The sequence below is a fragment of the Lactivibrio alcoholicus genome (genome assembly GCF_055390895.1).
The window spans coordinates 1148681-1262765 of sequence record NZ_AP042471.1 but is presented as its reverse complement, the minus strand read 5'-3'; the positions used below and the strand labels follow the sequence as shown (position 1 = coordinate 1262765).

At 63.0% G+C, this 114085-nt stretch carries 105 protein-coding genes, 3 pseudogenes, 1 CRISPR repeat array and 2 riboswitches (1 of these 111 only partly in view); of the genes and pseudogenes, 62 read left to right on the top strand and 46 right to left on the bottom strand.

Features of this window, described 5'->3' with window-relative positions; genetic code table 11:
• A protein-coding gene (locus tag ACZ5IU_RS06000) for a Na+/H+ antiporter NhaC family protein (protein WP_464421285.1) crosses the window boundary here: on the top strand, nucleotides 1–635 show its final stretch. Its footprint begins 694 nt before the window's first position; 635 of the gene's 1329 nt are visible here — the last part of the coding sequence; its start codon lies off the left edge, out of view; it ends in the stop codon at nucleotides 633–635.
• Between the two features lie 65 nt (nucleotides 636–700).
• Here ACZ5IU_RS06000 and ACZ5IU_RS05995 read toward each other — a convergent pair whose 3' ends face one another.
• The 4 genes from ACZ5IU_RS05995 to ACZ5IU_RS05980 form a co-directional block, all read right to left on the bottom strand.
• Entirely contained in the window at nucleotides 701–1759 is a 1059-nt protein-coding gene (locus ACZ5IU_RS05995) for an ABC transporter ATP-binding protein (RefSeq protein WP_464421284.1), read from the bottom strand.
• Nucleotides 1760–1761: 2 nt separating this feature from the next.
• Nucleotides 1762–3462, bottom strand: a complete 1701-nt coding sequence (locus ACZ5IU_RS05990) for an ABC transporter permease (RefSeq protein WP_464421283.1) — start codon at nucleotides 3460–3462, stop codon at nucleotides 1762–1764.
• A complete protein-coding gene (locus ACZ5IU_RS05985; RefSeq protein ID WP_464421282.1) occupies nucleotides 3455–4555 on the bottom strand; it encodes an ABC transporter ATP-binding protein in 1101 nt (366 codons plus the stop codon). The genes ACZ5IU_RS05990 and ACZ5IU_RS05985 overlap by 8 nt, the downstream gene beginning before the upstream one ends.
• Before the next feature lie 73 nt (nucleotides 4556–4628).
• The gene (locus ACZ5IU_RS05980; protein ID WP_464421281.1) at nucleotides 4629–5618 is read right to left on the bottom strand and encodes an ABC transporter substrate-binding protein; all 990 of its coding nucleotides are present in this window, start codon (nucleotides 5616–5618) and stop codon (nucleotides 4629–4631) included.
• A 1022-nt stretch (nucleotides 5619–6640) separates the two neighbouring features.
• Here ACZ5IU_RS05980 and cas3 point away from each other — a divergent pair.
• The 13 genes and pseudogenes from cas3 to ACZ5IU_RS05915 form a co-directional block, all read left to right on the top strand.
• Nucleotides 6641–9256 (top strand): CRISPR-associated helicase Cas3', encoded by a 2616-nt coding sequence (gene cas3 / locus ACZ5IU_RS05975; protein WP_464421280.1) that lies wholly within the window; start codon nucleotides 6641–6643, stop codon nucleotides 9254–9256.
• A 368-nt stretch (nucleotides 9257–9624) separates the two neighbouring features.
• Nucleotides 9625–11145, top strand: coding sequence for a hypothetical protein (locus ACZ5IU_RS05970; protein ID WP_464421279.1), 1521 nt, complete (start codon nucleotides 9625–9627; stop codon nucleotides 11143–11145).
• Complete coding sequence (gene casB, locus ACZ5IU_RS05965; RefSeq protein WP_464421278.1) at nucleotides 11046–11672, top strand: type I-E CRISPR-associated protein Cse2/CasB; 627 nt, start codon at nucleotides 11046–11048, stop codon at nucleotides 11670–11672. The genes ACZ5IU_RS05970 and casB overlap by 100 nt, the downstream gene beginning before the upstream one ends.
• Complete coding sequence (gene cas7e / locus ACZ5IU_RS05960) at nucleotides 11672–12865, top strand: type I-E CRISPR-associated protein Cas7/Cse4/CasC (protein ID WP_464421277.1); 1194 nt, start codon at nucleotides 11672–11674, stop codon at nucleotides 12863–12865. Before casB ends, cas7e begins: the two co-directional genes overlap by 1 nt.
• Nucleotides 12866–12870: 5 nt before the next feature.
• The gene (gene cas5e / locus ACZ5IU_RS05955; protein WP_464421276.1) at nucleotides 12871–13575 is read left to right on the top strand and encodes a type I-E CRISPR-associated protein Cas5/CasD; all 705 of its coding nucleotides are present in this window, start codon (nucleotides 12871–12873) and stop codon (nucleotides 13573–13575) included.
• A gap of 4 nt (nucleotides 13576–13579) precedes the next feature.
• A complete protein-coding gene (gene cas6e / locus ACZ5IU_RS05950; RefSeq protein WP_464421275.1) occupies nucleotides 13580–14293 on the top strand; it encodes a type I-E CRISPR-associated protein Cas6/Cse3/CasE in 714 nt (237 codons plus the stop codon).
• Between the two features lie 2 nt (nucleotides 14294–14295).
• A complete protein-coding gene (cas1e, locus tag ACZ5IU_RS05945) occupies nucleotides 14296–15153 on the top strand; it encodes a type I-E CRISPR-associated endonuclease Cas1e (protein ID WP_464421274.1) in 858 nt (285 codons plus the stop codon).
• A 5-nt stretch (nucleotides 15154–15158) separates the two neighbouring features.
• Nucleotides 15159–15455, top strand: a complete 297-nt coding sequence (gene cas2e, locus ACZ5IU_RS05940) for a type I-E CRISPR-associated endoribonuclease Cas2e (protein ID WP_464421273.1) — start codon at nucleotides 15159–15161, stop codon at nucleotides 15453–15455.
• A gap of 17 nt (nucleotides 15456–15472) precedes the next feature.
• Nucleotides 15473–17880: direct repeats of the CRISPR family, unit length 29 nt; unit sequence GGTTCCCCCGCATACGCGGGGATAGACCC.
• A 124-nt stretch (nucleotides 17881–18004) separates the two neighbouring features.
• Nucleotides 18005–18334, top strand: a complete 330-nt coding sequence (locus tag ACZ5IU_RS05935) for a hypothetical protein (protein WP_464421272.1) — start codon at nucleotides 18005–18007, stop codon at nucleotides 18332–18334.
• The gene (locus ACZ5IU_RS05930; protein ID WP_464421271.1) at nucleotides 18331–18999 is read left to right on the top strand and encodes a transposase; all 669 of its coding nucleotides are present in this window, start codon (nucleotides 18331–18333) and stop codon (nucleotides 18997–18999) included. Before ACZ5IU_RS05935 ends, ACZ5IU_RS05930 begins: the two co-directional genes overlap by 4 nt.
• Nucleotides 19000–19101: 102 nt before the next feature.
• Nucleotides 19102–19245 carry a hypothetical protein gene (locus ACZ5IU_RS05925; protein WP_464421270.1) on the top strand — a complete coding sequence of 48 codons (144 nt, stop codon included), beginning with the start codon at nucleotides 19102–19104 and terminating at the stop codon, nucleotides 19243–19245.
• Nucleotides 19245–19517: an IS3 family transposase gene (locus tag ACZ5IU_RS05920; RefSeq protein WP_464421269.1), complete on the top strand. Its 273-nt coding sequence runs from the start codon at nucleotides 19245–19247 to the stop codon at nucleotides 19515–19517. The genes ACZ5IU_RS05925 and ACZ5IU_RS05920 overlap by 1 nt, the downstream gene beginning before the upstream one ends.
• A gap of 29 nt (nucleotides 19518–19546) precedes the next feature.
• Nucleotides 19547–20122, top strand: a pseudogene (locus ACZ5IU_RS05915) (IS256 family transposase); the annotation flags it as partial.
• A 130-nt stretch (nucleotides 20123–20252) separates the two neighbouring features.
• On the opposite strand, the gene ACZ5IU_RS05910 reads toward ACZ5IU_RS05915, so the two are convergent.
• The 12 genes from ACZ5IU_RS05910 to ACZ5IU_RS05855 all read right to left on the bottom strand — a co-directional run bounded on the left by ACZ5IU_RS05910 (nucleotide 20253) and on the right by ACZ5IU_RS05855 (nucleotide 27500).
• Nucleotides 20253–20540, bottom strand: coding sequence for an addiction module antidote protein (locus tag ACZ5IU_RS05910; RefSeq protein WP_464421268.1), 288 nt, complete (start codon nucleotides 20538–20540; stop codon nucleotides 20253–20255).
• Nucleotides 20537–20770, bottom strand: a complete 234-nt coding sequence (locus ACZ5IU_RS05905) for a type II toxin-antitoxin system RelE/ParE family toxin (RefSeq protein WP_464421825.1) — start codon at nucleotides 20768–20770, stop codon at nucleotides 20537–20539. The genes ACZ5IU_RS05910 and ACZ5IU_RS05905 overlap by 4 nt, the downstream gene beginning before the upstream one ends.
• 433 nt (nucleotides 20771–21203) lie before the next feature.
• Nucleotides 21204–22325: a linear amide C-N hydrolase gene (locus ACZ5IU_RS05900; protein ID WP_464421267.1), complete on the bottom strand. Its 1122-nt coding sequence runs from the start codon at nucleotides 22323–22325 to the stop codon at nucleotides 21204–21206.
• Nucleotides 22326–22382: 57 nt separating this feature from the next.
• Nucleotides 22383–22814 carry a hypothetical protein gene (locus tag ACZ5IU_RS05895; RefSeq protein WP_464421266.1) on the bottom strand — a complete coding sequence of 144 codons (432 nt, stop codon included), beginning with the start codon at nucleotides 22812–22814 and terminating at the stop codon, nucleotides 22383–22385.
• Nucleotides 22815–22857: 43 nt separating this feature from the next.
• Nucleotides 22858–23376, bottom strand: coding sequence for a hypothetical protein (locus ACZ5IU_RS05890; RefSeq protein ID WP_464421265.1), 519 nt, complete (start codon nucleotides 23374–23376; stop codon nucleotides 22858–22860).
• Nucleotides 23373–23606, bottom strand: a complete 234-nt coding sequence (locus ACZ5IU_RS05885; protein WP_464421264.1) for a hypothetical protein — start codon at nucleotides 23604–23606, stop codon at nucleotides 23373–23375. Before ACZ5IU_RS05885 ends, ACZ5IU_RS05890 begins: the two co-directional genes overlap by 4 nt.
• Nucleotides 23607–23657: 51 nt before the next feature.
• The gene (locus ACZ5IU_RS05880) at nucleotides 23658–24215 is read right to left on the bottom strand and encodes a DNA-deoxyinosine glycosylase (RefSeq protein ID WP_464421263.1); all 558 of its coding nucleotides are present in this window, start codon (nucleotides 24213–24215) and stop codon (nucleotides 23658–23660) included.
• Entirely contained in the window at nucleotides 24212–24637 is a 426-nt protein-coding gene (locus ACZ5IU_RS05875) for a DUF6946 family protein (protein ID WP_464421262.1), read from the bottom strand. Before ACZ5IU_RS05875 ends, ACZ5IU_RS05880 begins: the two co-directional genes overlap by 4 nt.
• A gap of 158 nt (nucleotides 24638–24795) precedes the next feature.
• Nucleotides 24796–25830, bottom strand: coding sequence for an HNH endonuclease (locus ACZ5IU_RS05870; RefSeq protein WP_464421261.1), 1035 nt, complete (start codon nucleotides 25828–25830; stop codon nucleotides 24796–24798).
• A gap of 182 nt (nucleotides 25831–26012) precedes the next feature.
• Nucleotides 26013–26420, bottom strand: a complete 408-nt coding sequence (locus ACZ5IU_RS05865; protein WP_464421260.1) for a DUF2000 family protein — start codon at nucleotides 26418–26420, stop codon at nucleotides 26013–26015.
• Nucleotides 26421–26436: 16 nt separating this feature from the next.
• Nucleotides 26437–27027 (bottom strand): hypothetical protein, encoded by a 591-nt coding sequence (locus ACZ5IU_RS05860; protein WP_464421259.1) that lies wholly within the window; start codon nucleotides 27025–27027, stop codon nucleotides 26437–26439.
• A complete protein-coding gene (locus ACZ5IU_RS05855) occupies nucleotides 27024–27500 on the bottom strand; it encodes a hypothetical protein (RefSeq protein ID WP_464421258.1) in 477 nt (158 codons plus the stop codon). Before ACZ5IU_RS05855 ends, ACZ5IU_RS05860 begins: the two co-directional genes overlap by 4 nt.
• Nucleotides 27501–27677: 177 nt before the next feature.
• Here ACZ5IU_RS05855 and ACZ5IU_RS05850 point away from each other — a divergent pair, with 177 nt between their 5' ends.
• Nucleotides 27678–28820: a GGDEF domain-containing protein gene (locus ACZ5IU_RS05850; protein WP_464421257.1), complete on the top strand. Its 1143-nt coding sequence runs from the start codon at nucleotides 27678–27680 to the stop codon at nucleotides 28818–28820.
• A 2-nt stretch (nucleotides 28821–28822) separates the two neighbouring features.
• On the opposite strand, the gene ACZ5IU_RS05845 is transcribed toward ACZ5IU_RS05850, so the two are convergent.
• Nucleotides 28823–29512 carry a GntR family transcriptional regulator gene (locus ACZ5IU_RS05845; protein WP_464421256.1) on the bottom strand — a complete coding sequence of 230 codons (690 nt, stop codon included), beginning with the start codon at nucleotides 29510–29512 and terminating at the stop codon, nucleotides 28823–28825.
• A 151-nt stretch (nucleotides 29513–29663) separates the two neighbouring features.
• Between ACZ5IU_RS05845 and ACZ5IU_RS05840 the strand changes: the two genes are divergently transcribed.
• The 4 genes from ACZ5IU_RS05840 (at nucleotide 29664) to ACZ5IU_RS05825 (ending at nucleotide 33559) form a co-directional block, all read left to right on the top strand.
• Nucleotides 29664–30851, top strand: coding sequence for a glycine C-acetyltransferase (locus ACZ5IU_RS05840; protein ID WP_464421255.1), 1188 nt, complete (start codon nucleotides 29664–29666; stop codon nucleotides 30849–30851).
• Nucleotides 30848–31792 carry an NAD-dependent epimerase/dehydratase family protein gene (locus tag ACZ5IU_RS05835; protein WP_464421254.1) on the top strand — a complete coding sequence of 315 codons (945 nt, stop codon included), beginning with the start codon at nucleotides 30848–30850 and terminating at the stop codon, nucleotides 31790–31792. Before ACZ5IU_RS05840 ends, ACZ5IU_RS05835 begins: the two co-directional genes overlap by 4 nt.
• Nucleotides 31793–32076: 284 nt before the next feature.
• On the top strand, nucleotides 32077–33024 hold the full coding sequence (locus ACZ5IU_RS05830) for a hypothetical protein (protein WP_464421253.1): 948 nt from the start codon (nucleotides 32077–32079) through the stop codon (nucleotides 33022–33024).
• Complete coding sequence (locus ACZ5IU_RS05825) at nucleotides 33017–33559, top strand: cob(I)yrinic acid a,c-diamide adenosyltransferase (RefSeq protein WP_464421252.1); 543 nt, start codon at nucleotides 33017–33019, stop codon at nucleotides 33557–33559. The genes ACZ5IU_RS05830 and ACZ5IU_RS05825 overlap by 8 nt, the downstream gene beginning before the upstream one ends.
• A gap of 2 nt (nucleotides 33560–33561) precedes the next feature.
• Here ACZ5IU_RS05825 and ACZ5IU_RS05820 read toward each other — a convergent pair whose 3' ends face one another.
• The 4 genes from ACZ5IU_RS05820 to ACZ5IU_RS05805 all read right to left on the bottom strand — a co-directional run bounded on the left by ACZ5IU_RS05820 (nucleotide 33562) and on the right by ACZ5IU_RS05805 (nucleotide 38477).
• On the bottom strand, nucleotides 33562–33828 hold the full coding sequence (locus ACZ5IU_RS05820) for a hypothetical protein (RefSeq protein WP_464421251.1): 267 nt from the start codon (nucleotides 33826–33828) through the stop codon (nucleotides 33562–33564).
• Nucleotides 33825–34550, bottom strand: coding sequence for an SH3 domain-containing protein (locus ACZ5IU_RS05815; protein ID WP_464421250.1), 726 nt, complete (start codon nucleotides 34548–34550; stop codon nucleotides 33825–33827). Before ACZ5IU_RS05815 ends, ACZ5IU_RS05820 begins: the two co-directional genes overlap by 4 nt.
• 25 nt (nucleotides 34551–34575) lie before the next feature.
• Complete coding sequence (locus ACZ5IU_RS05810) at nucleotides 34576–36168, bottom strand: hypothetical protein (RefSeq protein ID WP_464421249.1); 1593 nt, start codon at nucleotides 36166–36168, stop codon at nucleotides 34576–34578.
• A gap of 356 nt (nucleotides 36169–36524) precedes the next feature.
• Nucleotides 36525–38477, bottom strand: a complete 1953-nt coding sequence (locus ACZ5IU_RS05805) for a DUF2207 domain-containing protein (RefSeq protein WP_464421248.1) — start codon at nucleotides 38475–38477, stop codon at nucleotides 36525–36527.
• Between the two features lie 216 nt (nucleotides 38478–38693).
• Here ACZ5IU_RS05805 and ACZ5IU_RS05800 point away from each other — a divergent pair, with 216 nt between their 5' ends.
• From ACZ5IU_RS05800 to ACZ5IU_RS05790, 3 genes are all read left to right on the top strand, one after another.
• On the top strand, nucleotides 38694–39890 hold the full coding sequence (locus ACZ5IU_RS05800) for a hypothetical protein (RefSeq protein WP_464421247.1): 1197 nt from the start codon (nucleotides 38694–38696) through the stop codon (nucleotides 39888–39890).
• A gap of 43 nt (nucleotides 39891–39933) precedes the next feature.
• The gene (locus ACZ5IU_RS05795) at nucleotides 39934–41139 is read left to right on the top strand and encodes a hypothetical protein (protein ID WP_464421246.1); all 1206 of its coding nucleotides are present in this window, start codon (nucleotides 39934–39936) and stop codon (nucleotides 41137–41139) included.
• A 78-nt stretch (nucleotides 41140–41217) separates the two neighbouring features.
• The gene (locus ACZ5IU_RS05790; protein ID WP_464421245.1) at nucleotides 41218–42945 is read left to right on the top strand and encodes a TIGR03768 family metallophosphoesterase; all 1728 of its coding nucleotides are present in this window, start codon (nucleotides 41218–41220) and stop codon (nucleotides 42943–42945) included.
• 78 nt (nucleotides 42946–43023) lie between these two features.
• On the opposite strand, the gene ACZ5IU_RS05785 is transcribed toward ACZ5IU_RS05790, so the two are convergent.
• Nucleotides 43024–48546: a hypothetical protein gene (locus tag ACZ5IU_RS05785; protein WP_464421244.1), complete on the bottom strand. Its 5523-nt coding sequence runs from the start codon at nucleotides 48544–48546 to the stop codon at nucleotides 43024–43026.
• Nucleotides 48547–48753: 207 nt separating this feature from the next.
• Here ACZ5IU_RS05785 and ACZ5IU_RS05780 point away from each other — a divergent pair, with 207 nt between their 5' ends.
• On the top strand, nucleotides 48754–49260 hold the full coding sequence (locus ACZ5IU_RS05780) for a PPC domain-containing DNA-binding protein (RefSeq protein WP_464421243.1): 507 nt from the start codon (nucleotides 48754–48756) through the stop codon (nucleotides 49258–49260).
• A gap of 16 nt (nucleotides 49261–49276) precedes the next feature.
• Here ACZ5IU_RS05780 and ACZ5IU_RS05775 read toward each other — a convergent pair whose 3' ends face one another.
• Genes ACZ5IU_RS05775 through ACZ5IU_RS05765 form a run of 3 tightly spaced genes read right to left on the bottom strand, consistent with a single transcriptional unit; the run spans nucleotide 49277 to nucleotide 52254 of the window.
• Nucleotides 49277–50677 (bottom strand): ATP-binding protein, encoded by a 1401-nt coding sequence (locus ACZ5IU_RS05775; protein WP_464421242.1) that lies wholly within the window; start codon nucleotides 50675–50677, stop codon nucleotides 49277–49279.
• The gene (locus tag ACZ5IU_RS05770) at nucleotides 50674–51399 is read right to left on the bottom strand and encodes a response regulator (RefSeq protein WP_464421241.1); all 726 of its coding nucleotides are present in this window, start codon (nucleotides 51397–51399) and stop codon (nucleotides 50674–50676) included. The genes ACZ5IU_RS05775 and ACZ5IU_RS05770 overlap by 4 nt, the downstream gene beginning before the upstream one ends.
• Before the next feature lie 36 nt (nucleotides 51400–51435).
• Nucleotides 51436–52254 carry a potassium channel family protein gene (locus tag ACZ5IU_RS05765; RefSeq protein WP_464421240.1) on the bottom strand — a complete coding sequence of 273 codons (819 nt, stop codon included), beginning with the start codon at nucleotides 52252–52254 and terminating at the stop codon, nucleotides 51436–51438.
• Nucleotides 52255–52491: 237 nt separating this feature from the next.
• Here ACZ5IU_RS05765 and ACZ5IU_RS05760 point away from each other — a divergent pair, with 237 nt between their 5' ends.
• Nucleotides 52492–53649, top strand: a complete 1158-nt coding sequence (locus ACZ5IU_RS05760) for a pyridoxal phosphate-dependent aminotransferase (RefSeq protein WP_464421239.1) — start codon at nucleotides 52492–52494, stop codon at nucleotides 53647–53649.
• A 58-nt stretch (nucleotides 53650–53707) separates the two neighbouring features.
• Here the strand turns inward: ACZ5IU_RS05760 and ACZ5IU_RS05755 are convergent, their stop codons facing one another.
• Nucleotides 53708–54235 carry a GNAT family N-acetyltransferase gene (locus ACZ5IU_RS05755; protein WP_464421238.1) on the bottom strand — a complete coding sequence of 176 codons (528 nt, stop codon included), beginning with the start codon at nucleotides 54233–54235 and terminating at the stop codon, nucleotides 53708–53710.
• 284 nt (nucleotides 54236–54519) lie between these two features.
• Between ACZ5IU_RS05755 and ACZ5IU_RS05750 the strand changes: the two genes are divergently transcribed.
• From ACZ5IU_RS05750 to ACZ5IU_RS05725, 6 genes are read left to right on the top strand one after another with little or no spacing between them, the layout of a single operon-like run.
• Nucleotides 54520–55476 (top strand): sugar-binding transcriptional regulator, encoded by a 957-nt coding sequence (locus tag ACZ5IU_RS05750; RefSeq protein ID WP_464421237.1) that lies wholly within the window; start codon nucleotides 54520–54522, stop codon nucleotides 55474–55476.
• Nucleotides 55477–55510: 34 nt separating this feature from the next.
• Nucleotides 55511–56554, top strand: coding sequence for a threonine aldolase family protein (locus ACZ5IU_RS05745; RefSeq protein ID WP_464421236.1), 1044 nt, complete (start codon nucleotides 55511–55513; stop codon nucleotides 56552–56554).
• 57 nt (nucleotides 56555–56611) lie between these two features.
• Entirely contained in the window at nucleotides 56612–57640 is a 1029-nt protein-coding gene (locus ACZ5IU_RS05740; protein ID WP_464421235.1) for a Bug family tripartite tricarboxylate transporter substrate binding protein, read from the top strand.
• A 22-nt stretch (nucleotides 57641–57662) separates the two neighbouring features.
• Entirely contained in the window at nucleotides 57663–58145 is a 483-nt protein-coding gene (locus ACZ5IU_RS05735; protein WP_464421234.1) for a tripartite tricarboxylate transporter TctB family protein, read from the top strand.
• Nucleotides 58146–58172: 27 nt separating this feature from the next.
• Nucleotides 58173–59675 carry a tripartite tricarboxylate transporter permease gene (locus ACZ5IU_RS05730; RefSeq protein ID WP_464421233.1) on the top strand — a complete coding sequence of 501 codons (1503 nt, stop codon included), beginning with the start codon at nucleotides 58173–58175 and terminating at the stop codon, nucleotides 59673–59675.
• Nucleotides 59676–59682: 7 nt separating this feature from the next.
• Nucleotides 59683–60864 carry a M24 family metallopeptidase gene (locus tag ACZ5IU_RS05725; protein ID WP_464421232.1) on the top strand — a complete coding sequence of 394 codons (1182 nt, stop codon included), beginning with the start codon at nucleotides 59683–59685 and terminating at the stop codon, nucleotides 60862–60864.
• A gap of 238 nt (nucleotides 60865–61102) precedes the next feature.
• Here the strand turns inward: ACZ5IU_RS05725 and ACZ5IU_RS05720 are convergent, their stop codons facing one another.
• From ACZ5IU_RS05720 to ACZ5IU_RS05710, 3 genes are all read right to left on the bottom strand, one after another.
• Entirely contained in the window at nucleotides 61103–61336 is a 234-nt protein-coding gene (locus tag ACZ5IU_RS05720; RefSeq protein ID WP_464421231.1) for a hypothetical protein, read from the bottom strand.
• A gap of 157 nt (nucleotides 61337–61493) precedes the next feature.
• Nucleotides 61494–62012, bottom strand: coding sequence for a GNAT family N-acetyltransferase (locus tag ACZ5IU_RS05715; protein WP_464421230.1), 519 nt, complete (start codon nucleotides 62010–62012; stop codon nucleotides 61494–61496).
• 55 nt (nucleotides 62013–62067) lie between these two features.
• Nucleotides 62068–62217: a GntR family transcriptional regulator gene (locus ACZ5IU_RS05710; RefSeq protein ID WP_464421229.1), complete on the bottom strand. Its 150-nt coding sequence runs from the start codon at nucleotides 62215–62217 to the stop codon at nucleotides 62068–62070.
• Nucleotides 62218–62849: 632 nt separating this feature from the next.
• Here ACZ5IU_RS05710 and ACZ5IU_RS05705 point away from each other — a divergent pair.
• The 3 genes from ACZ5IU_RS05705 to ACZ5IU_RS05695 all read left to right on the top strand — a co-directional run bounded on the left by ACZ5IU_RS05705 (nucleotide 62850) and on the right by ACZ5IU_RS05695 (nucleotide 66023).
• Nucleotides 62850–63308, top strand: a complete 459-nt coding sequence (locus ACZ5IU_RS05705) for an Lrp/AsnC family transcriptional regulator (RefSeq protein WP_464421228.1) — start codon at nucleotides 62850–62852, stop codon at nucleotides 63306–63308.
• A 13-nt stretch (nucleotides 63309–63321) separates the two neighbouring features.
• The gene (locus ACZ5IU_RS05700) at nucleotides 63322–63951 is read left to right on the top strand and encodes a LysE/ArgO family amino acid transporter (protein ID WP_464421227.1); all 630 of its coding nucleotides are present in this window, start codon (nucleotides 63322–63324) and stop codon (nucleotides 63949–63951) included.
• Nucleotides 63952–64013: 62 nt separating this feature from the next.
• On the top strand, nucleotides 64014–66023 hold the full coding sequence (locus tag ACZ5IU_RS05695; RefSeq protein WP_464421226.1) for a DUF3089 domain-containing protein: 2010 nt from the start codon (nucleotides 64014–64016) through the stop codon (nucleotides 66021–66023).
• A gap of 90 nt (nucleotides 66024–66113) precedes the next feature.
• Here ACZ5IU_RS05695 and ACZ5IU_RS05690 read toward each other — a convergent pair whose 3' ends face one another.
• The 3 genes from ACZ5IU_RS05690 to ACZ5IU_RS05680 form a co-directional block, all read right to left on the bottom strand.
• Complete coding sequence (locus ACZ5IU_RS05690) at nucleotides 66114–66698, bottom strand: hypothetical protein (RefSeq protein ID WP_464421225.1); 585 nt, start codon at nucleotides 66696–66698, stop codon at nucleotides 66114–66116.
• Nucleotides 66699–66871: 173 nt separating this feature from the next.
• A complete protein-coding gene (locus ACZ5IU_RS05685; RefSeq protein ID WP_464421224.1) occupies nucleotides 66872–67024 on the bottom strand; it encodes a hypothetical protein in 153 nt (50 codons plus the stop codon).
• 72 nt (nucleotides 67025–67096) lie between these two features.
• Nucleotides 67097–67564, bottom strand: coding sequence for a hypothetical protein (locus tag ACZ5IU_RS05680; RefSeq protein WP_464421223.1), 468 nt, complete (start codon nucleotides 67562–67564; stop codon nucleotides 67097–67099).
• A 200-nt stretch (nucleotides 67565–67764) separates the two neighbouring features.
• On the opposite strand from ACZ5IU_RS05680, the gene ACZ5IU_RS05675 reads away from it, so the two are divergent.
• The 5 genes from ACZ5IU_RS05675 (at nucleotide 67765) to ACZ5IU_RS05655 (ending at nucleotide 73201) form a co-directional block, all read left to right on the top strand.
• The gene (locus ACZ5IU_RS05675) at nucleotides 67765–69066 is read left to right on the top strand and encodes a TolC family protein (protein ID WP_464421222.1); all 1302 of its coding nucleotides are present in this window, start codon (nucleotides 67765–67767) and stop codon (nucleotides 69064–69066) included.
• Nucleotides 69063–70301: an efflux RND transporter periplasmic adaptor subunit gene (locus ACZ5IU_RS05670; protein ID WP_464421221.1), complete on the top strand. Its 1239-nt coding sequence runs from the start codon at nucleotides 69063–69065 to the stop codon at nucleotides 70299–70301. Before ACZ5IU_RS05675 ends, ACZ5IU_RS05670 begins: the two co-directional genes overlap by 4 nt.
• A gap of 2 nt (nucleotides 70302–70303) precedes the next feature.
• Nucleotides 70304–71008, top strand: coding sequence for an ABC transporter ATP-binding protein (locus tag ACZ5IU_RS05665; protein WP_464421220.1), 705 nt, complete (start codon nucleotides 70304–70306; stop codon nucleotides 71006–71008).
• Entirely contained in the window at nucleotides 71005–72234 is a 1230-nt protein-coding gene (locus ACZ5IU_RS05660) for an ABC transporter permease (protein ID WP_464421219.1), read from the top strand. The genes ACZ5IU_RS05665 and ACZ5IU_RS05660 overlap by 4 nt, the downstream gene beginning before the upstream one ends.
• Nucleotides 72235–72343: 109 nt before the next feature.
• A complete protein-coding gene (locus ACZ5IU_RS05655) occupies nucleotides 72344–73201 on the top strand; it encodes a GNAT family N-acetyltransferase (protein ID WP_464421218.1) in 858 nt (285 codons plus the stop codon).
• A 14-nt stretch (nucleotides 73202–73215) separates the two neighbouring features.
• Here the strand turns inward: ACZ5IU_RS05655 and ACZ5IU_RS05650 are convergent, their stop codons facing one another.
• From ACZ5IU_RS05650 to ACZ5IU_RS05640, 3 genes are read right to left on the bottom strand one after another with little or no spacing between them, the layout of a single operon-like run.
• Complete coding sequence (locus ACZ5IU_RS05650; protein WP_464421217.1) at nucleotides 73216–74811, bottom strand: HD domain-containing phosphohydrolase; 1596 nt, start codon at nucleotides 74809–74811, stop codon at nucleotides 73216–73218.
• On the bottom strand, nucleotides 74808–76202 hold the full coding sequence (locus ACZ5IU_RS05645; protein WP_464421216.1) for a cobyrinate a,c-diamide synthase: 1395 nt from the start codon (nucleotides 76200–76202) through the stop codon (nucleotides 74808–74810). The genes ACZ5IU_RS05650 and ACZ5IU_RS05645 overlap by 4 nt, the downstream gene beginning before the upstream one ends.
• Nucleotides 76199–76720, bottom strand: coding sequence for a cob(I)yrinic acid a,c-diamide adenosyltransferase (locus ACZ5IU_RS05640; RefSeq protein ID WP_464421215.1), 522 nt, complete (start codon nucleotides 76718–76720; stop codon nucleotides 76199–76201). Before ACZ5IU_RS05640 ends, ACZ5IU_RS05645 begins: the two co-directional genes overlap by 4 nt.
• 130 nt (nucleotides 76721–76850) lie before the next feature.
• Here ACZ5IU_RS05640 and ACZ5IU_RS05635 point away from each other — a divergent pair, with 130 nt between their 5' ends.
• The 14 genes from ACZ5IU_RS05635 (at nucleotide 76851) to hemB (ending at nucleotide 93301) form a co-directional block, all read left to right on the top strand.
• Nucleotides 76851–78323: a cobyric acid synthase gene (locus tag ACZ5IU_RS05635; protein WP_464421214.1), complete on the top strand. Its 1473-nt coding sequence runs from the start codon at nucleotides 76851–76853 to the stop codon at nucleotides 78321–78323.
• Nucleotides 78320–79210 carry a GHMP family kinase ATP-binding protein gene (locus tag ACZ5IU_RS05630; protein WP_464421213.1) on the top strand — a complete coding sequence of 297 codons (891 nt, stop codon included), beginning with the start codon at nucleotides 78320–78322 and terminating at the stop codon, nucleotides 79208–79210. The genes ACZ5IU_RS05635 and ACZ5IU_RS05630 overlap by 4 nt, the downstream gene beginning before the upstream one ends.
• On the top strand, nucleotides 79207–80127 hold the full coding sequence (gene cbiB / locus ACZ5IU_RS05625; RefSeq protein ID WP_464421212.1) for an adenosylcobinamide-phosphate synthase CbiB: 921 nt from the start codon (nucleotides 79207–79209) through the stop codon (nucleotides 80125–80127). The genes ACZ5IU_RS05630 and cbiB overlap by 4 nt, the downstream gene beginning before the upstream one ends.
• Entirely contained in the window at nucleotides 80111–81208 is a 1098-nt protein-coding gene (locus ACZ5IU_RS05620) for a pyridoxal phosphate-dependent aminotransferase (protein ID WP_464421211.1), read from the top strand. The genes cbiB and ACZ5IU_RS05620 overlap by 17 nt, the downstream gene beginning before the upstream one ends.
• On the top strand, nucleotides 81208–82881 hold the full coding sequence (cobT, locus tag ACZ5IU_RS05615) for a nicotinate-nucleotide--dimethylbenzimidazole phosphoribosyltransferase (protein WP_464421210.1): 1674 nt from the start codon (nucleotides 81208–81210) through the stop codon (nucleotides 82879–82881). The genes ACZ5IU_RS05620 and cobT overlap by 1 nt, the downstream gene beginning before the upstream one ends.
• A gap of 3 nt (nucleotides 82882–82884) precedes the next feature.
• Nucleotides 82885–83628, top strand: coding sequence for an adenosylcobinamide-GDP ribazoletransferase (gene cobS, locus ACZ5IU_RS05610; protein WP_464421209.1), 744 nt, complete (start codon nucleotides 82885–82887; stop codon nucleotides 83626–83628).
• Between the two features lie 31 nt (nucleotides 83629–83659).
• Nucleotides 83660–83840, top strand: a riboswitch (cobalamin riboswitch).
• 96 nt (nucleotides 83841–83936) lie between these two features.
• Nucleotides 83937–84581, top strand: coding sequence for a precorrin-8X methylmutase (locus ACZ5IU_RS05605; RefSeq protein WP_464421208.1), 645 nt, complete (start codon nucleotides 83937–83939; stop codon nucleotides 84579–84581).
• Nucleotides 84582–84592: 11 nt separating this feature from the next.
• The gene (gene cbiD / locus ACZ5IU_RS05600) at nucleotides 84593–85729 is read left to right on the top strand and encodes a cobalt-precorrin-5B (C(1))-methyltransferase CbiD (protein WP_464421207.1); all 1137 of its coding nucleotides are present in this window, start codon (nucleotides 84593–84595) and stop codon (nucleotides 85727–85729) included.
• Nucleotides 85702–86928, top strand: a complete 1227-nt coding sequence (gene cbiE / locus ACZ5IU_RS05595) for a precorrin-6y C5,15-methyltransferase (decarboxylating) subunit CbiE (RefSeq protein ID WP_464421206.1) — start codon at nucleotides 85702–85704, stop codon at nucleotides 86926–86928. Before cbiD ends, cbiE begins: the two co-directional genes overlap by 28 nt.
• Nucleotides 86925–87698 (top strand): precorrin-4 C(11)-methyltransferase, encoded by a 774-nt coding sequence (gene cobM / locus ACZ5IU_RS05590; RefSeq protein WP_464421205.1) that lies wholly within the window; start codon nucleotides 86925–86927, stop codon nucleotides 87696–87698. Before cbiE ends, cobM begins: the two co-directional genes overlap by 4 nt.
• Nucleotides 87695–89923 (top strand): cobalamin biosynthesis protein, encoded by a 2229-nt coding sequence (locus ACZ5IU_RS05585; protein ID WP_464421204.1) that lies wholly within the window; start codon nucleotides 87695–87697, stop codon nucleotides 89921–89923. Before cobM ends, ACZ5IU_RS05585 begins: the two co-directional genes overlap by 4 nt.
• The gene (hemC, locus tag ACZ5IU_RS05580) at nucleotides 89920–90843 is read left to right on the top strand and encodes a hydroxymethylbilane synthase (protein ID WP_464421203.1); all 924 of its coding nucleotides are present in this window, start codon (nucleotides 89920–89922) and stop codon (nucleotides 90841–90843) included. Before ACZ5IU_RS05585 ends, hemC begins: the two co-directional genes overlap by 4 nt.
• Entirely contained in the window at nucleotides 90840–92300 is a 1461-nt protein-coding gene (gene cobA, locus ACZ5IU_RS05575; protein WP_464421202.1) for a uroporphyrinogen-III C-methyltransferase, read from the top strand. Before hemC ends, cobA begins: the two co-directional genes overlap by 4 nt.
• Nucleotides 92297–93301 (top strand): porphobilinogen synthase, encoded by a 1005-nt coding sequence (gene hemB / locus ACZ5IU_RS05570; RefSeq protein WP_464421201.1) that lies wholly within the window; start codon nucleotides 92297–92299, stop codon nucleotides 93299–93301. The genes cobA and hemB overlap by 4 nt, the downstream gene beginning before the upstream one ends.
• 3 nt (nucleotides 93302–93304) lie before the next feature.
• Here hemB and ACZ5IU_RS05565 read toward each other — a convergent pair whose 3' ends face one another.
• The 7 genes and pseudogenes from ACZ5IU_RS05565 to ACZ5IU_RS05535 form a co-directional block, all read right to left on the bottom strand.
• Nucleotides 93305–94210: a hypothetical protein gene (locus ACZ5IU_RS05565; RefSeq protein ID WP_464421200.1), complete on the bottom strand. Its 906-nt coding sequence runs from the start codon at nucleotides 94208–94210 to the stop codon at nucleotides 93305–93307.
• Nucleotides 94211–94242: 32 nt separating this feature from the next.
• Nucleotides 94243–94929, bottom strand: a complete 687-nt coding sequence (locus ACZ5IU_RS05560) for a precorrin-2 C(20)-methyltransferase (protein WP_464421199.1) — start codon at nucleotides 94927–94929, stop codon at nucleotides 94243–94245.
• Entirely contained in the window at nucleotides 94926–95783 is an 858-nt protein-coding gene (locus ACZ5IU_RS05555) for an ABC transporter substrate-binding protein (RefSeq protein ID WP_464421198.1), read from the bottom strand. The genes ACZ5IU_RS05560 and ACZ5IU_RS05555 overlap by 4 nt, the downstream gene beginning before the upstream one ends.
• A pseudogene (locus ACZ5IU_RS05550) lies at nucleotides 95768–96433 on the bottom strand (ABC transporter ATP-binding protein); the annotation flags it as partial. The pseudogene ACZ5IU_RS05550 and the gene ACZ5IU_RS05555, both read right to left, overlap by 16 nt.
• A 95-nt stretch (nucleotides 96434–96528) precedes the next feature.
• Nucleotides 96529–97533: a FecCD family ABC transporter permease gene (locus ACZ5IU_RS05545; protein WP_464421197.1), complete on the bottom strand. Its 1005-nt coding sequence runs from the start codon at nucleotides 97531–97533 to the stop codon at nucleotides 96529–96531.
• On the bottom strand, nucleotides 97533–98420 hold the full coding sequence (locus ACZ5IU_RS05540; RefSeq protein WP_464421196.1) for a sirohydrochlorin cobaltochelatase: 888 nt from the start codon (nucleotides 98418–98420) through the stop codon (nucleotides 97533–97535). Before ACZ5IU_RS05540 ends, ACZ5IU_RS05545 begins: the two co-directional genes overlap by 1 nt.
• A 176-nt stretch (nucleotides 98421–98596) precedes the next feature.
• Nucleotides 98597–98760, bottom strand: a riboswitch (cobalamin riboswitch).
• A gap of 50 nt (nucleotides 98761–98810) precedes the next feature.
• Nucleotides 98811–99413: a histidine phosphatase family protein gene (locus tag ACZ5IU_RS05535; RefSeq protein WP_464421195.1), complete on the bottom strand. Its 603-nt coding sequence runs from the start codon at nucleotides 99411–99413 to the stop codon at nucleotides 98811–98813.
• Between the two features lie 174 nt (nucleotides 99414–99587).
• On the opposite strand from ACZ5IU_RS05535, the gene ACZ5IU_RS05530 reads away from it, so the two are divergent.
• From ACZ5IU_RS05530 to ACZ5IU_RS05520, 3 genes are all read left to right on the top strand, one after another.
• Entirely contained in the window at nucleotides 99588–100400 is an 813-nt protein-coding gene (locus tag ACZ5IU_RS05530; protein WP_464421194.1) for a MerR family transcriptional regulator, read from the top strand.
• Between the two features lie 242 nt (nucleotides 100401–100642).
• Nucleotides 100643–102124 (top strand): AlkA N-terminal domain-containing protein, encoded by a 1482-nt coding sequence (locus ACZ5IU_RS05525; protein ID WP_464421193.1) that lies wholly within the window; start codon nucleotides 100643–100645, stop codon nucleotides 102122–102124.
• A gap of 3 nt (nucleotides 102125–102127) precedes the next feature.
• Nucleotides 102128–102667 carry a methylated-DNA--[protein]-cysteine S-methyltransferase gene (locus ACZ5IU_RS05520; protein WP_464421192.1) on the top strand — a complete coding sequence of 180 codons (540 nt, stop codon included), beginning with the start codon at nucleotides 102128–102130 and terminating at the stop codon, nucleotides 102665–102667.
• A 107-nt stretch (nucleotides 102668–102774) separates the two neighbouring features.
• Here the strand turns inward: ACZ5IU_RS05520 and ACZ5IU_RS05515 are convergent, their stop codons facing one another.
• On the bottom strand, nucleotides 102775–103152 hold the full coding sequence (locus ACZ5IU_RS05515; RefSeq protein WP_464421191.1) for a pyridoxamine 5'-phosphate oxidase family protein: 378 nt from the start codon (nucleotides 103150–103152) through the stop codon (nucleotides 102775–102777).
• 12 nt (nucleotides 103153–103164) lie between these two features.
• Between ACZ5IU_RS05515 and ACZ5IU_RS05510 the strand changes: the two are divergent.
• From ACZ5IU_RS05510 to ACZ5IU_RS05485, 6 genes and pseudogenes are all read left to right on the top strand, one after another.
• Nucleotides 103165–103488: pseudogene (locus ACZ5IU_RS05510) on the top strand (Rid family hydrolase).
• A 68-nt stretch (nucleotides 103489–103556) separates the two neighbouring features.
• Nucleotides 103557–104198, top strand: coding sequence for a lactate utilization protein (locus ACZ5IU_RS05505; protein ID WP_464421190.1), 642 nt, complete (start codon nucleotides 103557–103559; stop codon nucleotides 104196–104198).
• A gap of 147 nt (nucleotides 104199–104345) precedes the next feature.
• Nucleotides 104346–106844 carry a glycyl radical protein gene (locus ACZ5IU_RS05500; RefSeq protein ID WP_464421189.1) on the top strand — a complete coding sequence of 833 codons (2499 nt, stop codon included), beginning with the start codon at nucleotides 104346–104348 and terminating at the stop codon, nucleotides 106842–106844.
• A complete protein-coding gene (locus ACZ5IU_RS05495) occupies nucleotides 106844–107761 on the top strand; it encodes a glycyl-radical enzyme activating protein (protein ID WP_464421188.1) in 918 nt (305 codons plus the stop codon). The genes ACZ5IU_RS05500 and ACZ5IU_RS05495 overlap by 1 nt, the downstream gene beginning before the upstream one ends.
• A 161-nt stretch (nucleotides 107762–107922) precedes the next feature.
• Entirely contained in the window at nucleotides 107923–108138 is a 216-nt protein-coding gene (locus ACZ5IU_RS05490; protein WP_464421187.1) for a hypothetical protein, read from the top strand.
• Nucleotides 108139–108299: 161 nt separating this feature from the next.
• Nucleotides 108300–108977 (top strand): class I SAM-dependent methyltransferase, encoded by a 678-nt coding sequence (locus ACZ5IU_RS05485; protein ID WP_464421186.1) that lies wholly within the window; start codon nucleotides 108300–108302, stop codon nucleotides 108975–108977.
• Nucleotides 108978–109020: 43 nt separating this feature from the next.
• Here ACZ5IU_RS05485 and ACZ5IU_RS05480 read toward each other — a convergent pair whose 3' ends face one another.
• Entirely contained in the window at nucleotides 109021–110064 is a 1044-nt protein-coding gene (locus ACZ5IU_RS05480) for a threonine aldolase family protein (RefSeq protein ID WP_464421185.1), read from the bottom strand.
• Nucleotides 110065–110221: 157 nt separating this feature from the next.
• Between ACZ5IU_RS05480 and pepV the strand changes: the two genes are divergently transcribed.
• On the top strand, nucleotides 110222–111610 hold the full coding sequence (gene pepV, locus ACZ5IU_RS05475; protein ID WP_464421184.1) for a dipeptidase PepV: 1389 nt from the start codon (nucleotides 110222–110224) through the stop codon (nucleotides 111608–111610).
• 86 nt (nucleotides 111611–111696) lie between these two features.
• On the opposite strand, the gene ACZ5IU_RS05470 is transcribed toward pepV, so the two are convergent.
• Both ACZ5IU_RS05470 and ACZ5IU_RS05465 read right to left on the bottom strand, forming a co-directional pair.
• Complete coding sequence (locus ACZ5IU_RS05470) at nucleotides 111697–112788, bottom strand: mandelate racemase/muconate lactonizing enzyme family protein (protein WP_464421183.1); 1092 nt, start codon at nucleotides 112786–112788, stop codon at nucleotides 111697–111699.
• Between the two features lie 10 nt (nucleotides 112789–112798).
• On the bottom strand, nucleotides 112799–113989 hold the full coding sequence (locus tag ACZ5IU_RS05465; RefSeq protein WP_464421182.1) for a DUF819 family protein: 1191 nt from the start codon (nucleotides 113987–113989) through the stop codon (nucleotides 112799–112801).
• Nucleotides 113990–114085: the final 96 nt, after the last annotated feature.

Here is a 114085-nt window from a genome sequence, read left to right as displayed (position 1 = left end):
CGATCCTGATCCCGTCGCTCTTCCGCGTGAACGTGAAGTACGCGATGGCGTTCAGCATCGCGAGCGCGGCGGTCGTCAGCCTCGCGGTGCAGGATGCGGCGCCGGCGGAACTTCTGCGGTCTCTTCTGTGGGGGTACCGCTCCCCCGACCCCGGCCTCGCGGCGCTCCTCGACGGCGGGGGAATCGCCTCGATGGCGACCGTGGCGGCGATCGTGACGATATCTTCTTCGTACACGGGGCTCTTCGAGGCGACACGCTTCCTCGCGGGAATACAGGCGCGGATCGACCGGCTGCGCCGCCGGACGACGGCGTACGGGGCCATCCTCGCTACGTCCGTCCTCTGCGCGACGATCGCCTTCAGCCAGACGCTCACGATCCTGTTGACGCATCAGCTCTGCGGCGATATCGAGAGAGACCGGGGACGCCTCGCCCTGTACCTCGAGGACTCCGCGGTCGTCGTCGCGCCCATGATTCCCTGGTCGATCGCGGCGGCCGTTCCGCTGGCGACGATGAACGCCCCGGCGCTCTGCATCGCGGCGGCGAGTTATCTCTACCTGGTGCCTCTCTGGAATCTTCTGGTTCAGTGGAAGGGAGCGGCGGCGGGAAATGGCATCCGCTCCGGGAAGGATCGCTGAGCGACGTCCGTGCCGCAAAAGAACGGCGGAGTCGCGTTCAGCGACTCCGCCGTTCTTTTGCGAATCTACTCGTACCACGTCACCTTCGGGAAGGCCAGCGAGCACGCCATTCCCGCCTCGAAACGCGGTTCCCTGCGCCCCTTCTGGATGCGGATTTCGACGTCGCCCACCTTCACGATGTAGTCCACGGTCTCGCCGAGATATGCCATGCGGTCGATGACGCCCCGCAGCCCCCCTTTCCCTTCGGGAAGCAGGTCGACTTCGGTCGGACGGCACGCGATCGTCGCCCGTCCCGCGCCGGCGAATTCCGGCGAGAACGCGTCGCTCACGAATCCCGCTTCGGGGGCGGACTCAAGCACGGCCTCCCCGTCCCGCAGGACGACCGGGATGAAGTTCGACAGCCCGATGAAGCTGAACACGAACTTGTTCGCCGGCTGCGCGTAGACGTTCAGCGGCGTGTCGATCTGCTGCGTCCGTCCGTCGCGCATGACCATGATCCGGTCGGAAAGCGCCATCGCCTCCGCCTGGTCGTGCGTGACGTAGATGATCGAGAAGTCGTACTTCCGTTGCAGGTCCTTGATTTCGAAGCGCATCTCCTCGCGGAGGTGCGGGTCGAGATTCGAGAGCGGCTCGTCGAGAAGCAGCAATCCCGGGTTGATCGCGAGCGCCCGCGCGAGCGCGATCCGCTGCTTTTCCCCTCCGGACAACTCGTTGGGGTAGAGCTGCGCCTGCTTCACGAGGTTCGTGTTTTCGAGAGAATGCTTCGTGCGGCTCTCGATCTCGCTCCGCGCGACTCCCTTGATCCGGAGCGGGAAGGCGACGTTCTCGAAAACGGTCATGTGCGGCCACACGGCGAATGCCTGGAAGACCATTCCGAACTCGCGCTTCTCGGGCGCGAGGTAATACTTCTTCAGGCTCGACGAGATCAGCCGCCCGCCGACCTCGATCTCCCCCTCCTCGAGATCCTCGAAGCCCGCGACCATCCGAAGCGTCGTCGTCTTGCCGCACCCCGAGGGGCCGAGGAACGAGAAGCACTCGCCCTTTTCGATCGAAAGGCAGAGGTCGTCGACCGCGGTGACCTGCCCGAAGCGCTTCGTCACGTGTCTGAGTTCAACGAACGCCATTGTCATGCCCCCCCGTTGTCGACGCGCTTTTTCCGCTCGAAGAAGCGCTTGATGAGGATCTCGCCGCCGACGATCAGCAGCAGGGCCACTCCGGCGAGCGCGCACGCATACACCGTCTCGCCGTCCTCGTTGAGCGTATAGATCGCGACGCCGATGGTCCGCGTCGTTGGGCCGTAGAGCAGAACGGACGTCGTGAGTTCGCGCAGCGCGGGAAGGAAGATCAGGAAGAACGCCGCGATCATCCCCGGACGGATCAGCGGAATGACGACGTCCCGAAGCGACTGCCACGGCGTGGCTCCGCTCGCGCGGCTCGCCTCGACGAGCGAGTCGTGGACCTGCTCGAGCGCCGCGCTGTTGGACTTGAGCGAGAAGGCCATGTACCGGGCGATGTAGGCGACGAAGATAATCCACGCCGTGTTGTAGATGTTCACCCCGAACCGGCCGCTCCACGTGAGGATCACGCCGAGCGCGATGACCGTCCCGGGGAGCGAGAAGGGAAGCATCCCGAGGAATTCGAGGAACCACTTTCCGCGGACCTTCATCTTCACGAGGACGTAGGAGATGATCCCGCCCGCGACCATCGTGACGAGCGCCGCGCCCAGGCTGAGGTAGAGCGAGTTGAAGATGGCGTCCTTCGTGAGCTTCCACTTGAACAGCACGTAGTAGAAGTTCTCGAACGTCATGTTGCCGAGCTGGAGCGGCAACCCGTAGGTCTTGAGAAGCCCGACGAGGAAGATCGTCACCGTCGGCATCACGACCGTGACGAGAAGGTAGACGATGCAGAGGACGAAAAGCGGCGTCCTGAGGCCGCGCAGCTTGAGGACGGTCGGCCGGACGCTCTTGCCGGCGATGATCTGGAAGCGTCCCGATGTGACGACGCGGTTCTGCGCGTACAGGATGACCGCCGCCGAGAGCACCAGAATGACGGACATGACCGTCGCGGCGCGGATCGCCGTGAAGCTACCCGCGCTCTGGTGGATGAGTTCGTAGATCTTGGTCGGGATCGTGTAGATCCCCACCTCCGTGCCGAGGATGGCCGGCGTTCCGAAGTGCGCGAGCGAATAGAGGCACACGAGAAGTGCGCCCGACACCACGGCGGGAAGGATCAGCGGGATCGTGATCTTCCGCGTGATCGTGAACAGCCCCGCGCCCGCGATCCGGGCCGATTCCTCGAGCGTCGGGTCCATGCGCTCGAGCGCGCCGCTCACCTGGATGAACACGAACGGGAAGAGGTACATCGTCTCGATGATGACGATGCCCCAGAAGCTGTAGATGTTGAACAGCGGCGTCCGCGTGTCGAACAGCGCCATCCAGAGCTGGTTGATGTACCCCGCGCGGGGCGACAGGAGCATCTTCCACGCGAGGGCGCCGATGAACGCAGGCAGCATGAACGGGATCGTGAACAGCACCTTCATGGTCTCCTTGAAGGGCATGTCCGTCCGCGTCACGAGCCACGCGAACAGCGTGCCGACGAACGTGCACGTCACCGTGACGGCCGCCGCCAGAAGGAGCGACATCCGGAGCGCCTCGTACGTGTCGGGATTGCCGATGACGTCGATGATCCCGGAGAGATTGAAATGCCCGTCGATGACGAACGACGTCCAGAAGATCAGAAGCACCGGCAGCGCGACGATGACGATCAGGATCAGAATTGACAGCGCGAAGAGCAACTCCGCGATTCCCCACTTCTTCGTTCTATTCATGGCTCCCGATCCCTTCGAGCGTCTTCGAGTCGAACAGCAGCGGGTTGGCGATCCGGAGCCCCGTCATATCCCCCTCGCGGAAGATGAGCCCGCCGCCGACGGCCTTGTGCGTGTCGAGCTGCGCGCGAAGCTCCAGCCCCGCGAACTCCAGCCGCTGGTCCACGATCGGGCCGAGGAGATTCACGCGACGGACGCGCGCCTTCGGCTCCTCCGGAGACGGATCGCGGATCAGGTCGATATCGGACGGCCGACACCCGAGGATCGGATTCGGGGGGATCTCCCCCGGAAAGTCCCTCGCGACGGCGACATCCGTCCCCCGGACGAAGACATCGCGGCCCCGGACATCGACCGGGATCATATTCGAAACACCCATGAAGCGGAAGACGAACGCGTTTCCGGGGCGCTCGAAAACGTCCGCGGGCGCGCCGATCCGGCATATACTCCCGTTTTCGTCGAGAACGGCCATCCGGTCGGAAATCGCGAGCGCGATCTCCTGGTCGTGCGTGACATACAGCACGGTGATGCCCTTCTTCCTCTGAAGCGCCCTGATCTCGAACCGCATCTCCTCGCGCAGCTTCGCGTCGAGGTTCGTGAGCGGCTCGTCCAGGAGCATCAGCTTCGGCTCCGCGACGAGCGCGCGGGCCAGCGCGACGCGCTGCTGCTGACCGCCCGAAAGCTGGTACGGCATCCGGTCCTCGAGGCCCGTGAGATTCACGTTGTCGATCGCGTCCTGCGTTCTCGCGGCCGCCTCGGAGGCAGGAACCTTCTGGATCGCGAGCGGATACGCCACGTTCTCCCGCACGGTCATGTGCGGCCATACCGCGTAGTCCTGGAACACAACCCCGAGCGACCGCTCGTTCGGCGGAACCGCGATCCGCTGCGCCGGAGACGAAAGCGTCACGCCGCCGACCGTGATCGTTCCCGCGTCGGGCTGCTCGAAGCCCGCGACCATCCGCAGAAGAACCGTCTTGCCGCAGCCCGACGGACCGAGAAGCGTGAAGCACTCGCCGTCGTTGATCGTCAGGTTGAGATTCCGGTAGACGACCTTCCCGCCATACGATTTGCGGACGTTTTCAAGTCTGACCTCCGCCAAAAGCACCACCCCTTCCGAACGACGCGGGGAAGGTCCGCCTCGCGGCCTTCCCCGCCTTTCCGCCGCAGAACCGTTACTTGCCGGGCCGCAGAATCTCCGTGAACTTCTTGATCGTCTCTTCCTTCGTGGCGCTCATGCTCGCGAAATCGAGGACGATGGCCCGCTGGACCGCGTCATGCGGATTGGGGAGAAGCGTGTCCTTCGGAAGCTCGACGTCGGACCGAACGGGAAGCGTGCCGCTGTTCGCGATGATCTGCTGCGCTTCCTTCGAGAGCAGGAAATCGACGAACTTCTTGGCCGCCGCGAGATTCGACGTTCCCTTCATGATCGCGACGGGGCTCGGAAGCATGATGACTTCCTTCGGGTAGACGAAGCCGAGCGTGGCGCCCTTCTTCACCTTGTCCGTCGTGATATAGTCCACGCCGATGCAGGCGAGAAGGTCGCCCATCGCCGTATCGTCGACGACCTGGCCGGACCCCTGGCCCATCTTCGCCTCGTTCTTTTTGCAGTTCTCGAAAAACTCCCAGCCGAACGTCTTCACGAGCGCCGCGACGCTGCCGTAGGCCGTTCCCGAAAGCGCCGGGTTCGCGACGCCGAACGCGCCCTTGAACTCGGGCTTCAGGAGATCCTGCCAGGATGTCGGCGCGGTCTTGATGAAACGCGTGTTGTACGTGATCGCGAGCGTTCCGTTCCGTGCGGGGGTGAAGAACCCCTCGGGCTCCTTCACGGGGCTCTCGACGAACTTCGCTTCCGGGGAGACGTAGGGCTCCAGGACGCCTTCCTTCTTGAGCTGGTAGAAATCGGGAACCTCGCTGTGCCAGAGAACGTCGACCGTCATCTTGCCCGACTCGCGCTCGGCGGCGATCTTCGCCATGAGCTTTCCCGCTCCGGCGGAGTAATAGTCGAAGTCGATACCCGGGTTGTTCTTGACGAACGCTTCCTTGAGCGCGCCGATGAGCGACTCCTTCATCGACGTGTACACCGTGAGCTTCTCTGCGGCCATCGCAACGCCGGAAACGCAGAGAACGGACAGCAGAACCAGGATTGCCAGAAGTTTTCTCACCTGCAGCAACCTCCTTCGAACGTTGCATGTCGACGACAGTTCCGTCCGCATTCCCACAACGACATTTCCACAACGCGCCGGATCACGCACTCGTCGTACCGTCCGCAGACCACCCCCGGCTTACAGGACATTCGCACCAGTCGCGCACTATAAAAAATTGTAACGCTATTGTAACAGGACATTACTGTAATACGTGTCAGGATTCATGTCGAGAACTTTTCGGCGGCGAAGTGCGGATTCATACCCCCTCTATCATGTCGCCGTGATTGTGTATGATGACGCCGACAGGATATGACGGGAAAGTCGTTCAGCATGCATCGTCAAAAAAGCAGGTCGCAGCGATACTGTGGAGATTCACGCCGGAGAGCGGAGAGCCTAAGGTCAAAAAGATGACACCGAACTCGTCTCAGGATTTCTCTACACATGCGGATGGTTTTGCCATATCGGTTCGAGGCTTGTAGAATTAATACTGGAAGTTGTGATTCCCTCGTATATGCGAGGATAGACCTTAGTCGTTATACGCTTCCTTAAGGTTCAGGATTATTTTCCCCGCATATGCGGGGTTTTTCGACATACTCTCAACTCGTTCTTCCAGTGAGTGCTTGACCGGAGATTTTCCCTTGCATGTCACAGTTCCACGTTTTTTGATACTTCTTCCACCTTGTCACTGATCCGTGATATATGCGACCACATGAAGTCCTATTTTATTCCCGATTCGCGACGGTCTGTCATGAAAGTGCATTTGTCGCCCTTGTGCGCCGTTCCCGACAGAGACAGGAGAGTGTTTTTGTGAGTCCTCATGCGCGTTTGCCGCTGGATCTTCCGCCGAGATACGCTGATTTGTGTAAACATCGCTGCGTTTTTCCCCTACGCACATAAGCAAATTATTTCCAAATACCTGTTTGCATTTTTAATGTATGGTTGATACAGTTTTTGAAGTGACAGGTATACATCATATATTTTCCTGAAAAACATGCGACATTGAAGAGGAACCATTTTAAGACTGGAGGAGGGTTCATTACATGAGCATTTCCGACCCCGTTTCTGGATTTTGGGGAAAGTCCGACCGCAAGGATCCTGCGAGAACGCACCCTCTTCTCGCCCATTCGGCGGATGTCGCGGCGGTTCTTGAAGCGTTGCTTGGGCTCCCTTCGTATAAAAAGGTTTTTGAAGAATCCATGCAAAGAGATCTCGATGCCGGACTGATCGCCAGATTATGCGTTCTTGGAGCACTCCACGACATAGGCAAAACAACCGCTGGTTTCCAGGCAAAGAACAGACCGGGAGGGATAACTAACGGCCATATCGAGCCGTTGGGAGCTATCCGCGATTCGAAATTTCTGAAAAAATTCCTGGAGATATTTCCTTTTCTGAAGGAATGGGGGGATCCGTGTTCCGATTATCTGCTATGTGTTTTCGGGCATCACGGGAGGTATCCACAAATTCTTGACGAAGCCAAATTCAATGAAACTAAAGCCCGGCAATGTGCAAATATGTGGGAGGCGAAATTGCCTTCCGGCTTTTCATCGTTCGACGGACTTCGGGAGATTTCAAACCACATAAAGCAGTGGTTTCCGCCCGCCTTCAAACAGGATGTATCCCCCCTGCCCGAGTCGCCGATTGCACAGCATCTCTTTGCGGGGCTTTTGATGATGGCGGATTGGATCGGCTCGGACGAAAGATTCTTCCCATTTGCGGCTTCATCCGATTCTCCGGAGTCCTTTATGCCGCGCGCGCGAAGACAGGCCGAATTGGCCCTTCGAACCATAGGAGTCGACGTTGGATCGATTCGAGCATCGTTCAGCCTCCCGAAGGCATTCAACGACCAGTTTCATTTTCCGCCTCGCCCGGTCCAGTCGGTAATCGATACGATCGAGACATCACGCAACGGAAGCATTGTCATCGTAGAAGCCGAAACGGGAAGCGGCAAGACGGAATGCGCCGTTCGACACTTCACTCGTCTTTTTGCGGAAGGGTTGGTGGATTCCATGTACTTCGCCAACCCCCTGCGCTTTGCGGCGACACAACTTCAAAAGCGAGTATCCGCATACCTCGCCGATCTATTCGGACCGGGGGTTTTCCCAACGGTTCTTGCGGTTCCCGGATATCTCTCCGTCGACGCCATCGAAGGTATACGACTCTCCGACACGGAAGTGCTTTGGCCCGATGAAAAAGATCCCCGGAAAAATTGGGCAAGCGAACATCCGAAACGCTTTCTCTGCGCCCCATGCGCCGTCGGCACAATTGACCAGGCGCTTCTCGCAACCCTGCGGGTTCCTCACGCGCATCTCCGGGCGGCCGCTCTTTCCCGGTCGCTCCTTGTTATCGATGAGGTGCATGCGAGCGACCACTTCATGACCAGACTCACAGAATCACTCGTCGCCCTGTTCGCGGAGTGCGGCGGCCACATTCTCATGATGTCCGCTACTCTCGGCGGCGTTGTGCGGAATCGATATCTGAACATTTTCAAAACACGAAAGACGGGTTGCGGAAGTGCGATTCCTTCGCTGGATCAGTGTCTTGCAACGCCGTATCCGCTTATTTCACCTCTTGTCCCGGCGATTTCGGTTCAATCGGAAGCCCGGAAAAACGTGCGTATCGAACTTGTGCGATCGATCTCTGCTCCCGCAGATGTCGCATCCCGGGCTATCGAGGCGGCGAAAAGGGGAGCGTGTGTCCTCGTGCTCCGGAATTCCGTCAGATCCGCTGTCGAGACACAGATTGAACTCGAGAAGTTGTGTAACGGCGACAGTTCACTTCTTTTCTCGGCACAGGACAAACCGGCGCCGCACCATGCCCGTTATGCTCCCGATGACAGACGCCTCCTTGATAACAAGGTAGAAGCGGTCTTTGGAAAATCAGGAACGGAACGACATCCGTGCGTACTCGTCGCCACGCAGACGCTCGAACAATCTCTCGATGTCGATTTCGACTTTCTGATTACCGACCTCTGTCCCGCGGATGTCCTGCTGCAACGTATCGGTCGTCTGTTCCGCCACGAACGAATCCGTCCCGAAGCCTTCCCGAAACCGCAGTGTTACGTCCTCATCCCCGATGGGGGGTACGAGTGGCTCCTTTCGAAAGAGGCGAAACGCCATCAGTTCGGCGACGAAAGGGCGTACGAGGATCAGAGAACCATCGCGGCAACGTGGATGATGCTCGAAGAGATCGTACAGGGAAAGGGAATTATCGAAATCCCCGGGATGAACCGCGCCTTCGTCGAGAAGTCGACACATCCGGATGCCCTCAAATCTCTCGCATGCAGTCTCGGGCCTGAATGGGAGTCGCTGTCGCAAAGAGTCACTGGGAAAAAATACGCCAAGAAATCCGTTGCGGCGCTTGAGACTATCAAGTGGAACGAGCCATATAGCGCCGAATCCGTTGGCATCGCTGATGAGGGCAAGATCGTCACCCGACTGGGGTTGGATGATCGAGTGGTCGCATTTCCGGAAACACCGGTCGGTCCGTTTTTTCTTCCGGTGGAGAAAATGGTCATTCCGGGGTGGATGGTGAGAGAAACTGGCGCCGTGGAACCAGAGGTCATCGAACACGTAACGAAGATCGATGACGGGTTCGATTTCGAAGCCTTCGGCAAATCGTTCAGGTATGGCCGGTATGGACTCATTCTACGAACATAAGGTGCTTGCGTTTTTCGAAAAGAATCGTCGGTGAAAAATACCAAGACGCTTTCATTTTCTCCAAGGACTTGATATAGAAGCCTATATAGACTAGTTTATAAAAACCACGTTGTAAAACAAATCGATCGGGCGTATTCGGGCTTCTTATCGAGGCCGATCTTGACGCTACACCGGCCTTTTTTCGCCCCGGACTGCATGCGCCCAAAAGGGAGGGATCGCACGGCCTGAGATGAATAGACGTTTTTCAGAAACGAACGGCGCAACGTTTTTGTGTCTTTCAAACGATTCCGGTTGACCGGTACAGACTCGAAGGGGGTGGTGCAGTGCGATTATCGCTTCTGGACGATCCTTGCACAGAGGTTCGATATTTGAACGGTCGTTTGGAAAAACTCACATTGCCTGGGGTTCTCGCGAACCTCGGAAAGAACGACATCGAAGCATTCACGCACCTGCGTCCGCATCAACGTCATCCGTGGCATGCATTCCTGTGCCAGATGTCCGCTCTGGCTCTTTCAGATGCGCAGAAGGAGCTTCCGGGGGGGAACAGCCGGAAGCCTTACAGTCAGCTTCCCGGCCTCTACGACGAATCCGAATGGCGCGATATGCTTTGGACTCTTGCCCCGAGAGTCGAAGCATGGTGCCTTGTGGTCGAAGATGCGAGCAAGCCCGCATTCATGCAGCCGCCGATTCCGGACGGAATAGAGGCGCTGAAATCGATCAAAAGGACTCCGGACGATTTGGATGTCATCGTGACGTCCAAGAATTTCGACGAGAAAACCAGTCGGATAACAACGTATGAGCCGGATCACTGGATCTATGCCCTTGTATCGTTGCAGGGGCAGGCGGCATTTGGAGGAGCGTGGAATTACGGCGGAATTCGACAGTACAGCGGTTACGGGACGCGACCAAGCGTAGGGATCATTCCGTCGCTCCATTGGGGGGACCAATGGGGGCGGGATTGCCGGATGCTTCTGGATACGTTGGACACGATCGCCTCTGAATCGGAAATTCCTTGGGACATCGAGACGGGCCATCGCTTGTTGTGGCTTCTTCCCTGGGACGGAAGAGAGTCCGTTTCGCCGGAGACATTACATCCGTACTTTCTGGAAGTCTGCCGAAGGGTTCGCCTCGCATCGGATGGTGGCGCTGTAATCGCGCGCGCCGGAACATCGAAAGGCGGAAGGGTCAGCGGCAGCGCATTGAACGGCGTCGTGGACGATCCGTGGATTCCGATCGTCAGAGACGGCCCCAACGCATTCAACAGCAAGCCCACGTGGGAAAACATGGCGAGAATCATCCTCGACCGGTCAGCCTACAAACCGTCCCCCGCTCAAATCGTCAGGAGTTACGACAGATCGCCGGTTTATATACGGTTTTGCGAACTGGTCAGGGGGCAATGCAGCACGGATGAATACTGTGAACGGGTCATTCCGGTTCCCGCGAAAAAGACGGGCCTTCTGTCCACGCCGGACGAATCGACCGAACGATCGCTGACGACAATGATCACCCTCGCCAAAACGGCGAAAACCAAAGTCCTCTATCCGGCCCTGTCAATACTTTTCTCAGGGGACACCGGGCAAAGCGGCGGAAAGAAAAAAAGAAAACAGCACCCGCTAGCCTCGGCGACGACGCAAAAGATGGACGACTCAATTTCCGACCGTTTTTTCGACTATCTCTGGGACGCCCTCCCCGAACCGGGACAGGAAAACGACGGGATCGAACGGTACGACCCATGGATCAGATACCTTCGGGAATGCGCGGGGAACATTTTCAACGAGGCGATGCACGGATGGCTGCACTCCGAAGTCACCGGATTCCTCTCCGCCGCTGGCGCCGAAAACTTCATCCACAACGCCATGAACAAGCATTTGCCCCTATCTGCGAAATGAAGGAAGGAGAGCGTATCCTCATGGATGAAGACCACGATCTGAATTCAACCGTCGCGACGCTTGCCGGAGTATTGGGAAGCCCGCATTTTCCCAGGGGCGACCTCGCGGAACTCCGGCGCATGAAAACAACATCGTATCCTCTGGCTTTCTGGCGGCTTCTCAGCGATTACGTTCCGGACGAGTTGCGATTGGGCGACAGTCGCGAGAAAGAATGGGCCGTCATCGTGAACGGAATGGCCATCATGGCGCCGAATATTCACTCCCCAGCTCAGATTCATTCGGTCGGCGCGGTTTTTTCGACCTTTCCGCAAGAGCGGATAATGCACTTTCTGCGCAGCAAGGGCGAAAACCTGGTTGATCAAATACGTCTTCTTGCGCGGCTGTGTGCGTCGAAAAGCACTCCCATCGACTGGACGTCGTTGACCTGGCTGCTTTTTGCCCGAGAGAAAGCCGAAAACGCGAGAAGAAAAGTCGCGAAAGAGTATGTCCGCGCGATCGCAGCACATAAAAAGGAGGCGCAGAAATAATGTCCGTTTCTCCCCGTTTCGTACAAATCTCTACGCTCACGAGCTATCCGTCGGTATTGCTCAACCGCGACGACAGCGGTCTTGCGAAACGCATCCCGTTCGGCGGATGCACCCGCACGCGAGTCAGTTCCCAATGCCGGAAACGACATCTGAAAACGTGCGACGATATTTACGGCTTGGACAAGATATCGGACGAACTGAGCCTGTCCGTCCGGTCCCGCAAGCTTTTCAGCCTCCGGATAGCGTCAACCCTGGAAAATGAGTTCCCCAAAGAAATCGTGAATGAGGTTCTCAAGGCGTTTCAAAGCGATTTATACGAGGGGAAAGACAAATCTGGAGATGGGAACGACGGCGCCGACAAGAAGAACGCGGATCCTTTGGATCGCTCGGAAGTCATCGTGCTCGGAGAGCCGGAAATCAGTTTTCTCACGGAGAAGGCCAGAGAAATCTGTTCCGTCTCGGGGGATGTAAAGTCCGCAAAGGCGAACAGCGATAAATTTCTGAAGAAACACGAGAAAGACTTCCTTGCGCTCAAATGCGGCGCCGGGATCGATGCAGCCATGTTCGGAAGGTTTGTCAGCGGCGATATCGAAGCACGCGTCTCTTCCGCCGTTCATGTCGCCCATTCCTTCACCGTTCACGAGGAAACATTCGAGACGGACTATTTCACGGCCGTTGATGACCTTGACCCCAGAGGCGCGGGACATATCAACGCTTCGGAACTTACCAGCGGTCTTTTCTATAACTACGCCGTCGTCGACGTTCCTCAGCTTGTAAGCAATCTGGGAGAGGCGCATCCGGAGAAATGGCTCAACAAGGACGTGGATCGCAGTGTTGCCGGAAAAGCCGTGGAACATCTCATCCATCTTTTTGCGACGGTGACGCCGGGAGCGAAGTTCGGCGCAACGGCGCCGTTCGCATACGCGGATCTTGTCCTCGTTGAGATGGGAGAACGACAGCCCAGAAGCCTGGCGAACGCCTTTTCCGAACCCGTCGAACTCGGGCAAGGCGGCCTTCTGGAAAAAACTCTCGGTAAGTTGAAGTCGTATCTTGACGGAATGGACGCTATGTATGGATTACACGAAACTCGCCTCGTGGCGTGTGTTCGTGAAGCTCCGTTTTCGGGAAGAATAGCGTTGTCGGGATTGGCCGAATCTGTCCGGAAAGCGATCGAGTCAGGAATCTGCGGGTAGCGACGATGCGATTCATCGTCATTGGCTTCGACGGTTTTCTTGCCTTTGGCGGGCCGGCGGTCGGCGAGGTCCGGTCGACGGACATATTTCCCGCATGTTCCATGGTTACCGGACTGATCGCCAATGCGCTCGGATACGAAAGCGGAGAGAAAGAACGTCTTCAACGTTTGCAGGAAAGCATTGTGATGGGAAGCAGAATTGACCAACCCGGCGACCGTATTATGGACTTCCAGACGGCGGAGCTTGGCAAGAAAAATATGATGTGGCGTTCCGACGGATTCGGTCCGGATGTCAGGGCGGGCGGGGAGGGGACGTATTCCGGTCCTGCCCTGCGATACAAACACTATCTTGCGGACAGCGTTGTCTCTACGGTCGTCGGCTTTCGAACACCGGAGTCGGACGAGTCCCCCTCCGTTGATGCCGTTGCTCATGCCTTGCAGTACCCGTTTCGTGTCCTGTTCATCGGACGGTATTGCTGCATTCCGTATTCGTCGCTCTTTCGCGGCATCATTGAGGCGCCTTCGGTCCTGTCTGCTCTCAATATGCTCCCTTTCCAGAACGATACCGAGTGCTCGCAGGGAGAGTGGCCGGTTTCTTTACATCAAGAAGAGAGCGGAGAAATGATGATCGAGCGTCAGGACATACGGGACTGGAGAAACGATATTCACGCCGGAAGCCGTCTGGTCTGGCGAGGTCCCATCCGGAGGTGAGACGATGCCTTTCACGATGGTTCATATCGAGGTTCGAACCCGGAGTCTTGTGCATTGGGCTCGAAACAACCGACTTGCACTCTCCGACAGAGATTACCTTGTCCACAATGCAATGCGTCTTGCTTTCGGAGAGAAGGCGCCGCAGCCTTTCGAGGTTTTCCAAAACGGCGACAACTCGTTGAAGGTTCTGGGGTATTCCGATCATACGCGCGACGATCTTTTGAAAGAAATGGAGTTTCTTGCAGAACCACTGCTTATGGACACATTCCCGCAAGAAGCGATACGATTCAAAAATATGCCAGAATCGTGGGAAGTGGGGCGCATCTTCGGTTTCCGCCTGCGCTGCTGTCCCATTTCCAGAAAACGGGACGAAAAGGGGCGAATCATCGAGAGAGACTCCTTTCTTTCCGCCTGCGAACATAATCCTGAAGGCGAGCACGAAAGGGAGTCCGTTTACCTCAAGTGGTTGCAGGAACACATACGCAAAGGCAAGGGAGCGGAACTGCTGGAGACCAAAGTCAAGGGGTTTCGTCTCTCCGAATTCAAACGGCGGGACGAACAGAGAAAACCCAAGAAGATCACCCGTCCGGAAGTCACCTTTGAGGGAATTCTCAAGGTAATTGATTCAGAGGCGTTTGCATCATTACTCAGGAACGGGATAGGGCGTCACAAGGCGTTTGGTTTCGGAACGATCTTTCTGCGCGCGGCGGTACGTTAAGAATGGGTATTGCCCGGCTTGGTTTGGAAACAGCCCGAATCCCACAATCGGACAGGCACGGTCTGTTATGGCTGGGGCGGGGAGAACTTTCCGTCTCATCCGGAACACTGCGTTTCGTCACGGCCGGATGTGAAGGGCTCGAAGCGGGAGAATACGATATCCCCTTCCAAAACGTTTCTATGATCCTGTTGGGACCGGGAACTTCCGTAACGCACGATGTTTTGCGTCTTGCCGCCAGACATGGCACTGCTCTGATCGCTGTGGGTGAAGACGGCGCCCGTATGTACTCCGCACAGCCGATGGGGCCCGACTGGAGCGCCCTGGCTCGAAGACAGACGGTGCTTTGGGCCGACGAATCCAGTCGGATCAAGGTCGCCCGGACGATGTATGCGAAACGGATGGGAGAGATCTTCCCCGATGCGGATATCGCAGTCTTGCGCGGAATGGAGGGCGCCCGCGCCCGCGAAATCTACTTCTTGACGGCGCACAAATTCGGAATTTCGTGGAAAGGGCGAGATTACGACCGTAACGCACCGGATGAGGCGGATATTCCGAACCAGGCGATCAATCATGCTGTCACCGTAACATATTCTGCGGCAGGAATTGCCGTCGCCGCTACAGGGACGATTCCCCAACTCGGATTCATTCACGAGGATTCTGGGCACTCTTTTATACTTGACATCGCGGACTTGTACAGGGATACCTTCACGCTTCCAGTGGCATTCGGTGCCGCCAAACAATTCCTCAGGCAACCGACGCTTTCGATAGAGCGACATGTCCGGAAGCATGCAGGGACTACTTTGAGACGTCAAGAAGTCATCGCAAAAATGATTGATTCGATTAAAGAATTGTTGGAGTGACGGAAATGATCGTCGTCGTTACAAGAAATGTTCCGGACAAGTTTCGTGGTTTTCTGGCATCATGTATGCTGGAGGTTGCGCCCTCCGTATACGTTTCGCCAAATATAACTAAGGCCGTCCGGGAAAGGGTTTGGGGAGTCCTTTCAAAGTGGTTTTCAGATGTATCTGACGGTTCGATTCTGATGGTCTACAAGGATCCGTCGGAACCGACAGGGGTAGGGGTGTCAGCTCTCGGTCTTCCCCCGAGACATATCATCGATGCTGATGGTGTTGCGTTAAGTTATCTTGCGAAAAATGATTAAAAAATTTGTAAAGAAGAGGTTCCCCCGCATACGCGGGGATAGACCCTCGTACGCTCGGCCTCTCCGCGAAGGACGCTGGGTTCCCCCGCATACGCGGGGATAGACCCGGCACCTGCGGGGGCGGCGGTTGCGGAAGACGGGTTCCCCCGCATACGCGGGGATAGACCCCCACATGGAATACTGCGTGCTTGCCGTGAGGAGGTTCCCCCGCATACGCGGGGATAGACCCGAGGCCGATGTTCCGGCGGTCATATCGACGACGGTTCCCCCGCATACGCGGGGATAGACCCGTCCCGCATGTGCCGGAGCCGGGCGGCAAATAGGTTCCCCCGCATACGCGGGGATAGACCCCGCTGGAAGAGGAGCTTGGGGCCACGCGGATGGGTTCCCCCGCATACGCGGGGATAGACCCCGCGACCCTGGCGAAGAAGCAGCTCACTTCGGGGTTCCCCCGCATACGCGGGGATAGACCCGAAAAAGAGCAGGCGGGGGCCAGCTTCGTCCCGGTTCCCCCGCATACGCGGGGATAGACCGCGTTCCTTCGCCTCATTGGTGGTCGAAGGGGTGGTTCCCCCGCATACGCGGGGATAGACCCTCCCGGGCTAAATCCTTCTGGGACTTGACCCTGGTTCCCCCGCATACGCGGGGATAGACCTTCCGCCGGTCTGTGCGTCGCAAGACCGATGTAGGTTCCCCCGCATACGCGGGGATAGACCTCATGCAGGTCGATACGACGGCGACGGGTAGGGGGTTCCCCCGCATACGCGGGGATAGACCCAAGGGTGACCGAATCGCGCAGCTCCTGACGGTGGTTCCCCCGCATACGCGGGGATAGACCCGCTCAAATTCGTTCGCCCCCTAAGACGGCCTTGGTTCCCCCGCATACGCGGGGATAGACCCCTCCGAAGAGATCGAGCACTATGTCGTGCCCCGGTTCCCCCGCATACGCGGGGATAGACCCGTCGATCACGGCCCGCATATCCTTGTCGGACAGGTTCCCCCGCATACGCGGGGATAGACCCGTGTCGAGCATCGTTGTCCGCTGCACCGGGTCGGTTCCCCCGCATACGCGGGGATAGACCCTGCTTCCAAGATCGTCCTCGAATAGCTGTTTGGGTTCCCCCGCATACGCGGGGATAGACCCGCGATTCTGGACTACTGCGCGGAGCGGCAGGAGGTTCCCCCGCATACGCGGGGATAGACCCAAGGGTGACCGAATCGCGCAGCTCCTGACGGTGGTTCCCCCGCATACGCGGGGATAGACCCGCTCAAATTCGTTCGCCCCCTAAGACGGCCTTGGTTCCCCCGCATACGCGGGGATAGACCCCGATATTCATAGGGAGGTCCATCGTATGGACAGGTTCCCCCGCATACGCGGGGATAGACCCACCGCAAAAACACCCCTTCCATAAGCTCGAAAGGTTCCCCCGCATACGCGGGGATAGACCCGCGGAACACGACGACTGTGTGGACGTGGTTTCGGTTCCCCCGCATACGCGGGGATAGACCCCGGATAACGGGCGAAATGCGAGCTATGAGGCTGGTTCCCCCGCATACGCGGGGATAGACCCACGAAGCGCGTCGTCTTGATGGAGCGCTCGTCGGTTCCCCCGCATACGCGGGGATAGACCCGGGCGATCGTCTTCGCTTCGTTCGAAAGTCCCGGTTCCCCCGCATACGCGGGGATAGACCATGAGCCAAAAGTCCTATTGCGTATATGTGGGGGGTTCCCCCGCATACGCGGGGATAGACCCTGCCGAAAGCGGCTGGCGACCGCATGACTGCGGGTTCCCCCGCATACGCGGGGATAGACCGCCAATAAAGGCGGAGGGGAGGACGGAATGACCGGTTCCCCCGCATACGCGGGGATAGACCCACGACGTACGGCAAGGAGATCCAGCTGCAGAAGGTTCCCCCGCATACGCGGGGATAGACCCTACATAGTCCCTATCCTGAGCCCCGTCCCCAGGGTTCCCCCGCATACGCGGGGATAGACCCGCAGCGCTATCTACCCCGGTAAGCAGCCTCATGGTTCCCCCGCATACGCGGGGATAGACCAACGCGGAACGTCGTCTTGTGGCTCAGTAATGAGGTTCCCCCGCATACGCGGGGATAGACCCATAGCTCTACGGCCCTGTATTCGCGTCATACGGGTTCCCCCGCATACGCGGGGATAGACCCCTGCCAATACAAGGATCTCCCCCGGATGGCACGGTTCCCCCGCATACGCGGGGATAGACCCCTCGCTGTCTGGGCGGGGTGGGTAGCCGAAGCGGTTCCCCCGCATACGCGGGGATAGACCTTTGAATGGCATTATAAGGATTTTGCACAACTGGGTTCCCCCGCATACGCGGGGATAGACCCTCGTTCCCGGCCGAGTTTTCCTCCCCTTCCATGGTTCCCCCGCATACGCGGGGATAGACTGGTTTTGGTACTCTAAAATTGACCACTTTAGAGGCGAACGAGAGCCGAAAATTGACCACCTGACCATAGCTCCGGGTATCATCGGCGGGAACGCACACCACGACGATGAAGCCGGAGGGGAAAGGATGCTCAGTGTGGACCAGCACGAATACATACGGACCGCTCAGCGGGTTTACGGCAAGAACGTGAGCGAAATAGCCCCAGGGAGACGGGGGCATTCACGCAACACGGTGAAGAAAGTGCTTCGGGGGGAATTCACAGGCTATTCTCCAAGAAAGACCCAGCCTTTTCCGGTGCTTGGTCCCTATCACGAGATCATATTCAAATGGCTGGAAGGGGACCTTGAAAGTCCGAAGAAGCAGCGCCATACGGCGAAGCGGATATGGGTCACCGCTAAAATAACGGACAGGAAGCTAAGGGAGAAACATTTTGGAGGGGAGGCCTCTTTCGAATGACCGGCGTCCGGAAAAAATACGACCAGGAATTCAAGAAGAACGCGGTGAAGCTGAGTTATGTTAGTCCGAAGACGATCAGTGAACTGTGCGAGGATCTGGGGATATCGGATAGCATGCTGTATCACTGGAGGCAGCGGTACACGTCGCAGGGGGACAAGACGCGAAGCGCGACGCTGGAAGAGGAAGTCAAGGCGCTCCGCCTGGAGAACGCGGAATTGAAAATTGAGCGGGACATGCTAAAAAAAAGCCGCGGCCTACTTCGCGAAGCAGCAGAAATAAGATACCGGCTGATTGCGGCACATCCGGAATATCCGGAATCGAAGTGGGCCAGATTTTTGCGAGTGTCGCGGAGTGGCTATTCCGAATGGAAAAAGACCCGGGAAGAGCGTGAACGCCGTGTCCGGGATTATGCGGAGCGAGTCCGCCTGGTATTTGAAGAAAGCGGTGGCGTCTATAGAGCCGACCGGATCTGCGGGATGCTTCGGAGCCGTGGATACAGGGCGTCGTTCCGGAAGGTGCGGGAGTGCATGGGAAGTCAGGGCCCCGGATCGATTCACATGAGGCGAAGGCAGCGATCGCTCACGAACAGCGTAGCGTCACGCGGAGAGGAGTACGCGAATCTTGTGAGGGGAATGGAAATCGACAGGCCGTTTCAGGTGATATAGAGCGACATCAGCTACATCCGAACGGACGAGGGATTTGAGTACCTATGCCAGGTAAGGGACGTAGCGAGCGGAATGATCCTTGCGGCTGGGATGTCGGATCACATGAAGGCGGAACTCGTGTTCGACACGCTCAGGAAGGTTGTCCAGAGCTGGGTCGAAGATACCTCCGGTTTTGTGGAGGTGCCCTGCCGTCGGACTGCATCTTCCATAGTGATCGGGGCAGCCAGTACACATCGGAGAAAGTGATGAAATATCTGGGGAAGCGGCACATTCGGCAGAGCTTTTCGCGTGTAGGGACGCCCGGAGACAACTCGTGGAGTGAAAGCTTCTTCTCAATTCTGAAGAAAGAATCGGTCCACTGGGTTCATTTCCATACGAGGGAAGAGGCCCGGCATGCGATGTTCGGATACATCGAGGGCTTCTACAACACTAAGCGGGTGCAAAAGAGACTCGGTTACCTGAGTCCGAGCCAATGGCTTAAGGAGTGGTATCGCAGGAACACTGTCGCTGTCGCTTAACTTTCTGTCCGTAAAAGTGTTGACGACCCTACTGGCTTTCGGTTCTGAACGGACTCAAGAGCCGTGGAGTCAGGGATATATTGATCGCATCGGTGGACGGACTGAAGGGATTCGTCGAAGCGATCAACGCGGCGTTCCCGGAGACGGAAGTGCAGCGGTGCATTGTTCACCTGATCCGGAGTTCGACGCGGTACGTTTCCTGGAAAGACTTGAAGGAATTCACGCGGGATTTGAAGCCGATATACAAGGCGGCGACTGAAGAGTTGGCGCTTGCGTTTCTGGCTGATCTTGAGGCGAAATGGGGAGGGAAATACCCGATCAGCGTAAAATCCTGGAGAGACAACTGGAATGAAGTATCGCCGATGTTCAGGTACTCTCCGGAGATCCGGAAGTTGATCTACACGACGAACGCGATAGAGAACTTCAACCGGCGGCTTCGGAAGGTGACGAAGACAAAGAGCGCGTTCGTATCGGACGACGCGCTCATGAAGATGCTCTATCTGGCGACGATGAGAATCACCGAGAAATGGACACAGTCGTTACCGAACTGGGGGCTGATTCTGGGCGAGCTTATGATATATTTCGGGAATCGGGTTCCGCGCTGACCGGACTGGTTTACACAGAATTTTACGCACTACCTTCGTTTTCATTTCTTGCGCCGTATGCGGAACGCTGTCCGACGCCGATCACGGGACTATCGTCAGTGTCGTGGAGTATTCCAATGGTGCGTCGACGTCAGGAGACGGCAACGGAATCGGACGATGTCTTTCTCTCCCTCGCGGTCAGTTCGAGCCCAAGCGCCCGGGCCACTGCAAGCGTCGTTTTCAGCGTCGGGTTCCCGCATTCGCTGAAGGAGCGGTAGAGCTGTTCCCTCGAAAGGCCGGTTTCCTCCGCGATTCGGCGTATTCCTTTGGCCCGGGCGACGATGCCCAGAGCCCTTGCGATGTATGAGGCGTCCCCGGTCTCGAAGGCGTCCGTTACGAACGCTTCGGCGGGGTCGTATTTATACGTTCGTTCGGTCATCGTCTCTCGTCTCCCTTCAGTTCCTTCAACAGTTTTCCGGCAGTATCGATATCGCTCTGCTGTCGTTTCTTCGTCCTTCCGCAAAGAAGAATGACGATCCGGTTTCCTTCGTTTGCGTAATAGAGCCGGTACCCCGGGCCAACGTGAATACGCAGCTCGAAGACGCCTTCGTCGACCGCAGAAAAATCCCCGGGCAAGCCGTTGGCGAGACTGAAACTCCGGGCCGCGATCGTCGCTCTGATAACCTTGTCCTTCAGATTCCTTTCTCAAGTCCGGAACGTCTCGGTCTGCAGAATCGTCTTCATGACGTCATTCTAGTTTATAAACTATAGAGAGAGGTCCGTTGTAAAACCGACGGAGATTGTCGTCGAAATGGAGAAAGAGTTTCGGTAACGTTGCGCGATGGTCCATCTATTCCGGAGCGGCTCGCCTCTTTGGGGAGTGTATCATCAGCTTTTATCAAAGCGCCCGCACTCTTTTTGAACGAAAAAGGGAGTGTGGAAACTGGCCTTCCGATGACGCTCAAAACGCAGTGCCCTGCCGGCTTTCTTCGTTTTTAGGGTATGGTCCGGAAATACAAAGCCCGGCGGTTCTCTTTTTGCGAACCGCCGGGCTGTTTTCTGAGTCTATCGGTCGTATATCCTGTCGCGCCGGGGCGTTTCGCTATTTTTTCGGCGTGACGTCGTCGATATCTTCGGCTCTGACGCGGTCGAGCGGGAAGGCCGTGATGCCCGCGTCGGTCGGGGCGAAGCTCACGCGCTTCATGTCGACCATCCGCACCCGCCGGTTGAGGTGCGTGTGGTAGTAGAGCACGAGGTTTTTTGTATCCCACGCGGAGGTCCAGAGCGTGGAGCTTCGCAGTCCGGAGCGCGCCGGGGTCTTGAGGTCGGAGCCTTCGGCGAAGCCAAGCGGCACGTTGAAGTTATCCAGAATGCGGAAGACTTCGTAGACGGCGTCGGGGCCGTCAGCGGTCGGACGGGCCGTCTGCGTGAAGGCCACGGCGCGGATGAAGCGCGACGGGGGCGTGAAGTCGCCCGGAAGGCCGATCATTCCGCTGCCCGCGCCGAGCGGCGCGAAGTCGAGGTCGTGGATCTTTTTGTCGGGCCACGCGATGGGCGAGAGGTTGACGTAGTTCCGAAGGTTCGTCATATGCCAGTCGAAGTTCGGCGAGTTCGTGATGACGCCGAGGGGGTTGTCGTAGATCCGGAGCGCGCCCTCGTGGTATTCGACGACGATGGCTGCGCCGTCCGGCTGCGTGACGAGGAGGTGGACCGGGGCCGGGAAGCCGAGGCTTGCCTCCGGAACCGCCGCGACGACGATCTTTCCGAGTTCGGCGCGGACCTCGTCGATCGTGCCGCACTGCGTGAGGAGGTACATCACGAGGTCTGCGGGACCGATGGTTTGGGCCGCCTTCGCGGGGTCGTAGATCTGATACTGCGTGAAGCCGGGGAGGTAGAAGAGTCCGACGGCGAGCCCCTTTTCGTTCATGCCGTCGGCGAGCGCGCCGCGTTCGAGCATGTCGATGCCGAGAACGCCGTACTTCGCGGTCCAGCGTTTCCCCGGTTTTCCATCGGGCGTTCCGCCGATGAATGCGTGCTTTCTCGGGACGATCAGGACGCGCGAGTTCAGGTCGAACGCGCCCCATTCGTTGGTTCGTCCGTAGAGGACGGCCCCGTCGCCGGCCTTCAGCGTGACGCCCGTGCAGGCGTCGGCCGTTCCGGACAGTGACGAAATCGCGACGGTTACAGCAAGCGCGAGTGCAAGAACTGGAAGACAATATCGCATCGATCGAACCCCCTTTTTCGTGTGTGCATCAAAATAACGCCGTTCTTTCGCAGTTTTCTATTCTACAGCCCGGAATCGTTTATAGAGACCTCGTATTTGGGATTTTGTGCGGGACAATTGGGGATGAAAATACAAATCAATCCTGACCAATTTGGAGAGAAAAAAATCCGGCGACGTATCGCGTATCGCCGGAAGAATAATGCCGCTATCGTTTTGTCTCCGCCGCGTCGTAGCGCCCCTGTCCGTGATGGAGAAGCGCAAGGGTTGAGGCTCAGAGCGACGTCCGGATGGTCGCTTCCCACGGTCTTTTCGGCGGCGTCGAGGCTTTTTTCGCCGCCGCAGCGCCGCGTCGAGGTCGCCCGCGCGGTAGAGCGATGTCGCCTCCCTGTCGAGGGTTTTCCAGTCGTTCATGGGGGCAGACGAAAATGCCGGCGGGATATCCGACTGGAGCAGCGCGAGCAGCCCCAGGGCATAGAGGCGTTTCTTCATCGTGCGTATCGCACTCCGATGTTTCCGGATGCGTCGGGGGATATCACGTCCTTTTTCCTTTCGACGCGCGTTCGACGTCGATCGCGACGATTCCGTCGGCGACCTTCTTCTCGGGCGTGTTGTCGAGGTCGCCGAGTTCCTTCAGCTTCCGAGACGTCTCCTGGATGATGGAATCCATGAGGCGCAGCGATTCTCTGTTCAGCGGCTTGCCGCTTTCGCCTTCGAGCCGCACGAGGACCAGTCCGTTGAATGCGTTGTTGACGATGTCGTGAACCGTCGTCATCGTCGCCTTCAGGACACGAAGCCGCTGCTGCTGGATTTCGAGTTCCCGCTCTCGCCGTCTTTGGGCGCGGAGCAGGTCGGCGATCGCCCCGAAAGCGACGAGAACGCCCGCGACGACGGCCTCGTCCGCCTCGGCGTGTTCGTGAGTCCGAAGAAGTTCGAAGAGTCGCTCGAAGATATCGATGTCGAACGCGAGCGACAGGGCGTAGATCGCCGCTCCGAGGACGACGCAGGCGCAGGTAGCACGGTATTCGCAGGCGAATTCACGGATCGTCTTCATGACGGCGCGGGGCCTCCCTTTCCGGGCGTCTTCCGCAGCGAGCCGGTCATGACGAAGTCGTCCGGCGTCCCCTTCCGTATCGCGACGAGGTTCGCAACGAGGTCGTCGTCGCTCAGCCCGGGGGCGAAGGCGGGATTGGCGATGTCGATGATCGGCAGTTTCACCCCGTCATCGGTCGGCGTGGAACAGACGCAGGTTTTCTTGTTCGTTTCGGGGATTCGTATGTTCATGAGTGTCCTCCAAAGGACCGATGTCTCCGAGGGTGGAAAACTCAGTATACCTTATCCGATCGCTTCGGGAATGATCGCGCGCCAGGCGCGGAGCTTTTCGGCGTACGGGACGGACGCGTATGCCGGGCTTGTCGACGGGAGGCGTACGCACCGAAGTTCCGGACCGTGGGCGAGGTGCGGCCGGACGTGTTTCATGAAGAGACGTTCGGCGGTCGTCCCGTTGAAGAAGACGCGCGCGACGAGCGGATGCCGGGCGAAGAACGCGGCGAAGTCGTTGCAGACGATCGTTTCGGGTTCGATGTTCGCGTCCATGCTTCCCGTGCGCGCGCAGTTCATGAGAACGTCCCAGAGCGCGACGCCCGAGGCCGCGAGCGTCGCCGTGCGGACGGCATAGGGCGCGATGGGGTCGAAGCCGAACAGTTCTCCGGCGATCCTCCAGAACGCGTTCTGCGGATGGGCGTAGTATTGCCGCGCCCGGAGCGATGCGGCCCCCGGCATCGACCCGAGGACGAGAACGCGCGCGTACCCGGATTCTACGGGGGGAAATCCGTGAAGGATCCCGGCTGCGGCGTCCGGGCCCTTTTGCGGCGCCGGTCGTTTCGGCGTCACGTCAGTCGGATCCGACTCAGCAGACGTTTTTCGGATCGCTGCGGCGCCAGCCGATGTAGAGGTCGTTCGGACAGACGCGCGGGATCCTGGCGATCGTGTCCGGGCAGGGAGGCGAATCTCCGGAAGTCCTCAAACCCGGAGCTTGCCGTGCTGAACGAGTGGATCAACATCAGGGCCGTTTCCGCGCCGAATTTCTTCGCGGCGACAAGCGCCAGGCAGCGATATCTGATGGAGATCATCGGGCAGGCGTTCAGCGGGAGGGCAAGCTCGAATTCCGCCTGCATCGCCCCGATGCGCCGCATCTCTTCCGGCTCGTCCCGCAGGCTGTCGCTGACGAAATCGCCGAGTCCGTCGCCGGCCGCGCCTCCAGAGGACGACTTCCAGTCCTCGACGCCATTCGACGGAACGAAAACTCGCTTCATTACGGATTCCTCCCAGGTTTTTCCCGACAGCGCTTCTTCGGCAGCGCGGGTCTTCCTCCTTATCTTTTTCAGTCTACCGCAATCGGGATTCCCGCGAAAGACTCCGGTCGCGCCGACCATCGCCGAACGCACATCGTCGCGCCTGAGAGCGGGAACGATTATCGCAGGTCCGTGCGGTCTCTGTTGCTCTTGCCGATGTTGCACTTCCGGCACAGGGTTTGAAGGTTGTCCGGATCGTCCGTACCGCCGAGCGAGCGCGGGACGATGTGGTCCACGTGGAGCGTGACCCCGTCTTTCGCCGACCGGCCGCACGAACGGCACGTCCACTTGTCGCGCGCGAGGACGTCCCACCACAATCCCGCCCGTATGAACGAATAGCTGTCCAGTTCCGGGATCTCGGGAACGCCGGGAGCGGGTTCGTCGGCGTCCGGCGTCGAAGGCTTCCTCGGGGAGAACCACCACTCGCGGAATTTCTGCAGCATCTCCGGCAACCGGGGTTCTTTTCCCTCTCCGAGCGAGACGAGGGAATCGACGAGCGGGTAGAGGACGACGAAGGCTCCGACGAGCTTCAACAGACCGTGCGCCTTGTCGGCGGGGAGTTTGTAGAACGGGGAGAAGAACGCAATATCCGAACTGGTTTCCGTAGTAAAGGACATGTATTCGCCAATCGGGACAAAGTCGTACGCACCCAGATACGAGATGTTCTGTATCGCAAACATCGGGATCAACATGTCGGCGTTCTTTCGGAAAAGCATCGACGCGGACGAAAGAAAATCCGAATCAACGTATTCTAGAAACGGGCGGAAGTCGACGGAAATATACCCGTCAGGGTCGACAGAAAAGAGAAGGTGCGAGGGGTGAAAAACGAACGGCTTCCCGTTCCTGTGTTTGATCGCCAGAGGTCTTTTCGACTGCCTTTTCCCGGAGATCCCGACGTACGCCTCTCCGAAGTCGACGTTGACCTTCGCGTCCTTTCTGTGGCTCGGGCGATAGATGAACGTCATTCGGTCGTAGGGATTCACGCCGTAGATTCGCTCGACGCGTTCCAGCGCGAAACGGGCGAGAAACTCAAGACGCGGGAAGAAGTAGTTCTGGAGCGTGGCGAGCCGCGTCTTGACATCCGGAATCCGGAATACCTCCGTGTCCTTCGGTTCGAAGAGCACCTCGTCGATATTCGACGGCCGCAGCGTCATCGCGTTTCCCCCTCTTGACGGCCGGCCGGGAGGGGCCATGCCCCGGGACTACGCGGCGACATGGAGGATCTTCCGCGTGCGGTCGATTTCCGCCGCGACAGAGCGATCGAGATTTTCCCCGAGGACGGCCTGCATGAACGTCACCTCCGTTCCAGTCTACCGCAACGGAGGCGACGGCGCCATCACTCGTGGAACTTCAGGCCGTCGACGACCTTCTCGACCACCTTCTTCTCGCCGTACACGGCAAGGCCTACGAGGTTCAGCGCCGCGCCCGCGACGCATTGGACCGCAGCGCGGTTGTCGTCGTCGTTGCTCGTCGCGAAAAGCTCCTCCGTGTAGATCGCGAGGCGCACGCCGCGCCGGATGGCGCGTTCGTACACGGTGCGGATCGTCTCCCTCGTCGCCGAATAGACGAAGACAGGCTGCCGGAGCATCGGCAGATATTCGCGGCCGTCGGCGTCTCCGTAGGGCTTCCCGACCGTCTCTCCGACGCTTGCGACGCCCCCGGCGACGAACGCCGTGATGTTGAGCTTCTGCCAGACCGCGAGATCCTCCCTTACAACGACGGCGATCTTCGTTCCGAATTCCATGATTCGTCCCTCCCCGTCAGACGGCGTTCCGTGCGTATTCCTGGAATGCCCCCGCAAGCCGGATGATCGCCTCGGCGACGGCTTCGACGCTCGATTCTCGGCACGATACCGGGCCTTCGTTGTAGTCTCCCCCCTCGCAGGGGATTCCGAGGAAAAAGACCGTGTCGAGCTTTTCGGAGTACACGTCCGATTCGTCCTCGCTGGCGATCGGATCGGGGCAGTTCTCGAAGAGGTCGAACGACATGCCCTTGAGCGTCGTCCGGACGAACGACCGCATCGCGGCCGACCTGCACTTTTCGATCGTGAAGTCGCATTTCGTCGGAACGCCGGTTACGTCCACGACCACGACCATGTCGCCGGGCGAGAGCGTTTCGAGCACCTCGCGGGCGCCTTCCATGTCGGTCTCCTCGCCGTGGGTCAGTTCGATGCGGATTCGCGGGTAGTTCATCCGTCCGCTGAAGTAGGCGTTCATCACGGCATGGACGCCCGCGAAGTTGTCCATGTGGCCGATGAGGACGCCTCCTTTCGTGCAGCGCATGCGATGCGACGGGAACCCCGTGTCGGCGTGGCACGAGATGACGAGCTGCGGATCTTCGGAAGACATCACGTCCGAGCCCCCGAACCGGTGACGTCGCAGGATTCGTCCGGCGTGAGCGTCACGGCCCATTTCGAAACGGCCGATCCGTCCTTCAGAAGGGCTCCCCTCGCGACGTAGTCGCCGGATTCGAGCAGCACGAGCGTCTCGATTCCGAGAAGCGCGCCGTCCTCGCTCGAAAAGACCGACGTGATGCTGTCGCAGTAGACGTGAAACGTTCCCGCGAGCGTCCCGAATGCGGGGTTTCGCGACTGCCACAAAAGGGCCGACGCGTCGACCCGTTCGACGGTGTAGAAATTTTCGATCCGTCTCGCCCTTCCGTCCGAAAGCGCGAGATCGCCGCCGCCGTCGATCCGGATCCTGGCGCCCTCGTGCGTGACGGCCGTCACGCCCCGGAAGTCGGAACCGACATCGTTCGCATCGAAAAAAACTCCTGTGGAAAGCCATCGCCGGCCGTCTTCAAAGAAAGTATGCCGCTCGTCCATACGCATCGTCCCTCCCGCCGATTGCCCGTCCTCGCATCTTCGGAATCTTCCGATGGAAAATTCTCCATCTGCTGATATCATGTGAATCGACATTCCGCAATGAGGTTGCGGCCTTACGCGGGTCATTATAGTCCAGGGGCGTCCCGGACGATATCCCTATCACGAGAGAGCGATGCCATGAACGTCGGTATCGGCACGATCACAGCGGTTCTCATCGTCGGACACGTCGTTGTCTTCCTGCTCCTCCTGTTCGATACGCGGCAGGGCGTCGTCACGCGGCACGACCGCGCCTTTCTGTGGGGAAAGGCTCTTCAGATCGCCGGATGGGTCCTGATGATGACCGCCTCGTCCACTGGCATCGTCGCACTGGTCTGCGCCGGCAATGCGTTGCTGTTCTGCGGATGGAGCCTCGAGATTCTTGCGATGCTTTCGCTCAAGGTCGGCGTAAACCGCTCGTACGCGATCGGCTACCTGCTGCTCTCGCTCTGTTCCGTCGCGTTCCTGCTGGCGCCCGGACTGGAGATCGCAACGCGTTTCTTGTATCTGTGCCTGCTGCAGACGGCGATGTACTTCGTTCCGGGGGTGATCCTGATGTTCTCCCGCCGGGACTCGTCGCTCATCCAGAAGGTCACGGGCGGCATCTACATGGTGTGCAGCATGTCGACCCTCTACCGCGCCGCGGCGATTCTCGGCGACGGCTCGTACGCGGTCTTTCCCGGCGTTTCCTCGGACCAGCGGGTGCTCTTCGCGCTGCTTCTGCACCCGTTTCTGCTGCTCCTGAGCAGCATGGCGTACGTTCTTCTCAAGAAGGAACAGCTCAGCCGAAATCTCAGGGTCTTCGCGGAGACCGACCCTCTGACCGAACTCTCCAACCGGCGGGCCTTCTTCCGCCTCGCCGGAGAGTACGCCTTCAGGGCTGCGGCCAAGGGCGAACCCTTTTCGCTGCTCATGATCGACATCGACAACTTCAAGGCCATCAACGACACGTACGGTCACGCGGCGGGGGACGAAATCATCGCGAACCTCGCGGCGACGCTCCGCGAGTCGATCCGCCAGACGGATATCGCGTGCCGCTTCGGAAGGGAGGAGTTTGTCGTTCTGCTCGCCGGGTGCGACCCGCGCGAGGCGTTCCGGATAGCGGAACGGATCCGCGTGGCGGCGGAGCACTCCGAACCCCGCTCGATCCGCTATACCATCAGCATCGGGATCGCGACCGAGACGGGTGGCGGAACGGATCTCGACGCGCTCCTCCGGCGCGCCGACGACCGGATGTACCGCGCGAAGGATCTCGGCCGCAATCGCGTCCTGACGGAGGGGTAGTCCTATACCGTCTTTTGCGACTGCTCCTGGCGCATGCAGGACTGAAGGTCGTTCGACGTGTAGGTCAGGTGGTACGTCAGCGCCGAGAGCGCCGCGTCGAGGTCTCGCGAGGCGACGGCGTCGAGGATGGCGCGGTGCTGTTCCTGCGAGACGTCGCGCATCGACGCGAGATGGATGCGGATCTTGCGGTCGGTCTTCTGGCGCAGGCGCGCGAGGAAGTCCATCGTCAGGGGGCGGTCGGCCGGTTCGTAGAAGAGCGTGTGGAACATGTAGTTCCGGTCGCGCCACCGGATGCAGTCGAGTTCGCCGTCCATCGTCGCGAGCACGCGCCGCGCCTCGTCGACGATCCGTCCGGTGATGTGCGGAAACGCGACCCGCATCAGGCTGCATTCGAGCGCCGTCACCATCTCGTAGAGCTCTCGTGCCTCTTCGAGCGAGAGCGCCGTCACGAACGCGCCCCGGTACCCCTGGAACGCGACGAGCCCCTCGACTTCGAGCAGCCGCAGCGCCTCGCGCAACGGGATCGGGCTCACGCCGAGCTTTTGCGCGAGCTGCGCCTGGTGCAGGGGCCTGCCCTCCTCGAGGATGCCCCGGTAGATCGCCGCGCGGAGAACTTCCGCGATGAAGTGCGGCGCGGTGCTGTCGCCGCTCATCCGCGACGCGAGCGTCTCGATATCCGTATCCGTTCCCACATCGCATCCCTCCTTTCCGGTCCGCAACAAAAATATATTTTTTCACTTTCAATTATATAGAGCCCGCCCGAATTATACTCCGTTGACAGAAACATTCGGTCACATTACTATTTGATAATCATATCATAAATTTTCAGAAGGAGTGATCTCGATGGGTGTTCCGATGAAGTTTCTGACCGAAGAACTCGACGCGATGAAGCAGAACGGCCTGTACGGCACGATCCGGACGATCGAAAGTCCGCAGGGCGCGTGGGTGACCATCGGCGAGAAAAAATACCTCAATCTCTGCTCGAACAACTACCTCGGGCTGTGCAACGATCCCCGCCTGTGCGCGAAGGTGAAGGAGTGCGTCGGCGCGTTCGGCGTCGGCCCGGGCGCGGTCCGGACGATCGCGGGGACGATGAGCCTCCACCTCGAACTCGAAAAGAAGCTCGCGGCGTTCAAGGGCGCCGAGGCGGCCATCGTGCTCCAGTCGGGCTTCTGCGCGAACCTGGCCGCGATCCCGACGCTCGTTCCGTCGGCCGACGACATCATCTTCAGCGACTCCCTCAACCACGCCTCGATCATCGACGCGTGCAAGCTCTCGAAGGCAAAGGTCGTGCGTTACGAGCACTCCGACATGATCGACCTCAGGGCGAAGCTCGAAGAGTACAAGGGCGCGGTGGGGCGCAAGCTCCTGATCACGGACGGCGTCTTTTCGATGGACGGCGACGTCGCGAAGCTGCCCGCGATCGTCGACCTCTGCGAGGAGTACGGCGTGATCGTCGCGGTCGACGACGCGCACGGCGAGGGCGTCCTGGGGCGCGGCGGACGCGGCATCGTGGACCACTTCAAGCTCCACGGGCGCGTGGACGTCGAGATCGGCACGATGAGCAAGGCCTTCGGCGTCGTCGGCGGCGTCATCGCCGGAAGCGCGACGCTCGTCGACTACCTGCGTCAGAAGGCGCGGCCGAACCTCTTCAGCAGCGCGCTCACGGTCCCGGACGTCGCGGCGAACCTCGCGGCCGTCGAAATCCTCCAGTCGGGCGACGACCTCGTCCAGAAGCTCTGGAGCAACGGCCGCTATCTCAAGCGCGAACTCTCGGCGCTCGGATTCAACACCGGCAAGAGCGAGACGCCCATCACGCCCGTCATCATCGGCGAGGCGCAGGACGCCAAGACCTTCAGCGCGAAGCTCTTCGAGGCCGGAATCTTCGCAACGGCCATCGTCTTCCCGACCGTCCCGCGCGGCACGGCCCGAATCCGCGTGATGGTATCCGCGGCGCACTCCGAGGACGACCTCGCGCACGCCGTGAAGACGTTCGCGACCGTCGGCCGCGAGATGGGGATCATCTCATGAAACGGATTCTCGTTACGGGCTCGAACGGACAGATAGGCGTCGAACTCGTCCCGCACCTCCGGAAACTCTACGGCGCGGAGAACGTCCTCGCGACGGCGCGGCGGAAGGTGTCCGGGCCCGTTTCCGAGGGCGGCCCCTTTGCGCTTCTCGAGGTTCGGGACGGAAAGGCCTTTTCGGACGTTCTCGGCTCCTTCAGAGCCGACACGGTGATCCATCTCGCCGGGGTCCTCTCGGCCAAGGGCGAGGCCGACCCGGTCGCCTCGTGGGACATCAACGTGAACGGAACCTGCGTGGCGCTCGAAGCCGCCAGGGAACGCGGCGCGGCGTTCTTCTTCCCCAGTTCGATCGCGGCCTTCGGCCCGTCGACCCCTTCGAAGAACACCCCGCAGGACACGATCCAGCGGCCGACGACGGTCTACGGCGTTGCGAAGGTGAGCATGGAGCTGCTGTGCGACTACTACCACCTCAAATACGGAATGGACACGCGAGGGCTTCGCTTTCCGGGCCTCATCAGCTACGAGGCGCTGCCCGGCGGCGGAACGACCGACTACGCCGTCCACATCTACTACGAGGCGCTCAAGAAGGGGCGCTACACGAGTTACATCGCCAGGAACACGTACATGGACATGATGTACATGCCCGACGCGCTCGACGCCGTCGCGAGACTCATGGAAGCCGACCCGGCGAAGCTCGTCCACCGCAACGCGTTCAACATCTCGGCGATGAGCTTCGAGCCGGAGCAGATCGCCGCGTCCATCCGGAAGCTGATGCCTTCCTTCACGATGGACTACGACGTGGATCCCCTGCGGCAGCGGATCGCGGAGTCGTGGCCCGACTCGCTCGACTGTACGGCCGCCCGCCGGGAGTGGGGCTTCGAGCCGAAGTACGACCTCGACCGGATGACCGCGGACATGCTCGCGCGGCTGAAGGAACGGATCTGACGGAACGGTTCCCGGAAGCGATAGTCGAATGAAAAGCCCCCCATGGAGTCCCATGGGGGGCTTTCGCCACCCGGGCGGGAATACGCGTCGCGGGCGATCACGACTTTCTCGGCTCCGACCAGGAGCGTTCGTTTTGCCCCGGAGATTGCGCCCGGAGTCTCGGCGTATCTGATTCTTCCGATAATGACTCCGCGGGGAAGATGGACGATACTCCCCGTAACGGTTCGACGGGAAACGCGGCATATTCCCGCCGGGATTCCATCACGGAAAGGAAGCGATGCGTCATGAACAGCGAAAACTGGAAACGGGTTCTCGGGCTGTGCGCCGTGTGCGCCGCGCTGGCGTTTCCCGCGAACGAAACCCTTGCCGCCGCAGGAAACGAGCGCATCGTCTTCCTGCACCACAGCACGGGCGGCGTTGTCTGGGAGAACGGCGTTCCGCAATGGTTCGCCGTGTACAACGCAGCGAACGGAACGGACTATCGGATCGAAAACCGCTGGTATCCCCAGGGCGGCAACGACCCCTACGACTACTGGAACGTCTGGGTGAACCACGCGGGAAACACCCCCCATCTCGGGGACGACACGCTCGAAATCCTCACGCAGAGCTACGACGTGATTGCCTGGAAGCACTGCTACCCGCTCAGCGAGATCGAGGCGGACATTGGCGCGCCGGACGTCGCCTCGACGGAGCGACGGCAGGAGAACTACCGGCTCCAGTACGAGGCGCTCAAGACGAAGATGCGGTCGTTCCCGACAAAGACCTTCGTCGTCTGGACGGGCGCGGTTCACGTCCAGGCGAACCTCTCGCCGGAGCGGGCCACGCGGATGCGGTCGTTCGTCGACTGGGTGCGGAACATCTGGGACGAGCCGGGGGACAATATCTTCGTCTGGGATTTCTACGAACTCGAAACCGACGGCGGGCTCTACCTCCGCGACGAGTATTCGGCCGGAGGGGGCGATTCGCACCCGAATGCGGCGTTCGGCGCGCGCGTCGCCCCGCTCTTCGGACAGGCGATCGTCGACGCGATCACGGCGACGTCGCCCGCTCCGACGGCTGTTCCCACGCCGACTCCGTCGCCGACTTCGGGTCCGACCGTTGTGCCGACGGTCGCCGGCGGAAGCGGCGGTGGCGGATGTGCGACCGGAGTTGCGTCTGCGTTCGTCGCGCTGTCGGTTATCCCGCTGCTGCTGCAACGCGCGCGGAAAAGACGGAGGGAACGCGATGTCTGACGCGGCGGACTGGACGCGGGGCTACATCCACGTCTACACGGGCGACGGCAAGGGGAAGACGACGGCGGCGCTCGGGCTCGCGCTGCGCGCGGCCGGGGCGGGACTGCGCGTCTTCATCGCGCAGTTCGTGAAGGGGATGCGCTACAGCGAGATCGCGGCGCTCGAACGCCTTTCCGGCCTCGTGACAGTCCGACAGTACGGAAGGAGCTGCTTCATCCGGAGGACGCCCGAGGACGAAGACGTCGCGGCCGCCCGGGCCGGTCTCGACGAACTTCGGAGGATGTTCGACCGGGGCGGCGACGGCTATAGGCTCTTCATCCTCGACGAGGCGAACATCGCGACGCACTTCGGCCTCTTTTCGGCCGACGAACTCCTCGACCTCATGGACCGCAAGCCGCGCGACGCGGAACTCGTGATCACGGGACGGAAGGCAGACCCGCGCGTTCTCGGGCGTGCGGACCTCGTGACCGAGATGTACGAGGTGAAGCACTACTACACAAGGGGCGTGGAGGCGCGGACGGGGATCGAGTGCTGACGTCAGCGCACGAACTTCAGGATCGCGGCGCCGACCGCAAGGACTATCGCTGAGGCGACGGCGATTCTCGAGACGAGAACCGCCGTCAGGCCTTCAATGAACACCCGAAACGGGACATCGACATTCGCCGCGCCTGTCAGGACGAATGTCAGAAGAGCGTACTGGACCGCGAGCCACGCGAGAACGCCCGCGCCCGCGACGACGCACGCCCACGCGACGACGCGGAGCAGGGACCCCGAAGGGCGATCCGGTTGCGGCCTCTGCGTCACTCGAAGAGCGCCCTCGCGTATTCCATCGACGCCACCCTCCCGCCGCGGATGCCGAATGAGAGCGAGTCGACGCGGCCGTCCGTGTAGAGCCAGGTGTCGGACTGCTTTTCTTCGGGCTCCCCGAGGATCTCGGAGAGTTCGACGGTGGTCATCCCGACGGCGACGCCGCCGAAATCGGCTCCCGCCTTCGCGACGCGGACGAAGCGCAAGCGGTCGCCCCCGTCGCCCCTCGCCCAGAAGACCGCCTCGTGCCCGGGCCAGGAGCAGTGCGTCTCGTTGACGGTCACGTTGAACTCGCGGATCGTGAAGGTCCGTGCATCGGTCCTGACGGGCTCTCCGAAGCGCGCCTTCGCGAGCGCGTACGTGACGCCGTAGTCGGCCCGGACGCGGCGGCACACGGCCGCGGTTGTTCCGGCGTCCGGCAGGACCGAGACGTATTTCCCGAAGACCCACCCCTCGCCGTGTCTCGCGCCGATGACGCGATACCAGATGTTCCCGGCCTCGTCCTTCGATTCCGCCAGGACGAGAAGTTCCCCCGCGTCGGCCCGGTCGGCGAACCGTCCGACCTGCGACGCGCCTGTCGACGGAGCGCTTCGCAGGTTCACGTTCGTTCCCGAGAGGTCCGCCTCCTTCGGCCAGTGGTACGCGAGTTCGAGCGCATCCGCGGACATTGCGGCAAGGATGAGGCACGCGGCGAGCGCATACGGAATCCATCGCTTCATAATCGTTCCCTCCTGTCCCGTCGTTCTACCTGAACGTCACACCGCCGATCAGGGCCTTGATCCAGCCCTGCGAGGGTGCGTACTTCTCTCTCGGAACGCGCACGCCGACCGCGAGGCCGTCGCCCCCGAAGACCGCCGTGACGAGAACCTGATTGTCCCCGGTCACGAAGAGATCGACCGGGACCTTTCTGCCGCCGACGGTCCACGTCGCCGTTCCGCTGTCCCTCGCGTCGAGTTCCGCCGTCAGGAGGTCGCGCCAGGCGAGGCCTGCGGGCTCGCCCTCGAAGACGTGAAGGATCACCATCGCGTCCGGGACGCCGGGGAGCGAATAGGTGTGCGTCTCGCCCGTCTCGCCCATGTTTTCGATTCGCGGCTCCCGGTCCTTTGTCGCACCCTTCGGAAGCGTCACCGTGAATCTCCCGGCCGGATCCCGGAAGGTGTCGGGCCGATCGACGTCGGGAAGCGGCGGGAGTGTCTGTTCGTCCGGGGTGGGCTTCGGCGCGGCTCCGTTCGTCGCGGTTGCGCCCGGAGTCACGGAGGCGGTCGCGGAGGGAAGCGGTTTTGCGAGCGTCGCCGAATCGAGGATCACGTCGAAGACGGGCGTCAACTCGGCGAACTTCTCCGGGCGATAGGTGACGAACGCGAAGCTGTAACACGAGGGTGCGAATTTCTGCGTTCCGACGTCCGGCTTGTCCTTGACCGCGACGATGCACCAGTGGTAGACGCCCTTTATTTCCCCCTGTTTGAACGAGAAGTCGTGAACGATCGCGTCGCAGCCCGCGACGGTTCGACGTTTCGTACCGAGTGGCGCGTAGTCGCCGAAGGTCTTGAAGCTCGTCGCGATCTTTCCGTTCAATACCGCCTCGAGCGGATCGCTCTTTCCGGCGATCGCGAAGAGCGCGTCCACGGCACTTTTCTCGTCGCGGTCGAACGGGAAGAACGACGCGACAAGTTTTTTGTCGGGCCCGTAGAACCTGTATTTCGCGCCCGCCGGATCGTTCGTTTCGATCCACCCGGAAGCGAGCTCCATCACGAATCCGTGTTCCTCGATCTTCCTCGGCCCCTTCTGCGTGACGACGGACGGCTGTTCTCCCGGAGTAGGGCGCGGAATGCTCCGGATGGACGCGATGATCTCCATGAACGCCCCCTTTACGGCCGGGAAGTAGTTCGATGTCGTGTTGAAGAAGAAGGTGTACGCGGCGTCGTTCACGACCGTGACGACGACGCGGCCCGTGAATGGGACGCTGCTCTGGGGCAGGTAATAGACGTAGTCGTGCAGAATCGCGTCGAGTCCCGCGACCGTCAGGTTCATCGTTTCGAGCGGCTGATAGTTCTGCAGCGACGACGCGTTTTTCCGCAGTCCCTCCTCGAGCATCTGCGACGGCGTCTTCGGCGCCAGGAGAGGTTCTTTGGCGAGGTACATCTCTCCGACAGGCTTTCCCTGATACATCAGGACCTGGTACGCCTTCATGCCGGGGGCCTCCTTCGCGATCCAGCCGGCCGGCATCGTGAAGGTCAGGTCGTCCGCGGTGACCGTCCCCGCTCCGGACACGCCGCACGCGGCCGCAATCACGTACAGAGACGCCATCAATCCGAGAAACACGCTCTTCCGGATCATGATTCCTTCCTCCTTCGGCCCCATATCGATTCCCACCGCTCGGGAATCTCAGCCCCCCCGCCACGCATCCGCCCGTCGAGCTCGTGCGGCAAACGTCGCATGGCGCTTCGCCTCGGTACTCCGTATCTGCGTTACTCCACCCGCATCGAAAAACACGATGCGGGCATGAGTTCCCCCCGCCCGAAAAGCGGGCGCTTGGTTGAATCGTCACTCCGCCCGTGCGGGAAAGACTCGCACGGGCATGAGTTCGCACAATCCGCTTCGCGGATCCTCACTCCGCCCGCATCACAAAAAGACGTGATGCGGGCATGAGTTCCTGCACGGTCGCTTTGCGACCGCGCGAATCGGGAGGTCACTCACCATCCTCTTCCTCCGCCTCCGCCTCCGCCTCCTCCGGAGCTGCCTCCGCCGCCGAGGCCGCTGCCGCGGCCGCTTCCGGACCAGCCGACCCGTCGCGAGCCGCCGCTCGAACTTCTCGCGACGACGGCGCGCGCGATCGACGAGGAGATCGTTCGGCTTCCCGCGTCCCGCAGCATGCCGACGTTGAAGAGGATGTCGCCGCCGGTCGCCGTCCACGAGGGCGCGTACGCCGCCTGGGCGAGGATCTTTTCGAACCGGGCGGCCCATGTGTCCGCGAGGTCGAGCGCGACCGCGTAGGGCAGGATCTTCTCGAACGTCTCGGGCGTTTCTTCCGGCGGGTTCATGGCTTCGAGCCGTTCCGTCTCGGCCGTCCCGATGTACATGGCGAGTCCGTCGATGTCCGCCGCGAGTTTCGCGCCCTCCTGCGTCCGGGCCGGCAGCAGCTTCCAGAAGACGGCGACGACTGTCCACGCCGCGAGGACGCCTCCCGAGAGGGCGATGTCGCCCCGGAGCGCGAAGTTGACCGACGCGCCGAAGAGGCCGACGAGCAGCGACGACCAGATGAATCGCCGGACGCGTTCGGCGATTCCGCGTCCCCGCATTCCGCGGAAGACGGAGACGATCCCGGTGATCCCCGCGAAGGCGAGAGGCGCCCCGATGAGAACCGGGAAGAGCGAATCGGTCGCTTCCCTTCCGGACGGCGGCGACACGACGGAGAGCGTCCAGATCATCGGGACGAAGAGGAGCACGCCACCGAGTCGCAGCAGGAGGTTCGGGATCATGAGCCTGGAGGATCGCCTCTTGTATTCGGCCTCGAGGCCGTCATGAAGGCGCTTGAGCGCGAAGTTTCCCTTCTTCGCCGAGATGTCGAGGCGGTCGGTTCCGGCCGGGAAGACGGTCGTCAGAAACGTCCGTACCGGCTGCGGCAACGTGTCCGCGGACGGAGCCCCGTCGTTGCGGAGCAGCGTGAGAGTCTCCTCGTCCGCCTCGCCGAACCGGATATGGCCGTCGACCGCGAGTTCGATGAGTTCGGCCACGAGGGCGGTCGCGTCCATCCGTCCGGTCCTGAAGAAGCGGGCGAATCCGGGTGAGACGCCCTCGGGGGGACGGAAGAGCGGGATCACCTGCGGGGTCGGGTCACGCCCCTTCCTGTGCCACGCGTACCCGTAGTACGCGAGGAAGAGCGCGACGAACAGGATCGAGATCGGGAGCCTGTACCGCGTCACGAACGGCGCGATGCGTTCGCGCAGGGGGAGGGGCGGCGGCGTCACGAGGCCCTTCGGCCAGCCGACCGCGACCGAGAAGCCTTCGCCGGGCCGGAGCGTCCGCGTCGTGACGAACGAACCGTCGGGCAGACGCTGCGCGTCTTTCCCGTTTTCGCCCGGACGCCCCGTGAAGAACGCGACGCCCGTGATCCGCGCGTACCCGTCCCCCGGAAGGACGATCCGGTATTCTGCCCGGTCGATGGGAAAGGTCCACTCGTCGCCCGTGACGTTCCAGAAGAGTTCGTCGTGGGAATCGAAGAAGCTCACCTGTCCCGCGATGCGGTAGGTGATGTCGAACGTATGCGCCTCGTGGGAAAGCATGACATCGGAGTCGCCGAGGCGGATTTCCGTGTCGCGGCCGGAGGTCGATGTCGCGGCACCGACCCTGCGTCCGTCGAGCGACGCCGACAGCAGAGTGAAGTCGACGCGCTCCGTCTTCCCGTCCTTCTTCCGATAGAGCGTCGGAACGGCGCGGATAATGCCGCGCCGGATCTCCCTGCCCTCGACCGTTACGGTAATCTCCTCGCGAATGGTCAGCGAGGAATCCGCTCCGACCGTCGCCGTCACGCGAAAGTCCGAGATGCGCTCGTCGGCATTCGCTGCGCCCGAACCGTCATTGAGAACGACGGCGTATCCGAACCACAGGAGACACAGAACCGCCAAGACCTCGAAGAACCGTCTCACATCGCGTTACCTCCCTGCGGACCCGGACGAAAGCGGGCCATTTTTTCGACTATAATCCTATCACGAGACGAAAGGAAGGCGTCGGATATTCTTTTGAAAGGTATCATGATTCGAGCAAGGACAACAAAGCGACTCTCGCGAACCGGGATTGCCGTATGCTCCCCGAGTCGCTATCATGACTGCACTTGCCGCCGATGATCAAGGGAGGAACGTTTCATGAGGTCTGTCCGTCAGGGACTGTTTCATCTGTGTATCGCGCTTTCGCTCGCGTGCGGAGTGGCGGATGCGTTCGAATCGCCGGATTCCTTTCTGCTCCGCGCGTGGCCGGAATTGAAGGGCGCGCAGGCGCCCTTCTGGCTCAAGGAGGGGGTCAGACTCACCTACGAAACGGTGTCGATCCCGGTTCAGGACGCTGATGCCGCCTGGGAGGACGCCGGAGAGACTCCCATCTCCCGCGACGCAGGTGACACCGACACCGGAGCACGGACTTTCACCGAGGTCAGCGTCGTCGCCGTTGACCGCACGGGCGTCGCCGCATCGGTCCGCCGCCTCGACAGCGCGAAGCTCGCAGGCCCCGTCCGTCCGTCGGCGTTCACGGCGGCGGTCGGAGCTCCCGGAATCGTCGGCGAGTGGTGGATCGCCCCGGAAGCCCTCGCGTCGATCCCGGACGGTGCAGCGAATGGTATCGTCGTGCAGCGTACGCCGTGCACGACGCGCGGAATCACCTACAACGCGATCCGATTCCTCTTCGAGACGCCGGAGGCGAAGCACGCCCTCCTGTACGACCTCAAGTCCGGAATCCTCGTCTACCGCGGAACCGTCTCCGAAACGGCCCGGCAAACGCCCCGATCCCCGGACCTCCCGCCGCTCCCGTCGCATACGCTCGCGCGGACCATCCTCGTCGAATATCGCGAGATCTCCCTCCCGTGGACCTACGACCTTCCGCCGCAGTGGATCGCGGATTTCCACTCGACGGCGTTCGAGGGCAGCTTCACGACGATTCTCCCCGGCGCCCAGGCGCTGCCGTCGCCCATCAAGTCGACGATGACCGTGACGGACAGGGGGCGGCGGTGGTTCCGCTATCGGCTCGATGATGCCACGGCCGCGCTTCAGGAATTCCCGGCCGGGTTCCACGAGGGCTCCCGCGTCAGCGGCATCGCGCAGGTCGGCGGACTCTGGATCCCCCCCGCGGGACTCTCGCGCCTCAGAAAGGGGCAGATCATCGACACCGCGCCGCTCACGGGCGCGCGCGTCGCCGTCGCGACGGCCGAGGAGGAATCCGTCACGCTTCGCGAACAGGCGACGGGCTACGAAATCGATTTCGTCTATGACTGCTCCACGGGAGCGCTGACGCGGATGCGCTTCGTGGACAGGACGCTCAACCAGGTCGTCGAGCAGCGCCGGGTACGCTGACGTGCGTTCTCGCTCCGGTGCCCGAAGAAACGGAGGGATCATCATGCGTTCCGTCTTTTTCAAGGTTCTTGCCGCGTGTGCCGCCGCGTCGCTCTTCGCCGGAGCGGCCGCCGCGGACAATCCGCTGCTTCTCGCGTGGCCGCAGCTCAGGGGATACCCCGCTCCGTTCTGGCTCAAGGAGGGCGTGAAGATCACCTACTATTCGTCCGCCGCGAGCGTCCCCGATACGCGGTATCTCTACTACCGCGACGACGCGGGGGGCTGGATCGACACCCGGGGCAACCGCTACCGCCGCGAGGAAACCTCCGGTTCCGGGGGACACGGCTATACCGAAGTGACCATCGCCGGCGTCGACAGTCATGGGGTCGCTCTCGACGTCCGAAGCCTCGGAATCACGGACGCGAGCGGCCCCCTTCGGCCGATCGCGTCCGTCGCGGACGTCGGACTGCCGGGCGCGGCGGGGGACTGGTGGATCCATCCGGACTTTCTCGCCACGATCAGAGACGGCGAGGCCGAAGGCGTCCGGATCCTGCGGATGCCCTACGCCGTCCGCGGCGTCACGTACAAGGCCATCCGGCTCCAGTACGACCGTGGCGACGCGAAGAGCGCGTGGGTCTACGACCTCGCGACGGGGATCCTGCTCTACGCCGGGTCCGCTTCGAGCGGGGCGCTCTCCGGGGCCTTCACGAAGGAGCTCGGAAAGGGAACGCAGGGGATTCTCTCCCAGAGCACGTTCGCGGGGTTCCGCGAACTCCGGGTTCCGTGGCGGAACGACCCACCCCCGCCGTGGATCGCCACGCTCCGGACGGCCGCGTTCGAGGGGAGCCAGGCTGTCATCCTTCCCGGATCGCCCGTCTTTCCGTTCGCGATGCGGTCCGACCTCCGCGTCACGGCGCGGGGCGACCGATGGATCCGCTACAGGACGAACGATACGATCGCATCCGTTCCGGGGCTGCCGCCGAGAACGTCGGAGACCGACCGCGTCAGCGGCGTCGGTCAGTTCTGCGGTCTCTGGGCCCCTCCGGCGGGGCTTGCGCGGCTCCGGGCGGGAGAGGTTCTCGACACGGATCCGATCACGGGCTCGCGGATCGTCGTCGCGGCCTCCGACGCGTCTTCCGTGACGCTCCGCGAGCAGGGGAGTGGCTACACGTTCGACATCAGGTACGACCGCGCCACGGGCGCGATGACGAACGTGCGCCTCGACGACCGGACGATCAACCAGACCGTCGAGATGCGACGCACGCGGTAGGATCCCCGACGGCTCGAGCGCACGCAGGATCTCACAGGCGACATCTGTCATGCCATAATACGAAAAGGGGAGACGTTCTTGAGACTGTCATTTGAATTCAAAAAGGTTGTTCTGGTTGTATCCATGGGTTTTCTGGCGTTTTCGTCATGGGGATGCGTCGGCGGCGATAGAATCGAGCTTGCGGAGTACAGGATCGCGTCCGACGTGCAGACGACGCTTTCGCGAGTCGTCTCGCTCGACGCGGTTCCCCAAACCGCCGCGGCGGTCTATCCGTATGAGATCTGGAAATTCGAGCAGGACGGCTACGGCACGTGGCATTACGGCCCCGGAATGCCGCACGAGAAGCGGCTCGACCTCATGCCGGCCTCGTACGACGCCGCATCGGCCGGCCACGCCGCGCGGCTTCTGAATTTCTTCGCGATCACAGATATCCATATCTCCGACAAGGAATCCCCCTGCCAGGCGATCTATTACGGCTACAAGGGCGGCATCTCCTCGGGGTACTCCCCGGTCATGCTGTACACGACCCACGTTCTCGACGCGGCCGTCCAGACGGTCAACGCCCTCCACAAGACGAATCCGTTCGATTTCGGGATCTCCCTGGGCGATACGTGCAACGACACCCAGTACAACGAGCTCCGGTGGTATATCGACGTCCTGGACGGCAAGAACATCAACCCCGACTCCGGCGTCAAGGACGACCCCGTTCCCGGACCGCACAACGACTACCAGGACGCCTACAAGGCCGTCGGGCTCGACACAACGATCCCGTGGTACCAGGCGCTCGGCAATCACGATCACTTCTACATCGGCTCGGTTCCCGTGAACGACTATCTCCGGCAGACCTACACGGGCGACGAGATCGTCCGGCTTGGGACGTTCCAGCAGCTGTTCTACGATCCCGACGGCGTCAACAAGCGGGACTACTCCATGGGCGCGGTCGACGGCCGGACCGTGTACGGCGACATCTACGGCGCTGGAACGTCCATGGACTTCCCGACGCCCGTGAAGGCGCTCGCGGCCGACACAAACCGCCGCTCCCTGACGAGAAACGAATGGATCGCCGAGTTCTTCAACTCCTCGTCCAGCCCCGCCGGTCACGGTTTCCCGCGCGAGGCCATCGAGACCGGCTTCGCCTGCTATACGTTCGAGCCGAAGGCGGACGTTCCGCTCCGGGTCATCGTCCTCGACGACACCCAGAGGGCGGACGACGTCTTTTTCCAGGGCTACGGGCACGGCTCGCTCGACGCCGAGCGATACGCCTGGCTCATGGCGCAGCTCGAGAAGGGGCAGGCCGACGGAAAACTCATGATCATCGCGGCGCACATCCCGATCGGCGTCCGTCCGGCGGGCGCACTGGACGGCTGGTGGGCCAAGGCGTGCGTCACCGAACAGGAGCTGTTCGCCACACTTCACAGCTATCCGAATCTCATCCTCTGGATCGCGGGGCACCGCCACGTCAACACCGTCACGGCGTTTCCGTCGCCCGATCCCGCGCGCCCCGAACTCGGCTTCTGGCAGGTCGAGACGTCGTCGCTTCGCGACTACCCGCAGCAGTTCCGCATGTTCGAGATCGTCCGCAACAGCGACGACACCGTTTCGATCCTGACGACCGATGTCGATCCCGCGGTCGCCGACGGATCGCCCGCGGCCACGTCACGCGCGTATTCCGTCGCGGCGCAACAACTGTTCCGGAACGAACTGGACCCGGCGCCGAACGGATCGTACAACGCGGAACTCGTCATCCGGCTGAGCCCGGAAATGCAGGCGAAGATCCGGAACATCGGAACGCCGCTTCGGAAATAACCGCTCCACAATCGGATCGACGAAAGGCGCAACGCACGTCGGACAATGTTGTGCGTTGCGCCTTTGTTGCTTTCGACCTCAGTACCCCGGCGGGATATAGATGTACGTCGCCTTCCGCGCCGGGTCGCGGTTGTAGTTCGTGCACCGGCCGATCGCGTCCTTCTGCGCGAGTTCCGCGACCATGTCGGCCTCTTCCTTCGAGACGCTCTTCGGCAAAAGGTGGAGCGCCAGCGTCGTCAGCGACTGCCCCGGCGTGACCATCTTCTCCGCGAGCGGCGAGAGGCCGAAGCCCAGTTCCCGGAGAATCTGCTGCGTCGCGAGCGCGCTGACGGTCCACGGGATCAGGATGAGGCTCCCCTGAGGCATGATTCCGATGCCCGTGTCGATGCCGACCGCGACTGCCTGCCTGACCGCCTCCTGTTTCAGAAGGATGTCGTCGGTCCGGTTGTAGCGGTGGATCCAGTAGGCGATTTCGAGCGCCCCCGCGACGGCTCCGGCGACGTTGAGCGCGCACCCCGCCGACGCGAAGGTCCGCGACCTGAGCACAGGGATGTCGAGCCCTTTTGCCCAGAGACTGCCTTGGAGCCTGCTCCCCCTGAACAGAAACGACGACAGCAGCGTCTTCGACATCTTGGCTCCGGCCGAGAGCGAGCAGATCATCGCTCCGACGGCGTCGCCCTCCGCGAGACAGGATGTGACGTTGATGCCGTCGGAAAGGAAAATCGCCGACGGATGATCGTCCGCGACGACCGCCGCGATCTTCACGGCCGTCGTGACGCGGGACGCGTCGCATTCGTCGATGATCGCTTCGGTCGTCTCGCCCACGCCGACCGTGACCATCGAGGTCGTTTTCGCCGCGAGATCGCCGGAGAGGGGGACGGCGCTATCCGTTCGGACCAGCATCCGCCCCGATCCGACGGGCCGGAGGATCGAAATCGCGTCCGCCGACGCCGCACGGCCGGACAGATCCCCAGCGAAGCCGTCCCAGAACGGGATCCTTCGCCATGAAACGCCCCTGCGGGCCGCGTCGGTCCGGACGACGTCGATCCACAGACCGTCGAAGAGCCTCTCTCCGTCAGACCCCGGATAATACCACGTCCCTGAGGTCCACGGGATCCGCTCCATCGCGAGATCCCCGAGCGCCGCGTTGGGAACGTACATGAAGACCGCGTCCATCTCCGTGAGACGCCGCAACGTGTCTCCATTCAGCCGGGTCGCGGCTTCATCCCTGTTGCCGCCGAGGCCATCCGGAGGAGGCCGGTCCATCCACGCGACGCTCAGGCCCCCCACCGTGAGATTCCCGCTCCCCGAGTAGAGCGGTACGTCCGTCAAGAGACCCTTCATGAGCGCGTACCCGTCCCGGACGATGCAGACCTTCGGAAAGACATCGGCGACGGCGCGCATGGCGTCGGACGTCAGCGTTGCCGCGTGTCCGGTCCGGCGATAGATCCACCGAATGCTCCCGAGCCTCGCTTCGACCGTGACACCGCTCACCTTCAGGTCGAATCGGTCGATCGGCTCGCCGTACCGGCGGCGGACCGATCCGCGGCAGGAGAGGCAATCTTCGCGGTTCGCGGGAATGGTGTGCGCGTTATCGAGCGGGCAGGGGAGCGGTCCCTCCTTCACGACGAGCCAGAACGGCGTCATCCGGACGACATACGAGGGCGACGGGAACAGCGCGATTCCGGGAATTTCGAGACTGCCCTCGTAGACGTTCATCCCGGCCGGACGTCCCTCGATCACGCCCTCGTAGAGCGCCCGGTACCACGGGGCGCTGAAGAGCGTCAGCGTTTCCGACGAAAAGGGAGGCCGCGTCCGTATCAGGGGCGCCGTGGTTTCGACGAAGTCGTTCGCGTGGAAGACCTGAACGAACCACGCCGGGCGCGTCCGCGTTCCCGTGTCGTTCCCGGCAGTCCGGTCGATGTCCGGCGAGACGATGCGCCACTGGATCGTCAATTTTCGGTCGTTGCGCCCCTCGCTCCCGGGGAACGACGCGACGAGGAAGTTCCGGTGGATGCCGCCCGCACTCGCCGGAACCGCCGGACGAAGCTGGAACGTGGCGAAGGAACCGCCGGTCGGGCGAGCGAAGATCGTATCCGCGGACGGGTTTGTCCCGACCCGTCCGTCGATCCACGCGACGTTTCCGACCGTCACGTCCATCTCCGACTCGAGCGAATAATAGTCAAAGACTGTCGTCGGGTGAAGGAGTCCTTCGAGAACGTACCGTCCGAGGTATTCCTCATTGTCCGTCGGGATCTGCCGCAGCGTCGAACGGATGGCCCGCCACGGCTCTCCGCCCCCGGGAGCGTCCATCAGATTCGGCGGAGGACCGGAGGGGGCGGAGGGGCCGACGGGGCGATCCGTTTTCATCCATTCGGTCGACGAGCGCAGGTAGTCCGTCACCTGTTCGAGAATCGTCCTATCGTCCCCCTGCGCGAGCGGGACGCCCGAAAGCAGCCGGTTCACGAGGTCCGTCATCTTGTCGCCGTCGGCGACGGCGTCGCTCCGCAGGATGGCCTTCGTCGTCGCGCTCGATCCGTACTTGCTCACGGAGCTCTTCGCGCCTCCGAGGCCGTAGAAGCGAAAGGTCGTCCCCCAGCCGAGGGTGTGCGGCAGGTACGTGCTCGACCAGTCGCGATCCGAAGGCGTCCAGCCCGGGACCAGGTCCAGCCCGTCCGGAACGCCGTCGCCGTCCGTATCCGGGTTCGCGGGCAGCGACGCGAACACGTCGCCGGACGCCGGAGACGCCGTTTCCTCCGCGTCGGGACGCCAGTCCCTGTCGCCGTCGACGGCGTAGCGGAGCGAGAACGACGCGTCGGCCGACGCGAAGATTCGCCCGTCGATCGCCTGCATCGGGAACGAGACCGTAAAGAGCCCATGCCCGTCCCCGGGCGGGGGCGTCCACGTCACGGAACCGTTCGTCCCCGTCAGGGCTCCCGCGTCCGCGGAAACGGAGATTCGGGCCGACGCGAGTTCCTTTTTTGCGGCGTCGAAGGCGCGGAAGCGCACATGCGTCGGAACGTCCGCGAAGCTGTAGGGGCGCAGCAGCGCGTCGAGGTCCACCTCGAGATCGACGCTCCCGATCGTCGTGAATCGGTGCGGGTCGGTTCCCCACGAAACCTCGACCTCGTTGGAAAATCCGTCGCCGTCCTCGTCGAAGGCGATGCGGATCTCGTCGCCGTTTTCGTTCCACGCCGCGTCGCGGGCGCTCACGCGAACGTCGATCCCGGCGTCCCGCGCCGCGCGCGAGAGCGACCAGCGCGCGAGAATGCCTCGGACATCGGCCGACATCGGAATTGCGGCGAGCGACGACCACCGTCGCGGCTCGTATTTCCGCGACGCCCAGGAGACGACGTACCGTTCGGGATTCGTGTCCGCAATGGTTCCCGTCAGCGTCACGGTTCCCGAAGCTCCCGGCACGGGAAGGAGCACGGGATCGAGGCGCACGACGGGAGGCTCGTTGTCCGCGACGACTTCCGCCCGTCCGAGGAGCGTCTCGCGCGGCGACCAGGTCTCGACGCGCAGCCCCGACGGGTGCGACGGGTTGCGTTCGACCAGCGTGATGTCTCCGGATTGTGCGAGGATCGCCGCGATCGTGTACCCCTCGCCCTGCGTTCCGCCGAGCGACCACAGGCCTCGTCCGTCGGAACCGAACGCGTGGAGATCCCCCCGCGACGCCCGGAGGAAGCCGAAGTCCATGCGCATGAACGGACCCGCCTCGTCGCCTGAGTTACGGACATCTTCGAATGGAACGGTCCGGGCGACTGCCCGCGTCGCCGGGTCCAGAAGCACGGCCGCAGTCCTTTCCCGGTCGCCGGATATCCGACACTGGGCCCATACGCCGCCCTCGCCCGAACAGAGCGGGCCGAAGAATCCGCGTGCCTCCGAGACAGGCGCGATCGTACCGAGAAGCGCTCCGTCGCGCGAGAAGACGCGCAGCGGCGCAGGGGCCCGTTCGCTCGCCCAGAGGTCGCCCGACGCGTCCTCGAACGCGCCGCCCCACGTCGGGGGCGCGGCAGTTCGCGGCAGTTCGATGCGCCCGACGATGTCGCCCGAGGCCGTGGCGCGCAGGACTTCCCACCCGCAGGCCACGAGCGCGGTTCCGTCGCGCCCCTCGAAGAGTCCGTCGATGCGCGCCATTCCCCGGAGCGCCCCCCAGACGCGCCATTCCGAAACCGCGTCGCCCGAAGCGTCGAGCCGCACGCAGCGGTCGAGTTCCCTGTCGGCGACGAGGATCCCTCCGTCGGGTGTCCGGACGGCCCCGATCGGGTCGACGAACCGTTCCGGAGGTGTCGCGATCGCGCCGAGGAGGTCTCCCGAGGCGTTCATGACGACGAGGCGGTGGTTGTATCCGCCGTCCGCCGCGACGATCCTGCTCCCCGAGACGGCGAGCGCCGTCACGCGATCGAAGCTTCCGGGGGCGCTCCCTGCGTCGCCCCACGTCGCGACGAGATCTCCCGACGCCGAGACGCGCGCGAAGATCCTGAAAAACGGCGATCCGGCCGGGAAGATCGACGGCGGAAAGGGCTGGGCGCTCGCGATGACGGCCGACCCGTCGTCGAGCGCCGCGACGCGTCCGGGCGACGGCATCGGGAAGGAGCCTCCGGCGATCACGGGAAGCACGTCGGCGACCAGGTTTCCCTGCGCGTCGTACCGGCGCGCGAGTGGTGCGAACGTGTCGGGAGAGACGATGCGCTCCATCGACGTCACCCAGAGGCCGCCGTCGGAAAGAAGCGCGACGCCGCGCAGGTCGGTGAACGGAGCTCCCGCGGGCCCGTCCGTAACGACGGTCCGGAAGACCGATCCGTCGGGGGCGCAGAGATAGACCCGTCCCGTGGAGCGCGACCCGAGCGCGATGCGTCCGCCTCCGGCCGCGAGGAGGTCCCTGTCGGTGATCCCGCGCGGGACGAGCTCCGCCGCGCGAAGGAGCGTTCCCTCGCCCGTCTCCGGGTTCACGGAATAGAGCCCGCTTCGGTGGAGCAGCAGGAGCTTCCCGTCGCCCCATGTCAGCGCGACGCACGGCAGCAGCTTCTTCCCGCCACACGCGGGGTCGAGGGAGCGCAGAAAGGCGCCGTCGGGAGAGAATACCTGAAGCGGCGAACGCCGGGAGGCCGCGAAGATCCGCCCGGACTCGTCGGCGGCGACGGCGTACGGATTCTCGATGACGGACCGGGAATCGCGGTCCGTCGATCCGGCCGAGCGCTCGAGCGTCAACGGGCAGATGGCGTCGACGACGTAGCGCCCGGAGGGGAGGGGCGTCAGTCCGTCGGACGAAAGGGCCCGCCATCCGACGCGCTCGCGATCCCCCGCGAGCCATTCCGTCCGACGCGGCGGAATCTCGACGACGGGCGCGTCTCCCGAGGAGATCCTGAAGAGCAGCGGAACGGCCCGATCGGTGCGTGCCCGGAAGGAGGCGACATCTTTCTTTCCGGGGCTGAAGGCCGGCGAAAACGGCGACGGGGAGATCCGGAAGTCCGAAAATCCAAACCGTTCGATCGGCCTGGAGGACGATGCCCGGCCCGCGTCGGGTGACGCCGCGACGAACGTCGACACGGCAGCGACAACGATTCCCGCGAGCTCGAAGCGTGTGTGACGCCGCATATTCGGGGCACCTCCTCGCAGACGACAATTTTTCAGTCTATTATGACACATCGTCCCGAATCGAACCACGGAGTCGTTTGGCGACGTTGTTTACTCCCGACGGAATTCACTGTAGTATCTTCAAAAAAAGCTCGTTACGCCCGTATGAAGAAACTCCGGCAAATACCCCTGCTGCGTCATATCCCGAATCACGAAGGAGGAAGAACCATGTCCGAATTTCCGGTTCGAGTATCGTCCGTAGAGGCGCGGAGACGTTCCGTCGTCGCCCGTATCTGGCCACGGACGGAACTTTTCGAAGGGTTGCTCCGGATCTGCGAGGAACATGACGTCAGGGCCGGGTGCATCACGACGATGCTCGGAAGCCTGCTGCGCACCCGGTTCGTCTACCCGGTCCCGTTCCCGGGCGCGAGGATGGGGGCGAAGTACGTCGACCCCGTCGGGATCGAAGGGCCGATCGAGCTCCTGGGCGGGAGCGGCTTCATCGGGACGATGGCCGACGACGGCCGCACCGTCGTCCACCTTCACTGCGTGATGTCCGATCCGTCGATGCGCGTCATAGGCGGACATCTCCTCGAGACCGGGAACCCCGTTATGAGTACGGTCGAGATAATGATCGAGGCGTTCGACGACGTATCGATCACACGCGCGTTCGACCCAGAGACGGATTTTTCGCTGTTCTCCATCGGCCGGGCCGGAGACGCCCCCCGCGGCTGACGGCAATCCGGCCGCATCAGGGGGACGCTTTCGCCGTCCCCGGCAGGACGATCTCGACGATGAGCCCGCCGCCCGGCGCGTTCGCCGCAGAGATCGTTCCGCCGTGCAGTTCGACGGCCCGGTGAGCGATCGCGAGCCCGATTCCGGTTCCGCCCGAGTCGCGCGTCCGCGAGGATTCCGTCCTGTAGAAGGGCTCGAAGATCTTGCTCAGCTCCCCTTCCGGAACACCCGGACCGTGATCCAGAACGCGGAGCGCGACGCCACGCCCGGGGTCCGACACGATCGTGACCTCGACGGCCGTTCCGGGCGACGTGTAGCGCAGCGCGTTCCGCAGGACGTTCTCCACGGCGCCCCGGAGGATCCCCTCCTTCATCGGAATGGCCCAGCCGCGTCCCTCGGAACGAAAGAGTATCCCCTTGCCCGTAGGCCGGGCCTCGAACCGCGCGTCCTCGACGACCCGACCGACGAGAAGTTCGAAATCGCCCGGTTCGGGCGCGACGTGTCCCATCTCGACGTCGACGCGCGAAAGCGACAGCAGCTGCCCGATCATGTCGTTCAGGAGAACCGCCTCGGATTCGATACGGGCAAGCGATTCGCCGGCGCCGGGGGCCTTTTTCCGGGCGAGTTCGAGCGCGACGCCGAGGCGCGCGAGCGGCGTGCGCAGCTCGTGGGAAATATCCCGTATCAGTCGTTTCTGGGCGTCCAGAAGCTCGCGGATGTACCGAGCGGATTCGTCGAGGGTACGGGCGAGTTCGCCGACTTCGTCGGTCCGGCGGAGGACCTTTTCGTCGATGCCGACGTCGGACTTTCCGTCGGCAAGTCTCCGGGTTGCCGCGGTCAGTCGCGTGAGCGGTCCGCTGATGTGGCGCGCGAGCGCGAGGCAGAGCAGCAGCGTTGTCGCGAAGACTCCTGCGAGGTAGATCGCGAAAGGGACGCGTTTTTCGGCGATCACCCGCAGCACGGGGGGAGGGCGGCGAAACGCCCCGACGACGACGTACTCACGGCCCGACGACGACTTCATGCGCTCCACGACATTCGTAAAACTGCCGCGAGTCTCGAAATCCCGCCCGTCGGCCAACATTTCGAATGCATTCCGGCCTATTCTGCGCACGAACTCCGGCGACTCGTCCTCGAGGACGGACCGTCCGTCCGGGTGAAAGAAGAACATCGCGAATCCCGTCTCGCGACGGATCGCGCGGACCGCGGCGCCGAGCGCCTCGACGCCCTCCTTCTCGAGGATGCCCAGGCATTCGCGGCCGCGAAGCGCGAGCGCCTTCGAGAGAACCTCCTCCTGCCCCGTCAGAATGATTCCCTGCCGGGACATCACCATCGTCAATCCGAAGCTGACGACGACGGACATGAGAATGGTCGCGAGGAACCAGAGAAAGACCTTCGCGAACAGCGACGAACGCCTCATCCGCCCTTCGCCTCCTCCGGCGGGAAGGCGAGAATGTAGCCCACGCCGCGCACCGTCTTGATCCGGTCCGACCCGTCGGGGTAGGGGCCGATCTTGTGGCGGAGGTTGCTGATATGGACATCGAGACTTCGGTCGAACGGCGTGAAGGGGCGCTTGAATACCTGCTGCATCAGTCTCTCGCGCGAGCAGGTCGTTCCGGGTTCCTGCATGAGCGCCTCGAGGAGATCGTACTCCATCGTCGTCAGGTCCGTGCGGCGGCCGTCGACGCTGACGAAGCGGGCGGACGGGTCGAGGCGGAGACCTCCGACAGTCAGGGCCGTCTCGTGCGATCCCTGCGCCTCGTCCGCATCCGCCGCGGCGGGGCGGCCGCGCCGCAGGATCGCGCGCATCCGGGCCGAGAGTTCGCGCGGGTTGAACGGCTTCGGCAGATAGTCGTCCGCGCCGAGCTCCAGTCCGACGATCCGGTCGACGTCGTCGCCCCGGGCCGTGAGCATGAGCACGGGGACGTCGGACGTCCGCCTGAGTTCCCGGAGGACGTCGAGTCCGCTCTTTCCGGGGAGCATCACGTCGAGGACGATGAGCGAGAAGTCGCCCCCCGAAGCCTTCGGAACGGCGCTCTCTCCGTCGTGGACGACCGCGACGTCGAATCCCTCCGTCCCGAGATACTCCGCGAGGAGATCGCAGAGTCCATGGTCGTCATCGACAAGCAAGACCCGATCCACAGGGCATCCCTCCCTTGCCCTCTATTGTACCGCTCCCTATCGCTTTGCCCCGGCGTTCGCCCCGTCCGCGCCGGATTTCAGACTCACGAGGACCGTGCAAATGTCCCTGACCTCATCTGAGGAAAGATTTTCGAAGTTTCCGAGCTTTCTTATCGCGAGGGCGACGAACTCGTTGCGGGACATCTCCGGAGCGTCGTCGTCCGCCTCCGGACAGACGAGAAACGACGCGATAGTGCCGGTCAGCGTGCTGATGAAGCCGATTCCGACGAGCATCAGGCACACCGCGACGATGCGTCCCCCGCCCGAAACCGGCGCGATATCCCCGTAGCCGACCGTCGTGGCAGTCACGAAGGCCCACCAGAGCGAATCGTTGAAGCCCATGTTCTCGAAGTGACCGACCGCGACGGCGCCGAGGAGGATCGTCGAGGTCGTGAAGAAGAGGATGTAGTGGAAGTTGTGCCGACGGAAGAACCGGTCGATGTACCTGTGGGTTCGCCCGAATGAGACGAAGAGCCGCAGGAGCCGGACCGCCTGGAACGCCCGCGCGGACCTGAAGATCGTGAAGATCCGTAAGGCCCTGAGTCCCTTGAACAGGGCGTTGAACGGAATGATCGCGACGAGCTCGACGATATGCGTCCGGACGTACGCACGCCGGTCGCGGGCCCGGTAGAGGAACACGAAGTAATCCGCGACGAAAACGGTCCAGATCGCGAGGTCCGCCGCATCGATCATGGAGTCCTGCGCTTCCGTCAGATCGAGACGGTCCTGGACGACGAGAAGCACGACACAGAGAATCGCGAGGAGCACGAGGATACACTCGTAGACCGTCCGCAGCGTCCCTTTTCCGGAATCCATCGCGCACCACGCCCCGATCCTCCCAAAGATGGCGGGAGACGCGCCCCGCCTCCCGGCCCCGGTTCGTATGATACACCACGAACGCGCCTTGGACGCCCGGCGCGACGCCATTCCGAAAAACGGCTTGCGCTCCTCCGCACGCTGTGCGATACTGCTTCGCTAAAGCGGCGCGGGAATCCTCCCCGTTTCGGGATGGCGTGCGCCGCCCCCCGGAACCTTTCAGAAGGAGTGGATGTCATGAAAATTGCGGAAAAGTACCGAAAGGCCGCGCCGTCGAAGATCCAGAAGATCTTCCAGGTCGCCGCGGCGAACCCGGATATCGTGTCGCTCGGCATCGGGGAACCGGATTTCGACACCGAACACGACATCATCGACGAGGCCGCGCGCGCCGCGAAGGCCGGATACACGCACTATCCCCCGATCCAGGGGTACGAGGACGTCCGACAGTCCGTATGCAACTACTGGGGCCGGCGCTACGGCCTGAAATCGACCCCCGACGAGGTTCTCGTCATGGCGGGCGGCGTCCAGTCGCTCCACCTCGCGCTCCAGGCGCTTCTCGAGCCCGGCGGCGAGGTCATCACCCCGGAACCGTGCTTTCCGCCCTACTTCGACCAGATCGCGCAGCACGACGGCGTCGCCGTCCACCTGCCGACGACCGGGGAGGACGGTTTCATCCCGACGCCCGAGGCGATCGAGCGCGCCGTGACGCCGAGGACTCGTGCGCTGCTCCTCTGCTCGCCGAGCAACCCGACGGGCCGCGTCATGACCCGCGCGCAGATGGAGGGCATCGCGGCCGTCGCAGAACGACACGATCTCGTCGTCCTCTCCGACGAGATCTACGATGCCCTCGTCTTCCGCGGGAAACACGTTCCGTTCGCGAGCCTGCCGGGAATGAAGGCGCGAACCCTCACGATGAGCGGACTGTCAAAGAGCCACTGCATGACGGGATGGCGGCTCGGCTACGCGATCGGCCCCGCGGAGCTGATCCGGACCATGTGCCTCATCGCTGCGAACCAGACCTACGGCGTCTGCGCGCCCTCGCAGCGCGCGATGCTCTACGCGCTCGACAGGCACGACGGAAAGATCGCCGAGCGCCTCGCCGCGTTCCGGGAGCGGCTCACCTACGTCGCCGGCCGTCTCAACGCAATGCCGGGCGTCAGCTGCGCGGAGCCCGAGGGGGCGTTCTACCTCTTCCCGAGCGTCAGGGGGACCGGAATGACGAGCGACGCGTTCGCGTGGGAGCTGCTCGAGAAGGGGCGCGTCGCGACGCTCCCCGGATCGGCGTTCGGCGCGTGCGGCGAGGGCTACCTCCGCCTGGCCTGCACGTGCTCGATGGAGAAGCTCGGAGTCGCGATGGACCGCATGGCCAGCTACGTCGAAGGCCTGCGCGCGTAACACGCACGACGGCGAAGGGGCCGGGAGACATCTCCCGGCCCCTTCTTTTTTCTCGTGTTTACTTCGGATCGGGGCGGTAGCGGTACGACGGATGTTCGAGCCCCGTCGGCGGATAGAAGACATCGCCGACGTAGGTGAACCCGAGCTTCTCGACGAGGATCGTCCGCGACGCGACGTTCCTCGGGTTGTGCCCCGCGAAGAGCCCCTTCGCGCCGAGCGCGTCGAACGCGTATTTGATGACGGCGAGCGCCGCCTCGACCGCGTACCCCTGTCCCCACATCGCGCGCCGCAGGTGGAACCCCAACTCGTAGACGCCGTTCGGCAGGTCGTGGGGCCGAAGGCCGCAGCACCCGGCATGGCGGCCGGTCGAGAGCTCGAAGATCGGCCAGTACTGCACGCCGTAGACCTCTCCGTTGCGGATCTCCGTCGCGAGACGGTCGCGAACCTCCTGGTCCGTGAACGCGCCGCTCGCGCAGATGAGCTTCGTTACCTCCGGGTCGCCCCACAGGCCGAACGCGAGCTCCATATCGTTCGCGGTCCACTTCGAAAACCCGAGACGCTCCGTCTTCAGGAAATACTCCCTCATCGCGCGACACCTCCGTGTAAGACCACTATATCATTATCCCCGGCAGACTGGTTGCTCTGACCTGTGTAAACGACGCTACGATTTATTATTAAATATGCATTTATTCTCCACTTCTTCATGACATTATTCCTGTCCAGCCACAATGATCCAATTTTCTTCTTGACATTTCTCGAGAACAAGCGGTAAGCTCCTTCCATGCAATGAGAAAAATCACATGATATGAAATTTGTTACATCGTTCTGATTCTCCGCCTCAAATCATCGCTCCCTAACGAGGTGAATTCTGTGAGTGTGAAAGACGAACAACTTCTTGCCTGGATTTCGGAGGAGTTTTATTGCAAAGGGATCAGCCAGGTCGATCTCGCAAAGAAACTGCGTACCTCGAAAGCAACTGTCAGCAGACTGATTCAGAAGGCCGTGGCGGAAGGAATCGTTCGTTTCGAGATTACCGTTCCACGACAAAACAACGTTCAGCTTGAAAAAGAACTCGAAGAGGTTTTTGGCATCAGCCGTGCGGTCGTCATCAACACAAACCTGTTGGACGAGCAGGACAAAATGGACCACGTCGGCAGGATCGGCGCGGAATTTCTGCCGACTTTCCTCAACGACGGCGATATCGTGGGGCTTTCGGGAGGGCGAAGCGTGAATTCTCTCGTGAAGCACCTTGCACAGGAAGACTGTACAAAACAGATTGAAATCACGCAACTCTCCGGCGTGTATTCCGAACAGGCGCCCCAGAACAGCTCGCTCTACGCGGCGGAACACATGGCCCGAAAATTCGGCAGCAAATGGCATCCGCTGCTTCTTCCCGCCGTCATGGGTTCCGTTCACTCCAGAGACGTTCTCATCAACGACCCTGCCTTTAAAAAATCGTTCGGCATCTTCGAAAAAATCAACGTAGCCGTCCTCGGCGTCGGTTCACTCCTGGGCGACGTCCCGGATTCCGACCTCTATAGAACCGGGTACCTCGAAGAAGACGAACTCCAGAAACTGAAAAAGCAGGGAGCTGTCGGCGTCATTTTGTCCAATTTCATCGATGCAGACGGCAACCCTGTCCCATCAAGCCTGAAGGAACGCATCATTTCCATGAGTCTCGATCAGCTTAAGGCAGTTCCCTTCTCGATAGGCGTCGCCAATGGTCCGGGGAAAGTCCTTCCGGTTCGGGCCGCTCTCAAGGGCGGCTATTACAAGAGCATCATCACCGATTCCGAGACTGCCGCGTCTCTTCTGGAAAACAAATAGCATCACGGGCAAAAACCACAGGGAGGCATCATTTATGATCGATTTGCGAAGCGACACACTGACAAAACCATCACTAGTCATGCGAACCGCCATGGCGAACGCCGATGTGGGAGATGACGGGCGCGTCGATTCCAATAATCGGGGGGAAGATCCCACAGTCAACAGGCTGCTCGATCGAGCCATGACCACACTCGGCAAAGAAGCCGCACTCTTTCTTCCAAGCGGAACCATGGGGAATCTCTCCGCCATGATGGCGCACTGCGAACTGGGCGAATCCGCAGCCGTTGCTGACTGTCTGCATATCCTTCGTAGCGAAAGGGGCGTGTTCAATACTCGCCCGGGCGGCATCCGGGCCATGAGATACGCGACGGACAGCTACGGAACTCCCGATCTGAGATCTCTTCGTTCTTTGCTCGAAAAACGAGCGGTCCACGTCGTATGTGTCGAAAATACCAACAACTTCTGCGGCGGCACGTGTATCAGCCTGGCGGATATGCGCGCGACGCACGACGTGTGCCGTGAATTCAACACGCCGCTCCATCTCGATGGTGCACGCATTTTCAACGCGGCTGCCGCGCTCGGCACGACCGCGGATAAAATCGCGGCTCACGCGGACTCGGTTATGTTCTGTGTTTCCAAGGGACTCGGCGCTCCCGTCGGCTCATTGTTATGCGGAAAACCGGACTTTATCAGGAAGGCGCGCGATATGGCGAAGCTTCTGGGCGGAATCATGCGCCAGTCCGGTGTCATCGCCGCCGCGGCGCTTGTCTCTCTGGACGGCGCATACGAACACGCCGTCCGCGATAACCGCAGTGCAAAACTGCTCGGCGCAAGCATCGTACAGGCACATGGAAAACTTCGAGTCGATCCGGCATCGGTACAGTCGAATATGGTGAAGGTCTTCGTGAACGAGACGGGAAAGAATGCGAAAGAGGTTATAGCGGACCTCAGGAATCTCGGCGTCCGGGTCGGCAACGTGGATGACGAGTCGTTCCGTCTGGTTCTTCACTGCGACGTCACCGACGAGGAGGTGACGCGCGCCGCCGAAATCATTGCGAGGTATTCTGCGTCGCTGTAAGCGCCGGGCTCTATCGCCGGAAACACGAAACACCACTTTATGAGGAGGGATTGCACGATGAGAGCACGAATTGGACGTACCCGTTTCGCAGGCGTCGCGTTTTGGGGAATTGCCGCGCTCCTGCTCTTTCCGTTTGTTTCAGTCGCAGACGACAGCTATCCCGTCAAGCCGCTCCGCGTTGTCGTCGGCTATGCGCCGGGAGGTGGAAGCGACCGAACGACGCGGACGCTGCAGAAGTTTCTCGAGAAAGAATTCGGCAAGGACATCGTCGTCGAGAACATGGCCGGCGCGGGCGGTCTGATCGCGCAGGCGGCCTTGGCGCGCGAAAAGCCGGAGGGGTACATGACGACGAACGTCAACTACCCGGCTTTCGCGTACGGCCTCATCATGCAGAAAACCCCCTTTACCTTCGATACGTTCACGCCCATGTGGATCGAAGTATGCGATCCGGTCATTCTGGTCGTCAAAAAAGACTCCAAATGGAACACTCTCGCGGATTTTATCGAAGCCGTCAAAAGCGAACCCGGCAAGTACGCCGTCAGCGTCGCCGGATTGGGCGGGCAGCACGCAAATGCGCTTTGGCTCAAAAAACAACTGAAGCTCGATTTCAAAATCGTCACGTATAACAGCGGCGGGGAATCGGCATCCGCGCTGCTCGGCGGACACGTAAACGCCACTTTCGGAGACGCGGTCTCCCGAGCGGATATGCGAAGCGAACTGAAGTGCCTCGGGGTCGTTTCCGACAAAAGTAACCCGATATGGCCCGAGGGCAAACCTTTCTTCGAACAACTGAAGGCATATAACCTGACGCTGCCCGTCGAAAACTTCCAGGCTCGCTACGGAATCTACTGGGTCCAGACCGAATTCAGGAAGAGGTATCCCGATCGGTACAAAAAGCTTGTCGACGCTTTTGTGCGAGCAACCTCCAGTCCCGAGTACAAGGCTCTGGCGGAAAAGAGCGGCATTGCTCCAAGTCTTGTGAATCAGGAAGGAACCGGGATGTCCGGAGTCAACTATGGAGCGGTGTTTGCAAAGGAATTCGAAGTCATTCGAACTGAAATCGTACCCCTCTTCAACGCAAAATAGCCCGTTCGACAAGGAGGAGACGATGTTTTCTTTTCGGATGGGTAGAAAAAACATTTCCGTCAATCCACAGATTTTTCTTTTACTACTCGTATGGGGATTTACGTTCGCGTATTATTCCCAAACGAAGGACCTCTCTTTCGAGGCGCTGCTCTTTCCCCGATTTCTCTTCTTGGGAATTCTTGTCTCAGGAGTTGCCATCCTTCGCAAAAGCGTAACAATTACACCCCTTGTACAACCGCATGCCGTGTACGAGGAAATAAACGACTGCTCGACTCTTCCTCCTCCGAAGGTCGTGTTTTTCACAGTCGGAACGGCCGTCTGCATTTTTCTCTTCGTTAAAACCATTGCCGTCCTTTCGGTCGTTCCTTCAACATGTCTCCTGTTGTACATCACGGGGGTCAGAAAGCTCAAGATCTACCTCACGGTACCCGTCAGCCTCGCTCTGTTTATCTATTTCTTTTTCGAAAAATGGCTGATGGTCAGCCTGCCCCATGCTTTTTTGTGATTTTCGGGAGAGGAAGCGCTCAACACGATGCACGATACACTGAGTCTTTTCACTGAAGGATGCAAAACGATTTTCGCGCTCGAACCTATCTTCTGGATTATTCTGGGGACGGCTCTCGGCTTGCTTGTAGGGGCCATCCCCGGTTTTACCTCGTCCATGGCTACGGGGCTCCTTCTGCCCGTTACATTCGCCATGGACAGCCTGACGGCGCTGATATTTCTCATCTCCGTGTACATATCCGCCATATACGGAGGTTCCATCACAGCCATCCTTCTGAATACGCCTGGGACTCCGGAATCCTCCGCTACGAGCTTCGACGGATACGAGATGACGCAGAAGGGCATGGGGTGCGAAGCGATGGGAATAGCCTTCTGTTCTTCAGCCATCGGCGGATTGATCAGTTATACCGTCATGTTTTTCGTCATGAAACCGCTCGCCGATTTCGCACTTCGATTCGGTCCCCCGGAAATGTTTCTGATCGCAATGATGGGAATTTCCGTCCTGGCGGCGCTTTCGACCGAATCTCCCGCGAAAACGCTGCTAGCAGGCTTCTTCGGTCTGTTGCTCGGCACGATGGGAATTATTCCGACAGGAGAATGGCGCGCAACGTTCGGCTGTCTCTTCCTTGCGGACGGAATTCAGGTCGTTCCCGCGATTATCGGCTTCTTCGCCTTCTCGGAGATCCTTTCGATGGTAAGTCGCGAGAACGTCATCAAGACGGGAGAAAGAGTTCAGTACAGCATCAAACGAATCTTCGCAGGTATGCCGATGGCCTTGAAATACCCAGTCACCATTCTGCGATCGTCGATCATCGGAATCATTATCGGGGCCATCCCTGCAGCCGGAGCTTCCGTTGCGGCGTTCGTCGGCTACGGCGAAGCGAAACGGGCTTCGAAGGATCCCGAGTCTTTCGGCAGGGGAAATCCCGAAGGAGTCGCCGCTCCCGAGGCCGCGAACAACGCATCCACCGGCGGCGCCCTGATTACGACGCTTGCGCTCGGCATTCCGGGGAGTTCAACATGTGCGGTGTTGCTCGGCGCGATGATGATTCAGGGGCTTCGTCCCGGACCGCAGATACTCCGGGAGCAACTGCCACTTGTCTATGCAATTATCGCAGCGGCAATATTATCGCAGGCGATCATGATTTTCATGTCCGTCTACTTGGGGTACTCCTTCACGTTTCTGCTCAGAATTTCCACCAAAATATTGGCCCCGATGCTCATTTTCTTCTGTATCGTCGGATCTTTCGCCGTTCGCAACGCCGCATTCGATGTCTGGCTCATGTTTGCATTCGGAATTCTGGGTTGGTTCATGAAACGGTTCGACTATTCGTTGCCTGCGGTTGTTCTTGGAATTGTTCTTGGCGGTATCGCCGATAATGAGCTGATACGAACGTACGCTCTCTTCGGGAATTCGACTCTACTAGCTTTCATCCAGCGTCCGCTCTCGCTTGTCATCCTGGCTTTCATCGTCCTGGGATTGGTCCACCGCTTCATCCGGAAAAAACCAATACTTACCGAGGAGGCATAACCGTACAATGACCGTAGATTTTTCAAAATGGAAAGAGGCTCCTTCGTTTTATGCAGGAGACCCTCTGCATCTCGCAAAACAGGAAAAGATCCAGAAGGCTATAGAGCGAAACGGACTTGAAGCGTTTCTTCTGACAAAATCCGAAGCTGTCCGCTATGCGACCGATTTCTACGTCAAAGGGTATCGCCCTTTCATGGAGCCGGAGTATTTTACCGTCATTCCGAAGGGGAAAAAACCGGTAGTCGGTCACAGTTCCGGAAGCGATAACTACCGGATCCGTATCAAGTCCGATATCGAAGATCACCGTAAAGTCTCCGGCATCGCGAAATGGGGCAAGGAGATCGTCGCTATTTTCAAGGATTACGGGATCACGAGCGGACGCGTGGGAACGGATTTTCTTCCCTTCAATGTTCGTGACGATATTCAGAAAGAGCTTCCACAAATCGACTTTGTCGATATTTCAGAAATCTGGGTGGAACTGACTGTCATTAAACATCCCGTCGAGGTCGAAATCCTCCGGGGTGCCGTAGAAATCGCCGAGATGGGCATAGCCGCGACAATCGAGGCTGCAAAACCCGGAATGAGGGAGTATGAGCTGGCGGCCGTCGGAGAATACGTCATGAAGATGAACGGCAGCGAAATGACCCCTTTCGTGACGAATATCGCGTCCGGTTACAATGCCTCGATTTTCGAACGTATCGCCACGGAAAAGCGCGTTCGCTACGGTGAGATGCTCATCATCGATATGGGGTGTATGTACAAGGGCTATACAGGAGACCTTGGCCGGACGATTTGTATCGGCGGAAAGCCGACGAAGGAGCAGAAACGAATCTACCAGGTCGACTTCAAGGCATTGAATGCCGCGATCGATGCCGTCAAACCAGGTGTCACGTGCGGCGAGATCGATGCCATCGCGCGGGCTGTCATCCGCGAAGAGGGTTTTGAGAAGTACGAACACAAGTTTCAGACCGGGCACCAGGTTGGTTATGGCCTGCATGGGGAACCAGGGATCAACAGAGGTGTTGACTATGTGCTCAAACCTGGAATGGTCTTTTGTCTGGAACCGCGAGTCACCGTTTTCGACAATCCCGATATTGGCGGAGCACATATCGAGGATACTGTTCTCGTCACCGAAACCGGGCATGAGAAGCTCAGCAAGCTGGCCTACTGCGAGGAACTCTTGAGCTAAAATTCTGAATCACGACACGCCGTTGTGGCCGAGTAAGTCGTTACTATCATTCAATCTATTTCATATCATGTTTAATTTTTTTAAGCTACTAAAAATCAGTTTCAATGAAAAAACTAGAATCTTGCTATAAGAGCTATTTTAGCAACGAGTCGCCAGTTATAACCCTAACTTTGTGTATTCTCAAACAGAGATGAAAGAAGAAGAGGAGGAGCCCGACAAAAGCGCTCCTCCTTCGCTTTCAGATCCTCTCTGTTTCGCTCGTGCCAGCCTGCCTCCGTTTTTTCCGCACGACCGCGAATTCCGCCAGGGCCGCGGCCCCGACGAGAAAAAACACCGCCCGGAGCCCGATCGCGTCGCCGAGCGCGGAAAGCGCGGGAGGCACGAGAAAGTATCCGAGCCCCCATGAAACGTAGAAAACGGCGGAGGCCGATCTCTTCATCGCCGCCGGGACCGCGTCGCTGAGGGCCATCATCGCGGAGACGCACGGCGTTCCACGCCCGAACGAGCGGGGAATCAGCGTCTACAGGCTTTCAGGAGGAGGCGGACAGAAGAAAGCGAGGCATCGGTTCTTCTCCTTTACGGATGAGATATGCGTCCGCGTGGTGCTGCGCAAAGCGAACGAATGGCGTTCACTCCAGAACCTTCGCGTACAGATACTGATCCAGAATCCGTCCGTCCTTGATCACGTTGCGGCGCATACGCCCCTCGAGCGTGAATCCCGCCTTTTCGAGCACGCGGCATGACGCGGCGTTGCCCTCGTACGGTTCGGCGTAGATCCGCACGAGACCGAACGCCCCGAACGCGAAGTCCGAAAAGGCGCGGGCAGTTTCGGTCATGATTCCTTGTCCCCAATAGGGTTCGGCGAGCCAGTAGCCCATCTCTGCGGTCAGGCGATGGACGTCGGCGTTGCGGGTGATTCCGATGCCGCCGATGGCCTCGTCGGACGTAGCGACCGCGAAGAAGGTCACGGGGTTCTGCCGCGCGACGATTCCGAGAAAGGCGTTCGCATCGGCGGTCGTGTACGGGTACGGAAAGGCGTCGCGCATGCGCTGCGAGACGTTGCGGTTGTCCGCGTACTTCACGAGAGCGGGAACGTCGCCCATGCTCCACGAGCGGATCGACCCGTACGAGGTTGCGATCGGCATCATCGGTGGTTCGTCACCTCCGGAACGTGTTTTCCGGAATTGTACCACCGGACGGAGCTCAGGGAATCGCCATGGTTCCGGCGAGACCGCAGTTCTCGAGCTGCGAATACGCCTGGACGACCGTATTGGCGCTCACGCGCAACTGTTGCGCCAGGCTCCGGATCGACGGGATGCGGTCCCCGGGACGATATGTCCCGTTCCCGATCATGTTCCGGATCGTGTCGGCGACGTCCTCATACAGAAGGACGTATCGGTCGGAATTTTCTCGTTCGTCCCCATGATTCCCGAATTATAGCGTTGCGAAGGGATGGATACAGCGACGGTTGCACGTCGTTTCGACGGGTGCAGTTCGCTTCCGCGCCCATCTGCACCCGTTACCCGAATGTGCGGCTACTCCTGTTTTCGTCTTTCGTCCGCCGGTATAGTTCGTCTGCCGCAGCGAAGGGCGGCGATCAGACAAACGGGAGACGGGGACTTTCGGTTCGTCTGCATCGTCCCGTCGCGGGGAGACCCGGGCCGGTAAGGGGCTGCGCAGACAAGTGCCGTCTGCTGAAGCGCACGCGGCGAAAGGAGCGGCCGCCCGGAGTGACCGTCCGAGCCTTCGCTCCGGGCGCTCCGAAAGAAGGCGGAACTTTTCTCCGGGGAACACCGGCCCCTTTCCATTCGCGCTGAAGAGGAGCGTTCCTGACCGCCTTTCCCGGAAATGTCTTCTCTTGACGGCTCTGCGGAATCGCCGACTCGGATTGGCTTTCAAGCGCATGTTGGAAATAAAGACCCCTTGATTGTCTTTGATTCGTATTATAAAATCACATATAACTTTTGAATCGGAGGTTTTTGGCGATGGACGCGATCGATGTCACGATTCTGCGGCGTCTCATGGAGCGCGCGCGGACGACCTGGGCGGAACTCGGCTCCCTTCTGGGGCTGTCGGCTCCCGCGGCTGCGGACAGGGTCCGGAAGCTCGAGGAAGCGGGCGTGATCCGCGGCTACGCGGCGATCGTCGACCCCGACGCGGCGGGGTGCGGTCTCGGGGCGTTCATCTCCGTCACGCTCGAACGCTCCGACGACCGGGGGGCGTTCCTCGACACGGTCCGCTCGCTGCCGGAGATCCTCGAATGCCATCACGTCGCCGGGGCGGAGGACTACATCCTCAAGGTCCGCTGCGCCGACACGCGCGGACTCGAACGCCTCATCAGCGACGGGCTCAAGTCCGTCCCGGGCGTTCGGACCCGCACCGCCGTGATCCTGTCGACGGCCAGGGAGACGCACATCCTCCCGGTGCGCGTCTCCGTACGGTAGGGGGAGCGCCGCGGTGGATCCGGCGCTGCTCCTCAAGGGACTCGTGATGGGCTTCTCGATCGCCGCTCCGGTCGGGCCGATCGGCGTGTTGTGCATCCGGCGGACGCTCGGGAGCGGCATCCTTCACGGCGTCGTCTCCGGGCTCGGAACGGCGTCGGCCGACGCGATCTACGGCTGCGTCGCCGCGTTCGGGGTCACGGCCGTCTCGGATTTCCTGCTGGGGTCGCAGTTCCAGCTGCGGCTCGTCGGAGGGTTGTTCCTGCTGTATCTTGGGGTCGCGACTTTCCGCTCCGTCCCGGCGCGCGAGGCCGCGAAGGCGGGGGAGGGGCGGACCGGCGGCCTCGCGGGCGCGTATGCGTCGGCCTTCTTTCTGACGCTGACGAACCCGATTACGATCGTCTCGTTCGCGGCGGTCTTCGCGGGGCTCGGCCTCGGGGCAGCGCCCGAGGGGCGCGCTTCGGCCGCGCTTCTCGTCTTCGGCGTGTTCGCGGGCTCGATGCTCTGGTGGCTTCTCCTGAGCGGCTCGGTCCACCTGCTGCGGTCGCGGTTCGACCATACGCGGCTCGTCTGGGTCAACCGGCTCTCGGGGCTCGTCATCGCCGCCTTCGGCGTCGCGAGCATAGCGACTCTGGCGCCGTTCTGAGTGATCCGGCGGACGATCTTCGCGAGGCGACGCGACGTCGCGCGGGCAGGAGAACGTCTATAATGAAACGCACGCACGCACGCGCCGACAGCGCCGGAAGCGGGCGAATCCTTCCTGTGGAGATGAGAGCCATGAAGCGAACGCACCGGATCGGAATCGCCCTCTGCGCCTGCATTCTCGCGTTCTTCCCGCCCGTGGGCGCGGACGGCTGCTCCGAGGTCTTTCTCAAACGCGACGCCGTTCTCGTATCGGCCCGGAATTTCGATTTTTTCCGCGGAAACGGAGCCGTGCGCTTCAATCCGGCCGGAATGCGGCGGAAGGCCCAATACGCACCGACCGGCCGCCGTCCGCTCGAATGGACGAGCGCATACGCCTCCGTTGCCTTCGACACGATCCTGCAACGGACGACCTCGCCCGCGGACGGGATCGTCTATGCGGGCGTCGACGGCGTCAACCGGGCCGGGCTCAAAGTCGGCACCTACTACCTCGAAACGTCCGAATTCCCGCAGGCGGGGCCCGAAACGACGATCGACATCTGCTCGCTCCAGCAGTACCTCCTGGATGCGTGCGGCGGCGTCGAAGCAGCGCTGGCGGACCTCGGCTCCGGGCGCTACAGTGTGACGCCCACGCCGGTTTCGGAGTTCGAGATCAAACTCCACCTGTACCTTCACGACGCGACGGGCGCGTCCGCGATCGTCGAATTCGTCGGAGGCGCGATGAAGGTGACCCGCGATCCGAAGATCCCCGTCCTCACCAACACGGAGTACGACGAATCAATCGCGTCGCTCGCGCGATACGCGGAGTTCGGCGGTTCGCTTCCGGTTCCGGGGGGACGCGAGTCGATCGACCGCTTCGTCCGGGGCGCGTACTACCGGAGCCACATGCCCGTCCCGGACGATCCGGCGCAGGCCGTCGCCTTCGGTTTCGCCGCGGCGCAGGTTCTCTCCGTTCCGCCGGAGTTCCCGAACGGGAATACGTTCTGGACGATCGTCACGGACGTCGCGGGAAGGCGGATCTTCTTCCGCACGTTGGACAACCCGGCGGTCGCCCGGATCTCGCTCGACGAACTCGCAAAGTCCGCGAAGGTTTCGAGCGAGATCGACCTGCTTCGAACGGACCTTTCCGGCGACATCGGCGCGCTGTTCGACCTCGCCGCCGCCTTCAACCCCGCCGCGATTCCTCCCGCGCCGGACTACGCCCGCGCGTCCGACTGGGCGTCCCTGCCGCCGGAAGCGGACCGCACGAAATCCGCGGACGTCTTCTTCGTCCACCCGACGGCGTTTTTCTTCCCGAACGCATGGAACGAATGCCTCGAATCGAACCGGCAGAACCCTTTGGTCGACGCGGACCTCGCGAAGACGGCCGGCGTCTTCGCATTGACCTGCAATATCTTCGCTCCGAGATATCGCGAAGCGAACATCAAGGTGCTCTCGGCCTCCGAACAGGACAAGTCCCGTGCGCTCGGCGTCGCCTATTCGGACGTCGAAAAGGCCTTCGACTACTACATGGAGCATTTCAATGCGGGGCGTCCCTTCATCCTCGCGGGACACAGCCAGGGATCGAACCTCCTGCTCTGGCTGCTTCAGCGCCGTTTCGGAGACCCGAAGCTCCGCGAACGGCTCGTGGCGAGCTACATCATCGGATGGTCCGTCACGCCGGACGACCTCGAAAAATATCCGCAGCTCGTCATGAGCGATTCGCCGACGCGGACCGGGTGCATCATCAGCTACAACACGCAGGCCGTCAGTCCGGACATTTCCATCGCCATCCCCGGAGCGGTCGGGGTCAACCCGCTGACCATGGATACGACGGGCGAGGCCGCCCCGAAGGAACGCAACCTCGGCGCCGTGTTCTTCATCGACGGAAAACGGATCGAAGTTCCGCAGTTCACGGGGGCGCAGACGGTCGACGGCGCGCTGATCGTCCCGCGGCCGGACCGCACCGACCTGGTGCGCGGCGCGGCAAGCGGTTTCTATCATCCCTACGACTACTCCTTCTTCTTCCGGAACCTCGAACGGAACGTAGCGGACCGCGTGGCCGCGTTCCTGAAGGAGCATCCGGGAACGAAATAGCCCCCGACCGTTTCGGGACGAAAAAAAGGCCGCTCCTCATACGGGAGCGGCCTTCGTCATGACCGTGCGGATTGCGCGGGAGGACGGCCCTTACGCTGCGGCGCCTCCCTCGGGCGGGATCTGCCCGCTCTTGGGGTGTTTCGACATGTGGCACGTGAAGAGCATGGCCCCGATCATCGAGGCGTTGTCGAGGATCTCGAGGAGCACGTGGCTCACATGCGGCTCGTAGATGCGGATCTCCGCCGACGCGAGCCCCAGGAGGAAGTAGACGCCCCAGACGGCCGTGATGACGTAGTTCTTCCGCAGGAACCTCGGGTTCGTCCAGAATTCCTGCGGCACGCACTGCTTCGCGTAATCGATCGTGAAGGGACGTTTGAACAGCATGGATCCCCACGCCATGACGTTCATGTTTAACTGGGACAGCATTCCGAGATGGCCGATGACCCACATGTTGGACATCAGGACGACCGCGACGAAGCAGAACGAGAAGAAGAAGATCGTCCCCCAGAAGATGAAGCCGCGCACCTTGCTCCGGAGCGACTGGTACAGGCTGATCGCGAACGCGATGACGAGCGCGATTTTCAGCATCGTCAGCGGATTGCCGAACGGAAGAACCGACACGATCTTGAGAACGAGCCACGGAGCGAAGGAAATCATCATCGAAAGCATACTCACGCCGAACACCCCCACGGGAATTCCGACCGGCGTCCGGGAACCGAAAGCCGCCGTCGATCGTTGCGGAAAAAACAGCGAACAATCAGGTGACGATATGCTACCATGCCTTCGTCCAAAAGCCAGAGTCCCGGGAACCGCGCGCGCAAAACCAGTCGCGAATCGCCGCGAGAAGTTCATCGGGCCGGAAGCGGTTTTCGGGCAACGAGGATGTAACTCAGGGGGACGCCCGCGTTCGCGGCCTCGACGCGGGCGTGTCCGGCGGAGACGTCGGTCGCGTCCTCGCGAAACAGCTCGATCGCCAGTCCGCTTTCGATAAGGCCGGTCACGATGTCCGAAATCGTGTGGACGAACCAGTACTGCGTTGCGCCGCCCTCGTACTCCGCGCGGCCGGGCCGTATTTACGCCTTCAACATTCCAAGCAACTCCGCGAGTTTCGCGACGCCCTTTTCCGCCGCGTGCTGGCTGATCAGCCCCTCCTTGGCGAACCCGGTGATGTGCACGCCGCAGCGCCCCTCGTCTGCGTCGCCGATCTCCACGCACAGGACGACCGGGCTCATGTTCATGAGCCCCGCGCGGATCACGCCCGTCACGCGCATGGACCCCTCTTCCGCTTCCTCGGCGAGACGGCCGTTCTTCGCGAACCACGCGTAGAGCTTGAGAAGAAGGTCCTTCGGCTCGGTTTTCAGGCGCATCTCCCGCTCCGCGACGTCCGTTTTCGACATCTTCGCCCCGAGCTTGGCTCCGAAGCCCGTCGCCGTTTTCGAAAAGGGTATCTTCGTTCCGGAGAGGTTCATTCCGGTCTTCATCACCTGTCCCAGTTCCTCGATCAGAAGGCGATCGACGAGTCTCTCCCGGTCTTCCGGCATCTTCGGATCCACTCCTCGCGTGATGGGGTTCTCTTTCGCGTCAAGTATACCCCGCTATTCCGGGATACGAAGAAGTGCAAAGGCGCGATTGCGTTTTCTTATGGAATCGGAAGAATCCCGAAGAGCGTCTTAAGGCTGGAGGGCTAGAATTGATCATGACATCTGGGAGACATTCCCGCGCGAAAGCGAGGTATTTCGAAATGAAAAAAACGCTCGTATTTCTCGTCTCGATCCTTTTCGCAACGACATCCCTTCCTGCGTCCGTTTCCGCAACGGCTCAGGAAGCCGGACCGACGCTCGACGAGTGTCTGGCGCTCGCGCTCGAACATCATCCGGACATGGCGACGGCGACCACGAAGGTCCGGCGCGCCGTGAGCCAGACGAAGGAAGCCGCGGCCGACCTGCGACCGTCTCTCGCCGCCGCCGCGTCGGTCTCGACGAACGACGGTTCCACGAAGGAAAGCTACGGAGGCGGAGTCGGCCTGAGCCACACGATCTCCGACGGCGGACTTCGGGAACTCGCGCTGAAGAAGGCTGGGGTCTCGGTGACGGCCTCGGAGCGGGACGCGGTGCGCACGCGCCAGACGCTGCTCTTCGGCGTGAAGGAGGCCTTCTTCTCGCTGCTGCGGTATTACGAGGACGTCTCCGTGGCGCAGGAGACCGTGACGCTCTACGAAGCGCAGCTCGCACAGGCCAGGGCCTTCTACGATGCGGGGAAGACGAAGCGTTCCGACGTGACGACCGCCGAAGTGAACCTGAGCCAGGCGAAACAGGATCTGACGAAGGCCAGAGGATCGCTCGCTACGGCATGGGCGACGCTCGAAAACGCCGTCGGAACTCCGTTGCCCCGCGCGGGCAAGCGGCCGCAGATCCCCTCGTCCGGTGTCCCGGCGACTCCGGCCGAGGAGGAAGCACTGAAGGAAGCCATGTCGCTCCGGCCCGACTACCAGGCGCAGGAAGCCCGGATCACGGCGGCCGGAATGGCCGTCTCCCACGCTGCGAAGGGCATGAATCCGACGCTGTCGATCAGCGGAGGGTACGACTTTTCCGACGGACACACGGGCTGGTCGGGGCAGTGGAGCGCCGCCATGAAGCTCTCGATTCCCGTGAGCGACGGAGGAGCGACCGCGGCGAAGACAGAAACGGCCCGGGCCGATCTCGACCTCGAGAAGCAGTCCCTCGAGAGCATCCGGCAGACGATTCTTCTCGAAGTCCGCACGGCGCTTTCCAATCTTGCGACCGCCGGGGAACAGGTCGCGACGGCGCGCGAGGGGTTGCGGCAGGCGAAGGAGAACATGGATCTCGCGGTGGGGCGGTACGGCGTCGGCGTCGGGACGAGCCTCGAGGTTTCCGACGCGGGGGACAAGTACAACAAGGCCAGAAAGGCCGTCGTTCAGGCGGATTTCGATCTCCAGATCGCCCGCGCGACGCTGGAGAAAGTTCTGGGGCGCGACGTGAAGGTTTCCGCAGCGACCGGCAGGGAAGGAAGGGATTTCAAATGAGGAAGACGTTACGGCGGCTGTTCGTCGGGTGTCTGGGAATCGCGCTCCTGGCCGGCGGATACATCTTCTACGCCGGTTCGAAGAGCAACGGCGACTCGGCGGCCTACACGACCGAACCTGTCGTCCGGGGGAACATCACGAGGGTCGTCTCCGCGACCGGCAAGATCCAGGCCGTCAACACGGTCGAGGTTGGAAGCCAGGTTTCCGGTACGATCAGGAAAATCTACGTCGACTACAATTCGTCCGTGAAAAAGGGGCAGCTCATCGCCGAGATCGACGCGAGCGTTCTCATGGCGAAGGTGAAGGAGTCCGAGGCGAACCTGAGTTCCATGAAGGCGTCCTGGGCGGAGTCAGCCGCAACGCTGAAGGAAGCCCGCCGCGAGTACGACCGTCAGAAGAACCTGTACGCGAAGAACTTCATCGCGAGGAGCGACCTCGAATCGGCTGAAACATCCTCCGCCACGGCTTCGGCGCAGCTTGCGGCCGCGAAGGCCAAGCTCGACGCGGCGCAGGCGACGCTCGAACAGAACCGAACGAATCTCGCCTACGCGCAGATCTATTCGCCCGTGAACGGAACGGTCGTCGGAAAGAACGTCAGCGAAGGGCAGACCGTTGCGTCGAGCTACCAGACCCCGACCCTTTTCACGATCGCCGAGGATCTGACCAAAATGCAGGTGGAAGCGGCCGTCGATGAGGCGGACATCGGGTATGTGAAGGAGGGGATGCCCGTCGGGTTCACGGTTGACACCTACCCGGAGGACACGTTCAAAGGGATCGTCCGGCAGGTCCGCCTGATGGCGACGACGACCGAGAACGTGGTGACCTACACGGTCATCATCTCCGCCGAAAACCCGAATCTGCGCCTGTACCCCGGGATGACGGCCAACGTCACGATCGAGACGGCGTCCGCCAAAAATGTCCTCAAGGTTTCGAACGCCGCGCTGCGCTTCAAATTCGCCGGATCGAACGGCGCGAAGAACGGAAACGGCTCGGGTTCGGGCTCAGGAAAAGCTGCGCAGGGCAAGGGAAGCGCCCGCCAGGTCGTCTGGGTCCTGCCGGAAAACAAGGACGCGGGAAGTATCCCGATGCGCGTTCCGGTCAGCGTCGGCCTGACCGATGGAAGCTGGACGGCGGTCTCGGGCGATCTCGCGGAAGGGGATCTCGTGGTGACCGGAAGCCGTTCGGACAGCGGCGGAACGGCTTCCCGCGCGAATATGCCTCCGAGGATGTTCTGACGATGGCGCTCATCGAGCTGCGAGATATCCGAAAGACATACGATCTCGGCGAAGTCCGCGTTTCGGCGCTCCGGGGAGTCTCGCTCGCGATGGAGCGCGGGGAGTTCGCGGCCATCATGGGGCCTTCGGGATCAGGAAAGTCGACGCTCATGAACATCCTCGGGTGTCTCGACGTCCCGTCGGAGGGCACATACCTGCTCGACGGACGCAACGTGAGCAACATGAACAAGGACGAACTCGCGCAGATTCGCGGCCAGTTCATCGGCTTCGTCTTCCAGGGATTCAACCTGCTTTCGCGCACGTCGGCGCTCGAAAACGTGGAACTGCCGCTGCTCTACATGGGCGTCCCGAGGCACGAACGCACGAAGCGCGCGATGGAGGCGCTCCGCAAGGTCGGACTCGAGGGACGAGAGCACCACGAACCCAAGCAGCTCTCGGGCGGCCAGCAGCAGCGCGTCGCGATCGCGCGGGCGCTCGTCGGCGGCGCGCCGTTGATCCTCGCGGACGAGCCGACGGGAAATCTCGACACGAAGATGAGCGACGAAATCATGGGACTCTTCGACAATCTCAACAGGGAACAGGGAATCACCATCATCATCGTAACCCACGAACCCGACGTCGCACGCTATTCGCGGCGCGTCGTCACGGTCCGGGACGGTCTCATCGTCTCGGACGAACCGATAGGGAAGGAGGCCGCGCGCACATGATCGCTCCGACCGCAATTCTCCGCATCGCGCGCAAATCGTTGCGGGCGAACAAGATGCGCTCTCTCCTGACCGCGCTCGGAATCATCATCGGCGTCGCGGCCGTGGTCGCGATGTTCGCGATCGGGACCGGCGCGAACAGGAAGGTGACGGAACAGATATCGAGCATGGGCAGCAATCTCCTGATCGTGCGTTCCGGCTCCAGGACGAGCGGCGGCCAGCGCATGGGCATGGGAGCCACGCCGTCGCTGACGTTCGCGGACGCCGAGGCGATCCAGAAGGAGTGTCCGGCCGTCATGCGCGCCGATCCGTCCGCGTCAGGCACCGTGCAGGTCGTATACGGGAACATGAACTGGTCCACGCGTTCGGAAGGCACGGGCGGTGGAGTTCTCGAAATCCAGGACTGGCCCCTGAGCCAGGGACGCAACTTTTCGGACTCGGATGTCCGGAGCGCCGCGAAGGTTTGCATCCTGGGACAGACCGTCGTCACGAATCTCTTCGGGAACGAGGATCCTATCGGCAGGACGGTTCGCATCAAGAAGGTCCCGATGACCGTGATCGGCGTCCTCAAGAAGAAGGGCAACAACGCGATGGGAAGCGACCAGGACGATACGCTCCTGTTGCCGATAACGACGGCGCAGAAGCGGATCTTCGGATCGAAGTTCCAGGGACGCGTCAATATGATCCGCGTCAAGGCGGCGAGCGAAAACGAGATCAACGCCGCATCCGGGCAGATCACCGCGCTGCTCGAGCAGCGGCACAGGATCCGTTCGGAGGAGGACGCGGACTTCTCGGTGATGAACCTCACGGAAATCATGGAGGCCGCGAAGGCGTCCACTCGCGCGCTGTCGCTCCTGCTCGCGTCCGTAGCGTCGATCTCGCTCCTCGTCGGCGGCATCGGGATCATGAACATCATGCTCGTCTCCGTCACGGAACGGACGCGCGAGATCGGCATCCGGATGGCCGTGGGCGCGAAGACCGCGGACATCCTGCTGCAGTTTCTCTCCGAGGCCGTCATCCTCTCGCTTCTCGGCGGCGTCACGGGGATCGCGCTCGGCATCGGCGCCTCGTACCTGATCTCGCACTTCGCCGGATGGAGCGCCGTGATCTCGTCGTTCTCGATCGTCCTGGCATTCGGTTTCTCGGCGGCGATCGGAATCTTCTTCGGTTACTACCCCGCGTCGAAGGCCGCCGCGCTCGACCCCATCGAAGCGTTGCGGTACGAGTGAAACGAGTGGACAAAGATTCCAGGTTCCGTCCGTCGCCTTTCTTTTTCGCATTTTTTTCACATATATGGAGTATGATGGTGCGGGTACACTTCAGAAGGAGGACACTATCATGCGATTCGCATCTCAAGGCAGCGTCACCGTCGATCCCATGACCCCGAGAGACCTCGACCTCGCCATCGAATGGGCGGCTCGCGAGGGCTGGAACCCTGGGCTGGACGACGCCGCATGCTTCTATCCCGCAGACCCGGAGGGCTTTCTCATCGCCTACTCCGGCAAGACGCCGGTCGGAACGATTTCGGCCGTCCGGTACGGCGAGGATTTCGGTTTCATCGGCCTCTACCTCGTCACGCCGGACAGGCGGGGACGCCAGATCGGGCTCGTCCTCGCGGACAAGGCGCTCCGCCACCTCGCCGGCCGGTGTATCGGGCTCGACGGCGTGGAGCAGAAGGTTCGCAACTATGCCGCGCAGGGGTTCAGACTCGCGTGGCGCAACGTCCGCTACAAGGGAACGGCCGCACCGCAGGACGCGCGCGACGCGCACGTCGTTTCCATCACGCCGGAGCTCCTGCCGGAAATCGAGGCGTACGACCGGTTGTGCTTTCCCGCTCCGAGGAGCGCCTTCCTTGCGGCGTGGACGTCCGCACCGCACGCGACGACGCTCGCGTGGCGCGACGACGCCATTCGCGGCTACGGCACGATCCGGCAGTGCCGGGAGGGCTACAAGGTCGGGCCGCTCTTCGCCGATACCCCCGATGTCGCGTGGGAGCTGTTCAACGCGCTCGGCGCGTCCGTTCCGGCCGGAGAGGCGGTCTTCCTCGACGTCCCGGAGCCGCATGCGGTCGCGACGGCGCTCGCGAAGGAACACGCCATGACGCCGGTCTTCGCCACGGCGCGGATGTACAACCAGGATCCGCCCACGATCGATCTGAACCGGGTCTTCGGCGTCACGACATTCGAACTGGGCTAGCCGCCCGAACCGGATCAGACCTCCTCGAACCGGAACCTCCCGTCGCGGAACAGTCTCAGGCACGCGCCGACGGCCATGTGGTCGTAGGCCGTTCCGTCGTTCTTCCCGATTTCGGCGAGCGCGGCCCCGAGCCCCCTGGACGGCCTGTAGGGGCGGTGGGACGCCATCGATTCGACGACGTCCGCCACCGTGACGACCCTGGATTCGGGAAGAATGGCGTCCCCCGACAGCCCGTCGGGATACCCCGACCCGTCGAGTTTCTCGTGGTGTTCGAGCACGATCCGGGCGATGGGCCAGGGAAAGGCGATATCCTTCAGGATGTCGTACCCGGCCCTTGGATGATCCTGGATCAGCTCGAATTCGGCTTTCTTCAGAATCGAGGGTTTGCAGAGGATTTCCGCGGGTACGGTGATCTTCCCGAGGTCGTGGATGAACGCGGCCATCCGGATTCCCTCGATCCGGTCTTCGGAAAACCCCATCTCCCGGGCGATGGCCTCCGCCAGTTCGGCGACCCGCCGCTGATGTCCCGCCGTGTACGGGTCGCGGGATTCGACGACGAAGGCCATCGACCGGACCGTTCCGACGAGCGCTTCCCTCAGCGTCGCGTTGCTGTCCCTGAGATCGTCCTCCGCGCGCTTGCGCTCCGTGATGTCCTCGCACGTGCCGTGAAGTTCGAGATTGAGCCCCCTGATGTCGAACTCCAGGCCGCCCAGGGAGCGGATCCACCGGGTTTCCCCGCCGTCCGTCCGGACGATGCGGTATTCCCTGTCGAAATCCTCTCCCCGGCCGATCACGTCGTTCAGCACGACATCGGCCATCACGGCCCGGTCGTCCGGGTGGATGCGGGCGAGCCATCCGTCGAGCGACGGAGCGTCCGTCCCGCCGAAACCGAACAGTTCGTTCATGACGTCCGACGTCCGGAAAGTCTTCGTGCCCATGTCCATCGTGAACGTCCCGAGGCCGGCGATCCGCTGCGCTTTCAGGAGATTCCGCTCGCTCTCCCGCAGCTCCTCGTTGATTCGCCTTCGCACGAGGGCGTTGACGCAGATCTCGCCGAGAAGCTGGAGCCTCGGGGCGAGATCGTCCGGCCATTCGCGCTCTTCCCGGGAAGCGTTGATGGAGATGACGTGATCGATGGCCCCTTCGACGACGATCGGGATTCCCAGCGAGGATTTCGTCCTCCATTCCGCGTACGTGAACCTGTCCCTTTCCGCCCCGGCGGGCAGGTCGTCGAGTCTCGCGAACGACAGGATCTCCCTCTTTTCCACCAGCGTTCCGAAGGTCCAGGGGAGCGTGCTCGCGGGGAGCTCCATCCGGATGGGGATTTCCGGCGCGTCCTCCATGGCGGCGAAATGGGTGATCCTCCAGAGCCGTTTCCCCGGCAGCACCGCGATCAGCGAGCAGTGGTCGCAACGCGTGAAACGGCAGATCCTCCCGAGGGCCCGTTCGATTTCGGAGTCCACCCGCTCCGGCGGGAGATTCACGAACCGCGAGGAAAGATCCGAGATCAGGCGTTCGAATTCCAGCCTTCCCTTCAGGGTCTCCTCGGTCCGTTTCCATTCTCCGACGACATGGGCGATATCCTGAGGTTTCCGGTATGGATCGTTCATCCGGAAAACACTCCCCGCCGCGGTTCCCGGCTCCGGAGCGCCCGGTCGATAAAGCGCACCGCCGGCGTCCGGTTCGTTCCGAAGTGGATGTGAAGGTACGAGGCGAAGGCGTCGCCGCGGGAGAGTCCGTCGGGAAACGTCGCTCCGTTCTTCTCGAGCTTCAGCGAGTAGAGGCCGTCGTCCGCGCCGGAATACGACGACCAGTGAAAGAGATGCCCCCTGAGAACGGCTCCCTTTCTCCCCGGAAGCGCGGAACGCAGGAGTCTGCCGCGGCAATAGCCGAAGGCCTGCAGACGCGACCCCATCCGGGTCGTTCCGGGGAAGACGCCTGCCATTTCGTGACATGCGCCCGCCCTGTCCTCGAGACGTTCCACGAGATACATGAGCCCTCCGCACTCCGCGAGGACCGGCATCCGCCCCGCGGCGTCCCGGATCGCGCGCAGAAGCGGCGCGTTCGATGCGAGCGCGGCCGCGTGCTCCTCCGGAAACCCTCCGCCGATGTAGATTCCCGACGTCCCTTCGGGCAGGGCTTCGTCGCGGATCGGGCTGAAGGGGACGATTTCGGCTCCGAGATGCCCGAGGATATCGAGATTGTCCTCGTAGTAGAAGTTGAAGGCTTCGTCTCTGGCGACGGCGATCCGTATACGGCGGGGAGTCGCGGGAACGCCGAAGATGGCGTCCGCGTGCGCAGGAAGCGGCGGAGCGGACCGGGCGATCCGGACGAGCCCGTCGACGTCGAGGTATTCCTCCGCCAGGGAGGCGAGCCGTCGCGAGAGATCCCCGAGTCCGCGCCGCTCGGCTGCGGGAACGAGCCCGAGATGGCGCTCCGGAAGGGAAATGTCGTCTCTTCGGGGGAGATACCCGAGGACGGGGATGCCCGTCGCGGCCTCGATGGCCTCCCGAACGAGCGCATAGTGTCCGGGACCGCCCATTCCGTTCAGGATCACGCCCCTGACGGACACGCGCCGGTCGAAGCGAACGAATCCTCCGACGAGCGCCGCGGCGCTTCGCGCCATCGCCTTCGCGTTGACGACCAGAACGACCGGAGATTCGAGCGTCTTCGCCAGATGCGCGGTGCTGCCGCGTTCGTCGAGCGGTCCCGCGCCGTCGAAAAGCCCCATGACGCCCTCGACGACTGAAATATCCGCGTCGCCGGAGGCATGGGCGAAGAGCTCGAGAAGTCCGTCGCGGGGGAGGAGCATCGTGTCCAGATTGCGGCAGGGCCTCCCCGCGGCTGCTGTGTGGAACCCGGGGTCGATATAGTCCGGTCCCACCTTGAAGGGCTGGACGCGCGTTCCCCGGCTCCGCAGGGCCGCAAGGATCGCCATGGCGACCGTGGTCTTCCCGGATCCGCTGTTCGTTCCGGCGACGACGAGACGCGGGAAGGTCATCTCTCGATCCCCGGTCTCGCCGCGACGCCGCTTCGGAAATAGTGCCTGACCTCGCGCATCTCCGTTACGAGATCGGCGCGCCGCAACAGTTCGGGAAACGCGTTCCGCCCGGTCAGGACAAGTTCCACGTTCGCCGGGCGAACGTCGAGAAGCGACAGGACGTCGTCTTCGGAAAGGAGCCCGAGGTGCGCCGCAACGAGGATTTCATCGGCGACGACAAGGTCGTGGGCCCCTCCCGCGAGGCTGTCCGCGAGGATCCGGAATCCTGCGCGGGCGCACGAGGCGTCTTCGTCCGAAACGGGGGCTCCCACCCGTCTGCACGCTCCGAATGTCCGGACGGTGATCTTCGGTCCGAGGAGCGCGAGCGCGACGTGTTCGCTCTCCTTCGCGCGCTTGAGAAACTGTCCGAGGAAAACCGACAGCCCGGCTCCCGAGGCTCTGAGAACGAGCCCGAGCGCCGCTGTGGTCTTTCCCTTTCCGTTTCCGGTGTACACGTGGGTATAGCCTCTCGCCTCCACGGGCCTCTCCCCCTCCGGCCGTATTATAGCCGTCCCGGGGCTCCGGCGGGGATTGCAAAAAAAGGACCCTGTCGGTAGCATAGGACCGGTTCCGGAAAGGAAGGGATGTCCGATCTCGGCCCGCACGCTCATGCTTCAGGGAACATCGTCCTCGGTCGGAAAGAGCCTCCTGGCGACGGCCTTCTGCCGGATCTTCGCCCGGAAGGGGCTGAGGGTGGCGCCGTTCAAGGCGCAGAATATGGCGCTGAACTCCCGCGTCACGCCTGCGGGGGAGGAGATCGGGTGCGCCCAGGTCGTCCAGGCGATCGCGGCGAGAAGACTTCCGGAAGTCGAAATGAACCCGATCCTGCTCAAGCCGGAAGGAAATTGCCGCTCCCAGGTCGTCCTCATGGGGCGGCCGTGGAAGACGCTCTCCGCCGGGGAGTACTACTCGTGCCGGGACGAGCTCTGGCGGCATGTCGCGAGTTCCTTCGGAAAGCTCTCCGCCGAAAACGACCTCGTCGTCGTCGAAGGTGCCGGGAGCCCGGCGGAGATCAATCTGAAGGCGGGGGAGATCGTGAACATGCGCGTCGCCCTCGCATTCGGCTGCCCCGTTCTCCTTGTCGGCGACATCGACCGAGGGGGCGTCTTCGCCTCCTTCGCCGGGACGCTCGCGCTGCTCGACGACGCCGAGCGCAGGGCCGTAAAAGGATTTATCGTGAACAAGTTCAGGGGCGACAGGAGCCTTCTCGAGCCGGGACTGGAAATGCTCTCGGACCTTGCGGACGGACGTCCCGTTCTCGGCGTGATCCCATGGCTCGACAATCACGGCCTTCCCCAGGAAGATTCCGTCTTTCTCGACGAAACCGGGAGCGAACGGCGTCCGGGAACCACCGACATCGCCGTGATCCGCTTCCCCAGGATCTCGAACTACGACGACTTCGACCCGCTCGCCGCCGAAGAGGGAGTATCGCTCCGTTTCGTGGAGCGTCCGGATGATTTCGGCCGGCCGGCCGCCGCCATCCTGCCCGGCACTAAGACGACCCTGAAGGATCTCGTCTGGTTGCGCGACCGGGGGCTCGACGGACTTCTTTCGGCGCTTCTCCTCTCGGGCGGCTCCATCGCGGGGATCTGCGGCGGGTACCAGATGCTCGGGAGGCGCCTTCTCGATCGGGCGTCCATCGAGGGAGGGCCCGAAGAGGCTTCCGGCCTCGGACTTCTGCCGGGGGACACCGTCTTCGACCCGACCAAGGCCACCGTCCGCGTCAAGGGAACGCTCCTTCCCGAAGCGGACTTCGCGAACGGCGAATCCCTCCGCGTCGAAGGGTACGAAATCCACATGGGACGGACGACGCTTCCCGAGGGGTCGCACCCGCTGATCCGGTTCGACGACGGGCGGATCGACGGGGCTGTTTCGTGCGGCGGACGCGTCTGGGGAACCTACCTTCACGGCATCTTCGACAACGACGGCTTCCGCACGGCGTGGCTCCGTTCCATCGGATGGCGGGGAGAGGAGCGGAACGTCTCCCGCGCGGACCTGTGCGAAGCGGCGTTCGAGAGACTCGCGGACGCCGTCGAGGCGGCGACGGACATGCGACTTCTGGAGGCGATCGTCGGGCTATGAGGGAGCGTCTCGTGGCCTTCCCCGGAACGTGCGGGGAACTCTTCCAGGGAACCCTCGGCGGGACGCCGTGCCTCGTCTCGTGCCCCATAGACCGGATGGCGCGCCTGAAGGTGTCGCGTTCCCCGGGCGAAGGGCTTTTCGTGCCTCCCGCGATGACGAAGACGCGCCGGGCCGTCGGGATCGCCCTCGGACGATGGTCTTCCGCCGGGGGAGCCGTCCGCGTCGAGCGCGTCGAGGCGCTCCCCGAAGGAAAAGGATACGCGAGCAGCACGGCGGACATTCTCGGAGCGCTGTACGGGCTCTCCTCGCTCGATGGCCGTCCGCTCGCGCCGGAAGAGGCGACGCGCATCGCCCTCTCCGTGGAGCCGACGGACAGCCTCGCGTGGCCCGGGCTGGCGCTTCTGGATCACAGGAACGGGGAAATCATGGAGTACCTCGGAACGCCGCCCCCGATGAGCGTTCTCGTTCTCGACTGGGGAGGAACGATGGATACGGAGGAATTCAACCGGCGCGACGCCAAAGAGACTCTTTCGCGCCTCGCGTCCGTCCACGCGGAATCGTTCGGACTCGTGCGCGATGGGATCCTGAAGGGCGACGCCGCGACGATCGGCGAAGGGGCGTCCCTGAGCGCGGCCGCGGCCGGACTCCTGAGGGACATGTCGCATCTCGACGAGTGCCGTGCGCTCTCCCGTTCCCTCGGAGGATACGGCGTCTGCGCGGCGCACAGCGGAACCCTCTACGGAATCCTGATGCCTCCGGATGCTCCGCGGCGGTACGGCCGGATCGCGGATCTGGCCGGGACGGCGCTTTCGCCGGGGTGGGAGGGCGCGCTTCACGCCGTCGTTCCCGGAGGTCCCCGGACCGGGGACGAAAGGAACGCGTCGTGACCGCGGTCATGATCGTTCTCGGAGCGACGCTCTGGGATCTCCTCTTCGGAGAACCGTCGCCTTCGTATCATCCGGTCGTCTTCATGGGTCGCTTCATCGCGGCGTTCTGGAGCCGTCGTCCCCGGGGGCGCGTTCCCCTCTTCCTCCACGGAACGGCGCTCGTCCTCTCGGGCGCGGCGCTGTTTTCCCTCCCGGCGCTGCTCGTCTCGCTTCTCCCGGCTCCGGTCGCGTTCGTCCTCTCGGTTCCCCTGCTGAAGACGACGTTCTCGCTTACGGGGTTGCTAAAGGCGGGCGAAGGCGTTCTCGGAGCGCTCGAACGGGGCGACGTCCCGGAGGCGAGAAGACGCCTCGCGCGCGACCTCGTCAGCCGGAAGACGGACGAACTCGACGGGGACGAAATTGCGGGAGCGACCGTCGAATCCCTGGCAGAGAATCTGACGGACAGCTTCGTCTCGCCGCTGTTCTTTTTCGCGTGTTTCGGGTTGCCGGGGGCCCTGGTGTACCGTTTCTGCAACACGTGCGACTCGATGATCGGGTATCGCGGAGGGGACACCGAATGGGGCGGCAAGTTCGCGGCGCGCTTCGACGACGTCCTCAACTGGATTCCCGCGCGCGTTTCGGCGGCGTTCCTGCTCGGCGCGGGGGCCTTGTGCGGCGGGGACGTTCCTGGCGGAGCGCGCGCCCTCCGACGGCAGCGCACCCGCACCGACAGTCCCAACGCCGGGTGGACCATGTCCGTCATGGCGGGGCTTCTGGGAGTGACACTGAGTAAACGGGGCTGCTACGAGCTCGTCGGAGGAACGAAATCCCCCGGTCCAGACGATATCCGTCGCTGCCTCGCGATCGTCAGGGCGGCCGCAGGACTCTTTCTCGCACTCGCATGGATCGGAGGAATGATTCGTGTTCCGTTCCGTTAGGAAAGAACTTCGCGACGTCAGTCCTCCGCTCCACGGGGGAACGGATTACGAGCGCTGCCGCCGGGAAGGGATCGAACCGGACGACGTTCTCGACTTCAGCGTTTCGACGAATCCGTTCGCCCCGTGTCCCGCCGTCGTCGACGCCGTCGCCGGGGCGGCGCTGGGACGCTACCCGGATCCTTCGTCCGGAGAACTTCGGCGCGTGCTGGCCGACATGGACGGCGTTCCTCCGGAAAGACTCCTGGTGACGAACGGACTCTCCCAGGCCATCTCCCTGATCGCGTTCGCGCTCTCCGACAGGGGAGACGCCGTTCTCGCCGCGACTCCGACGTACGGCGACTACGCGAGGGCCTCGCGCCTCGCGGGCGCGAGCGTCCTCGAAGTTCCCGCAGTCGCTGAAGAGGATTTCGCCTTCCCCCTGAAGCGCCTCATCGACGGAACGAACGGGACAAGTCCCGCGCTCGTCTGGGTCTGCTCGCCGAACAATCCGACCGGAACGCTCCCGGCCTTCGGGGACGTCATGGAGCTCGCCGGCGCGTGTGCGCGCCGGGGGAGCGTTCTCGTCCTCGACGAAGCCTACGTCAACTTCGCGCCCCCTGGGGCGTCCGTCCTCGCGGCGCGCCTTCCGGGAGCGCTCGTCATGCGTTCGATGACGAAAGACTTCGGTATTTCGGGGCTCCGGCTCGGATACGTCGCGGGAGATGCCTCCCTGATCGGACGCCTCGCGGCGCTCCAGCCGTCGTGGAGCGTCAACGCGTGCGCCCAGGCGGCCGGGATCGCCGTCGTACGCAACCGAACGCACTACGAACGGCAGTGGTCGCAGATTCGCTCGCTCGCGGCGCGGCTCGCGTCCGACCTTCGGGATGCCGGGTACCCTCCGTGGCCCTCGGCCGGAAATTTTCTCCTCGTGAGCGTGAACGCAGTCGGAGCGCTCCGCGATTTCCTGTGGAAGAGGCGCATTCTCGTGCGCGATTGCGCGTCCTTCGGACTCGAGGGGTTCATCCGCGTCGGCGTGCGCTCGCCGGAAGAAAACGAAAGACTCGTGGCGGCGCTGCGGGACTTTCGAAAGGAGGCTGTCTGATGGGACGGATCACGTTCGTCCTCGGCGGCGCAAGGAGCGGCAAAAGCTCGTTCGCCGAGCGGCTCGCGCGGGACATCGAAGCGGGCGGAGGGCGCATCGTCTATCTCGCGACGTGCGGCGTCGTCGCCGGCGACACGGAAATGTCGGAACGGATCTCCCGGCACAGAGCCAGGCGCCCAGCTTCGTGGACGACCGTCGAGGAACCGATGGACCTCACTCCCCGGGCATTCGCCCTCGCGCGCGGGGAGACGCTCCTCGTGGACTGCCTGAGCCTCTGGGTGAGCAACATGCTCTGCGGCGCGGACGAAAGCGTGGATTCGGGCGACGGGATTCTCGCCCGCGTCCGCACCTTTCTCTCCGCCGCGGCGGCTTCCGCTGGGGACGTCATTCTCGTATCCAACGAGACCGGGTGCGGCGTCGTCCCCGTCTCCGGACTGGGGAGACGCTACCGCGACATCCTCGGATGGGCGAATCAGGCAGCCGCGGACGCCGCGGACGAAGTCTGGTTTCTCGTCGCGGGGCTGCCGCAGCGACTGAAAGGTTCCAGTCACAAAATTCCCGACCCGTCGCACGCGGTCGGAACAGAACCGGAGGCATCGATGGACGCGTTGCGCGACACCATAGCGAAGATCAGGCCCCTGTGCGGGGCGTCAATGGAAGCGGCCCGCCGCAGACAGGACATTCTGACGAAACCCAGGGGAAGCCTCGGACGCCTCGAGGAACTGTCCGTGCGTCTCGCGGGAATCAGGCGGACCTCGAGCCCCTGCGTCAGGGAGAAGGTCATCCTCACGATGGCGGGGGACCACGGCGTGGTCGCCGAAGGCGTCACGCTCTACCCCAGCGAAGTCACCGTCCAGCAGATCCGCAATTTCCTGCGCGGCGGGGGGGGGGTGAACGTTCTCGCGCGACACGTCGGCGCCCGGGTCGTTCTCGTCGATATGGGCGTGAACCACGACTTCGCGCCGGACGAGGGGATCCGGATCCGGAAGGTCGCGAAGGGGACGGCGAATATCCTCCACGGTCCCGCGATGACGCCGGAAGAGGCTCTCCGGGCCGTCGAGGAAGGCATCGCCGCCGCCGGAGAAGAGGCCGCGAGGGGGATGGACATCCTCGGAACCGGGGAAATGGGCATCGGAAACAGCACTCCCTCCGCGGCGATCGTCTGCGCCGTGACCGGAGAATCCGTCGAGGCGGTGACCGGAAGGGGAGCCGGCCTCTCCGACGACGGACTGCGCCGCAAGATCGCGGTCATCGGGGAAGCCCTGCGCCTGAATCGTCCGGATCCGACGGACGGCCTCGACGTTCTGGCGAAGGTCGGAGGGTTCGAAATCGGCGGCATCGCCGGGGCGATCCTCGGGGCGGCGGCTCTCGGCATTCCGGTCGTCGTCGACGGTTTCATCTCGACGGCGGGCGCCATGATCGCCGCGCTGCTCTGCCCGCTCTCGAAGGACTACATGTTTTTCTCCCACCGGTCGGAAGAGGTCGGACACGAATACATGCTCCGGTTTTTCGGGGCGCGGCCGCTTCTCGACCTCGGGCTCCGTCTCGGAGAAGGAACCGGCGCCGCGCTCGCGATCTCGCTCGTCGAAGCGTCGGCCAGGATTCTCTCCGAGATGTCGACGTTCGAGAGCGCAGGGGTTTCGGGACCGCTCGAAACAGGCGGCGGAGTCTAGGTCGTGGATCTTCTCAGGGCGCTCGCCTTTCTCACGATCCTGCCTGTCCCTCAGTCCGGGGGCTCTCCCGACGATATCGGACGGGCGACCGCGTGGTTCCCGATCGCCGGGGCGGTGATCGGCGCGCTTCTGGCGGGGGCGGACGCCGCGCTGCGCGTCGTCCTGCCGCCGGTGCCGTCGAGTGCGCTCGTGGTCGTCCTTTGGGCGTTCCTGACGCGCGGATTCCACCTCGACGGACTCGCGGACACGTTCGACGGCATCGGCGGCGGCTTCGACCGGACATCTCGTCTTGCGATCATGAAAGACAGCCGCCTCGGGACGTTCGGCGGAATCGCCGCGGCGTCGGCGCTTCTGCTCAAGACCGCCGCGCTCGCGCCGCTGACCGCGCATTCCGGAGGCATGCGGGCGACGGCGATCTTCCTCGCGCCGATTCTCGGGAGATTGGCGATTCTCTTCGCGATGGCGCTGTTTCCCTCCGCGCGTCCGGGAGGTCTCGGCGATATGTGCCGGAGACGGTGCACGCCGGGACGGCTTCTGGCCGGAGGCGCGACGGCGATCGTCGTCGCGATCGCCGTCGCCGGCCGGAACGGAATCGCCCCGCTCGTCCTCGTTGCGCTCGGAGCGATCCTCGTTTCGAAATGGATCGCCCGCCTCCTCGGCGGCCTGACGGGAGACTCCTACGGCGCCGTCTGCGAGATCGGGGAGATCCTGTCGCTGCTCTCCTTCGCCGCGATGGGGGGCTCTTGACGTTTCGAGTTGACGCTTTTCTCCGGCGAGCTTAGGATTGGAGTGTTTCGACTACAGATCACGGATACCGTTTTTTCGGGGGAAGGCCGGTGTGAATCCGGCGCGGTCCCGCCACCGTGTACCCGACGAATTCGCCGTACCACCGGAAGCCTTCCGGGAAGGGGCGAACGAGGATGAGGGAAGCCGGGAGACCCCGAAACCGACGGAATGCTGCGGCGCCCGCGAGGGTTCGGGCCGGCGTCGGGTTTGTGTGCCCGATGAGCGGACCTCTGTCGCAGGGGTCCGCATTGTTTTTTTGGGAGGATGCGATGGACGAACGGGTATCGTGTTCCGACCGGTTTCTCACGCCGGAGGAGATCGAACGGAAGAGTTTTCGGATTCTCGAGGAGCTTCTCGGCGATTTCGCGGCCCCCCCGAATGAACGGGAGGTCGTGAAACGGATTGCGCACGCGACGACGGATGTCGAATGGGCGAAGACCTTTTTCTTCTCGGAAGGAGCCGTCGATGCCGGAGTGGCCGGAATCCGCCGGGGAGTCTCCGTCGTCACTGATGTCGAGATGGTCCGGACGGGCATCAGGACTCCATCCTCGGGCGGAAGCCGCGTCTTCTGCTTTCTGAACGATCCCGACGTCGTCGAACGGGCGCGCGGGGAAAAGACGACCAGGGCGCGCGTAGCCATCCGGAAGGCGCTCTCGCTCTTCGGAGACGCGATCGTCGCGATCGGCAACGCGCCGACGGCGCTTTTCGAGGTCTGCGATCTGGTTCGTTCGCGCGCGTGTCGTCCCACGCTCGTCGTCGGCGTTCCGATCGGTTTCGTCGGCGCGGCGGAATCCCACAGGGAACTTCTCTCGCTCGACTGCCCCAGAATCACGCACGAAGGGCCGAAAGGCGGCAGCCCCGCGGCGGCGGCCATCGTCAACGCGATCGTCCGCATTGCCGAACGGGCAGGGTAGAGGAGGCGCGGATGTTCGACGCGCTCGGATACACGGGAGGGCTCCGGAGGGGGTATACGACCGGGAGCTGCGCGGCAGCCGCGGCCAGGGGGGCGATCGGGATGCTGCTTTTCGGGACGGCGTCCGAATACGCCGAGATCGTGCTTCCGGGCGGAGAGAAACTTCGGCTGCGGCTCGAGAGCTGCAGCGCCGGGGACGGCGCCGCGAGATGCGCCGTCCGCAAGGAGTCGGGCGACGACCCGGACAGCACCGACGGGATCCTGATTTTCGCCGAAGTTCGTCTGACCGACCGCGAGGGGATCGGGATATCCGGAGGAGAGGGCATCGGACGCGTGACGCGGAAAGGGCTTCCGGTCCGGCCGGGCGAGTGGGCGATCAACCCGGTTCCGCGGAAGATGATCCGGGAGGCGATCCTCTCCGTTTTGCCCGAAGGGCGGGGCGCGTCCGTCGTGATCTCGGCTCCCGAGGGAACCGCGCTGGCGGCGAAGACGTGGAATCCCCGGCTCGGCGTCGAAGGGGGGATTTCCATTCTGGGGACGACCGGCATCGTGGAGCCGAAATCAACGGCCGCCTACCTGGCGTCGATCGACATCGCGATTTCCGCGGCGCTCGCATTCGACTCCTCCTGCCCCGGGACGGTGTTCCTCGTTCCGGGGTACGTCGGTGAAAAACCACTCGTCGAAGTCTTCGGCGCCCCCCGGGAACTTATCGTCAGGATCGGCGACCATGTCGGACACGCGTTGAGACGCTGCGCGGAGCTGAACGTGCCGAGGCTCCACCTTTTCGGCCACGTCGGCAAGTGGGCGAAAGTCGCCGCAGGGCTCTTCAACACGCACTGCGACTTCGGGGACGCGCGCCTCGAAACGATCGCGGCATGCGCGGGAGCCGCCGGCGCGACGCGGGAGCAGATCCGGACGCTCCTTTCGCTGCCGCTGGCGGAGGAGGCCGTCGAACCGGTGCTGCGATGGGGACTCGGAGAAACGTTCGCGATCGTCGCCGAACGGGCGCATCGGCGCGCGTCGCTCCTCATGGGGGGGACCGTTCCGCTCGGCGTGGCGGTTCTCTCCCTCGAAGGCGCGATTCTCGGAGGATTCCCCGAAATTCGGGAAGGGGTGACGAAATGGGAAGATTTACCGTCGTCGGCATAGGCCCCGGAGACGCGTCCTATCTCCTCCCGGCCGCATCGGAGGCGATCGCGGAGGCCGATACGCTGCTCGGGGCGCCGCGTCATCTGGCCCTCTACGAATCGAGCGGCAAGACGCTCCTCGGATTCGACTCGGGAATCGATGCCGCGCTGGACGAGATCGCGGCGCGAAAGGAACGGGAATCCGTGGCGCTCCTCCTCTCGGGGGATCCGTGCTTCTTCAGCCTTCTCGGCAGGGTGTCGGAACGTTTTTCCCCCGCGGAATACCGCGTCGTCCCGGGGATCGGGAGCTTCCAGCTTTTGTTCTCGCGCCTCGGAATCCCCTGGAACGACGTGATTCTCGCGAGCCTCCACGGACGTCCGCTCGAACGCGCCGCCGATATGATCCGCGAAGGTCGCAGAACCCTGTTTCTCCTCGACGGGACGAACACGGCCCCCGCCGTGGCGTCGTTTCTTCTGCGGATGGGGCTTCCCGACCGCGGGGCAACATACGCGGAGCGTCTGGGGTACACAGACGAACGCATCGTCGGGACGACGCTTTCGGAGGTGTCGCGAACCGAGACCGGCGATCCGCTCTCGATGCTTCTCCTGGACGCCGGCCCCGTGCCGCGGGCGGCCGCCGGCGTCTATCCGGACGAATGGTTCGTTCGCTCCGGGGGGATTCCTCTTTCGAAAGAGGTCGTCCGTTCCCTTGTCGTCTCCGCGCTCTCTCCGATCGACGGATTGCGCGTCCTCGAAATCGGAACGGGAACGGGCGGCATCACAGTGGAACTCGCCCGGCGGATCGGCTCCGGAACCGTCTACGCCGTCGAACGGTTCGACGAGGCGATCGACGCGACGCGCGCGAATCTTGCGCGCGCCGCAGCGGCGCATCGGGTCCGGTTGATCCGCGGAAGCGCCCCCGACGCGATCCGCGACGTCCCACCCGTCCACCGCGCCGTCATCGGAGGGCACGGCGGCGGAATCGGTCCCATACTCGACGCGGCATGGGATCGCCTGTCGCCGGGGGGGCGCCTGCTCGCGACCGCGAACATGCCATCGACGGCGGATCGCGCCTTTGCGGCGCTGAAACGGATCGGAGCTTCCCCCCGCGTGATTCACGCGGTCGCGTCGCACTCCAGCGAGGTCGGGGATTCGTGGATGCTTCGGGCGTCGAATCCGTTCTTCCTTGTCATCGCGGACAAAACGGAGGCGAAGGCATGAAGCGGGAAAAGGCGGACGTGCTGTTCGTCGGAGCCGGTCCGGGGGATCCCGGGCTGCTGACGCTGAACGGAAAGGCCGCGCTCGAAGGCGCGGATCTCGTGCTCTACGCGGGGAGCCTGGTCAACGCGGAGATCCTCTCCTTCTGTCGCGAGGGCTGCGAACTGCGCGACTCCTCCGGCCTCCCCCTCGGCGAACAGATCGATATCATGGTCCGCGCGGTATCGGAGGGGCGTTCCGTGGTTCGCCTCCACACGGGCGACCCGAGCCTGTTCGGCGCCGTGGCGGAACAGAAGGCGCTTCTCGAGGAGCGGGGAATATCCGTTTCGTTCGTTCCCGGGGTCAGCAGCCTTCAGGCGACGGCCGCCGCACTCGGCATCCAGTACACCGTTCCGGGAGGATCGCAGACCGTGATCTGTACGCGGAGAGGAGGGCGGACCCCGGTTCCCCCGGCCGAAGATCTCCGCCTCCTGGCCGCACACGGCGCGACCGTGGTCGTCTTCCTGAGCGCCGACCAGGCGGAAGGCGTCGCCCGCGATCTCATTGCGGGGGGCTTTCCGCCCGATACGCCCGCGGCCTGCGTCTACAGGGCGTCGTGGGAGGACGAAATGGTGCTGCGGTCGTCGCTTTCCGGACTGCCCGCGATCATGGCCGGGAACGGCGTGACGCGGCAGGCCCTCATCGTCGTCGGAGGCTGCCTCGCTCCCGGAGATGCGCGGAGCCGCCTCTACTCCGCCTCGTTCGCCCACGGCTACAGGGAGGCGTCGGAATGATCGTCGCGATCCTGTACTTCTCGCATAGGGGGCAGGGCGTCGCGGAGCGGCTCGCACTCTCCCCGGAAGACCGTCAGGTCCGGGTGGAGCGGGGGGGACTCCGCGCGGCCGTCGAATCGTGGTGGACGGCCGCGGATGCCATCGTATTCGTCTCGTCCCTCGGCATTGCGGTCCGCGCGATCGCGCCGTACCTCTCGGACAAGGCGGACGACCCCGCCGTCATCGTCGTTCCCGAGGACGCTTCCTGCGTCGTCCCGCTGACCGGGGCGCATCTCGGCGGAGGACGCGATCTGGCGGAGGACCTCGCGGCCCGGCTCGGGACGCGGCCGCTCCACACGACGGCGAGCGACCGCGCCGGACTGACCGCTCCGGACCTTCTGGCCGCGCGGCGCGGATGGACGCTGATCGGCAGGGAGAATCTTCCACGGATCAACGCGCGGCTTCTCGACGAGCGATGCCTCCGGGTATGGATCGGGAACGGCATCCGCATCGCGCCGCTGCCGCCGGAATACCGTCCGGTCGCATCGCCCGGGGATTCCGACGTGATCGTCTCCCCGAATCGCCTTCCCGCTCCAGGGGACCGCGTGCAGCTCGTACCGCGCTGCGTCGTCGCCGGAACGGGATGCCGGAAGGGCGTCGCGCCGGATGTCTTCCGCACGGTTTTCCTGAAGGGGCTGGAGCGGTACGGAATCCTTCCCGAAGCCGTCGGCGAAATCCGGACGATCCCCGAAAAGACGGCGGAGATCGCGATCGTCGCCGTCGCGCGGGAACTCGGCGTTGCCGTCGTTCCGGTCGCGAGGGAGACTATCCTCGCGACCGGCGGAGATTTTTCCCCTTCGGCCGCACAGCGACGGCTCGGGCTCCCCGGAGTGGCGGAACCCTGCGCCGCTTCCGCGGGAACGCTCCTCGGTCCGAGGCTTGCCGAAAACGGGGTCACCGTCGCGCTCTCGCTCTCACCCGCCGTCCCGGGAAGGCTCACCGTCCTCGGAACGGGCCCCGGCGACACCGGATCCGTCACGCTTTCTGGGCGCGGGGCGATCGAAGAAGCGGACGCCGTCGTGGGGTACGGACTCTACGTCGACCTTCTGCCCCCTTCGTGGATCGCGGGCAAGATCGTGGAGCGGTATTCCATGGGAGAGGAGGAACTCCGCGTCGAACGCGCGATCCGCCTCGCCGGGGAGGGGCTGGACGTCGTCCTCCTTTCCGGCGGCGATCCGGTGCTTTTCGGTCTCGCCGCGCTCGCGCGCTCTCTCGCGAAGGACAGGGTCCCGGTCAGGGTTCTCCCCGGAATCACCGCCGCGCAGGCGGCCGGAGCGATCCTCGGGGCTCCGTACACGAACGGGCTCGTCCTCGTATCCCTTTCGGATTATCTGCAGCCATGGCCCGCCGTCAGGCGCGCGCTCCGGGGAGCGGCCGCGTCCGGCATGACCACGGCCCTCTACAACCCGGTGAAACGCGGATTGGACGACAAGCTCCGGGAGGTGCGGAATCTCTTTTCCGAAAACGGCTACGAACTGGCCTGCCTCGTCCGGAACGCCAGCCGGGTCGACGCGTCGGTCAGGACGCTCCCGATCGGACAGCTTAGGGCGGATCTCCTCGACATGCGAACGCTCGTACTGCTTCCCGGCGCATCGGTCCTCAGGGAGGGAGATCTCTTTCTGGACAGGAGAGGCTATGGGAGCGAACCGAAGTCGCAGGATCCCAAAGGTGGAGCCGGATGCCCCGGCGACGCCGTGGAAGGACCGTCCTCCCTCATGATCTGCCTTCACGGCGCCGCGAAGAACATCCTCGTCGCGGGCGGCGGCCCCGTCGCCCTGCGAAAGGTCAGGACGCTCCTCGCCAGCGGTGCGGCCGTCCGGGTCGCGGCTCCGGAACTCGTTCCGGAGCTGGCCGTCATGGCTGCCGAAGGCAGACTCGCCTGGGAACGGCGGAACGTCGCACGAGACGATTTCGAGCGGCATGCGTTCGCCCTGATCGCGCTCCCGAAAGAAGAAACCGGCGAAGCGCTCGCACTCGCCGACGGAACGTCCTGTCTCCTCGACTGCTGCTCGGACGTCGCCGCGTGCGACTGGTCGCTCGCGGCGCAATTCCGTTCGGGAGCGTTCACCATCGGGGTTTCGAGCGGCGGGATCTCGCCGTCGGGGTCGGCGGCGCTTAAAAAGCGTCTGAAAGGAATCCTCGGGGGGACCGCACCTGAAGAATGCATGGGGGAGATGTCGTCATGAGACTGCTCACGAGGGGAAGCCCGCTCGCCATCGTCCAAGCCGAACGCATGGCCGACGCGATCCGGTCGTTCGGCCGATCCGTCGAAATCGTCCCGTTCTCGACGCGGGGAGACAGGGAGGCCTCGCGCCCCTTGCGCTGCTTCGGCGGATCCGGCGCCTTTTCGTGCTGCATCGAGGAGGCGCTCCTCAGGGGAGAGGGAGAGGGGGCGGTCCACAGCCTCAAGGACATTCCCTCCTGCTGTCGCGACGGACTCGACATCGCAGCGGTGCTCCCCAGGGACAACGTCGAAGACGTCCTCATCGGACGCGACGAAACGACGCTCGCCTCGATGCCTCCGGGGGCCGTCGTGGGAACGTCGAGCCCCCGGAGGCGGGCGCAGATTCTGCGGAGCCGCCCCGATCTGGCAACGGCCGAATTGCGGGGAAACGTCGCGACGCGCCTGTCGCGGCTGCGGGAAGGGCAGTACGATGCGGTCATCCTCGCCCGGGCAGGACTCGACCGACTCGGGCTCCTTCCTTCGAACGCGGAAACGCTTCCTTCCCTTCCGGCTCCGTGTCAGGGAATCATCGCCCTCGAGGCGCCGCTGGGCAGCTCTCTTTTCTCCCTCGGGACCGCGATCAGCTGCAGAAATACATTCCTCTGCGCGCTCGCCGAACGGACGCTTCTCCGGACTCTCAGGGTCGGCTGCCACATTCCGTTCGCGGCGCTGGCGCGACTGGACGGGAAAACGCTCGACTTTCGGGCCGAAATCCTTGACGATTCGGGACGCGACTTCCGTTTCTTCTCGACGAGCCGAAACGTCGCATCTCCCGACGACGCCGTCGAAGCCGGAATGGAACTCGCGGAACGCATCAGGACCGACGCGTGCGCGATGCGCATCCTCGCTGCGACGCTCGTCCCGACGGATGGACGGCCATGACCGTCCATCTCGTCGGTGCCGGATGCGGCGGCCCCCTCTGGCTGACCCTCGAAGCGAAGCGTCTCCTCGAACGGGCCGACCACATCGTCCACGACAGCCTGATCCACCCTGACCTCCTGCAGCTCGCGCCGCCGAAGTGCGCCTTCCACTTCGTCGGAAAGCGGGGAAACCGGCCGAGCTCCGGGCAGGAAGCGATCAACGGCCTCCTCGTCCGGCTCGGACGCGAGGGAGGCGAAGTCGTCCGCCTCAAGGGAGGAGACCCGTTCGTCTTCGGACGGGGCGGCGAAGAGGCCCTCTCTCTCGGGGAAGCGGGCATTCCGTGGACGTACGTTCCGGGCATCACGGCGGCGCTCGGAGGGCTCGCGCGCGCCGGGATTCCGCCGACGCACAGGGGCGTCGCCGACTCCGTCACGCTCGCGACGGGACACAAGGGCTGCGAAGACGGAGCAGACCCGGATCTCTGGCGTCCGCTCGGTGCGATCGGGGGGACGAAGGTCGTCTACATGGGGGCTTCGTCGTGGCGGCAGGTCGCCTCCCTGCTTCGGGAGGGTGGCATGGCCGACGATGCCCCGTGCGCGGCCGTGACGTGGGGCGGGTGGGGAAAGGCCTCCCGTCGCGACTTCGTTCTCGGGGAGGACCCCGGCGTTCTTCGGAGCCCTTCCGTCGCCGCCGCCGGGGGAACGGCCGGGATGCGGCTCGAAGGAGCGCGCGGCGCCCTCGCGGATCTGCAGGTCGCGGTGGTCCGCCCCTTCCCCGAGAGCTGGACGACCGCACGGACGCTCGAGGAACACGGAGCGGACGCGTACAGCCTTCCGCTGTTGCGTCTCGAGGAGATCCGTCGCGACGGCGACGGGGAGACGCTCGCCTCGGCCGACTGGATCATTCTCACGAGCCCCAGGGGCGCCGCGTGCCTGCCCCGGGCGACGGACCTGCGCCGGATCCGCGCCCGAATCGCGGTCATCGGCGAAGGGACGCGCGACTCGCTGCTCCGGATCGGAATCCGGGCCGACGAAGTCGCGGACCCGGCGACGTCGGAAGCCCTCGCGCGCCTCCTCTCACGCGTCGTCACAAGGGGAGAACGGGTCGTCTTCTTCCGCAACGAGGCCGGGTCCCCGCTGCCCTGCGACGCCGCGAGGGAGCGGGGCGCCGATGTCGTGGACCTGAGCGCCTATAGCATGACCCCGTCCCTTCCGCCCGGATCGGAATCCCTCCGGGATCTGTGGGCGGACCGTCCGCCGGATGCCGTGGCCTTCGGAAGCGCGGCGTTCGCTGACGCCTGGGTGACGCTCGGCCTGGATTTCCCGCCGGGTGCCGTTCCGGTCGCGTGGGGGGAGACCTGCGGACGCGCCGTCGAGCGCCTGTTCGGCCGGAAGACATCCGTCATGGATGAACCGTCGACGGACGGACTTCTGAGAACGCTTCTGAGAATCGCACGAAACAAGGAGGACATTCGATGAAAATCGGTTCGGAATTCGCCCCTGCGGCGCGCCTGCGCCGCCTCCGCGAGAACAGGATACTCGCCGAAAGCGTCCGGGAGGTCACGCTCGAGGCGCGTCAGCTGATCCTTCCGCTGTTCGTCGTCACGGGCCGGGGACGACGCGATCCGGTCCCGTCGCTCGCGAACGTCGACCATTGCAGCGTCGACAGGCTCCCGGAGATCGTCGACCCCGCGCTCGATGCCGGAGTGCGGTCCTTCATGCTGTTCGGCCTTCCCGATCCGGCCGACAAGGACCCCGGAGGGACGACGGCCTGGCGGGAGGATCAGCCCGTACAGCGGGCCTTCTCCTTCCTGAAGGGGAGGTACGGGCGGGAAGTCCTTCTGACGGGGGACGTCTGCATGTGCGAATACACGAGCCACGGACACTGCGGCTTCCTCGACGCGGACGGATGCGTGGACAACGACTCCACGGCCGCCGCGCTCGGCCGGATCGCCGTGAGCCACGTCCGCGCCGGGGCGGACATGGTCGCGCCGTCGGCCATGATGGACGGGCAGGTCGCGGCCATCAGGAGCGCGCTCGATTCCGAAGGGCATGTCTCCACCCCGATCATGAGCTACAGCACGAAGTTCGCCTCCGCGTTCTACGGTCCGTTCCGGGACGCCGCGGGGAGCGCCCCGTCGCACGGAGACCGCCGGGGATACCAGCTCCCGTCGACGAACGCGAGAGAGGCGCTCCGGGAATCGCTCGCCGACGAGGACGAGGGGGCGGACATTCTCATGGTGAAGCCGTCGCTGCTCTACATGGACGTCATCGCCCGTCTCCGGGAGGCGACGCTGCTGCCGATCGCGTGCTACCTCGTGAGCGGCGAGTACATGATGCTCCGGCACGCCGTCGCCGCCGGGGCGCTCGACGAAAAGAGGGGAATGCTCGAGGCGCACCTGTCGCTCCGGCGCGCTGGGGCCGACCTCATCATCACCTACGCCGCCGTCGGGATCGCCCGGATGCTTCGGGAACGCTGAGGATCAGTACCCGAGAAGGACCGGGACTGCCGCGAGAGCGACCGTCCCGGCCATGAAGGCCACGAGCGTGACGAGATTCCAGAGAAAGAGGGAACGAACCATCTCCCCCGGGAAAATGCCGATCCAGAAGGCGATGTCCTGCCGGAGGACGCGCGAGAGAACCGCCAGCATGTTGCCCGTCAGCAGCGCGAGCACGGCTTGCGCCGTCGAGAGCGTTCCGGCCCCCATGGCGCCGCCGGCGACGCCGAGAGCGGCGTTCGCGTGGGCGAAGGACGCTCCCGCGACGGCCCATCCCGACGGAGGCAGCAGCGGAAGCCTGATGCACTGTTCGCGGAGGAACGCCTGGAGCGAGGGGGAGAGCGCGAAGCCGAGCGCGTAGAAGAAGCAGGCCGCCGGCAGCGTCCTCGCGAGCGTTCCGGCGAGGGAAAACGTGCCGCGTTGTCCCTCCTGGCGCCGCAACGGCCCGGAACTCCTCTCGCGGCGGACAAGCAGCGCGAGGAAGAGCAGAAAGCGGCACAGGCTCCGGAGGAAGACGACGGTCGCGTAGATTCCGCCCGCGCTTCCGGCAAGTCCGACAGCGACGGACAGAGAGACGATCCACCGTTTGATGTACCCGGGAAAAGACTGGAGCAGCGTTCCGAAAAGCGTCTCGCCCCGCGTCAGCGAACCGTCCCGGTAGGCTTCGGCGACGATCGCGCACCCGGCCCGGGACGACCCGAGGCTTGCGCCGAGCGCGAAGAGCACCGGCGCGGGAAGGCGCTTCCGGCAGAAGGGCGGGACGAGAAGGGAGATCGCCTTTTCGGGCAGGGAGAACCGGAGAATCACGTTGCCGAGCAGAAGGCCGCCCGTCACGCCCGCGACGAGAACAAGCTCTCCCTTTGCGAGTTCGGCCCAGTTCAGGGAAATCATCCCGCCTGCGTCCCTTCAGCCGGAGAGGCCGCCTAGCGCCGCCTGAGAAGCTGCACGACGCCCAGATACTCGCCGGAAGGCTCGAGCGCGGCGTTTCCCTCGGTTATTTTCTCGTCCGCAAGTCCCGCCCGGTCCACGCGAAGCACGGTCGCCCATGGTCCGGTGGAGATCACGACCTCGCGAAGCCCCTCCCCGAGAGCGGAAGGCTTGTAGATCACCGCCGCATCCGCGTTCCTCAGAAGTTCGCGAACGGACGAAAGCGGCGCCGTTCCGGAAACCACCGCGAGCGATTCGGGACCGAGCGCCAGAAAACGCCGCGCCCGACACGACGCAAGCGAATGGGCGGATACGCCGGGAACGAGCTCCAGCTCGATGTCCGGAACTTCTTCGCGAAGGACGTCGTAGAGATACGCGGCCGTCGCGTAGAGCGCCGCGTCGCCGATCACGGGCATCGCGAGCGTTGCGGCACGTTCCCAGAGCGGGCGGACCCGGTCGAGTTCCCGGCGGATCGCGGCGTTTCGCCGCGCCTCGTCCCGGATCATCGGGAAGGTCAGCGGAATGACATCCCGCACGGAATGATGCGCGAGAATCCCCCCGGCGACGCTCTCCCTTCCGGATTCCGGGACGAAAACCGCATCCGCTTCAGCGAGGATGCGCAGCGCCTTCGGGGTTACGAGCTCCGGATCGCCGGGACCGAGCCCGACACCGTAGAAAATCACCGCCGATCGCCCTCCTTCGGGAAAAACAGGGAACGCAGCCGTGCGACGCCGCTCCGCAGGCGCAACAGGGACGGACGGCTGATCTCCTCTTCGCCGATCACGGCGATCCGCGCGTTCCCGAGGGCCGAGACCCACGGCCGCGAGCGGACCTCTTCCTCGTTCACGGGGTTCATTGCGCCTACCTGTACAAGGTACACGTCGAGCCCTTCGGCCGCAAGGGCGAGAAGGCGTTCCTCCCCCCACGAGGCGAGCGGGCTGTCCGCGCGGAGCGGCCGGGCGTCCGCAGCGGCGTTTCTGCCGCCGGCGAGTTCGATCATGTGGGCCGCCCAGGACGTCGGGGAACATGTCTTGAGTCCCTTCGAGGAGCTCTCGAGAAAGACCGCCGGACGCCGATTCCCGGACGGAACCGGGGAGGCGAGTTCCTTCACCGAGTCGCGCCACGAGCGTTCCGCCTCCATCGCGCCGAGCAGTTCCCCAAGTTTGCGCAGATAGGTCTCCATCGTATCCCACGTCGGGGCCGGAAGAAGGACGACGGAAACGCCGCTCCGTTCGAGCGTCGCGACCGTTCCTTCGCTCAGCCCGTCGGCCACGGGCCGAAGCAGCACGAGATCCGGCGCAAGCGAGAGGATTCGTTCCGCGTCGGCCCTGCGCGGCAGACGCACGATTCCCGGGAAAAGCGCCTCGTCGTCCCCCTCCGATACGGCGACGAGATTCTTTCCGAATCCGAGGGCGAGGATGTTTTCGCTGTGTCCCGCATAGAGCGACACGATCCGGTTCGCCGCCTCGATCTCCCCGAGGGGCGCGAACGCACACGCAACCGACAGCGCCAGAACCGCGATCAGACGGCGCGCCATATATTTTTCCCCCTTCCCCTCCCGACGGACTCGAACGGAACGTCGTAGACCTCCGAGAGGATATCCTTCGTAAGTGTCCCTTCGACGGTTCCCGATGCCACGAGGGCCCCGTCTTTCAGAATCCACACGCGATCCCCGAATTCCGCCGCGAGATTGATGTCGTGAACCGCCGCGACGACCGTCCGTCCCGCAGCCGCAGCCGCCCCGAGAAACCGGAAGAGGCGGAGCGTGTGGCGCGGATCGAGTGCGGACGACGGTTCGTCGAGAAGAATGACTTCCGTATCCTGCGCGATCACCTGGGCGATCACGGCGCGCTGGCGCTCTCCTCCCGAAAGGGCCGGGACTCTCCGCGACAGGAGATCCCCGAGCTCCATCGCGTCGATCGCGCATCGCACCGCGGCACCGTCGCCGTCGCTCATGCCGCGCAGAAAGCGGCGGTGGGGAAGTCGCCCCATCTCGACGACCTCCCGGACGGTGAACGGAAACGACACCGTCGGCGACTGGGTCACGACGCCGACGAGACGCCCTCTCCGGCGCGCCGGAAGGGACGAAAGCTCCGTTTCGCCGACCCGAACGCTTCCGGAAAACGGCATACCGCCTCCGAGGACCCGCAGAAGCGTGCTCTTTCCGCTGCCGTTGGGACCGAGAACGAACGTCACGGCCCCCGCGGGGAAAACGCCGCAGATGTCCCGCAGGACGACGCGGGATCCGTAGGCGGCGTGAAGCTCGGAAACGACGACGCCGGTCATGTCCGTCCCGCTCGCTCCCGGACGAGGATCCAGCAGAAGACCGGCCCTCCGATGAACGACGTGATGACGCCGACCGGCAGTTCGTTCATCGCGCGCGCGGTGCCGTCCGCGACGGAAAGGAGCAGCGCGCCGCCGAGAAACGACGCGGCGAGGAGCTTCCTGTGGGACGGACCGAGGAGCATTCGGAGCAAATGGGGACCGATGAGCCCGACGAAGCCGATGATGCCGTGGAACGAGACGGCCAGGGCCGTGGCGAGAGAGGCGAGTGCGAGCAGACACCCGCGGACGTTGCGTTCGTCGACGCCAAGGTACGTGCCGCGCCGTTCGCCGAGGGACATCGCGTCGAGATCGCGGGCCCACCAGAGGGCCGCGGCAAGGAGAACCGCCGATGAAACGCAGACGCACAACGCACCTTCGGGTGTCGCACCCGAAAAACCGCCCATGAGCCAGAAGACGATTGACGAAAGTTTCTCGTCCGCAAGGGATTTCAGCAGCGTGACGGCCGCGGAGAGAAACGAGCTGACGACGATGCCGGCGAGAACCATATGGGCCGGAGAACCGCCTCCGGAACGCCGCGAGAGCGATATCGAAAGCGCGAGGGCTCCGAGCGCTCCCGCAAAGGCCGCACCCGGGAGCCAGACGCCTCCCAGATGGATTCCGACGGAAGCCCCCAGCGCCGCCCCGGCGGCGACGCCGAGCGTGTACGGTTCGGCGAGCGGATTGCCGAGGAGTCCCTGCAGCACGACCCCCGACACCGCGAGGGATGCCCCGGCCCCGAATGCGGCGAAGAGACGCGGAAGCCGCACGAGACGCACGACGGCGATCTCCTGCGGAGACGCCCCCGAAACGTCGCCGGAGAGAATTCCGAGAACGGCGCCGAAAGGGACGGGCATCTCTCCCGCGAGAAGACGCCACAGGGCCGTCCCTCCGAGAAGGAGAAACAGCCCCGCGAACAGAACGATCGGAGAAACGGTTCCGCTCCCGCGCCTCTCCGGACCCACTATTTTCGCGCGGCCTCCCTGATGTGCCCGACGAAAAGCTCCGTAAGCCCAGCGGCATCGCCGAGGCCTTTCAGAAGCGCGTTCACGGAATACCCCTCCTTCGAGAGAACGGAAAGCCACGACTCGGGATCGTCCTTTGCGGACATGTCGTTTTTCGCATGGTCTCCGGCGACGACCATGAACGGCACGAGCGTCACCTTCGACGGTTTCATGGAAGCCAACCGCCGCTTCACCGTGTCGAGATCGGGGTACCCCTCGACGGTGCCGATCACGAACGGAAGGGCCGCATCGTCGAACATGAGCTGCATCTGCGCGTAGGCGGCATTGGCGGAATGATGCGTGCCATGCCCCATGAAGACCACGGCGCCTCCGTTTCCGGCAAGTTCGCCGTACTCCTTTTTCAACAGCGCCACGGTCTTTTCGTAGTCCTCATGGGTTTCGAGAAGCGGCGCGCCGAGATTCAGCGACGAAAAGGCGTACTTTCCCTCGATACCCCTCAGGGAACGCACGACCGAAGCCAGCTGGTTGTATTCCTCCCCCGGAATGATGTGCAGCGACTGGACCGTCACCGAAGAAACCCCCTCGTCCTGCATTTTCGCGAGCGCGATCAGCGGGGAATCGAAAGCGATCCCTTCCTCCTTCAGCACCTTGCGGCGGATGATGTTCGACGTGAACGAGAGGCGGACATCAGCCTCGGGAAACGCTTTTTTCACGCCGTCGACGATCTTCGCGATCGCCCCGCGCGCATCGGGTTCCGACGTCCCGAAAGCGACGAGCAGAATGCCCTCTTTCGCTTTCGCCCTGCCCTTTTCCGCCGCGACCGCGGCGAAAGCCGACGCGAACAACAGACACAGACACAACGCAGCTGCAAACATCTTCCTCTTCATCCTTTTCCCTCCCGTAGCGTGATAAAAGGCGTACGCCTTTTCCGGATCCGTTCCGGATGCCACGGAACGACTCGGGAGACAAAAAAGGACCGTTCTCTCCGGAACGGCCCCTCTCGATGAACGCGCACTTTCACCAAAACAATGCATAACGAAGGCGGCCTCGATTCCTCGCGAGTCATCCCGTTTTTCGCCGAACCGGTCTCCTGGCTCGCCTTCATCCTCCACCATCCCTTCCCGGAGCCGAGACTCCGGTGGTGCGACGGTTTCGTCAGGCTTACAGTGGCGGGTCCGCGCCGGATTTTCACCGGACTTCCCGAACATTCGGCGGAAGAAGCGCCAAAGCGCTCCGAACACGATACTATGCCCCGGGGGAACGGCTGTCAAGCGATCTCACAGATGCGGCGTCCAATTCACGCGCCTCACGGTCAGATACTCGCCGGTGCGCTCGATCACGTGAACGCCGCAATAATCCTGCATCACGGAAAAAAGATTCTCCCACGGCATCCCGAGAATCGAGAAGAGGATCGTCTTGAAGATCCCGGCATGCGCCACCACGAGAATGGATCCCTCTTCGCCGGAGAGGGCGCGGAACGCGGGCATCGCGCGACGCTGCGCATCCGGGAAACTCTCTCCGCCCGGAGGGGCGAAACGCGCGAAGTTCCGTTCCCGGGCTGCAAACTCCCGAGGATCCCGCGCCGCTACGTCCGCAAGCGTGCGCATCTCCCACTCCCCGAACGAAAGCTCCCGGAGCTCCGGGACTTCGGTCCGCAGGATGTCCCGGCCATCGGCTATGACGGCGGCCGTCTCGGATGCGCGCAACATCCCGCTGTGGCAGACGCGAACGAGAGGAATCGGCATGAATGCCGTCCTGAGGGCGGCGGCCTGCTCCCTGCCTTCACGCGAAAGGGGAAGATCCGTGCTTCCGACGAAACGCATCTCGCCGTCCGGAAGCTCCGGCCGTCCGTGACGTACGAGGTAGAGCGTCGTTTCCATCTCTGTCCCTCCTTCACACCGGAAAAATCTCTCTCACCTCCGGTATTGTACCCAATGCCCGACGGGCGGTATTCTCTCTATCGCGGAAGCGGGACGACGAAAATCCTTTCTTGACTCTCCCCCCGCGGGAAGGTCTATTCTCGATCCATCGCACGAAAACGGGAGGCGACGCGCATGACGGACCACCTGATCCCCATCGGACGCTTTTCGACGCTCTGCAGGCTCTCGGCCAAAACCCTGCGGTACTACGACGAGGTCGGGCTCATCAGCCCCGCCCTCGTGGACCAGACGACAGGGTACCGCTACTACGGCACGTCGCAGATCCTGGAGGTCGAGCGCGTCCGCGTTCTCCGGGAGCTCGAGATGCCGATCGACGACATCCGCCGCTTTCTGGCCGAACGGAACCGCGCCGTCCTGCGCGACATGCTCGCGCTTCAGGAACGGCGGCTCAGCGACCGGATGGACCGCCTGCGCTCCTCTCTCGAATTCCTGCGAAAACTCGTGGACCGGGAGGAAGAAATCATGACATACCCCATCGGCGTGAAGGAAGTGCCCGAAATCCGGGTCGCCGGCGTCCGCTACCGCGCGAACGCCGGCACGATCGGCGAATTGTACTGCCGCACGTATACGGAGATCCTCGACGCGGTGCGCCGCTCCGGCGGCAGGATGGCCGCCCCGCCGATGCTCGTCTACCACGCGTGCGACGACAGCGCCGACGACTGGGACGTCGAAACCTGCGTGCCCGTCGAGGGGGAGGTCGTCCCCTCCGGCAATGTCCGGATCCTGACGCTTCCCGCCTGCACGGCGGCCTATACGATCCACGTCGGCCCCTACACGGAACTCGCGAGAACGTGGACGCGCCTCACCGAATGGATCCGAGAGCGGGGGCACGAGTTCGCGGGGCCGGCGCGCGACATCTACCTGAGCGACCCGGGTCAGACGGGCCCGGCCGACCTGCGCACCGAGATCCAGTGGCCGATCCGGTAGAAGGAGAGGCGGACCCGGAAAAGAAGGAGCGACCGAAAGAGTCGCTCCTTCTTTCGTTGTATCGGTCCGCTCTCCCCGGCGGCAGCGTTTCTCAGCCCGCGAGCCGTTTCGCTCCGGGTTCCGCTTCTCTCCGATACGGAACCAGTCGGTTGCCCGTGACCTCTCAAGGGATATCCATGTCCGAAAACTGCGAGCATCCCTGAAGATATATGATGTAATGGTTCAAAAAGGAGAATGCGTCAATGATCGAAGAAAAAGACGGCGCCTTATACGCCGCGTTCAAATCGAAAGACCCGCGCTTCGACGGACGATTCTTTGTCGGAGTCTCCTCCACGGGAATTTATTGCCGTCCCATCTGTCGGGCACGACTTCCCAGAGCGGAAAACTGCACGTACTATGCAACCGCAGCCGAAGCGGAACAAGCGGGATTTCGTCCGTGCCTGCAATGTCGCCCCGAATTGGCGCCCGGACTCGCACCAGTCGATGCAATGGCGTCCCTTGCACATAAAGCCGCAAGGCTGATCGAAGAAAATTGCGGGAACGATGAGAGCCTCACCGAACTTGCCGGCAAACTCGGCTGCACTGACCGTCACCTTCGCCGTACGTTCACGGCCGAATATCATGTGACGCCCGTTCAATATCTGCAAACCTGCCGTCTGCTCTTCGCGAAAAGCGTTTTGACCGACACCGGCCTTTCCGTACTGGAAGTTGCACTGGCTTCCGGCTTCGGAAGCCTGCGGAGATTCAATGATCTGTTCAAAAAACGATACAGACTCACTCCCACCGCTTTGAGGAAAGAAGCCTCCGTCGCAAAGAAACGGGATGAAGGCAGCATCACGCTGGCGCTCGGGTACAGGCCGCCGTATCGGTGGGAACAAATTCTTGCCTTCCTTGGCCTCCGCTCGATCCCCGGCGTGGAAACCGTAAAAGAGAACGCCTATTTCCGAACCGTCCACCTCGTCACAGGGGAAAGGAAACACCTGTATGGCTGGATACGGGTCAGCGATCAACCGCAGAAAAGCGCTCTCTCCGTAACGGTATCCGCTACGCTCCTGCCCGTTCTGCCGCAGGTGTTGAGCCGGGTGCGCCGACTGTTCGACCTGTATTGCGAACCGGACGCGGTACAAGAAGCCCTTCTTTGTATGAATGACATCAAACCCGGTTTGTTTCTTCCCGGAATTCGCGTCCCCGGCTGTTTCGACGCGTTTGAAATGAGCGTCCGGGCCGTTCTGGGCCAGCAAATCACCGTAAAGGCGGCGACAACCCTGGCCGGAAGATTTGCGGAAAAGTTCGGCGCGGCAATCGATACCGGTATCGAAGGGCTGGCCCACGCCTTCCCCTCGCCGGAAGTCATTCTCACGCTGGAAGCACCCGTCGAGAATCACCTTGGCCCGCTTGGAATCATCGCCGCCCGCGCAAAGACGATCCTTGCTCTGGCAGAGAGGTTTTCAAAAGAAGCGATCGGTTGCGGATTTTGCGTACAGCCGGAAGACGAAATCACGAAACTGATGGAGCTTCCCGGCATTGGCCCATGGACGGCACAGTATATCGCCATGCGCGCGTTTGAATGGACAGACGCCTTTCCCGACACCGACCTGGGCGTGAAAAAGGCGCTCGCCCCTCTGGGCAGAAAAGGAATTCTCGCTCTCGCGGAGCATTGGCGGCCGTGGCGTGCCTATGCAACACTGTGTCTCTGGAACTCCCGTGAGAGTCAGGGGGGATAATGAATGTATCATTCAACGCTTTATTCATCGCCGGTCGGATCGCTTACGCTGGCAGGGAATGACGAAAGCATCGTCGGCCTGTGGTTGGAGAACCAGAAATATTTCGGCGACACCGTATTGGGACAGCATATCCTGAAATCGGAAACTCCGGTTCTGCGCAAAGCGAAAGAATGGCTTGACCGGTATTTCGCGGGAGAAAAACCCGCCGTTTCCGAGTTGTCGCTTGCCCCTGACGGCAGCGATTTCCGCCGGGAAGTCTGGCGAATGTTGTGCGAGATCCCCTATGGCGAAGTGACCACCTATTCCAGGATCGCGAAAAGGATGGCCGTACGCATGAACAGGGAAAAAATGTCTGCGCAGGCGGTCGGCGGAGCGGTGGGACACAACCCGATCTCCATCATCATCCCGTGTCACCGGGTTATCGGCACAAACGGAAGTCTGACCGGTTACGCCGGTGGAATCGGCAATAAGCTCAGGCTGCTGGAATTCGAGGGCGTCGATCCCTCGCGATTTTACGTACCCGCAAAGGGGACTGCACTATAAGAAAGTTGTGTTGCCTTGCCCCCTCCAGACCCTGCACATGGTATTGTGCAAGATCTGGAGGGAGGCAATCACGTTTTTCATACATATACAATTGGAACCGGAAAAGGCTACAGAAGCTTTTTCGCCCCCGACCAGACCTCTTCGACCTTCAGCGCCGCGGCCGCATGTCCGGGATGTTTCGCCGGGTTCCACGTCTTCATGTCGTCGAAGACGGGTCCCTCCGTGCGGTATTCGATCCGTCCCTTTACCTGGAACGCCTCGCCGCCCTCCGTCATGAAGAGCGCGGAACCCTTGCTCCCGGCGAGGATGTTTTTCCGCGTCTTGTCGAAATAGTTGTCCGCGACGACGATCGTCTCATCGTCGAACAGGCTCACGCAGGTGGCGTAGATGGCGTTCGGAAGTCCGTCCGCGTCGACTGTCGCGAAGACGATGGCTCCCTTTCTGTTATTCCACGCTTTTTGAACGTCTTCAGGAATCTTCGGCATCGTGTCCTCCCTGTGATATGTTTTTCAGATTTGTTCGAAATAGCGGCGATCTTTTCAGTGGATGGAGCATACCACCGGCGCGGTGATGGCGCAACGTCGAGGCAGACGGAACAGGTTCTGAAGAACGTCGGCGCCCTGCTGGCGGCCGAAGGGTTCTCGCTCGCGGATGTCGTCGAGGCGACCGTCTTCGCGACGGACATGGGCGCGTTCGCAGCCGTCAACGAGGTCTAAGCCCGATTTTTCACGTCCGAGCCGCCCGCCAGGTCGTTCGTCGAAGTCTCCGCGCTCCCGAAAAACGCCCTTGTCGAAATCGAGGTCATTGCGTATAAGAAGTGACGAAGGCGAAAACTTTGGCGGCACCGTGATTCTTTCGCGGCGGCCGAAACAGGGGAGGCGCGTTTTCGATGAACGAACACACAGCGCGACATCATGACGTAGTGGGGAAAAAGGTCGTCGAGACTCTGACGAAGAACGGCTTTCAGGCTCTGTACTGCGCGACGAAGGCCGAGGCGGCGGAGGCGGTCCTGCGGCTCGTCCCGGAGGCCGTCACGGTCGGCGTGGGCGGATCGTGGACGATCGTCGAACTCGGGATCCTCGAGACGCTGAAGGAGCGGGGCTGCACGATCCTGAACCACAACGCCCCGGGGCTTGACGCCGCGGAAAAGCTTAGGATCCGGCGCGCGCAGCTGACCTGCGACGTCTTTCTGACCGGCTCGAACGCCGTGACGATGGACGGACGACTCGTGAACGTCGATGGGACGGGCAACCGCGTCGCCGCGATGATCTTCGGGCCCGGAAAGGTCATCGTCGTCGCGGGGATCAACAAGGTCGCCCGCGACTTGGGCGCCGCGGAGGAACGCATCCGGAGCGTCGCCGCGCCCGTGAACAACAGCCGGATCGGCCTGCCGAACCCCTGCGTGAAGACCGGGGAGTGCATGGACTGCCAGGGGCCGACGCGGATCTGCAACGTCACGACGATCATCGGCAAGCGCCCGAACGCAACCGAAATGCACGTCATCATCGTGGGGGAGGATATGGGGTTCTAGAAGAACGGACGCGGGGCGGAACCGGGGCGGCTCTTCGGGAGCCGCCCTTTTTTGTTGACAACTCACCCCCCGCCCTGTAGCGTTATTGTCCGATACGGCAGTCTCTTCGCAATGTTGCCCAATATTCTTCGGAGGAGGAAATCGAAGATGGACGGACAGAACGACGCTCCCGTTTCGCGCGAGATCGCGGGGTCGCCGTCGACGGCGAACGTTCGGCTCATGCGGGACCGGTACCTTTCCGAGCCGCTCTACGTCGACGTGGAGTACATCCGGCACTATACGGACGCGCACCGGAGGACGGACGGCATGAACGTCCTCGAGCGCCGCGCCGAGTGCCACGCCTGGGCCATGGAGCGCCTCACGCCGTCCATCCGCGACGGTGAGCCCTTCGTCGGCGGCAAGACGCGCTACGTCCGGGGCGCGATTCCCTACTGCAACTATGCCTGCGGCTACGTTCTGCGCGAGCTGCGGCACGAGGAGCAGGAGGCGCAGGACAGCGTCACAGACCTCGGAACGGGCGGCGGGATCGGTGCGGGGCGCGAGATCTCGGGTAAGGGCGGCTATTCGTTCTTCGGCGGCAAGTTCCTGCTGTCGCACGAGGACCGCGAGACGCTCAAAAGCTGCGCGGAGTACTTCAGCGGAAAGTGCATGCAGGATGTCGGCGACGCGCTCTGGAAGAGCGTCTACCCGCAGGCGTCGTACATCGAGAACGGCTGGAAGGCCGTGCTCTACACCGCGCCGCACGACCCGGCCCCCGAGGGGCGCTTCGTTCTCGACTTCGAGACGGCGCTGGCCGAAGGCCTGAACGGCGTCATCGCCCGGGCCCGCGCGAAGATCGCCGAAACCTCCGTGACGGACTGGGAGTCGGCCGAGAAGCTCTACTTCTGGCGCGCGTCCATCCGCGTGCTCGAAGCGACGATCGCGTGGGCGCGGAACTATGCGGCCGCCGCGCGCGACCTGGCCGCGTCCGAAAGCGACCCCTCACGGAAGGCGGAGCTTCTCGCGATCGCGGAGCGCTGCGAGCGCGTCCCGGCGGAGCCCCCGCGCGACTTCCGCGAGGCAATCCAGGCCTTCTGGTTCGTCTACCTCGCGGGGCACATCGAGGGCTCGCACCTCGGGTATTCGCCCGGACGCTTCGACCGCTACATGTATCCGTACTACAAACGCGACATCGACGCGGGCCGGATATCGAACGGAGAGGTCCTCGAACTCCTCGAGGCGCTTCGCGTCAAGATGACGGAGATCGAGTACGTCGCCTCCTTCTCGTGGGAGGGGCTCGGGTCCGGGAACCTCTTCCAGAACATGATCCTGGGCGGCGTGGACGAACACGGCCGCCCCGCCGACAACGAGCTGTCGATGCTGATCCTCCAGGCGGCGATCAACTGTCGCACGACGCAGCCGACGCTCTCGATCTGGTACGACGACGGCCTGAGCGACGAGTTTCTCCTGAAGGCCGCGGAGTGCGTCAAGACCGGGTGCGGCTTTCCCGCGTGGTTCAACCTCAGGGTGTTCGCGCAGCACGAACTCCAGAAGAGCGGCTCGCCGCTCTCCGTGATCCGGAAGTACGCGGCGATGGGCGGCTGCACGGAGCCGACGCTCGAGGGCATGAGCCACGGCATCGTCCAGGCGGGGTTCGTCAATCACGGCAAGATCCTCGAACTCGCGATGAACGGCGGCGTCGACCCCCGGACCGGAATCGCGTTCACGAAGACCGCCGTCCCGGCGAACACGGACGAGCTTCTCGCGGCCTACGAGGTCCACATGAGGGACGCGGTCGGCAACTGGCAGCGCTACTGGAACTACGTGATGGCGGCGCACCGGCAGACCTGCCCGCTGATCTTCTCGTCCGCCCTGGTGCGCGACTGCATCGCTCGCGGCAAGTCGCTCGACGACGGAGGGGCCGTCTGCAACGGCACGCCGACGACGCTGAGCAGCGGCCTCGTCAACGCGGTCAACTCGATCGCGGCCGTCCGGAAGCTCGTCGACGAGGACAAGGCCTGCACGTTCGACGAATTGCGCTCTGCGTGCCTGTCGGACTGGGAGGGGCGCGGCGACCTCAGGCGGCGCGCGCTCGACGCGCCGAAGTGGGGCAACAACGACGACGCTGCGGACCGCGTCTACGAGGACCTTTTCGACCGGTACTGCGATGTCGTCGCGGCGCAGAAGAACTATCTCGGCGAGCCCTACGACCCGTCGATGCTCGCGATCACGACGCACACGCCGTTCGGGAAGGCCTGCGGCGCCACGCCCGACGGTCGCTCGGCCGGAGACGCGCTCGCCGACGGCGTCACGTCGCCCTACCCCGGGACGGACGTGAACGGGCCGTTCGCGGTGCTGCTGTCGTCGTCGAAGATCGACCACACGCGCATCCGGGGCGGGCTCCACAACATGAAGTTCCACCCGAAGACCGTCTGGGGCGTCGAGGGCTCGAAGAAGCTCCTGTCGCTCATCAAGAGCTACTTCGACCGAAACGGCTTCCAGCTCCAGTTCAACGTCGTCGACGGCCGGATGCTCCGCGACGCGCAGGCGCGCCCCGAACTCTATCGCGACCTTATCGTCCGCGTGGCGGGGTTCAGCGCGTTCTTCGTGGAACTCGGGAAGCCCGTTCAGGACCAGATCATCGAGCGGACCGAGCACAGTCTGTGATGGGGCTCGCCGAAGGGACGGTCTTCGACATCCAGGACCTCGCCGTCACGGACGGCGCGGGGCTCCGAACGGTCGTCTTCCTGAAAGGGTGTCCGCTGCGCTGCCTCTGGTGCGCGAACCCCGAGGGACAGGAGCGCGGACGCGAACTCATGCACGTCCGGTCGACGTGCGCGCGCTGCATGGCGTGCGCGTCCGTCTGCCCCTCGGGGGCCGTCTCGGTTGGGAGCGACGGAGGCCCCGTCTTCGCGCGGGAGGCGTGTTCGCGGTGCGCGGACACGCCCTGCGTCGCGCGCTGCCCGACGCGGTCGCTCCGGACGGTCGGACGCGAATGGACCGCGGACGCGCTCTACGCGCGCCTGCGGCAAAACGCGATCTTCTACCGGAACTCCGGCGGCGGCGTCACGCTCTCCGGCGGCGAGGCGCTCGCGCAGCCCATGTTCGTCCGGGACTTTCTCGCGCGCTGTACGGCCGTGGGCCTGTCGGTCGGCGTCGAGACGTGCGGCTTTTTCGACTGGGAATCGGTCGAACCCTTCATCCGCGATTTCGCCTTTTTCTTCTTCGACGTCAAGTGTCTGGACGACGACGTCCACCGGCGCGTCACAGGGCAGGGGAACGGGATCATCCTCGGGAATCTCGAACGCCTCGCGGGGCTCTGCGCCGACAGGATCACGGTCTCCGTACCCGTCGTCGGCGGGGTCAACGCGAACGCGGACTTCTTCGGGGCGCTCGCGCGGCTCTGCGCCCGGATCGGGATCGGAAGCGTCCGGCTGCTGCCGTATCACACGCTCGGGGTCTCGAAGTACGAGGGGCTCGGGCGCGCGTATCGCATGCCCGACAGCGCCTCCGTGGAACCGGAGGAAATCGGAAGGTTCGCGGAACTCCTGCACGCGGCCGGGATCGCGTGTCGCGTCGACTAGCGTTCGGAGGCGGAAGCGGCGTCCATCGAGCCCGATTGTATCCCGTTGCCGCGACCGTTTTCGCGTCGTCCCGGCAATGAGACGCGGGAATGCCGGCGCTCCTGATACAATAGCACCAGGCGCGTTATGGGCAAAATTCGCGCCTTTCTGGAGGGATGACCATGCGAAAGACGGCTCCGGCCGGAATTCTGCGCTTCCTGAACGCTCCGGCGCGACGGCAGGCGGCCGGATCGAACGGATATCGCCCCGGCCCCATCGACTTCGCATCCGCCGACGCCGCGCGGGCGAAGCTCGAGGAAGGCCGCTCCGGGAGGACGGCGCTGCCGCTTCCGCTCCTCGCGGCCGGGAGGCGGTTCCGTAAGAACACGGGCGCCTGACGTTGCGCGCACTCCTTCGGGTGCTCCGCGCGGACATGACCCGAAAAACGAGATGCGTATGATGGAACTCTGGACGAGGATTCGAAATTTCTCCCGATGCGTGAAACGGATTATTTCGTTCCGGAACGAAACGCGCGGGAGCGACACGGAGGGAGAGAAGCATGACGGACAACTATTACGCGCAGAAGCTGAACGCCTCGAACCTGTACCGCGTGTACGAGACGCGGATCGAACGGGTGAAGCGATACCTCGACGCGGAAATCGACTTCGTGCGCCGCAGCCTGCGCGGCGACGAACGAGTCCTCGAACTCGGGGCGGGGTACGGGCGGATCATGAAGAAACTCGCCCCCTTCGCGGCATCGATTACGGGGATCGATATCTCGGAGGACTCCGTCGCGTTCGGGCGGGAGTATCTCGCGGACGCGACGAACTGCCGCATCGAGACGATGGACGCCCACGCGATCGCGTTCGACGCGGAGTTCGACGTCGTCCTCTGCCTCCAGAACGCCCTGTCGGCGATGAAGGGCGACGCGGCCGACACGGTCGCGCGCTGCGTGAAGTCCCTCGTTCCGGGCGGAACGCTCTATTGCAGCAGCTACAGCCCGAAGTTCTGGGAGCATCGGCTGGCCTGGTTCCGCGAACAGGCCGACAAGGGACTCCTCGGCGCGATCGACGATGAGAAGACGCGCGACGGGCTCATCGTCTGCCGTGACGGCTTCGTCGCGCGGACCTTCTCTCCCGGCGACCTCGAATCACTCGGACGCGCGAGCGGATATCCGTACAGAATCGAGGAGGTCGACGACTCGAGCGTGTTCCTCGTGATCCGGAAGGGAGCGTGAGCCCCTTCCGCCGCGATCGCCGCGGAACATGCGTTCCGGATTCTCAGTTCCGGCGTCCGGCGAGACGCTTCAGGTCCCCGAGGAACATCCCGACCTTTTCGGGCTTCGTCGCCCAGGACGTCACGAGCCGGATCGAAGAGTGCGCTTCGTCGGTCCGCGACCACACGTAGAAGCCATACGTCTTCTGCAGGTCGGCGATCATCGCGTCCGGGAGGATCGGGAAGATCTGGTTCGTCGGGGACTGCGTGAGGAACGGAAAACCGAGTGCGGCGATTCCGCCGGCGAGCTCGGCCGCCATCGCGTTGGCGTGCCGCGCGAGGTCGAAATAGAGGGAGTCCTCGAAGAGCGCCGCGAATTGCGCCCCGATCAGGCGTCCCTTCGCGAGAAGCGCGCCGCGCTGTTTCATGTGGAACCGGAAATTTTCCCGCAGTTCGGGCCGCGTGATTACGATCGCCTCGCCGAGGAGGGCGCCGTTCTTGGTGCCGCCGATATAGAACATGTCGACGAGGCGCGCGATGTCCGCGAGCGTCACGTCGGATTCTTCGCAGGCGAGCGCCGAGCCGAGCCTCGCGCCGTCGAGGTAGAGACAGAGCCCCTTTTCGCGGCAGACCGCCGAGATCGCTTCGAGGTCGGTCCTCCGGTAGATCGTTCCGACTTCGGTCGAGTTCGAGATGAAGACGACCCGCGGGCGGACCATGTGTTCGTCCGTATGCGCGTCGACGAGCGCTCGGATCTGGTCTGGAGCGATCCTGCCGTCCAGGGAGGGGAGCGCGTGGACCTTGTGTCCCGTGGCCTCGATGGCGCCGGTTTCGTGGACGTTGATGTGGCCGGACTCGACGGCCACGACCGAGTCGAAGGATCGGAGCATGGAGTTCAGGCAGAGCAGGTTCGCCTGCGTGCCGCCGGAGACGAAATGGACGGCCGCGTCGGAGGCGTCCGCCCGCTTTCGGATCATATCCGCCGCGCGGATGCACAGCGAATCGTTGCCGTATCCGTCCTCCTGATCGAGATTCGTTCCGGCGAGAAGTTCCAGAATTCTCGGGTGCGCTCCCTCCGAGTAGTCGTTGAAGAAACGGTATGCGTACATCGGATAGACCCTCCCTGCGATACGTCGGTGTCTCGTCCCGCGGATTCGGAATCTCCCGCGGTTCTTTCTCCGGCGCAAGTATACATCCTCTCGGACGAGGCGGGGGGGATGTGGCATAATATCGTTGTATGCGATTTTTCCGAAGGAGGAACGAACCATGATCGAAAATTACGTCGCCGCGCTGAAGGACGAAATCGTCGAGGCCGTGTGCGCCTCCGTTCGCATCTCGAGCGTCGCGGGGGATCCGGAACCTGGCGCGCCGTTCGGTTCCGGGCCGAAAAAGGCGCTCGACTGGACGCTGGATCTCGCGAAACGCATGGGTTTCCGGACCGGCAGCGTGGACAACATGGCCGGTTGGGCCGAGATCGGAGAGGGCAGCGAAATGGTCGCGGTCCTGGGACACCTCGACGTCGTTCCCGAAGGCGACGGATGGACCTATCCGCCGTACGGCGGCGAGATTCACGATGGCATGATCTACGGCCGCGGAGTGCTCGACGACAAGGGGCCGACGATCGGGGCGCTGTTCGCGATGAAGGCGGTCCGGCAGAGCGGCGTGAAGCTCTCCCGTCGGGTTCGCGTGATCTTCGGGACGAACGAGGAACGCGGCAGTGCGTGCATGAAGCGCTACGTCGAGTCGGGGCAGGATCTTCCCGTCGCGGGGTTCACGCCCGACGCGGAGTATCCCGTGATCTTCGCGGAGAAGGGCGTTCTCGGTCTGGACCTCGAGTCGCAGTTCACGCCGGAAGGGCCCGTCCGGGTCGTGTCGATGTCCGGCGGCGTCGCGAAAAACGTCGTCGCGGAACACGCGACCGTCGAAATCGAGACGGACTCCCCAGGCCGCAAGCGCGTCCTCGACGCGGCGCGCGCGTGGAAGGGACCGGATAAAAGCTCTGTCACGATCGCTGAAGCGGGGAACAGAGTGACGCTCGCGTTTTCCGGCGTTCCCGCGCACGGTAGCACTCCCGAAAAAGGAGTAAACGCGATCCTGTGCCTCTTCGACTTCTGCGCCGGCCTCAATCTGCCCGGCCGGCAGGGGGCCTTCTTCGCCGACGCGGTTCGCCTGATCGGGCATGAAACCGACGGAAAGAGCCTCGGGGCGGCGATGGCCGACGATGTGTCCGGCCCGCTGACCGTGTGCGTCGGAATGCTTTCGGGCGACGAGAAGAAAGCGTCGTTCACGATCAACATCCGCTATCCGATCTCGAAGAAGATGGCCGACGTGATGACCCCGATCGAAGCGGCCTTCGGCGCGAGCTGCGTCCGCATCGCGGGAACGAGCAACGCGAACCCTCTTCACGTCCCGAAGGATTCGGCGCTCGTGACGACGCTGCGCCGCGTCTACAGCGAGGAGACGGGCACGGACCCGGAACCGCTCGCGATCGGCGGCGGAACGTACGCCAAGACGATGCCGAACGTCGTGGCCTTCGGCCCGATCCACCCGGGGCAGGACTACGTGATCCACGCGGCCGACGAGTGCTGGTCCGTGGACGACCTCATGGGCGCCGTCCGGATGGCCGCGAAGGCCATGATCGAACTGGCGAAGTAGCGACGCCTCACGACGCAAACAAGAGAGGGGCGGCCTGAAAAGGCCGCCCCTCCGTGTTTCCGCGAAATCCTCCGACGGGAGATGTCCTAGGAAACGAACCGGACGCCCTCGACCGCCGTGATGCCGAGCCCCGGCGCGTCGGGCAGCGAAATGGCGGAGCGTTCGTACGTCGCGCCCCCCGTGACGGGGTCCGCGCTGCACAGGATCGGCGGGTCCATGTCGTAGCGCGTGAAGATCCGCTTCGCGGACGCGAGGTGGCACGCCGCCGTGACGGAAACCTTGCTCTCCATCATCGCGCCGATCATGCACTCCACGCCGGCCGTCTCGGCCATCGCGCAGATCTTGAGCGCCTGGTGGATGCCGCCCGTCTTCATGAGCTTGATGTTGATCAGGTCCGCCGCGCGCATCGACAGGATCGTCATCGCGTCGCGCGCGGAGAAAACCGCCTCGTCGGCCAGAATCAGCGTCTCCACCGAATCGGTGACGGTCTTGAGCCCGTCGAAGTCGTACCCCTTCACGGGCTGTTCGACGAGTTCGATGCCGAGCCCCTTGTCCTCCATGAAGCGGATGGCCCGGACGGCCTCCTTCACGGTCCACCCCTGATTCGCGTCGGCCCGGAGCAGAATCCGCTCGCCCACGGCGTCGCGGATCGCAGTCAGGCGCTCCATGTCCTTCCGGAGATCCGTTCCGACCTTGATCTTGAGCGCGTCGTAGCCCTCCGCGACGGCCTCCATGCTGTCGCGCACCATCTCGTCGGGTTCGTTGACGCTGATCGTGTAGTCGGTCGAAATGGCCCGTCCGTCGCCGCCGAGAAGCCGGTAGAGCGGCATTCCGAACTGCTTCGCGCGAAGGTCGTAAAGCGCGATGTCCACGGCCGCCTTCGCCGATCCGTTGTGGACGAGCGAGTTTCCGAGCGTCGTCATGATGTCGTCGAAGTCGTCCATGTCGCGCCCGACGAGCAGGGGCCGGATGCGCTCCCCGATCGCGCCCGCGATGGAGCCATCCGTGTCGCCCGTGATGACGGCCGTCGGCGGCGCCTCGCCGTACCCCGCGAGGGCGGCGTCCGTCTCAACGACCACGATATTCGTAACCACCTCTTTGGCCACCCGGAGAGCGGTCTTGAATGGTTTTTTAAGCGGTATGGCGAGTTTCCCCAGCCGGATGTCCGTAATCCTCATATCGTCACACCTACACCATCATCGAGAGGATCTTCGCTGTCATCAGCCCTCCGGCGGTTCCCACGACGTATCCCATCAGCGCCATCAGGACGCCCACCGGAACGAGCGTTTCCTTGTAGGACGCGGCCAAAACGGGCGCGGAGGCGACGGCGCCGATGTTCGCGAGGCTCGCGACGGCGCACGTGAAGAGGTCGAGCTTGAAGATCTTGGCGATGATGCACATCAGCACCATGTGAATTCCGAGGATCACGAAGCCCGCCGCGAGGTAGTAGGGCGCGTCCGCGAGTTCCTTGAACGAGGCGCGAGAGGCGATCAGGCAGATGACGAGGTAGAGCATCGTCACGGAGACCTGCGAGGAGCCCGGGACCTTCGACATCGGCGTGAGCGCTCCGAGAATGCCGAGAATCGTCGCGATGACGATCGTCATTGTGCTCACCGAGAGGAAGTCGCTCTTTCCGAACACGGCGATGAGCTGCGGCGACACGATCGACGCGAGGAACGACGAGACGGCGGCCGCGAGAAGGCCGGAGCCGAGGAGCAGCGTCAGATCGGCGGTTTCGATCTTGGTGCGCGCGTTGTCCTTGATGTTGGAAAGCATCTCGCCGACTTCGTCGATCACCTTCGTGTCGGACTTCGTCCACGCGTTGAACTTGTGCGCGAGCGGCACGGTCGCGAGAAGGAAGATGACCCACAGCGAATAGTTCACGTTATCGACGAGAAGCGTGTAGCCCATCGCCGAGTCGTTGATCCCGAGCGCGCCCTGGATCGCGACCATGTTGGCCGTTCCGCCGATCCAGCTTCCGGCGAGCGCGCCCCAGGTCTTCCACGCCTCGGACGGGAAGCCGTTCTTCATGAACGCGAACATGACGACGAACCCGATCATGATCGTGATGGTCGCCGAGAAGAAGCCGACGAGCATCCTGGGCCCGAGTTTCATGATCTTGCGGATGTCGCAGCGAAGCAGCATCAGGAAGATCATCGCGGGAATCAGATTGCCTCGGACGACCTTGTAGGTGGCCTTGATGTCATCCGTGTTGCTCCACATGTTGAACGTCGCCATGAGCATGCAGCCGATGTACAGAATGACGGGCGTCGGAACGTACTTGAAGAACGCGTTGTCCTTGTACTTCATTTCGATGAATGAAACCACTCCCGCAAAACACGCCAGAAACGCAAGATACGTGAAACCGCTGGTGATCACAAAGTACCCCTCCCTGTTCCGTACGGATCCCCGCCCCCAGGGGCGGGAAAATAAAAAACGGCGAACAACGGGTCTCGAGCGGACCCACTGTTCGCC

Coding starts and splice junctions, on each gene's coding strand:
- ACZ5IU_RS05995 (WP_464421284.1), bottom strand. CDS start 1,759: ATGGCGTTCGTTGAACTCAGACACGTGACGAAGCGCTTCGGGCAGGTC.
- ACZ5IU_RS05990 (WP_464421283.1), bottom strand. CDS start 3,462: ATGAATAGAACGAAGAAGTGGGGAATCGCGGAGTTGCTCTTCGCGCTG.
- cas3 (WP_464421280.1), top strand. CDS start 6,641: ATGAGCATTTCCGACCCCGTTTCTGGATTTTGGGGAAAGTCCGACCGC.
- casB (WP_464421278.1), top strand. CDS start 11,046: ATGGCTGCACTCCGAAGTCACCGGATTCCTCTCCGCCGCTGGCGCCGA.
- cas7e (WP_464421277.1), top strand. CDS start 11,672: ATGTCCGTTTCTCCCCGTTTCGTACAAATCTCTACGCTCACGAGCTAT.
- cas5e (WP_464421276.1), top strand. CDS start 12,871: ATGCGATTCATCGTCATTGGCTTCGACGGTTTTCTTGCCTTTGGCGGG.
- cas6e (WP_464421275.1), top strand. CDS start 13,580: ATGCCTTTCACGATGGTTCATATCGAGGTTCGAACCCGGAGTCTTGTG.
- cas1e (WP_464421274.1), top strand. CDS start 14,296: ATGGGTATTGCCCGGCTTGGTTTGGAAACAGCCCGAATCCCACAATCG.
- cas2e (WP_464421273.1), top strand. CDS start 15,159: ATGATCGTCGTCGTTACAAGAAATGTTCCGGACAAGTTTCGTGGTTTT.
- ACZ5IU_RS05935 (WP_464421272.1), top strand. CDS start 18,005: ATGCTCAGTGTGGACCAGCACGAATACATACGGACCGCTCAGCGGGTT.
- ACZ5IU_RS05930 (WP_464421271.1), top strand. CDS start 18,331: ATGACCGGCGTCCGGAAAAAATACGACCAGGAATTCAAGAAGAACGCG.
- ACZ5IU_RS05925 (WP_464421270.1), top strand. CDS start 19,102: ATGAAGGCGGAACTCGTGTTCGACACGCTCAGGAAGGTTGTCCAGAGC.
- ACZ5IU_RS05920 (WP_464421269.1), top strand. CDS start 19,245: ATGAAATATCTGGGGAAGCGGCACATTCGGCAGAGCTTTTCGCGTGTA.
- ACZ5IU_RS05910 (WP_464421268.1), bottom strand. CDS start 20,540: ATGACCGAACGAACGTATAAATACGACCCCGCCGAAGCGTTCGTAACG.
- ACZ5IU_RS05900 (WP_464421267.1), bottom strand. CDS start 22,325: ATGCGATATTGTCTTCCAGTTCTTGCACTCGCGCTTGCTGTAACCGTC.
- ACZ5IU_RS05895 (WP_464421266.1), bottom strand. CDS start 22,814: ATGAAGAAACGCCTCTATGCCCTGGGGCTGCTCGCGCTGCTCCAGTCG.
- ACZ5IU_RS05890 (WP_464421265.1), bottom strand. CDS start 23,376: ATGAAGACGATCCGTGAATTCGCCTGCGAATACCGTGCTACCTGCGCC.
- ACZ5IU_RS05885 (WP_464421264.1), bottom strand. CDS start 23,606: ATGAACATACGAATCCCCGAAACGAACAAGAAAACCTGCGTCTGTTCC.
- ACZ5IU_RS05875 (WP_464421262.1), bottom strand. CDS start 24,637: ATGAAGCGAGTTTTCGTTCCGTCGAATGGCGTCGAGGACTGGAAGTCG.
- ACZ5IU_RS05870 (WP_464421261.1), bottom strand. CDS start 25,830: ATGACGCTGCGGCCGTCGAATATCGACGAGGTGCTCTTCGAACCGAAG.
- ACZ5IU_RS05865 (WP_464421260.1), bottom strand. CDS start 26,420: ATGGAATTCGGAACGAAGATCGCCGTCGTTGTAAGGGAGGATCTCGCG.
- ACZ5IU_RS05855 (WP_464421258.1), bottom strand. CDS start 27,500: ATGGACGAGCGGCATACTTTCTTTGAAGACGGCCGGCGATGGCTTTCC.
- ACZ5IU_RS05850 (WP_464421257.1), top strand. CDS start 27,678: ATGAACGTCGGTATCGGCACGATCACAGCGGTTCTCATCGTCGGACAC.
- ACZ5IU_RS05840 (WP_464421255.1), top strand. CDS start 29,664: ATGGGTGTTCCGATGAAGTTTCTGACCGAAGAACTCGACGCGATGAAG.
- ACZ5IU_RS05835 (WP_464421254.1), top strand. CDS start 30,848: ATGAAACGGATTCTCGTTACGGGCTCGAACGGACAGATAGGCGTCGAA.
- ACZ5IU_RS05830 (WP_464421253.1), top strand. CDS start 32,077: ATGAACAGCGAAAACTGGAAACGGGTTCTCGGGCTGTGCGCCGTGTGC.
- ACZ5IU_RS05825 (WP_464421252.1), top strand. CDS start 33,017: ATGTCTGACGCGGCGGACTGGACGCGGGGCTACATCCACGTCTACACG.
- ACZ5IU_RS05815 (WP_464421250.1), bottom strand. CDS start 34,550: ATGAAGCGATGGATTCCGTATGCGCTCGCCGCGTGCCTCATCCTTGCC.
- ACZ5IU_RS05810 (WP_464421249.1), bottom strand. CDS start 36,168: ATGATCCGGAAGAGCGTGTTTCTCGGATTGATGGCGTCTCTGTACGTG.
- ACZ5IU_RS05800 (WP_464421247.1), top strand. CDS start 38,694: ATGAGGTCTGTCCGTCAGGGACTGTTTCATCTGTGTATCGCGCTTTCG.
- ACZ5IU_RS05795 (WP_464421246.1), top strand. CDS start 39,934: ATGCGTTCCGTCTTTTTCAAGGTTCTTGCCGCGTGTGCCGCCGCGTCG.
- ACZ5IU_RS05785 (WP_464421244.1), bottom strand. CDS start 48,546: ATGCGGCGTCACACACGCTTCGAGCTCGCGGGAATCGTTGTCGCTGCC.
- ACZ5IU_RS05780 (WP_464421243.1), top strand. CDS start 48,754: ATGTCCGAATTTCCGGTTCGAGTATCGTCCGTAGAGGCGCGGAGACGT.
- ACZ5IU_RS05775 (WP_464421242.1), bottom strand. CDS start 50,677: ATGAGGCGTTCGTCGCTGTTCGCGAAGGTCTTTCTCTGGTTCCTCGCG.
- ACZ5IU_RS05765 (WP_464421240.1), bottom strand. CDS start 52,254: ATGGATTCCGGAAAAGGGACGCTGCGGACGGTCTACGAGTGTATCCTC.
- ACZ5IU_RS05760 (WP_464421239.1), top strand. CDS start 52,492: ATGAAAATTGCGGAAAAGTACCGAAAGGCCGCGCCGTCGAAGATCCAG.
- ACZ5IU_RS05755 (WP_464421238.1), bottom strand. CDS start 54,235: ATGAGGGAGTATTTCCTGAAGACGGAGCGTCTCGGGTTTTCGAAGTGG.
- ACZ5IU_RS05745 (WP_464421236.1), top strand. CDS start 55,511: ATGATCGATTTGCGAAGCGACACACTGACAAAACCATCACTAGTCATG.
- ACZ5IU_RS05740 (WP_464421235.1), top strand. CDS start 56,612: ATGAGAGCACGAATTGGACGTACCCGTTTCGCAGGCGTCGCGTTTTGG.
- ACZ5IU_RS05735 (WP_464421234.1), top strand. CDS start 57,663: ATGTTTTCTTTTCGGATGGGTAGAAAAAACATTTCCGTCAATCCACAG.
- ACZ5IU_RS05730 (WP_464421233.1), top strand. CDS start 58,173: ATGCACGATACACTGAGTCTTTTCACTGAAGGATGCAAAACGATTTTC.
- ACZ5IU_RS05725 (WP_464421232.1), top strand. CDS start 59,683: ATGACCGTAGATTTTTCAAAATGGAAAGAGGCTCCTTCGTTTTATGCA.
- ACZ5IU_RS05720 (WP_464421231.1), bottom strand. CDS start 61,336: ATGATGGCCCTCAGCGACGCGGTCCCGGCGGCGATGAAGAGATCGGCC.
- ACZ5IU_RS05715 (WP_464421230.1), bottom strand. CDS start 62,012: ATGATGCCGATCGCAACCTCGTACGGGTCGATCCGCTCGTGGAGCATG.
- ACZ5IU_RS05710 (WP_464421229.1), bottom strand. CDS start 62,217: ATGATCGGGAACGGGACATATCGTCCCGGGGACCGCATCCCGTCGATC.
- ACZ5IU_RS05705 (WP_464421228.1), top strand. CDS start 62,850: ATGGACGCGATCGATGTCACGATTCTGCGGCGTCTCATGGAGCGCGCG.
- ACZ5IU_RS05695 (WP_464421226.1), top strand. CDS start 64,014: ATGAAACGCACGCACGCACGCGCCGACAGCGCCGGAAGCGGGCGAATC.
- ACZ5IU_RS05680 (WP_464421223.1), bottom strand. CDS start 67,564: ATGCCGGAAGACCGGGAGAGACTCGTCGATCGCCTTCTGATCGAGGAA.
- ACZ5IU_RS05675 (WP_464421222.1), top strand. CDS start 67,765: ATGAAAAAAACGCTCGTATTTCTCGTCTCGATCCTTTTCGCAACGACA.
- ACZ5IU_RS05670 (WP_464421221.1), top strand. CDS start 69,063: ATGAGGAAGACGTTACGGCGGCTGTTCGTCGGGTGTCTGGGAATCGCG.
- ACZ5IU_RS05665 (WP_464421220.1), top strand. CDS start 70,304: ATGGCGCTCATCGAGCTGCGAGATATCCGAAAGACATACGATCTCGGC.
- ACZ5IU_RS05660 (WP_464421219.1), top strand. CDS start 71,005: ATGATCGCTCCGACCGCAATTCTCCGCATCGCGCGCAAATCGTTGCGG.
- ACZ5IU_RS05655 (WP_464421218.1), top strand. CDS start 72,344: ATGCGATTCGCATCTCAAGGCAGCGTCACCGTCGATCCCATGACCCCG.
- ACZ5IU_RS05650 (WP_464421217.1), bottom strand. CDS start 74,811: ATGAACGATCCATACCGGAAACCTCAGGATATCGCCCATGTCGTCGGA.
- ACZ5IU_RS05645 (WP_464421216.1), bottom strand. CDS start 76,202: ATGACCTTCCCGCGTCTCGTCGTCGCCGGAACGAACAGCGGATCCGGG.
- ACZ5IU_RS05635 (WP_464421214.1), top strand. CDS start 76,851: ATGCTTCAGGGAACATCGTCCTCGGTCGGAAAGAGCCTCCTGGCGACG.
- ACZ5IU_RS05630 (WP_464421213.1), top strand. CDS start 78,320: ATGAGGGAGCGTCTCGTGGCCTTCCCCGGAACGTGCGGGGAACTCTTC.
- cobT (WP_464421210.1), top strand. CDS start 81,208: ATGGGACGGATCACGTTCGTCCTCGGCGGCGCAAGGAGCGGCAAAAGC.
- ACZ5IU_RS05605 (WP_464421208.1), top strand. CDS start 83,937: ATGGACGAACGGGTATCGTGTTCCGACCGGTTTCTCACGCCGGAGGAG.
- cbiD (WP_464421207.1), top strand. CDS start 84,593: ATGTTCGACGCGCTCGGATACACGGGAGGGCTCCGGAGGGGGTATACG.
- cbiE (WP_464421206.1), top strand. CDS start 85,702: ATGGGAAGATTTACCGTCGTCGGCATAGGCCCCGGAGACGCGTCCTAT.
- cobM (WP_464421205.1), top strand. CDS start 86,925: ATGAAGCGGGAAAAGGCGGACGTGCTGTTCGTCGGAGCCGGTCCGGGG.
- ACZ5IU_RS05585 (WP_464421204.1), top strand. CDS start 87,695: ATGATCGTCGCGATCCTGTACTTCTCGCATAGGGGGCAGGGCGTCGCG.
- hemC (WP_464421203.1), top strand. CDS start 89,920: ATGAGACTGCTCACGAGGGGAAGCCCGCTCGCCATCGTCCAAGCCGAA.
- cobA (WP_464421202.1), top strand. CDS start 90,840: ATGACCGTCCATCTCGTCGGTGCCGGATGCGGCGGCCCCCTCTGGCTG.
- hemB (WP_464421201.1), top strand. CDS start 92,297: ATGAAAATCGGTTCGGAATTCGCCCCTGCGGCGCGCCTGCGCCGCCTC.
- ACZ5IU_RS05565 (WP_464421200.1), bottom strand. CDS start 94,210: ATGATTTCCCTGAACTGGGCCGAACTCGCAAAGGGAGAGCTTGTTCTC.
- ACZ5IU_RS05555 (WP_464421198.1), bottom strand. CDS start 95,783: ATGGCGCGCCGTCTGATCGCGGTTCTGGCGCTGTCGGTTGCGTGTGCG.
- ACZ5IU_RS05540 (WP_464421196.1), bottom strand. CDS start 98,420: ATGAAGAGGAAGATGTTTGCAGCTGCGTTGTGTCTGTGTCTGTTGTTC.
- ACZ5IU_RS05535 (WP_464421195.1), bottom strand. CDS start 99,413: ATGGAAACGACGCTCTACCTCGTACGTCACGGACGGCCGGAGCTTCCG.
- ACZ5IU_RS05530 (WP_464421194.1), top strand. CDS start 99,588: ATGACGGACCACCTGATCCCCATCGGACGCTTTTCGACGCTCTGCAGG.
- ACZ5IU_RS05525 (WP_464421193.1), top strand. CDS start 100,643: ATGATCGAAGAAAAAGACGGCGCCTTATACGCCGCGTTCAAATCGAAA.
- ACZ5IU_RS05520 (WP_464421192.1), top strand. CDS start 102,128: ATGTATCATTCAACGCTTTATTCATCGCCGGTCGGATCGCTTACGCTG.
- ACZ5IU_RS05515 (WP_464421191.1), bottom strand. CDS start 103,152: ATGCCGAAGATTCCTGAAGACGTTCAAAAAGCGTGGAATAACAGAAAG.
- ACZ5IU_RS05505 (WP_464421190.1), top strand. CDS start 103,557: ATGAACGAACACACAGCGCGACATCATGACGTAGTGGGGAAAAAGGTC.
- ACZ5IU_RS05500 (WP_464421189.1), top strand. CDS start 104,346: ATGGACGGACAGAACGACGCTCCCGTTTCGCGCGAGATCGCGGGGTCG.
- ACZ5IU_RS05495 (WP_464421188.1), top strand. CDS start 106,844: ATGGGGCTCGCCGAAGGGACGGTCTTCGACATCCAGGACCTCGCCGTC.
- ACZ5IU_RS05490 (WP_464421187.1), top strand. CDS start 107,923: ATGCGAAAGACGGCTCCGGCCGGAATTCTGCGCTTCCTGAACGCTCCG.
- ACZ5IU_RS05485 (WP_464421186.1), top strand. CDS start 108,300: ATGACGGACAACTATTACGCGCAGAAGCTGAACGCCTCGAACCTGTAC.
- ACZ5IU_RS05480 (WP_464421185.1), bottom strand. CDS start 110,064: ATGTACGCATACCGTTTCTTCAACGACTACTCGGAGGGAGCGCACCCG.
- pepV (WP_464421184.1), top strand. CDS start 110,222: ATGATCGAAAATTACGTCGCCGCGCTGAAGGACGAAATCGTCGAGGCC.
- ACZ5IU_RS05470 (WP_464421183.1), bottom strand. CDS start 112,788: ATGAGGATTACGGACATCCGGCTGGGGAAACTCGCCATACCGCTTAAA.